Genomic DNA, 113,395 nt, shown 5'->3' with positions numbered 1-113,395 from the left:
GCAGAGAGGAGCCACGGCTTCCTGACTTCCCGTCCACTACTACGGGCGAATTCCCAGATGAGCACCACCAAGGCGAACAGCAAGAGTGCACCCGGCAGCAGGTCGACCACGGGATCAGGCACGTCTATGTGGAGCATGCCGGAATGGTAGCGAGGCGATGAGGCTTGCCCCGACATACCGCTCGACGCTTCGGGCATCTCAGCGATAAGGCCCTTGCGCCGGCGTGCAAACGACACACCAGGGCGAACGTTGGCTGATGCGGCACCAGGAGTCGGGGCGGGCGTCAGAAGAGGGCCGCGCCGCGTTCGAAGTCCAGGAGGCGCTGCTTGCGTTCCAGGCCGCCGCCGTAGCCGGTGAGGCCGCCACCGGCGCCGATCACCCGGTGGCAGGGGACGATGATGCCGATCGGGTTCCTGCCGTTGGCGAGGCCGACCGCGCGGGAGGCCTGGGGATTGCCCAGGGCCTCGGCCAGTTCGCCGTACGAGCGGGTCTCGCCGTACGGGATGCGGCGAAGCCGGTCCCAGACGGAGCGCTGGAACGGTGTGCCGTTCAGGCGCAGTTCGACGGTGAAGTCCTTCAACTCGCCCTCGAAGTAGGCCGTGAGCTGGTCGACGGTCTCACCGAACGGTGTCTCGTCGCGTCCGCCGAAGGTCTCCTGCGCCGGGCGGTGCCGCTGCTCGGTCATGTAGAGGCCGCTCAGGACGCCGTCGTCGGCGACGAGGGTGAGGGGGCCGTAGGGGCTGTCGATGACGCTGTGCTGTCGCATCGGGGGTCCTTTGGAAGGGTGGTCGCGCGGTTCGCTCACACCGGGAGGAAGTTGATGGGGTGGCTGTCGGTCGCCCACAGGTACTGGACCGCGTACGCCCGCCAGGGGCGCCATGCGGCGGCGCGCGCGGTGAGCGCGGCCGGTGTGGACGGCAGGCCCAGCTCACCGGCCGCTCGGCGGATGCCGAGGTCGGTGGGGAGGAAGGCGTCGGGGTCGCCGAGGGCGCGCATGGCGATGACGTCGGCCGTCCAGGGGCCGAAGCCGGGCAGGGCCAGCAGCCGGGCGCGGGCTTCCGGCCAGTCGCTCTCCACGCCCAGCCGGAGCGAGCCGTCGGCGAGTCGGCCGACGAGCGTGGTGAAGGTCGTACGGCGGGTGCGGGGCATGGCGAGCGACTCGGGGTCGACGGCCGCCAGGGCCTCGGAGGAAGGGAACAGACGGGTGAGTCCGCCCTCGGGGTCCTCCACGGGCTCGCCGTGCGCGGTGACCAGCCGGGCGGCGTGGGTGCGGGCGGCGGCCGTGGAGACCTGCTGCCCCAGCACGGCCCGGACCGCGAACTCGGCCTCGTCGACCGTGCGCGGCACCCGCCGGCCGGGGGCCTTGTCCACCAGCGGCGCCAGCACGGGATCGGCGCGCAACTGGTCGTCGACCGCGACCGGGTCGGCGTCCAGGTCGAGCATCCGGCGGCAGCGGCTGATGGCGACGGGCAGATCCCGCAGGTCGGCGAGGGTGAGGCGGCAGGCGATGTGGTCGGGGTGCGGGGTGAGCGCGACGATGCCGTGGCCGTAGGGGAGGCGGAGCGTGCGCCGGTAGGCGCCGTCCCGCCACTCCTCCACTCCGGGTACGGCGGTGGCGGCGAGGTGGCCGAAGAGGTTGTCGGGGTTGAGCGGTGCGCGGAACGGCAGCCGCAGGGACAGGGCTCCGGGGGTGCCCCCGGCGTGTCCCCTCGGTACCCGCGCGCGCAGCTCGCTGGGGGTGAGGGCGTAGACCTCGCGGACGGTGTCGTTGAAGGTGCGCAGCGAGGAGAAGCCGGCGGCGAAGGCGATCTGCGCCATGGGCAGCGCGGTCGTCTCGGCGAGCAGCCGGGCGGTCTGGGCGCGCTGGGCGCGGGCCAGGGCCAGCGGGCCCGCGCCCAGTTCGGCGAGCAGCTGGCGTTCGATCTGCCGGGCGCTGTAGCCGAGCCGGGCGGCGAGCCCGGGGACGCCGTGGCGGTCCACGACGCCGTCGGCGATGAGCCGCATGGCGCGGGCGACCAGGTCGGCGCGGCGGTTCCACTCCGGGGAGCCGGGGCTGGTGTCCGGGCGGCAGCGTTTGCACGCCCGGAAGCCGGCCTGCTGGCAGGCCGCCGCGCTCGGGTGGAACACCATGTTCTCCGGCTTGGGCGGGACGACCGGGCAGCTGGGCCGGCAGTAGATCCCGGTGGTCAGGACGGCGGTGAAGAACCAGCCGTCGAAGCGGGCGTCCTTGGACCGCACGGCCCGCAGACAGCGGTCGGCGTCGGTGTGCATCCCCTTCTGCATGCCTCCAGCATCGTCCATGCGACGCATGGAGGCTGGCGGGAATCCGACATCGACCTTCGCTGTCCTGCGCCGTCCCGGATCACCACGGGGCGGCTCCCGAGGGGAGCCGCCCCGTCTGTCGGGCAGACCTCAGCGGGTCGTGGCCGGGGCCTCCCGCCAGGTGGCCAGCGACCAGATGATGAACACGTCGATCGCCATCATGACGACCGACCAGACCGGCTGGTACGGCAGGAAGATGAACTGCAGGATCAGGCTGATCGCGGCGAGCGCGATACCGGCGTAGCGCGCCCAGGACTGGCCGACCAGCAGACCCCAGCCGGTGACCGCCACCAGGACGCCCAGGGCCAGGTGGATCCAGCCCCATCCGGTGAGGTTCAGCTCGTAGACGTAGGCGCCGACGCGGGCGTAGACGTTGTCCTCGGCGATCGCCGCGATGCCCTGGAGCACCGCCAGCACGCCGGCGCACAACATCAGCACTCCGGCGAACGTGACGCCCCCGGTCACCCATCCTTCGCGGCGGTCCGTCGGCGCGGTGTGCGTGCTTCCCGTCGGATGTGCAGCGTGCTGAGCCATGGCGGCCGTCCCTTCCGTCCCCGTACAGGTGTCCCTGCGGGCGACTTCCAGCGTCCGGGCGCCGCTCGGGTGCCGCCATTCGGATTACGCCGGTCGGGTGACGACCGGGGGCGCCGCGTCGGGGCGAGGAAGGGCCCGTGACCTGCGGGGGACCGGCATTCGGCTCACATGTTGATCATGTGGCCGGCCAGTCCGTGCACCGCCTCCTTGACCGCCTCGCCGAGCGTCGGGTGCGCGTGCACGTTGCGCGCGACCTCGTGGACGGTCAGGTCCCACTGCTGGGCCAGGGTCAGCTCGGGCAGCAGCTCGGTGACGTCCGGGCCGATGAGGTGGCCGCCGAGCAGTTCGCCGTACCTGGCGTCGCTGATCAGCTTGACGAAGCCGCCGGCGTCACCGAGGCCGTGCGCCTTGGCGTTGGCGGTGAAGGGGAACTTGGCCACCTTGACGTCGTGACCCAGTTCGCGGGCCTGGTCCTCGGTGTAGCCGAAGCTGGCGATCTGCGGCCGGCAGAAGGTGGCGCGCGGGATCATCGCGTAGTCGAGTTCCATCGTCTCGGCGTCCGCGAGGGTCTCGGCGGCGACGATGCCCATGGCCTCGGCGGCGTGCGCGAGCATGAGCTTCGCGGTGACGTCGCCGATGGCGTACAGGTGCGGCACGGAGGTGCGGCAGCGGCCGTCGACGTCGATCGCGCCGCGCTCGGTGACGCGGACGCCGGTGTTCTCCAGGCCGTAGCCGGTGACGTTGGGTGCGAAGCCGATCGCCTGGAGCAGCTTGTCGGCCTCCAGCACCTGCTGGGTGCCGTCCTTGGCGGTGACCGTGACGCGGACCTGCGGACCGGAGTCGTCGATGGCGCCGACGCGGGTGGAGGTCAGCACGTCGATGCCCAGCTTGCGGTACTGGCGGGCCAGTTCGGCCGAGACCTCCGCGTCCTCCAGTGGGGCGACGCGGTCCAGGAACTCGACGACGGTGACCTTCACCCCGTAGTTGTGCAGCACGTAGGCGAACTCGACGCCGATCGCCCCGGCGCCCGCGATGACGATCGACCGCGGCAGCTCCTCGGCGAGGATCTGCTCCTCGTACGTCACGACGCGCGAGGTGCGGCGGGTGCCGGGGAGCAGCCTGGGGGTGGCGCCGGTGGCGATGACGCAGTTCTCGAAACCGATCGTGCGGGTCGTGCCCTCGTGGTCGGTGACCTGGAGGGTGTGCGGGTCGAGGAAGGTGCCTCGGCCGTCGAACTCGGTGATCTTGTTCTTCTTCATCAGGTAGTGGACGCCCTTGACCCGGCCGTCCGCGACCCGGCGGCTGCGGCGGAAGGCCTCGCCGTAGTCGAAGGAGACCTCGCCCTCGGTCTTGATGCCCAAGGTCTTGGCCTCACGGGTGAAGATGTGCGCGAGCTCGGCGTTGCGCAGGAGGGCCTTGGTGGGGATGCAGCCGACGTTCAGGCAGACGCCGCCCCAGTACCTCTCCTCCACGACGGCGACGCTCTTGCCCAGCTGGGCGGCCCGGACGGCGGCGACGTAACCGCCGGGGCCCGCTCCGAGAACGACGACGTCGAAGCGCTCGTCCTGCTCGTCCATGCGTCAGGTCCCCTTCGCTGCGGTGCGGCACGGTCCGGTGCGGCGATTCTTCCGCCCCTCCGGGCTCTTGGCCACACTGATCGCCGTGACGCCGGTCTCCCGGCACCGGCCGCGCGGCCGGGGGTCATGGTCGCGGTCCGCGGTCCACCGACGACGTCCCGCCGTGTCAGCCGCCGCGGAGCGCTTCCAGCACGTCCTCGTCCGTCAGCTGCTCGAAGTCCTCGTACCAGAGGCCGACCGCGTGGAACGGGCTCGGCCGCAGCAGGCACACCACGTCGTCGGCCTCGCGGCGCAGCAGCTCGCACGCCTCGTGCGAGCAGACCGGCGAGGCGACGACGATCCGCGCGGGCTCCCGGTGCCGGACCGCGCGCACGGCGGCCCGCGCGGTCGACCCGGTGGCCAGTCCGTCGTCGACGAGGACGGCGGTACGCCCCCGCAGTTCGGTGGGCGGCCGGTGACCGCGGTAGCGCTCCTCACGGCGGTGCAGCTCCGTCCGTTCCCGGGCCACGACGGGCGCCAGCTCGGCCGCGTCCAGACCCAACTGCTCCAGGGCCCGGGGGTCGAAGAACGGCGGCTCGTCGCCCGCGAGGGCGCCGACCCCGAACTCCTCGTGGAACGGTGCCCCGATCTTGCGGACCACCAGCACGTCGAGCGGCGCGCCGAGCGCCGACGCGACCTCACGTGCCACGGCGACACCACCGCGGGGCAGGGCGAGGACCACCGGATCCGGGAGCGTCCCCTTCTCCTGGAGGATGCGCAGGTGCCCGGCCAGTTCCCGGCCGCCGTGCGCACGGTCACGGAAACGCATGTGCTCCCCTTCCGCCGAGGGGTCGTCGCCTTGCCGCCCCGTGGGGGTACGGGTTTCCACCGTGCGCCGGCCGACACGCCCGGACCGCGGGCCGCCGCGGGAGTGCCGGGCGCCGCCGCGCCGCTACCCGGTGGCCGTGGGCCGGCGGGCCCACGCCGCCGCGTCCCGTACGTCGCGCAGCGGGCACAGCCGGTAGGCCCAGGCGTAGTCGCGGTCGGCGAACAGCTTGTACGCGTCGTGGGTGTGGGCGCCCCAGCTGTCGTCGCCGCCCACGCCCATCTGCCGGTGGTTCAGCCGCAGCACGACCGCGTCGCGGGGGGTGAGCTGGTAGTCGTGGCGCGCGCCGCACGACAGGTCCTCCGGCGTGAAGTGCGAGGCGTTGACCTCCAGGAGCGGCTCCCCGCAGACCAGCAGGCCGGCTCCGTCCGGCCCGGTCAGCGCCGCCCAGCGCACCTCGGTCCGGTTGCCGTTCTCCTGCGGGCGCAGGTAGGGCGTCCACTGGCCGGCGACGGTGCTCGTCCAGACGCCGACGTCGGTGCCGTCGTTGCGGTCCCAGTGGTTCTCCTCGGGACCGCGGCCGTAGTAGCGCAGCCGGTCGAGGCGTCGCGGCAGAAGCAGCAGGGCGCCGACCTCCGGCAGGTACGGCAGGTCCGCCGCGCCCGGGTGCAGGGTGTGGCCGACCTTGACCTCACCGTTGCCGAACACCGTGTAGGTGGTGGTGTACGCCGACTCGGTGGTCGTGGGCAGGGTGCCCTCGACCTCTATGACGACGGCCCGGTCCCGCAGGGCGCGCACGCGCACTCCGGTCACCTCGCGCCGGGCGCCCGCGTCCCGCCAGGTCTGGTTGCGGGTGTGCTGGCCGTTGCCCCGGTCGTTGTCGGTGGGCGCCCTCCAGAAGTTCGGCGCGGGGCCCGAGGTGATCAGCCGGGTGCCGGCGGCCTCGTACGACGTGATGACGCCGCTTCCCTTGTCGACGGTGACGGAGAACCCCTCACCCGTCACCGTGACGGACTCCGCGGTGTCGTCGTACGTGAGCGCCGGGACGCCGTCCAGCGGGACGGGGGTGACGGCCGGGACGCGTACGTCGAGCGGGAGCTGCCGCTTGGCCACCTCGAAGCCGGCCTCGGCCCACTGGGTGGGCTCCCTGGTGGTGAAGGACAGCTGGAGGAAGTACTCCGTGCCCGGCGCCGGGCTCGCCGGCAGCCGCACGGGCACGGTGACGTCCCTGCTGCTCAGCGGAGGGACGTCCAACTGCCCGCGGCTCAGGCTGCCGCGCTGGACGGCCTCGCCGTCGGCGACGAGGGTCCAGTGTCCGTCGAACTCGCGCAGGCCGGTGAAGAGGTACTCGTTGGTGAGGGTGATCGCGCCGGGACCGCCGGGGGCCGCGGAGACGTCGATCGCCTGGTAGACCTGTTTGACCTCGACGGCCTTGCCGGTGCCGCCGCGGTCGGCCCGGACGATGCCGTCGCCGGAGAACGCCCCGTCGTTGGGGTTGTCCCCCCAGTCGCCGCCGTAGGCGAGGAACGTCCGCTGCCGTGGCGGTTCCCGGGTGACGCCCACGGTGGCGGCGTCGAACCAGAAGCGCACCCCGTCGTCGCCGGGGCCCCTGCCGTCAAAGGCCAGCTCGGCGGCGCTCAGGGCGCGGGCGTGGACGCGGGCGCGGCGGACGGTGCCGCTGAACTCGCGGGTCGGGTTGTCGGCGTCGGTCGCGAGCGCGACGGGGGCGGTAGTGCTGCCGGGGCGCCGGTCGGTGGTCCGGCCGGCCCGCACCGCGCCGTCGACGTGGAGGGCGAGGGCGCCCGCGTCCGCGTCGAAGACTCCGGCGATGTGGTGCTCGCGGCCCGTCCAGTCGTCCGGCAGGGGCCAGCTCGCGGTGATCCACCGTCCTTCGGAGTGGATGAAGAACTCCAGCCTCCGGTCGGTCTGTTTCAGGGCGTACTGGGTGTCGCCCTTGGCGAGGATGGGCTGGTGACCACCCGTCACCCCCGGGGTGACCCATGCCTCCAGCGTCAGCGACCCGGTGAGGTCGAGGCGGTCGTCGCGGGCGAAGACGGTGGCTCCGGTGAGGCCCCTGTCGCGGCGGAAGGTGCCGGCGGCGGCGAGGAGTTCGCCGCGCAGAGCGGCGGGTCCCGACTCGGTGAACAGGGTGCGGTCCGGGGTGGGCCAGGTCAGCGCCTGGTCGGCGAAGTCCCAGATCCAGCCGCCCTGGAGCACGTCATGACGGCGGACGACGTCCCAGTAGTCCTTGAAGTTGCCGTTGGAGTTCCCCATCCCGTGCGAGTACTCGATCATCACGTACGGCCGGGTGTCGGAGGCGTCCCTGGCACGGGCCTCGACGCGCCGGGGGCTCTCGTACATCCTGGAGCGGATGTCGCTGGTCCCGGGGCGGTCGTCGCCCTCGTACTGGATGACGCGGGTGGGGTCGTAGGAGCGTATCCAGTCGTGCAGGGCGGTGAAGGTGCTGCCGCGGCCCGCCTCGTTGCCCAGCGACCAGATGACCACGCAGGCGTGGTTCTTGTCCCGGTGGACCATGTTCCGCGCGCGGGCCAGACACGCCTCGGTCCATTCGGGGTGGTCGCCCGGATACTCGTCGCGTATGCCGTGCGTCTCCAGGTTGGTCTCGTCCACCAGGTACAGGCCGTACTCGTCGGCGAGCTCCAGCCACAGCGGGTTGTTGGGGTAGTGCGAGGTGCGCACCGTGTTGATGTTCAGCCGCTTGACGATCTTGATGTCCTCGACGAGGTCGGCGCGGGTCAGGGCCATACCGCGGTCGGGATGCATCTCGTGCCGGTTGGTGCCGCGCAGGGACACGGGCTTGCCGTTGACGCGCATCAGGCCGTCCTCGATCGCGAACTCGCGCAGGCCCACCCGGTGCGAGAGCGTCTCGGTGATCCTGCCGGACGGGTCCCGCAGTTGCAGGACGGCGGTGTAGAGGTACGGCTGCTCGGCCGACCACAGACGCGGCGCGGGGACGGCCCGCGCGGCGCGTACGGTCGTCTCCTCGCCGGCCGGTACGTCGGCCTCCTGCCGCAGCGGCCGGCGCCAGACCGCGTGCCCGTTCGCGTCGTACAGCTGCGTCTCCACGGTGTGGCGCCCGCCGTCGCCGCCGTGGTCGCGCACGTGGGCGGTGACCGCCAGTCCGGCGGTGGTGAAGTCGTCGCCGAGCGGGGTGTCGAGACGGAAGTCGCGCAGGTGCACGGCAGGGGTGGAGTACAGGTGGACCGAGCGGAAGATGCCGCTCAGCCGGACCATGTCCTGGTCCTCCAGCCAGTCGCCGTCGGAGTAGCGGTAGACCTCCACCGCGATCCGGTTGGTGCCCGGCCTCAGGCGCTCGGTGATGTCGTACTCGGCGGGCGTGTAGGAGTCCTCGTGGTAGCCGACCATCTCGCCGTTGATCCACACGTAGTGGGCCGACTTGACGCCCTCGAAGTGCAGGAAGGTCCGCCGCCCCGACCATTCGCGGGGCACGGTGAAGGTACGCCGGTACTGGCCCACGGGGTTGTGGAGGGTGGGGGCGGCCGGGGGCTGTGCGTCCTCGCCCCGGCCGTTGGGGCCCCACCAGGGGTAGGTGAAGTTGACGTAGAGCGGGGCGTCGTGGCCGTGCATCTGCCAGCAGGAGGGGACCGGGATGGTCTGCCAGGCGGAGTCGTCGACGTCGGTGCGGTGGAAGTCGGGGTCCCGGTCGTCGGGGCGGTCGGCGTGGGCGAACTTCCAGGTGCCGTCGAGGCTCAGCCAGTACGGCGAGTCCGTGCGGTCGGCGGCGAGGGCCTGCCGTACGTCCGCGTACGGCATGAGCGTGGTGTGCGGGGGCTCGGTGCCCAGCTGGAACAGGCCGATGGCGCCGTTCCACTCGGGCGTGCCGTCCTCCGGCTCAGGACGCGGGGCGCCGTACGCGGCCCTGGGCGCCGGGGACAGGGCGAGCGCGCCGAACAGGGCGGCGCCGGACTCCAGAAGCCTGCGGCGGCTGACGACGGGCCGACCGAGGGGAGAGGGGTACGGGTGCGGCATGACCGTGTCCTTCCTCGGGAGGGACAGTGCGCTGCGCGAACTCTGGGCGGGTCACCTCGCGGTGACGTGGCAGTCGTTGCCGTCGTGGTGGGGCGCGGCCCCCGGGGACGGTGCGGAACGCCGGACACGGCCGACCCGGAACACCGACCACCGGGCACGGCTCACCCGGGACACCGACCACCGGGCACTGCCCCGACTCCGATCGCCGGGCTTGGCCCACCCAGGACTCCGACAGTGGCTCAGGGCTCAGTCCATGACTGCGCGTACGACCGGGCAGTCGCCCCGTCGGACCGTGTTCGATACCGAGAGGAACCGGCACGACGGCCCCGTCTCAGCCCACCTGCCCCACGAACGACTCGTACGCCCCTTCGTCGAAGAGCACGAACCTGACCTCCTCGACCGCCGTGCTCGCGGCCAGCACGGTCTCGACCGCGATCCGTGCGGCGTCGTCCATCGGCCAGCCGAAGACGCCGGCGGAGACGGCCGGGAACGCGACGGTGCGCGCGCCCAACTCGTCGGCGACCCGCAGGGATTCGCGGTAGCAGGAGGCCAGCAGCGCCGAGCGGTCATCCTGCGCGGAGTGGACCGGACCCACCGTGTGGATCACCCACCGGGCGTCCAGCTCACCGGCCGTGGTGGCCACCGCCTGGCCGGTCGCCAGGCCCTTCCCGTAGGCGGAGGCCCGCAGTCTGCGGCAGTCCTCCAGGATCGCGGGGCCGCCGCGGCGGTGGATCGCGCCGTCCACACCGCCGCCGCCCAGCAGTGAGGAGTTGGCGGCGTTGACGATGGCGTCGGCGCTCTGCTCGGTGATGTCGCCCTGGACGAGAGTGATGTGGGGGGTCATGTCTGTCTCAGCCTCCTCCACACGGCCTTCGCCGCGTTGTGCCCCGACATGCCGTGCACACCCGGTCCCGGCGGGGTCGCCGAGGAGCAGAGGTACACGGCGGGGTGCGGGGTGCTGTACGGGAACAGGGAGAGTCTGGGCCGCAGCACGGCCTGCAGTCCGCTGACCGCGCCCGAGGCGATGTCGCCGCCGACGTAGTTGGCGTTGCGGGCGGCGAGTTCGGGCGGTCCGGCGGTGGCGCGGGCGAGCACGAGGTCGCGGAACCCGGGTGCGAAGCGCTCCAGTTGGCGCTCGACGGCGTCGGTGAGGTCTCCGGTCCAGCCGCTGGGGACATGGCCGTACGCCCAGAAGACCTGCTTGCCCTCGGGAGCCCGGGTGGGGTCGGCGACGCCGGGCTGCACGGTGATGAGGAACGGCCGCTCGGGCGCCCGGCCCTGCCGCGACGCCTCGCGCAGCGCGGTACCGATCTCGGCGCTGCTTCCGCCGATCTGCACGGTGCCGGCCACGCGCGGTTCCTCGGCGGTCCACGGCACCGGGCCGTCCAGCGCGTAGTCGATCTTGAAGACGCCGGGGCCGTACCGGTACCCCTCGTAGTAGCGGCCGAAACCCGCGATGCGTGCCAGGGCCGTGGGTGAGGTGTCGAAGACGTACGCGCGCGCGGGCGGCAGGTCGTCCAGCCGCTTGACCTCGTAGTCGGTGTGGATCATGCCGCCGAGGTCCTTCAGGTACGCGGCCAGCGCGTCCGAGAGGGACTGGGAGCCGCCGCGGGCCACGGGCCAGCCCCGGGCGTGCGCGGCGAGGGCGAAGACCAGGCCGACCGCGCCGGTGGCGAGGCCGCTGAGCGGGGCCATCACATGGGCGACGAGCCCGGCGAAGAGGGTCTTGGCGGGTTCGTCGCGGAAGCGGCGGGTCAGCCAGGTGGACGGGGGCAGACCGACCAGTCCGAACCGCGCGAGGGTCACCGGGTCACGGGGCAGGGCGGTCAGCGGCAGGGACATGAAGTCGCGGGCCAGCGTGTCCCAGTGGGGCAGGAAGGGCTCCACCAGCCTGCGGTACGCCCCGGCGTCACGCGGGCCGAGGGAGGCGGCCGTCTCACCGACCGAGCGGGACAGGACCGCCGCGGTGCCGTCGGGAAACGGATGCGCCATGGGCAGCTCGGCGTGCAGCCACTCCAGGCCGTAGCGGTCCAGGGGAAGCGCGCGGAACGCCGGGGAGTTGATTCCGAGCGGATGGGCCGCCGAGCACGGATCGTGACGAAAGCCGGGGAGGGTGAGCTCCTCGGTGCGGGCACCTCCGCCGATCGTCTCGCGCGCCTCGAAAACCGCCACGGAGAAGCCGCGGCGGGCCAGCTCCACGGCGGCCGTCAGTCCGTTCGGCCCCGCACCCACCACGACCGCATCGAGCATCGACGGCACCTTCGGACTCCTTCGTCAGCCGATGGCCACTCAGGATCAGGATATGCCGGGAGACTGACACTCCACCGCGACGGGGGCCATCCGCCCTGGGACAAGGGGTTCCGCGGGGCCCGTGACGGGGCCGCCGCCTGGCTCTGGACGGTGAGGGCGTCCAGAACGGGACTGTGCCGCAGCCGGCCCTGGACGGCGAGGACGTCCGGCACGGGACGGTGCCGCAGCCGGGCACGCGACGGTCAGGCCGCTAGGCAGACGCCGGTGCCGCCGCGCACGGGGCGGTCAAGCCGCCAGGCAGAAGGCGGCGACGCCCCCGGGTAGGGGGCGGTCAGGCCGCCAGACAGAGATCGGTCCGCCCGCCCAGGCAGGGGGACAGTGCCGCCAGGCGGGGGACGGTGCCGCCGGGCACGGGGCGGGACCGGCCACCGGGCACGGGACCGGCCGCGGCGCCGCGCGCCCGGCCACACGCCCCGTGGAGGGGTGACGGCGCTCAGACCCCCGAAGCCAGCAGCCCCACGACCCGGCGGGCCGTGGCCGCGTCGCGGGCCGCCGTGAAGGGCAGGGTGTTGCCGCCGGTGATGCGGAACGGCTCTCCCGTACGCGTCAGGTGGGCGCCGCCGGCCTCCTCGACCAGCAGCAGGCCCGCGGCGTGGTCCCACGCGGCCTCCCACGAGAACGCGGTCGCGTCCGACTCGCCCCGGGCGACGGCGAGATACTCCAGGCCGGCCGAGCCGCACTCGCGCGGAGCGACGCCGTCCGTCCACAGGCCGAGCAGCGCGCGCTTCTCCTCGTCGCTCGTGTAGTCCGGGTGGGACGTGGCGATCCGCAGGTCACGGCCCGGTGTGGGCGGGCCCGCGAACAGCCGCTCGCCGTCGAGGAAGGCACCCTGACCGCGCACGGCGGTGGCCAGCTGGTCACGGGCGGCCGCGTACGTCCACGAGGCCAGCACGACGCCGTGATGTGCGAGCGCGACCAGCGTGCAGAAGCCGTCGTGGCCGTGGACGAACTGCCGGGTGCCGTCCACGGGGTCGATGATCCAGACCGGGGCCTCACCTCGTACCGCGTCGTACGACGCGGGGTTGGCGTGCACCGCCTCCTCGCCGACCACCACGGAGCCGGGCAGCAACTCACCGAGCGCGCCGGTGAGATAGCGCTCGGCCAGCCGGTCGGCGTCCGTCACCAGGTCGTGCGGGCCGCTCTTCTGGTCGATCTCGTGCGCGGCCAGCTGCCGGAAGCGCGGCATGATCTCCGCGGCCGCGGCCTTGCGCACCGCCTCCTCGACGTCGGCCGCGTGACGTGCGAGAAACTCGTCGATGGTTTCCATGTCTTCGAACATGCCTCCATGAGAGCACGCGGCACTGACAATCCTCCCTTCGCCGGTGCACTCCGGGTGGAATCGGGATGAATTCCGGACAGTCACCCTCCGGGTCGGCAGGACAGTCGGGACAGCGGGTCACCGGGTCAGCGAGTCACCAGGTCGGCAGGGCAGCGGGTCAGCGGGTCAGCGGGTCAGCGCCCGACCGCGTACCCCTGCATCCCGCGCGGGTTGGCCGCCGCCGACAGCACGCCCGTCTCCGGGTCCCGCGCCACCGCGCACAGCCGCCCCTCCGACCAGTCCTCACCCACCGTGACGTCGTGGCCGCGCCGCCGCAGCCCCTCGATCACCTCCGGGGCCGTCCGCCCCTCGACCGTCACGCTCCCCGGGCGCATCCCGCGCGGGTAGAACGAGCCGGGGAAGCTGTCGTGATGCCAGTTGGGCGCGTCGATGGCACCCTGGAGGTCGAGCCCGCCCCGGACCGGGGCGCGCAGGGCGACCGCCAGGAAGAAGTGCAGCTGCCACTGGTCCTGCTGGTCCCCGCCGGGCGTACCGAACGCCATCACCGGGACCCCCGCACGCAGCGCGATCGACGGGGTGAGCGTGGTCCGCGGACGGCGCCCCGGCGTGAGCGAGTTCGGCAGGCCCTCCTCCAGCCAGGTCATCTGCAGACGGGTGCCCAGCGGGAAGCCCAGCTCGGGCACGACGGGGTTGGACTGGAGCCAGCCCCCGCTGGGGGTGGCGGCGACCATGTTGCCCCACCGGTCGACGACGTCCAGGTGGCAGGTGTCGCCCCTGGTGGCGCCGTCGGCGGAGACGTCGGGCTCGCCGGGCACCGCGGCAGCCTCGCCCTTGGCGACGGTGGGCTCCCCCACCCCCATCGCGCTGAGCCCGCGCCGGTCGGCGGCCACCGCGCCCGCCTGCGCGCAGAGCCGGGGCGCCCGGCCGCCCGGACTCCCGGGCCGCAGGTCGTACGAGGCCCGGTCGCCGACGAGGCCGCGCCGCAGCGCGTTGTACGGGGCCGACAGCAGGTCGTCGAGCGGCACAGCGCGCGCGTCGCCGTACCAGGCCTCACGGTCGGCCATGGCGAGCTTGGAGCCCTCGATCAGCAGATGGACGTAGTCCGCGGAGCCGTGGGCGGGCAGCGCGGGCGGCAGCAGCGCGAGCTGCTGGAGCAGCACCGGGCCCTGGCTCCAGGGGCCGGCCTTGCACAGCGTCCAGCCGTTCCAGTCGTAGGTCGCCGGCTCCTCGTAGGTCGCGGACCAGCCGGCCAGGTCGGCCGCCGTGAGGGTGCCGGTGTGCCGCTCGCCGCTGGTGTCCAGCGTGGGGCGCCCGGCCTGCCGTACCAGCGCCTCGGCGACGAATCCGGTGCGCCACACCTCCCGGGCCGCCTCGATCTGGGCCTCCCGGTCGCCGGCACCGGCGACCTCGGCGAGCAGGCGCTTCCAGGTGGCGGCGAGCGCGGGGTTGCGCAGCAGCTCGCCGGGGCGCGGGGCCCTGCCGCCCGGCAGGTACACCTCCGCCGACGAGGTCCACTCCGTCTCGAACAGCTCCCGCACGGTCTCGACGGTCTCACCGACGCGCTCCACGGGAGCGTGCCCGTGCTCCGCGTACCCGACGGCGTACTTCAGCACGTCGGCGAGGGGCTTCGTGCCGTGGTCGCGCAGCAGCAGCATCCAGGCGTCGAAGGCGCCCGGGACGGCGGCGGCCAGGGGCCCGGTGCCGGGAACGAGGTCGAGGCCGAGCCCCCGGTAGTGGGCGACGCTCGCCGCGGAGGGCGCCACGCCCTGCCCGCACAGCACCCGCACCTCCCCGCCCGCGGGTGCCAGCAGGATGGGCACCTCGCCGGCGGGCCCGTTGAGATGCGGCTCGACGACGTGCAGCACGAACGCCCCGGCGACGGCCGCGTCATAGGCGTTGCCGCCGTCCTCCAGTACGGCCATCGCGCACTGTGAGGCGAGCCAGTGGGTGGACGACACCATGCCGAAGGTGCCCTGGAGGGTGGGGCGTGTGGTGAACATGTCGCCTTTCGCCTTGCTGGTCCAGGTGCGACGGCGCACTCCCCGCAGGCTATCGACCGCGTCGCGCGCCTCCTCCCCCGCCTCCGGTGGGAAGGGGGCGTCCATCTCACGAGGCACCAGTGCGGGGTGACCGCGTGCCGTCGGAACATGAGCGCGCGCCCCGGCCCGTCCCCTCCTCGTTCCGCGTCACGTGGACATAACGGGACACACAACGCGTCGACAGTCAGGCTGAGTTACCGCGCGGGCACGGAGCGAGTTGGCACTTCCGCCCCACAGTGAGTCGTGTGACACTGGCGTCCCGTCCGCTGTGCGGACCCCCTCCGCACCGTCCCCCACGAGAAGTGCGCCGTGCGTTCTCTTCCTCTGCCGCTCGCTCTCACCGCGCGTCTCACGCCGGTCGTCGTGCTCGCCCTCGCGGGCTGGGCGCTCAGCTCCGGCCCGGAGCCCGACGCGCCCGTCGCCCAGGGCAAGGACACGGATCGTCCCGGGACGCAGTCCGCCTCGGCGCCGTCCGAAACGACCGCCCCGAAGACGTACGCCGCCGCCCCGGCGCCGTGCACCGCCCTGGGCAAGAAGACGATCACCTCCCTCGTTCCCGGCGCCAAGACGGCCGGCAAGGAGATCTCCTCGACGGACAAGTCGGTGCGCCGCACCTGCTCCTGGAACGCCCTCAAGGGCTTCGACTACCGCTGGCTCGACGTCTCCTTCGAGATCAGCGAGTCGGACGACAAGGCGCAGAAGCAGTACGAGTCGCGTGTGGAGGAGAAGAGCGGCGGCGGTGAGGTCCCCGGCACGGGCGACGCGGGCTACTCGGTCGTCAACCTCACCACCGAGGACGACCAGAAGACACGTGAGGCCATGGTGATCGTGCGCGCGTCCAACGCGCTGGTGGTCGTCACCTACAACGGCTCGGACTTCGAGTCGAAGGAGGCGCCCAGCTCCGACGAGATGAACAAGGGCGCGATCAAGGCCGCCAAGGAAGCGGTGGCGGCGCTGGAGGGCGGCCGGTAGTACCGGCCGCCCTCCGGTCGCCCCGCCGCACCTCACCCCGCCGCGCGCGCCCGCTCCCTCGGCAGCATCAGCGCCACGTACAGCAGCAGCGAGGACGCGAGGCCCACGGCCCAGCCGTAGTCCGCGAGCGGCTTCAGGAACGGGATCAGCCCGTCGGCCGGGAAGGGTCCCGACGTCACCCCGTCCGCGTTCACCGTGGAGTACGAGCCGCCGACGGCCAGCAGGCCGCCGACCCCGAACGCCACCAGGGCCCGCCAGTTCCAGCCGGCGGTGTACCAGTACCGTCCGCCCGGTGTGTAGAGGTCCGCCAGGTGCAGGACCGTACGCCGGACGATCCAGTAGTCGGCGATCAGGATGCCCGCGACGGTGCCGAGGAGACCGCCGACCACACCGAGCCAGGTGAAGATGTAGAACTCGGGGGTGGAGATCAGCTTCCAGGGGAAGATCAGGATGCCGACGACGCCCGTGATCAGCGCGCCGGTACGGAAGTTGATGAGCTTCGGCGCCAGGTTGGCCAGGTCGTAGGCCGGGGAGACCACGTTCGCCGCGATGTTCACGGAGATGGTGGCGACCAGCACGGTGATCAGTGCGAAGAGCAGGCCGAAGACGCTGTCGGCCTTCGCCGCGAGGGCGACCGGGTCCCAGATCGCCTCGCCGTAGACCGCCTGGGAGCCGGAGGTGACCAGCACGGCGAGGATCGCGAAGAGCGTCATCGTGGTGGGCAGCCCCAGTGACTGGCCCCAGGTCTGGGCGCGCTGGCTGGCACCGAAGCGGGTGAAGTCGGGGATGTTCAGCGACAGCGTCGCCCAGAAGCCGATCATGCCCATCAGGGCCGGGAAGAAGACCGGCCAGAAGTCCGCGCCCCAGCCGAGCGTCGAGGGCTGGGACAGCAACTCGCCGAAGCCGTCCGCCTTCACCGCGATCCAGATCAGCAGCACCAGGGCGCCGACGATCACGAAGGGCGCGGCCCAGTTCTCGAAGTGCCGCAGGAAGTCCATACCGCGGTAGATGATGGCGATCTGCACGGCCCAGAACAGCAGGAAGCACAGCCAGAGCGGCCAGGGGTTGCCGGCGATCTGCCCGGCCTTCTCCCATTCACCGCCGGTGAGCTTGGACCCGAGGGCGAAGATGCCGCTGCCGCCGATCCAGGTCTGGATGCCGAACCAGCCGCAGGCCACCGCCGCCCGGATCAGCGCCGGGACGTTGGCGCCGCGCAGCCCGAACGAGGCGCGGGCGAGCACCGGGAAGGGGATGCCGTACTTGGGTCCGGCGTGGCCGGTGGCCAGCATCGGCAGCAGCACGATGACGTTGGCCAGGGCGATCGTGAAGACCGCCTGTTTCCAGTCCATGCCGATCGCGACCAGGCCGGAGGCCAGGGTCCAGCTGGGGATGCAGTGCGCCATGGAGATCCACAGCGCCGCGAAGTTGTACGTCGTCCACTTGCGCTCGGCGACCGGGACGGGACGCAGATCCTCGTTGGCGAAGGGGCTGTCGGTGGGGAAGGCCTCGGGGGCCAGTTCTATCCGGCCGTCGGCGTCGGCGCGCTGGGCGGTGGGCGACCCCGTGGGGACTGTATCTGTCATGGCAGGCCAATCGACAAAGGTGGGACGGGAGAGGCCGTGCGGGGGCCTTGGGCGCCCTCCCCGCAACGGCGGGGAGGGAGGCCAAGGTGTGGGGGGTCGGGGAGGTCGGACGGGACGGTGCGGTCAGGAGCGGACCGCGGGGATGACCTGCGCGCCGTACGCGTCGATCACCGCTTCCTGTGCGTCGTGCATGTCGTACACCGCGAACTGGTCGACGCCCAGCGCACGGAGCGCGGTGAGTTTCTCGATATGCCGCTCGACCGGTCCGACGAGGCAGAACCGGTCGACGATCTCGTCGGGCACGAACTGCGTGTCGGGGTTCCCGCTGCGCCCGTGGTGGGAGTAGTCGTAGCCCTCGCGTGCCTTGATGTACTCGGTGAGTTCGTCGGGTACGGCGGCGGAGTGCTCGCCGTACTTGGCGACCAGGTCGGCGACGTGGTTGCCGACCATCCCGCCGAACCAGCGGCACTGGTCGCGCGCGTGCGCGAGCGCCTCGGGCGAGTCGTCCTCGGTGACGTAGGCCGGGGCGGCCACGCAGATGGTCACCTCGTCGGGGTCGCGTCCGGCGGCGACCGCCGCGTCCTTGACCGCCTTGACCATGTACTCGGTGAGATACAGGTCGGCGAGTTGCAGGATGAACCCGTCGGCCTCCTCGCCGGTCATCTTCAGCGCCTTGGGCCCGTACGCGGCCATCCAGACGGGGAGCCGGGCGTCCGGCTTGATCCACGGGAAGCGGATCACCGTGCCGCCCAGGTCGGCCTCGCGGCCGCTTCCCAGCTCCCGGATGACCTTCATCGCCTCGCTGATCCGGGCGAGCGTGTTGGGCTTGCGGCCCGCGACCCGCATCGCCGAGTCGCCCCGCCCGATGCCGCACACCGTGCGGTTGCCGAACATGTCGTTGAGGGTGGCGAAGGTGGAGGCGGTGACCTCCCAGGTGCGGGTGCCCGGGTTGGTGACCATAGGGCCGACCGTCAGTCTCGTGGTGTTGGCCAGGATCTGGCTGTAGATCACGAACGGTTCCTGCCAGAGCACTGCCGAGTCGAAGGTCCAGCCGTGGGTGAACCCGTTGCGCTCGGCGCGCTTCATGAGGGAGACCACCCGCGAGGCCGGCGGGTCGGTCTGCAGGACGAGTCCGAATTCCATGGGCTCCGCTCCTAGTCGAGGTACTGGCAGGTGGAGCGGGGGGTGAAGACGCCGTGCCCGGCGTGCCCGGTGTACTCCCGCTCGGTGATGACGGGGACGCCGCGGGAGAGCACGGTCTCGACACGGCCGGTGACCCGCTTGCCCTCGTACGCCGAGTAGTCGACGTTCATGTGGTGCGTCTCGGCGGACATCACCTGCTCGGCGTGCGGGTCGTAGATGACGACGTCGGCGTCGGCGCCCGGCGCGATGGTGCCCTTCTTCGGGTACATGCCGAACATCCGGGCCGGACTCGCGCAGGCGATCTCGATCCAGCGGCGACGCGAGATGTGCCCGTCGAGGACGGCCTGGTGGAGCAGGTCCATCCGGTTCTCCACGCCCGGCAGGCCGTTGGGGATCTTGGAGAAGTCGCCGCGGCCGAGCTCCTTCTGCCCGACGAAGCAGAACGGGCAGTGGTCGGTGGAGACGACCTGGAGGTCGTTCGTGCGCAGCCCCCTCCACAGCGCCGCCTGGTGCTCGCGGGGCCGCAGGGGCGTCGAGCAGACGTACTTCGCGCCCTCGAAGTCGGGCTCGGCGAGGTTGTCGGTCGACAGGAACAGATACTGCGGGCACGTCTCGCCGAACACGGGCAGGCCCTCGTCGCGCGCCTTCGCCAGCTCGGCGACCGCCTCCGTCGCCGAGACGTGCACGACGTACAGGGGCGCTCCGGCGACCTGGGCGAGCCGGATGGCGCGGTGGGTCGCCTCGGCCTCCAGCAGCGCCTTGCGCACCTCGCCGTGGTAGCGCGGGTCCGTCTCCCCGCGGGCCAGCGCCTGTTCGACCAGCACGTCGATGGCGATGCCGTTCTCCGCGTGCATCATGATCAGCCCGCCGTTGTCGGCGGAGCGCTGCATGGCGCGCAGGATCTGGCCGTCGTCGGAGTAGAAGACGCCCGGGTACGCCATGAACTGCTTGAAGGAGGTCACCCCCTCCTCCACCAGCAGGTCCATCTCCTTGAGCGTCTCGGCGTGCACATCGGAGACGATCATGTGGAAGCCGTAGTCGATCGCGCAGTTGCCCTCGGCCTTGGCGTGCCAGGCGTCCAGGCCCTCGCGCAGGCTGTGGCCGACGCTCTGCACCGCGAAGTCCACGATCGTCGTGGTGCCGCCCCAGGCGGCGGCCCGGGTGCCGGTCTCGAAGGTGTCGGAGGCGAAGGTGCCGCCGAACGGCAGCTCCATGTGGGTGTGGGCGTCGACGCCGCCCGGGATGACGTACTTGCCGGAGGCGTCGATCACCCTCTCGGCCGTCCAGGCCTCGGCGGCCGGGGTGCCGGAGGCGGCGAGGGCGGCGATTCGGCCGTCCTCGATCAGGACGTCGGCGTGCATCTCGTCGGACGCGGTGATGACGAGGCCACCGCGGATCACGGTACGGCTCATGCTCCCTCTCCTGCCGTGGTGAGTGCTGTCAGGGCGCCGTCAGCGGCGTGTAGGCCCCCGGCGCCCGGTCCCGGTAGAACTGCCAGCGGTCCCGTACCTCGCGAAGCTTCGCCATGTCCAGGTCCCGGACGACGAGTTCGCTCTCCTTGTCGCTCGCCACCTCGCCCACGAACTGGGCCTCGGGGTCCACGAAGTACGAGGTGCCGTAGAAGTCGTTGTCGCCGTACTCCTCGACACCGACCCGGTTGATGGCGCCGACGAAGTACTCGTTGGCGACGGCCGCCGCCGGCTGCTCCAACTGCCACAGATAGCTCGAGAGTCCGCGCGAGGTCGCCGACGGGTTGAAGACGATCTCGGCGCCCGCGAGGCCGAGCGCCCGCCAGCCCTCGGGGAAGTGCCGGTCGTAGCAGATGTAGACGCCGACCTTGCCGACCGCGGTGTCGAAGACGGGCCAGCCGCTGTTGCCGGGCCGGAAGTAGAACTTCTCCCAGAAGCCCCGCACCTGCGGGATGTGCGTCTTGCGGTACTTGCCGAGGTAGGAGCCGTCGGCGTCGATCACCGCGGCGGTGTTGTAGAGGACGCCGGGCTGCTCCTCCTCGTACATCGGCAGCACGAGGACGATGCCCAGCTCCCGGGCGAGCGCCTGGAACCGCTGGACGATCGGTCCCTCCGGGACGCGCTCGGCGTACTCGTAGAAGGCCGGGTCCTGCACCTGGCAGAAGTACGGGCCGTAGAACAGCTCCTGGAAGCAGAGGACTTGGGCGCCCTGCGCGGCGGCGTCGCGCACCGCCTGCTCGTGCACCTGGATCATCGACTCCTTGTCGCCGGTCCATGACGTCTGGAAGACGGCGGCGCGGATCACTCGGCTCATCGGGACCTCCGGTCGCTCCGGTAGCTCGGTGTGCGGTGAGCCTAGGAAGTCCGGATGTCGCCGTTGAGTTGCACCGTGTCACGTCTGCGAGGGCGCGGCGTGCCACCGTGTCACCTCTGCGCAGGCCCATGTTCCACCGCCGTGTTCGCAGGTCGTCGCATGTTTCACCCCTGTTGCGCGTCGTGTGCGAGGAGCGCGATGTGCACCGACGCGGCCTGCTCGAAGTCGTCCAGGTCGACGCCCAGTCGGACCTGTATCGCCTCCAGGCGGCGGTAGAGCGCGGGCCGGGAGACATGGTGGAGCTGGGCGGTGCGGGACTTGTTGCGGCCGGTGGCGAGATATGTGCGCAGCACGGCGAGCAGCGCCCCCGACTCCCCGTCCCGGCCGCTCAGCAGCCCGTCCAGCTCCCGCTCGGCGAAGGACTGCACCTGCGGGTCGTCGCGCAGCAGCCGGATCAGGCCCCGCAGATGGACGTCCTTCAGGCGGACGACGTCCGGGAGGTCGAGGACGCCCGAGGAGTCGGCGACGGCGTCGGCCACGTGCTGTGCCTCGCGCAGGCCCGCGGGGACGTCGTCCCAGACGGCGCGCGGTTCCGCGGCGGCGACGACGGCCCGGGAGGTGGCGCGCAGGCGGGCCGCGAAGTGGGCGGTGAGTGCTTCGGCGTCCTGGTCGCGGGCGAGGCTGAGCAGTACGGCGGTGGCCCCGTCGGCGAGTCCGGCGGCGATCCCGGGCAGTCCCAGCAGGCGCATCACCCGGTCGAGGCGGTCGGGTCCCGCGTCGCGCACGACGAGGGGGACGAAGGTGCGGCGGTTGACCGGGAGTCCGGCCGCCCTTGCTCGGGCCAGCAGTCGGCGCGCCGGTACGACGCCACCGACCAGGTCCGTCAGCAGGCTCCGCGCCGACTGCTCCTCCCAGCTGCCCGAGGAGCCGCCGAGCAGGCGGTGCAGCACGATGGCCTCGGCGGCCCGGTCGGCGAGCAGCCGCCCGGTGGCCTTGTCACCCCGGTAGCCGCACAGCACGATGCGTCCCCACCGCTCTCCGCGTCCGTCCAGCTCGGCGCGGATCCAGCCGTCGCCCTCGGTGCCGCCGGCCTGGCGGGCGATGCGCTCCCAGTCGCGCAGCACGTCGTCGACGGCCGGCCGCTCTCCCGCCGTGGCGAGCACGCGGTGGGCGAGGTTGGTCAGGACGACGGGGCAGGAGCCGTGCCGGGCCACCTCGTCGAGCAGGCGTTGCAGCGGGGCGCCGGAGGTGATCAGGGCGGTGAGTTCGGTGCGTACCGTCTCGGAGAGGCTGACCGCGGCGAACTTCCGCCGCACCAGCCGGGACTGGACCTCCTCCGTGAGCTGGGCGAAGGGGAAGGGGCGGTGCAGGACGACCAGCGGGAGCCCGCACCGCTCGGCGACCCGCCGCATCGCGTCCGGCGCGGCGGGGAAGGCGCGGCCGAGGCCGAGCACGACGGCCGCCGCCTCCGCGCGGTGCAGCGAACGCACGTACTCCGCCTGCTTGTCCTCGTCACCTGCGAGCAGGACGCCGGTGGTGAGGACCATCTCGCCGCCGCTGAGCATCACGCCGACGTCGGCGGCCTCGGCGACGTGCACCCAGCGCACCGGCCGGTCCAGCCGGCCCGCGCCGGCCACCACTTCGGGTTCTCCGGCGAGCACCCGTTCCAGCGTGAGGATCTGCCGGACCGACAGGGCCGGCTGCAGGGGCTCCCAGGACTCCGGGGTGGTGGTCATGGCGGCGTTCCCTTGGTCGGCTCGGTGCTAGCTGATGCTCCTCAGGGCCTGTCCGAGGACGGCGGCGCCCTCCTCGGCCTCCGCGACGGTCAGGGACAGCGGAGGGGCGACGCGCAGGGCGCTGGTGTTGTGCCCGCCGCCCTTGCCGATGAGCAGTCCGCCCTCGCGGGCCGCCTCCAGCACGGCGGACGCCGCCTGCGGGTCGGCCTCGTCGGTGCCCGGCCGGGCCACCTCGATGCCGATCATCAGCCCGCGTCCGCGCACCTCCCGTACGGCCGGCACCTGCGCGGCGACGGCCCGCAGCCGCTCGATCAGCAGCCCGCCGACCCGCCGGGCGTTGCCCTGGAGGTCGTGTTCCAGCAGATAGGCGAGGTTGGCCAGGCCGGCGGCCATGGTGATCTGGGTGCCGCCGAAGGTGGAGATGCTGTTGGCGTCGAGGCAGTTCATGATCTCGGCGCGGGCGACGACCCCGCCGATGGACATGCCGTTGCCGATGCCCTTGGCGAAGGTGAGCATGTCCGGCGGACCGCTGCGGCCGTGCGCCTGCCAGCCCCAGAAGTGCTCGCCCGTGCGGCCCCAGCCGGTCTGCACCTCGTCGGAGATCCACAGGATCCCGCGCTCCTGCAGCACCTCGCGGAAGGCGGCGTACAGCCCGTCCGGCGGGGCGGTGAAGCCGCCGACGCCCTGGACGGGCTCGGCGATCAGGGCGGCGGGCGTGCGCGTGTGGCCGAGCAGGTCGGTCAGGTCCTCGACGCAGGCCGCGATGAACTCGTCGTCGCTCAGATCGGCGTACGGGCCGCGGGTGCGGACCCCGCCGTGCACGTACAGCGTCTGCAGGGGCGACAGCGAGGTGGGGGACCAGCCGCGGTTGCCGGTGATGCCGACGGCGCTGAAGGAACGGCCGTGGTAGCTGTTGCGCATCGCGAGGATCGTGTTGCTGCGGCGGTAGGTCGTGGCCAGCATCAGGGCGGTGTCGTTGGCCTCGGTGCCGGAGGTGGTGAAGAAGACCCGCGCGTCCGGGATGCCGCTCAACTGGGCGATGCGTTCGGCGAGTTCGACCATCGGCCGGTTGAGGTACAGGGTGGAGGAGTGGATGATCCGCCCGGCCTGCTCGCTGACCGCCTTGGTCACCTCGGGCAGGGCGTGCGCGGTCATGGTGGTCAGGATGCCGCCGAAGAAGTCGAGGTACCGCCGGCCGGCGGCGTCCCAGACGTGCCGGCCCTCGCCGTGGGTGATCTCGAGCGGCTCGTCGTAGTAGAGCGCGAGCCAGTCGGGGAGCACGGCCCGGTGGCGTCCCAGCAGGTCCTTGGTCACGGTCGCACCAGCCCTTCGTAGGCGTCGGGACGGCGGTCGCGGTAGAACGCCCACTGCTGCCGTACCTCGTCGATGAGGTCGAAGTCGAGGTCGCGCACGAGGAGTTCCTCGGCCTTGTCGTCGGCGACCTCGCCCACGAACTGCCCGCGCGGGTCGACGAAGTAGCTCGTTCCGTAGAAGTCGTTGTCGCCGTACTCCTCGACGCCGACGCGGTTGATGGCGGCCACGAAGTACTCGTTGGCGACGGCCGCGGCGGGCTGCTCCAGCCGCCACAGGTAGGAGGACAGGCCGCGGTGGGTGGCGGAGGGGTTGTAGACCAGCTGGGCGCCGTTCAGGCCCAGTTGGCGCCAGCCCTCCGGGAAGTGACGGTCGTAGCAGATGTAGACGCCGACCTTCCCGACGGCGGTCTCGAAGACGGGCCAGCCGACGTTGCCGGGCTTGAAGTAGTACTTCTCCCAGAAGCCCTTCACCTGCGGGATGTGGTGCTTGCGGTACTTGCCGAGGTAGGAGCCGTCGGCGTCGATCACGGCCGCGGTGTTGTAGTAGAAGCCGGACTGCTCGACCTCGAACACCGGGACGACGATCACCATGCCGGTCTCGCGTGCCAGGTCCCGCATCCGGCGCACGGTCGGCCCGTCGGGCACCGGCTCGGCCCAGCGGTAGTGCTCGGCTTCTTGCACCTGGCAGAAGTAGGGGGCGTTGAAGACCTCCTGGAAGCCGATGACCTTGGCCCCCTGCCGGGCCGCCTCGCGGGCGTGCTCCTCGTGTTTGGCCACCATGGACTCGGTGTCGCCGGTCCAGGTTGCCTGGACCAGAGCGGCACGGACGACGTTCGCCATGAGCTGCTCCTTCGACGGGCGTCAGCGCCTCTACGCCCGTAGAGCACGGCGTAGAGGCACGAACGTATGCCTAGGGGAAGGCCTTGCCAAGACCATCGTCGCCAACCCGCGGAGCCGGCGCCGTTTCGCACTCCTGTGGGTGATCGGCACGAAGGCGCCTAAGCGGTGAGCCCGGCGACCCGCAGGGCGTGGACCATGTCCAGGTGCCGCTCGGCGGAGACGCCCCGCGCGGCCTCCAGCAGGAGCGGCACGAGGGCCTCCGGGTCGGGGCCGGCGCTGCGCGCGGCCTCCTCCGGGGTGCGGACGCGGACGTAGGCGTCGAGCAGCGCGCGCACCTCGCGGTGGCGGCCCTCGTGGCCCAGTCCGAGCACGGCGAGACCGATCTCGTACGCGGGCCGCCCCACGCCCTGCCGCAGGATGCGCTCGGCATCGGTGTCCCGGCCCGCCCCGGCCAGCGCGTCCGCCGCGGCGACCAGGTGCCCGGCGGGCAGCGAGGCGGCCTCCCACAGCAGCGTCGCCCAGTCGGCGCCGAGCCCGGCCCGCTCCATCTCGGCGGCGAGCAGCGGGAAGTGGGCGGCGGGGCCGTACGCGGCGTCCGCCAGCAGGACGTGCGCCTCTCCCGTGCGCCCCTCGCCGCGCAGCCGCAGCAGTGTCTCGGCCAGGCCGGCCGCCTCCCGCCGGGCCGCCCCGTCCTCCGCGGCGCGCCGCGGCTCCACGGGCACGGCCTGCTCCTGGGCCGCCCCCGCGAAACGGGCCCCGCGCGGGCCGCGGCCGGCGGCCGGAGCCGGTGCGGGCAGCGCGGGAACGGCTCCCTGGGGCACGACGGCGGGAACGGCCGCATCCTGTTCCGCCCCGGCGAAGCGCGCACCGCCTCGCCGCCGCTTGCGTTGCCTGGGGGCGGGGTCGGGGGTGGGCGTCGCCGCTCCGGGGGCGGAAGGGTGGGCGGCACCGGCCAGGGGCGCCGCCCCCGGCGGGTCGGTGCCGGGCCCGGGGGCAGAACCGGAAACGGGGTCCAGGCCGGCGAACGGACCCTGGGGAGCGCCGGGACCAGGGCCCCGTCCGGCGAACGGGCCCTCGGGGGCGGAGCCGGGGACGAAGGCGGCCCGGCCGGCGCCTGGGCCGACGGCCGCTCCCCCGGGAGCTGGACCGGGACCCACGGCATCAGGGCCGGTGGCAGGGCCGCCGGAGGTGGCGGTGCCCGGCCCGGGGGTGCGCGCGCCCGCCGCCCGGCGGTCCAACTCCGCCATGCGACGGTGGAGTTCCGCGCAGCGCGCGGTGGCGCGGGTGTGGTCGTCGCGGGCCCACGCCAGGTCCAGGTGGATGGCGTCGACGGCCTCCCGGCTCGTGGCCGTGGGCAGTAAGCGCCCCAGTTCGGCGAGCCGTTCGGTGGCGTAGCGCTGTTCGCGGAGCATGGCGTCGAACCGGTCCCCGAGGGCGTCCCGGCCGCCGGGCCGGGTGTCGTAGGCGAGGAGCGCGGCGGCGTGCAGCGGCCGGGCCCGTTCCTGCTCGGCGGCGGCGGCGGCGGCGCCGTACTCCGCGGCGAGGTCCTGGAAGAGCGCCTCGACCACGTCCCACGGCGGCACCTCGTGCCCGTCGAGACAGGCCCGCATGCCCTGCGGATCGCGCTCCCAGAAGACGGCGCACCACCCGGTGCCGTGATCCAGGCCCGCCAGCAGGCTCGTCAGATAGTTCGCGAACTCTCTCATCCGGACCGGGAGTTGTCCCACAGCCATCGCGCGACCCCCGTAAGGAGCGAAGCCTTCCGGAGCGTAGACAACACCAGTCGTGTTACGGGACGACTACGGGGAGTTTTCCGGCGGAACGCGGAGACCTCCGGCGACCCGTTCGCCCCGGTGGCGTCAGACCGCCATGGGGGCGCACGCTCCGGCCAGTTCGTCCATGGACAGGTCGAGCGCGCGGGCGAGCGCGGCCACCGTGAAGAAGGCGGGCGTCGGGGCCCGGCCGGTCTCGATCTTGCGGAGCGTCTCCGCGGAGATGGCGGCGTCGGCCGCGACCTCGGCCATGCTGCGGCCACCACGCGCCTCGCGCAGCAGCCGACCCAGCCGCTCGCCGCGTTCGCGCTCTTCGGGGGTGAGAGGGGTACGGACCATGACGCCATTCTAATACCGGTATAGTAATTGGCATGGTGGAGCTGAAGACAGACGCATCGATCGACGCGATGTACGAGGCGGGTCAGGTCGTCGCCCGTGCCCTCACGGCCGCGCGGGAGGCCGCCGTCGTGGGCGTCTCCCTGCTGGAGCTGGACGAGGTGGCCCGCGGGGTGCTGCGCGAGGCGGGCGCGAGGTCGCCCTTCCTGGGGTACCGCCCGTCGTTCGCGCCCACCCCCTTCCCGGCCGTCCTGTGCACCTCGGTCAACGAGGCGATCGTGCACGGCGTCCCGACCACCTACCGGCTGCGCGACGGCGACCTGGTCTCCCTCGACTGCGGCGCGGAACTGGGCGGCTGGGTGGGCGACTCGGCGCTGAGCTTCGTCGTCGGCCGCCCCCGCCCGGCCGACCTGCGCCTGGTCGAGACCGCCGAGCGCGCCCTCGCGGCCGGTATCGAGGCAGCCGTCGTGGGCAACCGCATCGGCGACATCGCCCACGCCATCGGCACGGTCTGCCGCGCCGGCGGCTACGGCATCCCGGACGGTTTCGGCGGCCACGGCATCGGCCGCCGGATGCACGAGGACCCCGGGGTACCGAACGAGGGCCGCCCGGGGCGGGGGCTTCCCCTGCGCAAGGGCATGGTCCTCGCCATCGAGCCCATGCTCATCGCGGGCGGCGGTGACGACTACCACGCGGCCCCCGACGGCTGGACCCTGCGCACCGACGACGGCTCCCGGGCGGCGCACGCCGAGCACACGGTCGCCCTCACCGACGACGGCCCACGCGTCCTCACGGCCAGGCAGACGTCCTAGGGCCGCACCGCGCGGGCGCCCACATGCCTTGGCGCGGGCGTTCTCCTGGCGCCTCTGCTCCGGCCGCACCGCGCGGGCGCCCACATGCCGCTCACCCCCGATCGTGCCAAGGTGTTAAAGGCACAGGTGTCCAAGAGCGTGCCCCTCGTTCAGCCGCGCGGCGCAGGCGCACTCGTGCGGACCGGTACGCCGACCAGCGAAACGGAACTGTGATGACCAGCGGCTTCCCCGGCCCGGAGGGCATGAACTCGGACCCGTTCAGCGAATTCCTGGCCCGCTTCTTCGGCGGACCCCGTCCGGGTCCCCGCCAGATCGACATCGGCCGGCTGCTCAGTCAGCCGGCCCGGGACATGGTGCGCGGCGCCGCCCAGTACGCCGCCGAGCACGGCAGCCGGGATCTCGACACCCAGCACCTGCTGCGCGCCGCCCTGTCCAGCGAGCCGACCCGCGGCCTGCTCAGCCGGGCCGGCGCGGACCCCGACAGCCTGGCGTCGGAGATCGACGAGCGTTCGGGCCCGGTGAAGCACCCGCAGAACGAGGCACCGCCGCCCACCTCGCTCTCGCTCACCCCGGCCGTCAAGCGCGCCCTGCTGGACGCGCACGACCTGGCCCGCGCCGGCGGCACCGGCCACATCAGCCCCGAGCACCTGCTCAGCGCCCTCGCCGCCAACCCCGACTCCGCCGCCGGGCACATCCTGGGCGCGGCCCGGTTCACGCCGGGAGGGATGCCTGCCGAGGCCCCCGAGGCAGCCCAGGCGCGCACCGAGCAGGCCCGGCCCACGAACACGCCGACCCTCGACAAGTACGGACGCGACCTCACCGAGCTGGCCGGGCAGGGACGGATCGACCCGGTGATCGGGCGGGACGAGGAGATCGAGCAGACGATCGAGGTGCTCTCCCGGCGCGGCAAGAACAACCCCGTCCTCATCGGTGACGCGGGTGTCGGCAAGACGGCCATCGTGGAGGGGCTGGCGCAGCGGATCACCGACGGCGACGTGCCCGACGTGCTGATCGGGCGGCGGGTGGTCGCCCTCGATCTGCCCGGGGTGGTGGCGGGGACGCGCTACCGGGGCGATTTCGAGGAGCGGCTCAACACCATCGTCGGCGAGATCCGCGCCCACTCGGACCGGCTGATCATCTTCATCGACGAACTGCACACCGTGGTGGGTGCGGGCGGGGGCGGTGAGAGCGGTTCCATGGACGCCGGCAACATCCTCAAGCCGGCCCTGGCCCGCGGCGAGCTGCACGTCGTCGGCGCCACGACCCTGGAGGAGTTCCGCCGGATCGAGAAGGACGCGGCACTGGCCCGCCGCTTCCAGCCGATCCTGGTGCCCGAGCCGACCCCGACGGACGCGATCGAGATCCTGCGCGGGCTGCGCGACCGCTACGAGGCCCACCACCAGGTCCGCTACACGGACGAGGCACTGGTGGCCGCCGTCGAGCTGTCCGACCGCTATCTCACCGACCGGCGCCTGCCCGACAAGGCCATCGACCTGATCGACCAGGCGGGCGCGCGGGTGCGGCTGCGCGCCCGTACCAAGGGCACGGACGTGCGGGCCATGGAGCGGGAGGCCGAACAGCTGGCCAGGGACAAGGACGACGCTGCCGCCGCCGAGCAGTACGAGCGTGCCACCCAGCTGCGGGACCGGATCGCGGAGCTGAAGCAGCGGATCTCGGCGGCCTCCGGCGACGACCAGGCCGACGAGGGGCAGCACCTCGAAGTCACCACCGAGTGCGTCGCCGAGGTGGTGTCCCGGCAGACCGGCATCCCGGTGAGCAGGCTGACCGAGGAGGAGAAGGAGCGGCTGCTCGGTCTGGAGGAACACCTGCACGAGCGGGTCGTCGGCCAGGACGAGGCGGTCCGGGTCGTCTCCGAGGCTGTCATGCGCTCGCGCGCCGGGCTCGCCAGCCCCGACCGGCCGATCGGCAGCTTCCTGTTCCTCGGCCCGACCGGCGTCGGCAAGACGGAGCTGGCCCGCGCCCTCGCCGAGGCGCTGTTCGGCAGCGAGGAGCGGATGGTCCGCCTCGACATGAGCGAGTACCAGGAACGGCACACCGTCAGCAGGCTGGTGGGCGCGCCGCCCGGATACGTCGGCCACGAGGAGGCCGGTCAGCTGACCGAGGTCGTGCGCCGGCACCCGTACTCGCTGCTGCTGCTGGACGAGGTGGAGAAGGCGCACCCGGACGTCTTCAACATCCTGCTCCAGGTCCTCGACGACGGCCGCCTGACCGACTCGCAGGGCCGCACGGTCGACTTCGCCAACACGGTGATCGTGATGACCAGCAATCTCGGTTCCGAGGTGATCACGCGGCGCGGCGCCGGCATCGGCTTCGGGGCCGGCGGCACCGAGGCGGACGAGGAGGCCCGCCGCGAGCAGATCCTGCGGCCGCTGCGCGAGCACTTCCGGCCCGAGTTCCTCAACCGGATCGACGAGATCGTCTTCTTCCGCCAGCTCACGCCCGAGCAGTTGCACCGCATCACCGACCTGCTGCTGGAGCGCACCCGACGCCTGATGCACGCCCAGGGCGTCTCGGTCGAGTTCTCCGGCCCGGCGGTCGACCTGCTGTCCCGGCAGGGCTACGAGCCGGAGTACGGCGCCCGCCCGCTGCGGCGCACCATCCAGCGCGAGGTCGACAACCAGCTCTCCCGTCTCCTCCTCGACGGCCGGGTCAAGGACGGCGACCGCGTACGGGTCGAGGAGGAGGACGGCAGGCTGACGTTCCGCACCGAGGGCGCCCGGGTCTGAGGGCGCCGAGGTGCGGCGCCCTCAGCGCGCCGCCGGCCGCACGACCATCGCGGAGCCGCCCCCGCGCCGGGTCGTCTCGGCTGCGGCCAGCCACCTGCCGTCGGGCAGCCGCTGCACGGCGGTGGTCGCGCCGATCTCGGGGTTGACGCGGAAGGAGTGGCCGAGGCCCTCCAGCCGTCCGCGCAGCGCGCCGTCGTCGTACAGCCCGGGTTCCAGCTCGGTCTGCGCCGCGTTGCGCTGACTGGCCCGGGGCGCCGCGATCGCGTCGACCAGGGGCAGCCCCCGGTCCAGGAACCCGGTCAGCGTCTGCAGGACGGTGGTGATGATGGTGGCGCCGCCGGGCGAGCCCAGGGCCACCACCGGCCTGCGGTGCTCGTCCAGCACGATCGTCGGCGCCATCGACGAGCGCGGGCGCTTGCCCGGTCCCGGCAGGTTCGGGTCGTGCACGGCCGGGTTCGCCGGGGTGAAGGAGAAGTCGGTCAGCTCGTTGTTGAGGAGGAAGCCGCGGCCCGGGACGGTGATGCCGCTGCCGCCGGTCTGCTCGATGGTGAGCGTGTAGGAGACGACGTTGCCCCACCGGTCGGCCGTGGTGAGGTGGGTGGTGCTCTCGCCCTCGTACGTCGTCGGGGCGGCCGTCGTGCCCGTGGCGCACTGCGCCGGGTCGCGCGGGTCGCCGGGTGCGACCGGGCTGGTCAGCACCGCGTCGTCCTTGATCAGGCAGGCGCGCGAGTCGGCGTACCGCTGCGAGAGCAGTTCCTTGGTCGGGACGTCCTCGAAGGCGGGGTCACCGACCCAGCGGCCCCGGTCGGCGAACGCGATCCGGCTCGCCTCGACGAGGCGGTGCAGGTACCGCGCCTGGCTCGTCCGCTTCTTCGAGAGGTCGCTCCGCTCCAGGATGTTCAGCGCCTCGCCGACCGTGGTGCCGCCCGAGGAGGAGGGCGCCATGGAGTAGACCCCGAGGCCGCGGTACGACGTGTGCGAGGGCGCCTGCTTCTTGGTGCGGTAGGCGGCCAGGTCCCGCAGCGACAGGTCGCCGGCGCGGGCCCGGTAGCCGGAGTCGGCGTCCACCGGGAGCTCGTTGACCGTGTCGACGATGTCCCTCGCCAGTCGGCCCCGGTACAGCGCGTCGACGCCCTCGCGGCCCAGTTCCTCGTAGGTGGCGGCCAGATCGCCGTTGGTCAGGGTGGAGCCCACGACGGGCAGTTCGCCGCCGGGCAGGAAGAGCTTGGCGGTGTCCGGGAAGTTGCGGAAGCGGGCCTCGTTGGCCGCGGTCTGCGCACGGAAGGTGGCGTCGACGGTGAAGCCCTCGCGGGCCAGCCGCTCGGCGGGTTCCAGGAGTGTGCGCAGGGATCTGCTGCCCCAGCCGTCGAGCGCCGCCCGCCAGGTGGCGGGGGTGCCGGGGGTGCCGACGCCGAGCCCGCTGGTGACGGCCTCGGCGAAGGGGACCGGCTTGCCGTTCTCCACGAAGAGGTTCTCGTCGGCGCTCAGCGGCGCCGTCTCCCGGCCGTCGATCGTTTGCACGGTGCGGGACTTGGCGTCGTACAGGACGAAGTAGCCGCCGCCACCTATCCCGGCGGAGTACGGCTCGGTGACGCCCAGCGCGGCCGCGGTGGCCACGGCCGCGTCGACGGCGTTGCCGCCCTTCCTGAGCACCTCGACACCGGCGGCGGAGGCGTCGGCGTCGACACTCGACACCGCGCCGCCGTACCCCACGGCCAGGGGGGCCTTCTCCACCGGCGCCGTCCGGGGGGCGGGGGGCGCCGCGGCCGTCCGGGAGGCTGCGGGCACCGCGGCCCCCACCGACACCACCGCGGCCGACACCGCCAGAACGGTCAGTTTCCGCACGACAGGGCGACGCATCCGCACCTCCAGTCAAGGACCGTCTACGCAGCCTAATCGATGGGCATGCTCGCGTCAGGAACGCGCACGCGGACCCCTCACTCACCACTCGAACACGGTTTCCCTGGGCCCGCTACCATGCGCGCCCATGACTGACGACGTGCGCAACATCGTCCTGGGCGTGATGGCGGCCGGCCTCAGCGCCGCGATCGGCTGGCTGGCCCGCACCTATCTGTGGAAGCGGCGGCTCCGTCGCAAGCAGGCGTTCTTCGGTCTGCCCGACAACTCCGAGTCGCTGCTGGTGGTGAACCGCGGTGCGGGCGGCCCCGAGCTGTCGGTGATGCGCTTCGACGTCTTCGCACTCCTCGAACTCGCGGCACTGATCAAGGACTGCAACGCCTACGCCCAGATCATCCCGCACGACACGGCACGCCAGGGCTTCGGCGAGCGCACCGAGTTCTGCGTGGGCGGCCCGGCGTCCAACCGCCGTATGACGGCTCACCTGGCCTCCCTGCTGCCCGGGGTGCGGGTGAACGTCGACGCCGAGCCGGGCCCGGACCGGGGGGCCTTCCAGATCGGTTCCGAGCGGTACCGCGTGGACGTGGGCAAGGAGGAGCACGTGCTCCTCGCGCGGCTGACCGTGAACCAGGGGCCGGGCACCCGCCCCGTCTTCCTCTTCTGTGGCCAGACCGCGATCACCAACCAGGCGGCCACCCGCTATCTCGCCCGCAACCACGAGAGACTCACGCGCAAGTACCGCGACAACACCTTCGTGCTGCTGCTGAAGGTCGTGAACTCGGGGGCCTACGGCCCGGACGTGGTCGAGCTGGTCGCCGACGTGACGCGAGCGGCCCAGGCGCCGGTCCCCGCGGTCGCCCCACCGCGCTCCTCGCACCGGGCGTCATAGACCACCGCACCTTTCAATGATTGTTACTTTCACGTAACTCACCAAGAGGTTACCTGCGGTAAGTCCTCGCGGTTACCGTCGGGTCACTTTGGACTCGAACCATTGAGGAGTGACCCGTGGGACTGCCTCGCAAGGCCCTGCGCACGACCGCCGTGGGCGCCGTCTCCGCGACCCTGTTCGCCGGCAGCGCCCTCGGGTTCGCCCCCGCCGCCCAGGCGGCCCCGGCCACCGTCCGCTTCGTCGACATCACCGGCGACGGCGGCACGGTCCTCAAGGCGAACGTCGTCATGCCCGCGGACACCGGCGCCGGCCGCCGCCACCCGCTGATCGTGCTGCCCACGAGCTGGGCCACACCACAGATCCAGTACCTCGCCCAGGCCCGGAAGCTCGCCGACTCGGGCTATGTCGTGGTCACCTACAACACACGCGGCTTCTGGCAGTCCGGCGGTCACATCGAGGTCGCCGGGCCACCCGACGTGGCCGACGCGTCCCTGGTCATCGACTGGGCGCTCGCCAACACCCCGTCCGACGCGGAGCGCGTCGGCATGGCGGGCGTCTCCTACGGCGCGGGCATCACCCTGCTCGCCGCGGCGCACGACCGGCGCGTCCGGGCCGTCGCCGCGCTCAGCGGCTGGGCCGACATGATCGAGTCGATCTACTCCGGACGCACCCAGCACACCCAGGCCGTCGCGCTGCTGCAGGGCGTCGGGCAGCTCACCGGGCGGCCCAGCCCCGAACTCCAGCAGGTCCTGAAGCACTTCTTCGCCTCCGACCTCGACAAGGAGCCCGAGCTGCTCGCCTGGGGGCGGAAACGCTCCCCCACCGCCCACCTGGACCAGATCAACGACAACGGCGCGGCGATCATGCTGGCCAACGCCTGGGGCGACACGATCTTCCCGCCCAACCAGTACACCGACTTCTACGAGAAGCTGACGGTCCCGAAGGCGCTCGCGCTGCGCCCCGGCGACCACGCGACCCCTGAGATACCAGGGCTGCTCGGTCTGCCCAACGACGTGTGGTCCGACACCCGGCGCTGGTTCGACCACCACCTCAAGGGCGAGGACAACGGCGTCGACCGCGAGCAGCCGGTCCGCCTCAAGTCCCGCACGGGCGGCGGCTACGAGGGCTACCCGGACTGGAAGTCGGTCACCGCGACCAGCCGGAAGATCGACCTCGCCGGCGGGACCACCATCCGCACGAACGTCAACTCGGGGGCGGACGGCGGCGTCCTCTTCCTGTCCAGCATCCTGGACCAGGTCGCCCAGCTGCCCCCGATGGCCTCGATCCCGCTGCTGCCGCGCCGCTGGGCCGCCGTGTGGCAGTCGGAGAGGTACCCCACGGCCCAGCACGTGCGCGGCACCCCGAAGCTGCACACGACCCTCACCCCGACCGCGGAGAGCGGAACCTTCGTCGCGTACCTGTACGACGTGGGCCCGCTCGGCATCGGCAGACTGGTCGGCAACGCGCCGTACACCTTCCACGGCCGCACGCCCGGACAGCCGTTCGGCGTCGACCTGGAACTGTCCTCCACGGCCTACGACGTACCCGAGGGGCATCGGCTCGCCGTGGTCGTCGACACGGTGGACCCGCTCTACATCGAGCACAACCCGTCCGGCGCGCGGCTGACCTTCTCCTCGCCGACGAACGACCCGTCGTACGTGTCGATTCCGCTGCGCGAGCAGTGATCTCCGGCCGCCGCCGGACGGGCCTGGCTCGGGGTACCGCTGCCCCTGCGGCCGAACGGCCGTGGGGGGAGCACCCATCACGGGGCTGAACGGCACATCCTAGTCGAGGCCGGGACGCGGCGAGCCTTTCGGGCACAGCCCGCACGGCCTGGGGCGCGAGGGCGTACGGCGTGCGCCGCCTCACACCCGCGCCGGGTGCCGACACGGCTTCCCGGGGGCCTCGTTCGGCGGCGGCGGCACGCGGCCGGCGAGGGCGCGGCACCGGGCGCACTCCCGATCGGTGGATCGGCGGCCATGCTCTCCCCCGCTCGCTGTCGGCCGTTCCGTGGCTGCCGCAAACTATCCAGGCGGGGAAGCAGTTGACGCCCGACACGCACTTTCGGGCATAAGCCGTATTTATCGCAATTGTCCGAAATGGTCAGGCTTCAGCGACCTCCGCGTACAGCTGGGAGAGCTCGGGCACTCCGCTGGCGGCCCACTCCTGACCGGCGGTCACCACGTCGAACTCACGGCCGGACTCCAGCCGCACCACGGGCTGGCCGTCCGGCCGGATCTCCCAGGCCGAGCCGGGCACCGTGCGCACGATCACCGTACCCAGGTACAGGCCCGCGTCGTTGCCCAGCCAGGGCAGGATCTCCTCGTCGTCCCGCCAGCGCGGCAGCAGTTGATCGAGTGCCTCCAACGAGTGCACGGTGTCGTCGAGTTGGACGCCCGCCCGGCCCGCCTGGGAACGGAGCAGCTCGCACTCGGCCATGAGTTCGGCGATGCCCTCGGGGTCGAAGACCCCGGGCCTGTGGCGTCGGTTGCCCAGGAAAGGGATGTTCATAACTCCAGCCTGTCATTCGCACCCGCGTGCGCACCACAGGCGCGCGGACGGTCGCAGCCGGTCGTCCGGGCGGTTTCACGGCGAGTTCGCGCATGGTTCGTTGACCCGCCTCTTTCGGCTCCCTAGCTTCGCGATCACCGCTTCGTCCGGGGACGGCGCACGGCCCGGCGCACACCGTCCGTCCTGTCGCACCGAAGAGCTGGAGAGTCACTTGGTACGCCGAGGTGCCCGCGGGATCGCGGCCGTCATCGTGCTGATCGCGTCCGTGCTGCCCACGGCATCGGCGCAGGCCGTGCAGGACGACCGGGCGGCGCCGCTGCCGCTGGAGCTGCTCTTCGACAACACCGCGGTCAGTGACGACGGCAGCCCCGCCGGTGCCGACTTCGACGGCGCCGGCGCCTCCCTCTCCGCCCAGGACCTGACCGCGGCCGGCTGGACGCCCGGCCGGGCGCTCACCGTCCAGGGCGCCACGCTGACCTGGCCGGACCAGGTCGCGGGCGGGCCGGACAACGCGCGGGCCGACGGCCAGAGCGTGGCGCTGTCCGGGCAGGGCGACGCGCTCGCCTTCCTGGTCGCGGGCACGTCCGGCGCCGACCTCACCGCCTCCGGCACGGTCTCGTACGCCGACGGCACCCTCTCCCCGTACCTGCTCACCGCGCCCGACTGGCGGCGCGGGCCGCTCGCCACCAAGGCGGTGGCGCTGCCGCACGTCAACACGCCCGGCGGGCAACTCGCCGAGAAGGCACGGCTGTACGTCGTCACCGTGCCGCTCGACGCGGGGCGGGCCGTCGCCTCGGTGCACCTGCCTCTCGCCCCCGACCTGCATGTCTTCGCCCTGTCCGTGCGCCCCGCCACGAGCGGCTGGACGGGGAGCTGGGCCACGGCGACCTCCGGGTATCCGGCCGTGGGCCCATGGACCGACCGGACGCTGCGGCTGGTGGTGCACACCTCGGCGGGCGGGCCCATGGTGCGGCTGCGGTTCGACAACACGTTCGCGACGGCGCCGGTACAAATCGGTGGCGCGACGGTGGCCCTGCGGGACACGGGGGCGGCGGCCCGGGCGACGCCGGTGGCGCTGACGTTCGGCGGGGCGAGGGACGCCGAGATCCCGGCGGGGGCGCAGACGTACAGCGATCCGCTCGCCTTCGACGTGCCCGCCGGCGCCGATCTGCTGGTCAGCTTCCATCTGCCCGGCCCGGTCGCGGCGGCGCCCGTGCACCGGCTCGCGCAGCAGCGGTCGTACCTGAGCGAACCGGGCGACCACACCGCCGAGAGCGCGGCCACCGCGTACACCGGCGCGGTGACGAACTGGCCGCTGCTGACCGGGGTGGACGTGGCCGGCGGGCCCGGGTCGGTGGTCGCGATCGGCGACTCGATCACCGACGGGGACAAGTCCACCGTGGACGCCAACCGACGCTGGCCCGACGTGCTGGCCGGGCGGCTGCGGGCGCAGAGCGCGGTGCCGGGGTACGGGGTGCTCAACCAGGGCGTCGCGGGCAACAGCGTGCTCGCCGACCGCTACCCCGGAGACGGGGTCTCCACGGACGCGGCCGGGGTGAGCGCGCTGCACCGGCTGGACCGGGACGCGCTCGCCCAGACCTCGGTGCGCACGGTGATCGTCCTGGAGGGGATCAACGACCTGCTGGCCGGCAGGAGCGCCGGGCAGCTGACCGCCGGGCTCGAGGAGATCGCCGGGCGGACGCACGCGCGGGGGCTGCGGGTGCTGGTGGCGACCCTGGTGCCGTGCGGCGGCGAGCCGCGCTGCACGGCCGCCCTGGAGACGGAGCGGACCGCCGTCAACGCCTGGATCCGGAGGAACGACGTCTTCGACGGGGTCCTCGACTTCGACGCGGCCGTCAGGGACCCGGCGCAGCCGTCGCGGATGCTTCCCGCGTACGACAGCGGCGACCATCTGCATCCGGGCGACGCGGGCCTGGCGGCGATGGCCGGCGCGGTGGACCTGACGCTGCTGTGACGGCCGGGGCCGGGGCACCCCCCCCCCGTGGGCCCTCAGACCTCCAGGTCCACCACGACCGGCGCGTGGTCCGAGGCGCCCTTGCCCTTGCGCTCCTCGCGGTCGACGTAGGCGTCCTTGACCGCGGTCGCGAAGGGCGCGTTGCCGTAGACCAGGTCGATCCGCATGCCGCGGTTCTTGGGGAAGCCGAGCTGGCGGTAGTCCCAGTACGTGAACGGGTGGTCGTACTTCAGGGGGCGCGGAACCACGTCCGTCAGGCCCGTCTCGCGCAGCGACGCCAGCGCGGCGCGCTCGGCGGGGGTGACATGGGTGAGGCCCTCGAAGGCGGCCATGTCGTAGACGTCGTCGTCCGTCGGCGCGACGTTGAAGTCGCCGAGGACCGCGAAGGGGCGGCTGCCGCCGGCGTCACCGGTGACCGTCGCCTTCAGCGCCTCCAGCCACTGGAGCTTGTAGGCGTAGTGGGGGTGGCCCACCTCGCGCCCGTTGGGCACGTAGACCGACCAGACGCGGACCGGGCCGCAGGTCGCGCCTACGGCGCGGGGCTCCGTCGCGTTCTCGTAGCCGGTGTCGCCGGGCAGGCCCTTGACCACGTCCTCGATGCCGACCCGGGAGAGCACCGCCACGCCGTTCCACCGGCCGGTGGCGTGCACCGCGGCCTCGTAGCCCAGCTCACGCAGCTCCTCCAGGGGGAACTGCGCCTCGGCGACCTTGGCCTCCTGGAGGCACAGCACGTCCGTGCCGCTGCTCTCCAGCCAGGCCAGCAGGCGGGGCAGACGGGCGGTGATCGAGTTCACGTTCCAGGTCGCGATGCGCATGTCTCACAACCTACCCGCCGGGTCCGACAACGCGTTCCCGCCGGTCTGCGTCACACCTGCACGGACTCCCCCGGCGTCAGCCGCACGTGCTCGCAGCCGCCCAGGGCGCCGATCTGGTGGTCGTAGATCGGGCGGGCGAGGTCGGTCAGCAGGGCGTCGTGGATGTCGTACGCCCTCTGCGGCTTCACCTCCCGCACGTAGTCGATCACCTCGGAGATCTTGTTCCAGGGGGCCATGACCGGCAGCATCAGCGTCTCCACCGGCCGGCCGGGGACGGTGAGCGCGTCGCCGGGGTGGAAGACGCCGCCGTCGATCAGATAGCCGACGTTGGTGATGCGCGGGATGTCCGGGTGGATCACGGCGTGCAGCTCGCCGTGGACCTGGACGTCGAAACCGGCCGCGGTGAAGGTGTCGCCGTGCCCGACGGTGTGCACCCGGCCCGGGAACGCCGCCGCGATCCGGTCCGCGACGGACTTCAGCGTCCAGACCCCGGCGGCCGGGTTGGCCTCCAGGGCGGAGCGCAGCCGTCCCTCGTCGAAGTGGTCGGCGTGCTCGTGGGTGACCAGGATCGCGTCGGCGCCGGCCGCGGCGTCCTGCTCGCTGAAGCCGCCCGGGTCCAGGACGAGCGTCCGGCCGTCCTTCTCCAGTCGGACACAGGCGTGCGTCTTCTTGGTGAGCTTCATGACATCCATCCTGCCCGCAGTGCGGGGCGGGAGCTCACTCGTGGGGCGTGGTCTCCTCCCGGATGACCTGCTGGGCGACCTTGAAGGCACTGTTCGCCGCGGGTACGCCGCAGTAGACGGCCGCCTGGAGCAGGACCTCCTTGATCTCGGCCGGGGTGAGGCCGTTGCGCAGGGCGGCACGGGTGTGGAAAGCGAGCTCGTCGAGGTGGCCGCGCGCGACCAGGGCGGTGAGGGTGATGCAGCTGCGGGTACGGCGGTCCAGGCCCGGGCGGTTCCAGACCTCGCCCCAGGCGTAGCGGGTGACGAACTCCTGGAAGTCGCCGGAGAACTCGTCGGCCTGCGCCAGCGCCCGGTCCACGTGCGCGTCGCCGAGCACCTCGCGCCGGACCTTGATCCCCGCGTCGTAGGGATCGGACCGCACGCCGGCCTGCGGGTCCACCAGGGGCGCGGCGATCTCGGCGACGGGGACGGCCTGCTGGGGCGGCGCCGCCACCAGGACCGGCTTGACCGGGGCCGCCTGGATGGCCAACTGGCCCGTGGCGTCGAACGCGGGCTGCCAGGCCGTGGAGAAGTGCGTGACCAGGAGGTCCGTGACGGCGGCGGGCTGCTCGACAGGGACCAGGTGGGAGGCTCCGGGGACGACGGCGAGGCGGGCGTCCCGAATCCCGGCGACCAGCGTGCGGGCCTCGGCGGGGCCGGTGACCTGGTCCTCCGAACCGACCAGGACCAGCGTGGGCACGCCGATCCGGCCGAGTTCGTGCCGCACGTCGAAGGTCGCGAGGGCCTCGCAGGCGGCGATGTAGCAGCCGGGGTCGGTGGTGCGCACCATCTGCACGGCCCACTCGGTGATCGCCGGCTGGGCGGCGGCGAATCCGCCGGTGAACCAGCGGTCCGGCGCGCTGCGGGCGATCGGGTCGAGACCGTTCGACCGCACGATCACACCGCGCTGGCGGAACTCGTCGGCGGTGCCGAAGCGGGGCGAGGTGGCGATCAGCGCGAGCGAGGCGACCCGCTCGGGGTGGCGCAGGGCCAGCTCGGCGCCGACGGCGCCGCCGAGGGCGCAGCCCGCGTAGCCGAAGCGGTGCACACCCAGGCCGTCCAGGGTGGCGAGCAGCCGGGCGGTCAGGTGGCCGACTGAGCCCGCGGGGTAAGCAGGGGCTCCGCCGTGCCCGGGCAGGTCGAACCGGAAGACGCGCCACTGCTTGATCAGCTCCGGGACCTGCCGGTCCCACATGTGCCAGGTGGTCCCCAGGGACGGCCCCAGGATCAGGACCGGAGCGTCTTCTGGTCCGTCAAAGCGGTATTGCAGGGTGTTCGACGGTGTCTCACTCACGCCTCAGACCCTCTCACGTCTCACGGACGCCCCGTAGCGAGGGCTGTGAGGATCCCTGTGAGGATCTGGGCCGGACCAGGTGAAAGACCTCGCGGGCCGCGTGGCGTCTGAGGCAACGGACGATGTCGCGCCGGCTCTTCCCCTCCTTGGGGCGGCGCTCGTAGTAGTCCTGGGTGCGCGGGTCGCAGCGCAGCCGGCCTTGCACGATCCGCTGCCGAGCGGCGTTGGCCTGCCGGTCACCGCCGCGATTGAGGCGACGGTACTGCCGACTGCACGAGGAACACTCGACAGGGCTGACCCCGCACAGCGTGGCGAACGACGCCTCACTGGCCAGGCGTTCCGGGTTGTCCCCCCACCGTGATCAGTAAAGTGACGGCCGCGTCCGGACCGATACCCACCGCCGTGAGCAGGCGCGGAGCGTGGGGTTCCATGAGCCGGGCCGGGCAGCCTCCCCCTTCCAATTCCTTGATCTGCTCCGCGGCCGTTCCGGCACGGACCGATCGCGCCAGTCGCCTGATCATCGGCATGTGAGACAGCCGCCACGACCGGTGTCTTCCTGGTCCTCATCGCGGCGGCGGCATGCGTGATCCACCGGCTCGCCGTCGAGCACGCGGAAAGGATCGCCGTGCACCACTGCCGTCGCGCGCCACCGTTCGTCGACGCCCTGCACCGGGTGTCGCTGCGCGTCGTCACCATGCCGATCAGCCGCAGGGCATCATCACCCGAGTCAACGTGAGCGTGGACGTGTCGGCGTTCGCCTCGGTGTCGACCAGAACACCACCGTCGTCTTCCCAGCCCGCTCATGAGCACGATCGGCGAGCTCGGCTCCTTCCTCGCCCGGAAACCGCGGCCGCCGCAGCAGCACCACCGGCCGGCACCGGCCCCAACGACAAGTCCCTCAGGGCGGACTCATGGCCGAAGTCTGTCGCGCGCGTCCTCCGGACATCGGCTGATGATGGGAGTACGGCCGAACACGCGGAGCTGATCATGACGGGTTGGCGGGTCAGGGACTACACCCAGGACGATCTCGAAGCGCTGATCCGAGTCGACATGGAGAGCAGCACGACCGAGGAGCCGCCGCTCTTCCCGCTCTCGGACGCCGTGACGGCCCTCCAGGCCCGCCACCCGGCTGTGGTGGCCACGGCCGACGACGTGCTGATCGGCGCCGCGGTGAGCAGGGTGGAGGACGAACGGGCATGGATCCTGCGCATCTGCATGGCGCCGGGCTGGCGGCAGCGTGGGCTGGGCAGTGCCCTGATCACGGCCCTTGAGCAAAGGCTCTTCGCCACCGGCATCCGAGCGGTGCACGCCGTCCTGCCCGAGGGCGAGACCGGTGCCACCGCCCTGCGCAACTGCGACTTCGGCGCCCGCCCCGGACTGGTCTTCTTCGAAAAGCACGGGCCGGTGACCCCGCAGTCGGCCGGCACGCTGTCCTCGCTCGGAGCAGAACTGCCGCCAGGGGGACTGTGGCAGAAGGTCGCGGGCATGCAACGGGAGAAGCAGCTCATCGAACGGCGCCTGGTCCTGCCGCTGGCCCATCCCGAACTGGCCGCCCAGCACGGAGTGGAACTGCCGCGGGCGGTGATGCTGTTCGGCCCGCCCGGGACCGGCAAGAGCACGTTCGCGCACGCGATCGCCAGCCGCCTGGGATGGCCCTTCCTCGAACTGTTCCCCGCCCGTCTGGCCGCCGAGTACGGCCTGGCGACCGGGCTGAGCCGGCGCTTCGACGAGATCGCCCGGCTCGACCACGTCCTCGTCTTCATCGACGAGGTCGAGGAGATCGCCGGCGAACGCGGTGGCGCGGACGCGACCGCTGTCGGCGTCGTCAACGAACTGCTCAAGGCGATCGTCCGGTTCCGAAGTCAGGACGGACGGCTGCTCGTCTGCGCCACGAACAACGTGACCACGCTCGACTCCGCGTTCCTGCGGCACGGCCGCTTCGACTACATGCTGCCGATCGGCCCTCCCGATCACACCGCCAGGACCGCACTGTGGGAGAGCTACCTGGCTCGAGCAGACGCGCGGGCCGACAGCGCGGTACTCGCGTCCGCCAGCGAGGGGTTCACCCCCGCCGACATCGCCCACGCGGCGCGTACCGTCTCCCAGGCCCAGTTCGAGCGCACCTTCGACACCGGCACCCGGACGACCCCCACCGCCGACGACTACCTGGACACGATCCGCGACACCAAGCCGACCGTCAGCGCCGCCATGGCCCAGGAATTCGCCCAGCAGACGGAGAAGTACGCCCGCATCTGACGTCCAGGCCGATGGGGAGTCGATCTGCGACGGGTGTCAGGCCGGCGCGGGAGGCGAGTCGCTGCCCGTATCGATGAGGATCTGTTTGGCCTCGGTGACGTTGTCGGCCCGTACGGCCCTGGCCATCGCGGCGCGTGCCGCGTCGGACGACGTGTCGGGAGGGACCAGCATCAGGGCGAAATGATCCCGCTCGCCCCGGGTGATGAGGACGGTGTCGTCACCGACCGGGAAGGAATCGATGTGGACGACTCGGCCGTCGACCATCACCCGGGTCGGCAGTTCGTCCCAGGCACTGCCGTCCAGACCGACCCGGGTGACAGGTCCGAGGTGCTCGGTCAACGCGGAAACCAGCGAGGGGAGCTCCGCACCGATGTCCCGGGACCGCGGCCACCATGCGCCGTCCAGGATTCCCTCGCGTGCGTGTGTCGTCTCCAGCCGCAGCAGGGCCGTCCCGGGTTTCACCGACCGGTGAACGGCATCCGGCAGGAGCCTGGGGAGGTCGGGGGTGTCGGAGTCGGCCATGGTGTCCGCCCGTCCGCAGAGAGCAGTGCGACCGCAGAGCGTGCGACCGCGATACGACCCTGCCACCTCACGGTACTCCGCACGACGCCGCGCGAGCGCCTCGCCGCGGGGCGCGGTGACGGAAACAGGCAACGGCTCCGGCGTATACCCGCCGGAGCCGCCCTTCCGGGCCATTGCACGTGAGCGTGCGCCGACCCGCTGTCCACGTTACGCCAAAGGGACAATCCGGCATAAGCATTCCTCGCGAGGGTTCGCTTCGGACCGAGAAGCCGACGCGACGGCTCAGCCACGCCCTTCCTCCTCTGTCTCCATCTGCCGGATCCCCTGGCGCGTCAGCGTGATCATGGTTCTCTCACCTCCGCCGGGCCAAGGCCGTGTCGAGCCGATGGGCCGGGGGCAGGGTCAGCGACCGACCTGCTCCACCGTCGGTCTCCCACGCCTCTTCCCTGATCCGGGCATCGATCCTGCCTGCTGCTTCCTCCCGGGCCGGGGCATCGATGCCGACGCCTGCCATCAGCCGCGCGGCGGCATCCGCACCGGTTTCCGGCGGAATCACCAGCACATCCCGGCGGCCATCGGCGGAGAAGAAGGTCAGCCTGTGCGGATCCTGCCCCTCGGTGGACCACACCACATGCACCGTGCGCCCTGCGACGGACACCCAACGCGGGATGACCGGCCAGTAGGCCGGGTTCACCGTGATACCGGTGATGCGACCCCAGAGTTCGCCCAGCGCGGCCGTCAGGGGCGGCAGCTCTCGGGTGAGGGCACGGGAGCGGGGCCACCACATGCCGTCCAGTCCGCCCGGCGCCGGCGTTCAGGACAGCCGGGCCAGCGGCGACGTCGCGCGCCTGCTCGACGTCGTTCGGTCAATGGTCACGGGCATGGCGCGGACCTGTCCCCGGGCTCGTGGGTGCGGCCCGGCATTGTCGATCACCGGAAACGGCACCCGCGGCGGAGCCGGTACGCGAAAAGCTCCCGGTGAGTTCACACTACTCCGGCCACCAGCCCGAAAAGGCGGGTTGACCAGGTATTTTTCCACCTTCGAAGCCTGAGCGCCGGTGCCCGGCAATTGCAGGGTGTTCGACGGTGTCTCACTCACGCCTCAGACCCTCTCACGTATCACGACCGCCCCCGTAGCGGGGGCTGTGAGGATCTGGGCCGGACCAGGTGAAAGACCTCGCGGGCGCCGTCCCCGCCTCCCGTCACCACTTCGACCTGCGCACGTCGATGCCGGCGGCCTCCGCGCTCACGGGTTTCGACATGTGTTCGAAAGGCCAAGTGGAATCAGCCTGCTCCGCCCCCCCGTGAGCCGGTGACACGCAACTCAGCTCTAGTGCAGCGGAGTTCGACTCCGGCGGTGCTGCTGCTCGTGCGAGGCGTTCTTCGGAGTTGGTCTCCGGAACGTGTCACAAATGCCGGGGGTGATCGGTCTCTTCTGCAGCGGCGCGTCCACGAGGGCCGAGAGCGGCCGTCGGATCCGCGGACACGGCAGCGGTCCGCGCACGGCCCCCCGGCACGCCGTCACGCATCCAGGCCCAGCGAGAGGACGGTTCGCATGTCGTACCCGGAGCAGGTCTACACCGGAGATGGCGGCGAGATCTACGCGAATTACCGGCCGTCGGACACCCCACCGAATGTCGGAACGGCCGGGGGTGACGCGATTCACTACCTGGCGACCACGGTCATGACACGGGGCGAGTTCGGGCTCTATCGATTCGAGATGAAACCGAAGGCCGGCGGCCCCAGGACCCACTACCACAAGACCATCTCGGAGTCCTTCTACATCCTCGACGGCACTGTCCGTCTTTTCGACGGCGCACAGTGGATCGACGCACGGAAGGGCGACTTCCTGCACGTGCCGCAAGGCGGACTGCACGCCTTCCGCAACGACTCCGACGCCCCGGCCGAAATGCTGCTGCTGTTCACACCGGGTGCGCCGCGTGAGGAGTATTTCGAGCAGGTGTCACAGCTGGCGCACGCCTCCGACGAAGAGCGCGCCGCGTTCTTCGACAAGCACGACTCCTACTTCGTGGATTGACCGGCTCTTTTTCTCCCAGAGTGAGGACGACGGACCATGACTGCTCACGGTGATCTGCCCGCCCCGCGACAGGGGCTCCTCGTCACGCACTTCCTGACCGTGCGCGATGTGGAGAGGTCACGGCGCTTCTACGCCGATGTGTTCGGCGGCGAGGTCGTGACGGAGGAGAACCCTGCCATCGTCAAGGTGGCCAACAGCTGGATCATCATGAATCCCGGGGGCGGCCCCACACCCGACAAGCCCGGCGTCACCCTGGAGGTGCCGCGGAGCACCGAACGGGTGTCGAGCTTTCTCAATGTCCGCGTCGCGGACATGGCCGCCTTCCACGCCGACGCGGTCGCCAAGGGTGCCCGGTTCCTCACCGAGCCTCTCGACCGCGGTTCGGAACTGCGCTGCTACCTGCGCGATCCGGACGGCTACCTCATCGAGGTGGGTCAGGCGACCGGTCTGCTGCTCGGCGTCCATGCCGACTGAACCACCGGTCCGCTCCCCCGGCCCCGCCGGCGCTGGGCCGACGGAGACCGAGGTCCAGGTCCAGGTCATCGGGTCAGCCCCTGCCGACCTGGGCCTCGGCCGTGTTCGACACCGAGGCCGTGCGGCACGGCCCTGACAAGTTGAGGCAGCGACACACACCATGAATCCGCGAGACTCCTCCTCGGCAGCCACGCTCGAGGAGGCCGCCGACGCTTTCATGCGGCTGCGTCCCCGGCTCTTCGGCATCGCCTACCGCGTCCTGGGCAGCGTCACCGAGGCCGAGGACGTGGTCCAGGAGGTGTGGGTCCGGTGGCAGAACACGGACCGGGGCGCCGTGGTGGCACCGGCGCCCTTCCTCACCAAGGTCACCACACGACTGTCCGTCAACGTGGCCCGATCCGCACGGGTGCGCCGCGAGACGTATGCGGGGCCGTGGCTTCCCGAGCCGGTCGACACGGGCGTGGACCCGCAGGTCGGAGCCGAGCGCGGCGAGGCGTTGGAACTGGCGGTGCTGCTGGTCATGGAGAAGCTCAACCCCGTCGAGCGGGCCGCCTACGTGCTGCGGGAGGCGTTCGACTATTCGTACGACCAGATCGCCGACATGCTGCAGTTGAGCCCGGCGAACACGCGCCAGATCGTCAGCCGGGCGCGCAGGCGTCTGGCCACCGAGCGGCGTAGGACAGTCGGCACGGCCGAGCACCGGCGTCTGCTGGAGGCGTTCCTCGCCGCGGCCCGGAACGGCGACACCGCTTCCCTGGAGAACCTGCTGACCGCGGACGTCGTGAGCTACGCGGACGGCAACGGCATGCGGGGCGTGGCGCTCGTCCCGGTCGCGACTGCCGGGCGGGTGGCGAGGATGACCGCCCTCCTGCCCCGGTTCATTCCCGGCGGCGAGTTCCACGTCGTCGAGGTCAACGGCCGCCCCGGCGTCCTGATCGGCAAGGACGGCAACGCCGCGGCGCTCGTGGTGATCTCCGCGGACCAGGAGGGCATCCACACGTTGCTGTGGCACATGACTCCGGACAAGCTCCGGGCGTACGAGCGGTCCAGGGAGTACCGGACCTGAGACCGGGGAGTACCGGACCTGAGACCGGGCGGCCGAGGGGGTCAGGTCGCCTTGCCGATGTCGTCGGCGCGGGCGACGAAACGGGCCCCGCCGTCCGTCACGCGGTACAGGAAGGCACCGCCGTCCTCGGGGGGCTCGAAGAACTGGCCGCCCGCGTTGAAGGCGACCTTGCGGGTGATGCCCTGCCAGGGCCGGCGCAGGAGTTCCGACCGCAGCGCCGAGCGGCCGTCGGCGCCGGCGGCCCTCAGGCCGTACGCGGCGAACCGGACGGCGTCGTAGGCCTCGGCCGCCCAGGGCGCCGGTGCGGTGCCGTGGCGTTCGCGGTGGGCGGCGGCGAACACCTCGGTGCGGGGATCGGCGTCGGCGTCGGTGTACGCGGTGCCGACCATCCAGCCCTCCGCCTCGGCGAGGAAGCGCCCGCCGAGCACGTGCTCGGCGGTGACGCGGGCGCCCCGGTGGCCGGCGGACCGCAGGGCGCGGGCGCAGGAGGCGGCGCGGTCGGGCCGTATCCCCGCGAACAGGACGGCGTCGCCCGGCCGCGCGGCGATCCGCCGGGCGACGGCGGTGAAGTCCTCGTCCGCGGGGATCTCCTCCACCGCGGACTCGCCGTCGAGCTTGCCGTAGACGGTGACGATGCGCACGGTCCCCAGGGTCTCGGCCGCGTCGGTGAGGTCGTGCACGACCACCGTCCTGGCCGGCTTCACCACCCGGTTGAGATGGCGCAGGATCGCGGGCGGGCCGGCGGTCCGGGTGGAGCGGAGCACCAGCGCGGTCGTGAGGTTGGCGCTGTCGAGCCGGTCGGTGTCCGCGCGGGTGACGAGCAGGGCGACGCGCGCCCGCGTGCACGCGGCCACGGCAGGGACCACGGTCGTGTTGGTCCCGGCGCCGAGCACCACGGCCACCTCGGGGTCGGCGGCGAGCCGGGCCGCCGCGCGACCGGCGCCCGCCGCGGTGCCGCCGTCGTCGGCGGTGCGCAGGACGAGGTCGAAGGTGCGGCCGGTGTCCCGGTTGTGCTGCTCGACGGCGATGCGGGCGCCCCGTTCCTGGGCGGTGAGGACGGTGTCGCCGCCGTCCCCGAGGAGGCCGATCACCCGCCGGGGGCGTGGGGCGGCGCCCTGGCCGGCGGACGCGCCGGGGCGTGTCGCCCACCACCCGGCGACCCCGGCGGAGGTGACGCCCAGCACCGCCGCTCCGGTCAGCAGGCGCCTTCGGGTGGGCGAGACGGGTCCGGCCGGCGCCGGGGGCGTGTCGACGGCGGTCGGGTCGGGGACCGGCAGGTCGAGGACGCGGGAGGCGCGGGCCGCGATCAGCGGCGGCAGGCCCGCGGGCAGCCAGCCGTCAGCGATGAACACGCCCAATTCCGCCCGCAGTCCGGGCACCGTGGGGCGGGACTTCGGGTCCTTGGCGAGGCAGCGCCGTACGAGCCGTTCCAGGCCGTCCGGTACGCCGTCGAGGTCGGGCTCCTCGTGCACGGTGCGGTACAGCACGCTCGCGGCGCCGCCGGTGCCGAACACGGCGCGGCCGGTGGCCGCGTGGGCGAGGACGCAGCCCAGGGAGAAGACGTCGCTGGGCGGGCCCACCGGCAGACCGCGGGCCTGCTCGGGCGAGAGGTAGCCGGGTGAGCCGACGACGACGCCGTCCGCGGTCAGGGCGGTCGCGCCGACGCCGCGCGCGATCCCGAAGTCGATCAGGCGTGGCCCGTCGGCGGCGAGCAGCACGTTGGCGGGCTTGACGTCACGGTGGACGAGGCCGGCCGTGTGCACGTCGTGCAGCGCCTCGGACAGCGCGGCGCCCAGGGCCCTGAGCTGCTCCTCGGGCCAGGGACCGTGGCGGACGACGGCCTCGGCGAGGGACGGGCCCGGCACATAGGCGGTGGCGAGCCAGGGCGCGCGGCTCTCGGCGTCGGCCGCGACCACCGGCACGGTCCACCGCCCTGTCAGGCGGGACGCGAGGTCGACCTCGCGGCGGAAACGGGCGCGGAACCCGGGGTCGTCGGCGTGCTCGGCGCGGATCACCTTCACCGCGCACCAGGCGGCATGCGCGGAGCGCGCCAGGTAGACGACTCCCATGCCGCCCGCGCCGAGCCGTGCCGCGAGCCGATGGCCGCCGATCTCCGAGGGGTCGGAGGGGCGCAGCCGTTCCATGCCGTTCGCCTTCCTCGCCGCCGTGGGCGGGCGGCGTCCCGTCGCTACCCGGTGGACTGCGAGGCGCGCTCCAGGTCGGACAGCGATCCCTGTTGCCGGAACCGCCCGTCTCTCACCTCGTGCACGAAGGTGCCGTCCGACCAGCCGCGGCCGGTGCTGGTGTACTCGTGGTAGTCCCCGAAGGCGTAGCCCCGGGCGATTCCCCGGTAGGAGACCTTCGCGATGCGCTCGCCCAGCGCGGTCCGTGCCGGGCGGCGGCGCGCCCCGGCCGGGACCGTGCGGGCGAACTCGGTGAGCATCATGCGCACCGAGTCGTACGCCTCGGCGGCGTACGGCTCCGGCGCGGTGCCGTGGCGGATGCGCCACGCCTCGGTGAAGTCCCTGGCCCGCTTCGTCGTCAACGCGGCGGCGTCCACGGCGGAGGTGACGGCGTACCACCCCTCGCCGGCGGCGCCCGCGCGGCTCGGGAACGGCGAGCCGTACAGCTGGTGCTGCATCCAGCGCGGTCCGGTGAATCCGGCGTCGGACAGTTCCCGGGCCGCGCGCACGGTGGCGTCCAGGGGGCCGAGGTAGGCGAAGGCGTCGACACCGCCGGCGAGCAGCGAGCGGACGGCGGCCGGGCCGTCGTCGGTCTCCTCGGCGACGACGCGCGGCACGACCTCGCCGCCGAGCGTCTGGCGCCACTGGCTGACGACCAGGGAGCCCTGGTCCTGGATCGCCGTGCCGCCGGAGCGGTCGAGGACCACGCCGAGGCGTCCCGCGTGTTTGCTCACCAGGGCGTGCAGCACGATCCAGCTGCCGAGCGCGGAGTGGGCCGTGCCGCTCTGGAACGACGACTCGGGCGACACGAGGAAGTAGTCCTGCTGACCCGTGGTGCTGGAGACGTGGGTGAGCCCGGCCTCGCCGTAGACGTTCGCCGCCGTGCGCATCGCGAGCTCGGTGACCGGCCCGAGGACCGCGACGACGTCACGGTCGGCGGTGAAGCGGCCCGCGACCTCCCGGCCGCCGGAGACCGAGCCCGGGTCGCGCAGCACCCGTACGGTGAGGTCGTAGGCCCGCTTCGGGGCGGCGTTGTGCTGGGCGACGGCGAGGTGGGCGGCACGCTCGCAGGCCCGGGCGAGCGGTGCGGCGGCGGGGTCGCTGGTCGAGTGGACGCCGAGGACGTACGTGGGGCGGGCGGGTCCGGGGCCGTCCGGCTCGTCGTCGCGGCCCGACAGGACGGCGGCGGTGGCCGCGCCGCCCGCTGCCAGCAGCAGGGCCCCGCCGGCGAGCAGCAGCCGGCGCCGGGCCGGGCGCGAGGGCGGGGCCTGCGGCGTGTCCTCGTCCCCGTCGGCGCCCTCGGAGTCCCCGTCGACGACCGTCGGCTCGATGCCCGGCAGGGCCAGGCTCTCGCTGGAGCGCAGGGCCACCGTCCGGGCCACCGGGTCGGGGAGCCAGTCGGCGCCGTCGGGGAGGTCCTCGGTCAGCCCGGCGCGCACCTCCTCGGCCGTGGGACGCGCCTGGGGGTCCTTGGCCAGGCAGCGGGCCACGACGGGCCGCGATCCGGAGTCCACCCGGTCGAGTTCGGGTTCGTCGTGGACGGTGCGGTAGAGCAGCGCGTGCGGCTCCCCCGTGCCGAAGGGCGGGCGGCCGGTCATCGCGTACGCCAGGACGCAGCCCAGCGCGAAGACGTCGCTCGCGTCCGTGGCGTCCTCGCCCCGCGCCTGTTCCGGGGCGAGGAAGCCGGGGGTGCCGACGACGACGCCCGACGCGGTCAGCGCCGTGTCGTCCAGGGCCCGCGCGATACCGAAGTCGATCAGGCGGGGTCCGTCCAAGGTCAGCAGGACGTTGCCCGGTTTGACGTCCCGGTGGACGAGGCCGGCCGCGTGCACGCTCGCCAGCGCCTCCGCCAGCCGTCCGCCGAGCACACGGGCCGCGCGCGGGGGCAGCGGCCCGTGCGCGGCCACCGCCTCGGCGAGCGAGGGTCCGGGGACGAACTCCGTGGCCAGCCACGGCTCGTCCGCCTCGGCGTCCGCGTCGAGCACCGGCACGACCCAGGGGCTCTCGACCCGCCGGGCGAGCTCCACCTCGCGGGCGAAGCGGGTCCTGAAGTCGTCGTCGGCCGCGCCGTCGGCCCGCGTCACCTTGACCGCGGCGAGCTTCCCGGCGTCGGTGCGCCCGAGGTAGACCACGCCCATGCCGCCGGCGCCCAGCCTGCGCAGCAGGCGGAACGCGGCGATGCGCGACGGGTCCGACGGCAGCAGGGGCTCACTCATCGCGCGGTCTCCGTCCCACCGTCGGTACCGGTTCCCGGCGTCCCGGCGCCGGACTTGCCGGCCCCGTCGCCGGCCGACGCCTCGCGGTCGATGTCGGCGGCGACGTAGCCGACCCCCTTGGCGATCTCCGAGGAGACGGTGGTCGCCTCCTCCTCCGTGCGGCCGGCGCCGATGCGTCCGGTCGCGGCGACGGTCACCGGGCCGAGCCGGTACTTGAACCAGTCGAAGGGGTGGGCCCCCTTCTCTCCGTCCACCACATACGTCCCGGACTCCGTGAGGTCGTCGTCGCTGATGGCGTTGCGCTGCTCGGTGAAGGGGTCGGCCCTGGAGAACAGGCCGCGCACCCGCACCGTGGCGTTGAGCCGCTGCTCCGGACAGCGCAGGGCGTCCTCCAGGGAACCGGCCATGTCCCGGCGCGCCGACCGGGCGTCGGCGTGGACCGTCACGGTCAACGAGACCTGCACCGGCCCCTTGCCGTCCGCCTCGGGGAGCTCGAACCCCCTGGTCATGCTGGCGAGGACGCCGTCCGGAAGGGGCTCGCGACGCCACAGGCAGTCCTCGCCCAGTACGGCCCACTCGGCCGGGTCGCTCTCGTGGGGCTCACGTTTGCGAAACCCCGCGCCGAAGTAGTCCGGCCGTACGGCGAGTCCGCGTACGAACGCCACCGCCTCGGCCCGTGTGCCGGGTGCCCTGTCCCGCGCCACCGTGTACGGCTCGTCCGAGGGCGCCGCGGACGGGGACGGCGACGGAGCGGTGCTCGCGTCGGCCGGCGGAGCGGTGCTCGCGTCGGCCGGCGGCCGCGCGGGGGTCTCCTCCGGGCCGGAGCCCTCACCCGGCCCGCCGGTGCACCCGGCCAGCAGCAGCGTTCCGGTCACGGCGGCGACGGCTGGTCTCCACCCGGACATGCCCATGCCCCGGCCCCCCTACGTACGGATGTTCGCCTCGTAGGAAGTGTGACGCACGGGAGTCCCGCCGGGATAGCAACTCCACTGATTCCAGGGTGACTTAAGGGTGAACGACACCTCCCGGACCCGGCGGCCCGCAGCGCAGGGGCGCCCGTCCCCGGGGCTGCCGGGGCTCCGGGTGGGAGGGGGCGGGCGGGACCGCGCGCCCGACCGGTTCACCGGCGGTGACCGTGAACCGTTCGCCGTGGTGCAGAAGGTCCAGGGGCTCGCCCTCCAGCAGGACGTAGCGTGCCTCGTCGCCGCGGATCTCGACGCGCAGTCTGCGGCCGCGGATCAGCACGGTGAAGGCGAGCCGGGTCAGTTCCGCCGGAAGACGCGGCGCGAAGCCCACCAGCGGCTCGCCGGCGCCCACGCCCCCGTACTGGCGCATTCCTCCGAGGCCCACGACCAGGGCGACCCAGGTACCCGCGAGCGAGGCGATGTGCAGCCCGTCGCGGGTGTTGTGCTCCAGGTCCTCCAGGTCCATCAGGGCGGCCTCGCCCAGGTAGTCCCAGGCGAGCCGGAGATGTCCGGTCTCGGCGGCGAGGACGGCCTGGCAGCACGCGGAGAGGGACGAGTCCCGGACGGTGAGTTCCTCGTAGTAGGCGAAGTTCCGGGCCTTCTCGTCCTGGGTGAACGCGTCGGGGCAGGTCATCATGGCCAGGACGAGATCGGCCTGCTTGACGACCTGCTTGCGGTAGAGGTCGAAGTACGGGAAGTGCAGCAGCAGGGGGTACCGCTCCGGCCCCGTCGCCTGGAAGTCCCAGCGCTCCAGGGTGGTGAAGCCCGCCGACTGCTCGTGGACGCCGAGCTGTTCGTTGTACGGCACGGCCATGCGGTCCGCGGCGTCCTGCCAGACGGCGGCCTCCTCGGGCGAGGCTCCCAGTTCCGCCGCCTCGTCGGCGAACCGGAGCACGCACGCCGCGGCGGCCCGCAGGTTCTGGCGGGCCATCAGGTTCGTGTAGAGGTTGTCGCGGGCGACGGCGCTGTACTCGTCCGGCCCCGTGACACCGTCGATGTGGAAGACGCCCGCGGCGTCCGAGCGGCCCAGGGAGCGCCACAACCTGGCGGTCTGCACGAGGAGTTCCAGTCCCGGCCCGCGCGCGAAGTCCTCGTCGCCCGTCGTGGCCACATAGCGCACCACCGCGTCGGCGATGTCCGCGCCGACGTGGAAGGCGGCCGTGCCCGCGGGCCAGTAGGCGGAGCACTCGGCGCCGCTGATGGTCCGCCAGGGGAACGCCGCCCCGTCCAGGCCGAGTTCGCGGGCCCGCTCCAGCGCCGCGGGCAGCATCTCGTGCCGCCAGCGCAGGGCCGAGGCGACGGCGTCCGGGGCGGAGTAGCTGAGCACGGGCAGCACGAAGGACTCCGTGTCCCAGAACGCGTGGCCGTCGTAGCCGGTGCCGGTCAGGCCCTTGGCCGGTACGGCGCGACGCTCGGCGCGCGCCGCCGCCTGGAGCACGTGGAACAGCGCGAAGCGGACGGCCTGTTGGATCTTCCGGTCGCCCTCCACCTCGACGTCCGCACGGGACCAGAAGTCGTCCAGGTACGCGCGCTGTTCGGCGAGCAGGCCCTCCCAGCCGGAGCTGCGGGCGGCGGCGACCGCGCCCTCGACCTGGTCCCGTACGGCGGGCAGCGACCGCTCGGCCGACCAGCCGTGCGCGACGAACTTGACGAGGCGGAGCCGCTGTCCGGGCGCGAGGGTGGCGGTGACGGTGAAGCGGCTGACGTCGGGCTCGCTCTCGGACGACCAGGACGTGCCCTCGGGCCCCTCGACGACATGGTCGGCGGCGACCCCGACCCGCTGGTCGCTGTGTCCGGTGCAGTGCAGCAGACGCAGCCGGGTGTCCTGGGCGAAGTGCTCCTCCGCGCGCAGCGGCGCGTCGATCACGGCGGCGACCCGGGGGTCGCCGCCGGTGCGCGGGAGTTGCTCGTTGGCGACCAGCTCCGACTGCACGGCCACGGTGATCGTGGTGTCGAGCGGCTCCACCACGTACTCCACGGCGGCGATCGACCGCTGTGTGAAGGAGACCAGGCGCCGGGAGACGACACGGGCTCCCGTCCCCGCCGGGCTGGTCCAGTCGACGGTTCTGCTGAGCACACCGGTGCGGAAGTCCAGCATGCGCTCGTGGGCGACGAGTTCGCCGTAGCGCAGGTCGAACGGCTCGTCGTCGACGAGCAGTCGGACGATCTTGCCGTCCGTGACGTTGATGGTCGTCTCGCCGGACTCCGGGTCGCCGTAGCCGGACTCGCCGTACGGCAGCGGGTGCACCTCGTGGACGCCGTTCAGGTAGGCGCCCGGCAGGCCGTGCGGTTCGCCCTCGTCGAGGTTGCCGCGCCAGCCGACGTGCCCGTTGGCCAGGGCGAAGACGGACTCGCTCTGGGCGAGGACCTCGAGGCTCAGCTCGGTCTCGCGCAGGCACCAGGGCTCGCAGGCGAAGGACGGGTGGCTGATCACCGGGGTTCCTCCAGGAGTTCGGCGAGGTCCCTCACCACGAGGTCCGCCCCGTGCCCGCGCAGTGCCGCGCTCTGGCCGACCCGGTCGACCCCGACGACGACGCCGAAGTGCCCGGCGTGCCCCGCCTCGACCCCGGCGAGGGCGTCCTCGAAGACCGCCGCCTCGCCGGGGTCGACTCCGAGGAGCCGGGCACCGGCGAGATAGGTGTCGGGGGCGGGCTTGCCGCGCAGGCCCTGCTCGAGCCGGGTGATGCCGTCCACCCGGCCTTCGAGGAGGTCCTCGATGCCGGCCGCGACCAGCACGTCACGGCAGTTGGCGCTGGAGGAGACCACGGCACGCCGCAGACCGGCGTCCCGCGCGGCCCGCAGATAGGCCACCGAGCCCGCGTACGGCTCCACGCCCTGCTCTCGGATCAGGCGCAGCACCAGCTCGTTCTTGCGGTTGCCCACGCCCTGCACGGTCTCGCGGTCGGGCCCGTCGTCGGGTGTGCCCTCGGGGAGTTCGATGCCGCGCGACGCGAGGAAGGTGCGGACGCCGTCCTCGCGGGGCCGGCCGTCCACGTACTCGTCGTAGTCCCGGACGGCGTCGAACGGCACGAAGGTGCCGCCGTCCTGGTCGGCGCGCCCGCGCAGGAAGGCGTCGAACGTCTCCTTCCAGGCGGCGGCGTGCACCTTCGCGGTCTGCGTCAGCACCCCGTCGAGGTCGAACAGACAGGCCCGGATGTGATCGGGAAGGCCCAGCACGACTCACCGTCCGTCCGGCAGATACCACTGGTGGGGTCCTACGAGCCGTTGGATGCCCTCCGGCCCCCAGGACCCCTTGGCGTACGGCTCCACCGGCGGCGGCTGCGTCAGCAGCGGCTCGGCGACCTCCCATAGGCGGTCGATGCCCTCGGCACTGGTGAACAGCGACTGGTCGCCGAGCATCGCCTCCAGGATCAGATGCTCGTAGGCCTCCAGGGCGTGGTCCTGGACGAAGGAACCGGCGTAGTCGAAGACCATCTCGGACTGCCCGAGCCGCATCTCGGGTCCGGGCTCCTTCGCCAGGAAGCGCGCGGTGATGCTGCCGGGGTCGTCGAAGTCGATCGCGAGCGAGCCGCAGCCGGCCTCCGCCCCGCCGTGGGCGTCCACCGGGAACATACGCAGCGGCGGCTGCCGGAAGGTAAGGGTGACCATGTGCCGTCCCTCGGCCAGGGCCTTGCCGGAGCGGAGGTAGAAGGGCACGCCCGCCCAGCGCCAGTTGTCGATCTCGACGCGGAGCGCGGCGAAGGTCTCGGTGTCGGAGCCGGGGGCGACTCCCTGCTCGTCGCGGTAGCCCTCGTACTGGCCGCGCACCACTTGGGCCGTGTCCAGGGGCCGCAGACTGCGGAAGACCTTGTCCTTCTCCTCACGCAGGGAGCGCGCGTCGAGCGCCGCCGGGGGCTCCATCGCCACGAAGCCGAGCAGTTGGAAGAGATGGGTGACGATCATGTCCCGGAAGGTGCCGGTGCCCTCGAAGAACTTGGCGCGGCCCTGGATGTCGATGCTCTCCGGCACGTCGATCTGGACATGGCTGATGTGCTCGCGGTTCCAGACCGGTTCGAACAGTCCGTTGGCGAAGCGCAGGGCCAGGATGTTGTCGACGGACTCCTTGCCGAGGAAGTGGTCGATGCGGAAGACCCGGGACTCGTCGAAGACGGCGTGCAGGGTCTCGTTGAGGGCGAGAGCCGAGGCGAGGTCCGTGCCGAAGGGCTTCTCCACGATGACCTTGGCGCCCTCGGCCAGCCCGGACGCACCGAGCATCGTGACGACGGAGCCGAACGCGACCGGTGGCACGGCGAGGTGGAACAGCTTGCGGGGGCTGCCGCCGAGCGCCGTCTCGGCCTCGCGCACGGCGGCCAGGAGGGGGCCCGTGTCGCCGGGGTCGGCGGACCCGAAGGACAGCGCGTCCTCGAAGGTCCGCCACTCGGGCCCCTCGGGCGCCGCCCGCCCGAACTCGGCGACGGCCTGCCGCGCGTGCTCGCGGAACTCCGCGTCGCCGAAGGAGTCCTTCGCGGGTGACGTGCCGACGATGCGGTACCGGCTCGGCAGCAGGCCGGCCTTGGCAAGATGGAACAGACCGGGCAGCAGCTTGCGCCGCGCCAGGTCCCCGGTCGCCCCGCACAGGACGATGACGTGGGGATCGGGGACCCGGGCGGCCGGGGCAAGGGGCTGGGCGACGTCGTGCCCGTCGTCAGTGGCCATCGTGTGCTTCCCCGTCCTCGCCGACGCAACATCCTTCACAGCACGCTAACGGCGACGGGGGCTGTCGGCTGAGCGGGATTGCTCCAGGTGGGGGGCTGAGGGGATGGGCCGGGGGTGGAGTCGAGCGGCCCGGTGGGCGCGCCCGCCCGCGCGGGCCTGGCAGCGACGAGCAGAACAGGTACCGGCCGGCGCCGCTGGCCCGCCCGGCGCGGGCGTGGCAGCGGGCGGCGGGCACGGGTCAGAAGGTGTCCGCGCCGCCGAGGCCCGTGAGCGCGCCGACCGGATCGGGATCGGGCGTTCCCCGGGGCCACCAGTCGTCCTGCCCCGGTTCGGACTCGTAGGCGTACCACAGGCCCTCGCGGCCCAGGCGGAGCTGGACGTGGCCGCCCGGGTGGGTGAGGCGGTTGCGCCAGGGGCGGAAGGCGGGCAGGTCGGCGGCGAGGAGCAGCGGGCGGGCGCGGTCGAAGCGGCCGGCCGGTGGATCCCAGGGCTCCTCGAGGACGGCGAGACCGTCGAGGCCGCCCTGCCGCCAGGCGGCAACCGCGCGGGCCAGCTCCGCCGGGGTGCGTCCGGCGGCGGAGGCGAGCGAGGAGTACAGGGCGCGGGTGGCCGCGGTGAGGCCGGAACCGGGGCGGGCCGCCGCGAGCCGCACCGCGTCCTGCCACAGCGTCAGCTCCGCCACCGGATCGCGACCCGTGACGAGCAGCGCGTGGGCGCGGGCGGCGGCGTCCGTGGCGAGTTGGTCCAGCGCGAAGGGATCCGGACCGCCCGGGGCCCCGGGGTACACCGGGGGCTGCTCGGGGTGCGGCGGTGCGGGCAACGGGCGCGGCAGTGGCGGGAGTTCACGCCGCGCCAGCGCGTCGGTCGCCCGGACGCCCGGGAGCGGTGCCGGTTCCCTCTCCTGGGCGGCGCGGGCCGCCCGGGTGGCGTTGCGCCGGGAGAGGGCGTCGAGTACCTCGCGTTCGCCCCGGCCGCGCAGCAGAAGCAGCACGAAGGGGTCGGCGTCGAGCAGACGTGCCGTCTGGTAGCAGAGGGCGGCGGCGTGCTTGCAGGGGTGGCCGCGGTCGGGGCAACTGCACCGCGGGTCGAGGTCGCCGGCGACGGGCAGCAGCGGGACGTCGCCGTCCGCCAGCGACTGGGGCATCTCCCTGTCCAGCAACGCGGCGATGTGGCCCGGCCGATCGGCGGCGGCGTCCAGGAACCGCTCCCAGTCCGCGTCCTCCAGCGTCCGCAGCCGCACCTGTACCCGGTACGGCCGGGAGCGGCTGCCGGTGACGTAGGCCAGGACGAGGCCGGGGGTCACCGTGATGGCGTCCACATGTCCCCGCTGGGCGTAACCCCGCCCGCGCGCCAGCCGCTCGGCGTCCAGCGCGCCCCGCTCCAGCGCGGTGATCCAGGCGTTGCCCCACCAGGTCTCGGCGAAGGCCGCTTCGTCGCCGGACGGACGGGGCGGAAAGGCCGGGAAGGTGCGCCGCAGGTCGCCGTCGCGCTGCGGGGAGGCCATGGAGCGGGGGGCACGTGGGGGTACACCGGCGGGAGGGATGCGCTCCGCGGGCAGGCCGGAGGGCGGCGCGGCGGCGGAAGCGGCGGCCTCCCCGGAGGGCGAGTCCGGGCGGGACGCACGAGAGGCAGCCGTGCGGTCCGAGGACGCGCCGGGGCGTGACGCGGCAGCAGAAGCCGTACGCTCCGAGGGCACGTCAAGGTCTGCCGCAGGAACCGAAGCCGTGCGGTCCGAGGACGCGCCCAAGGCTGACACCGCAGCCGAAGCCGTACGCTCCGAGGGCACGTCAAGGCGCGGCGCGAGGGTGGGACCGCCGTCGAGCGGGGGACGGTCGTCGGCAGGGTGCGCGGTCGTGGTCGTCGCCCGCAGGCGGCTGTCATCGACGGAGTGCGGCCGGTGGAACGCGTCCGCCGGGGGCGGGCCCTTGACTGCGTCGGCGAACAACTCCCCCAGCGCGCGCGGACGTCGTGACCGATCGGCCGGAGAGCGTGCTGCGCCCCGGCCCACCACCGGTTCGACGCCCGGCGTCCCGACGTCGTCACGCGCCTGCTGCGCCTCCCGCTGAACCCGGGCCGCCCGCAACGCGTCCCGCGCGACGTCGGCGGGCCGGTGCGCCGAGGCATCCGCGAGCCGCGACTCACCGGGCTCGGCAGGCTCGGCGGGGCCCGCGACCCCGGGTGCGGCACTGGCGTACGAGCCGTCATCGCGGCCGCCGTCGTCCGAAGCCTCACCATGGCCGCCGGCGTCCAAGTCCCCGCCGCGACTACCGGCGTCCGACTCTCCACGGCGGCTACCGACGTCCGAGTACTCACGGCGGCTGCCGATGTCCAAGTCCTCACCATGGCTGCCGGCGTCCACATCACCACCGCGACCACCGGCGTCCAAGTCCCCACCACAACTACCGGGGGGCGGGACCCCGCCGCCCGACAAGGCGCCCGCCGCCTGATCCGCCCCGCCCGACAAGGCGCCCGCCGCCTGATCCGCCCCGTCCGACGACCCACCCGAGGCCTCGTCCGCCCCACCCGAGACCTCGTCCGCCCCGTCCCCCGAGACCTCCCCCTCACCGATCTGCCCGGCGACCGTCCGCCGAGCCGAGACCGCGCGTCTCAGCGCCGCCCGGGCGGCGTCACCCGGCCGGGGATCACGGCCGGCCGAAGGGCTTGCGGAGTCACTCCGTCCGGTGCCGGCCCCGGCGATCTCCGCACGCCGCGCGCCACGGAGGTCCTCCCCCGCGTCACCGCTCCCCCGCCCCCGCGCGGCCCGCAGAGCCCTCCGCGCCGCGTCGCCGGGCCGCGCATTCCCCGTCTCCGCACTCGGCTCACCCCTGTCGTCGTCCCGGGCTTCGGCCGCCCCGACCGCCCCGGCCGCCTCCTCGCTCAGCGACCGCCCCTCGTCGGGCTCGTCGTCGGGCACACCGTCGAGCAGACCGTCAGGCACCTCGCCGTACCCCTTCGCCCCGGGCCGCCCTCGCTCTCCCCTCATGACGCCCTCCGCAGGGACACGAGGTCGGACAGCTCACGGTCCGTCAGCTCCGTGAGCGCCGCCTCACCGGAGCCGAGGATCGCGTCGGCCAGGGCGCGCTTGGCCTCCAGCATCTCGGCGATGCGGTCCTCCACCGTGCCCTCGGTGATGAGGCGGTGGACCTGCACGGGCTGGGTCTGGCCGATGCGGTAGGCGCGGTCGGTGGCCTGCTCCTCGACCGCGGGGTTCCACCAGCGGTCGAAGTGGACGACATGGCCCGCGCGCGTGAGGTTCAGGCCGGTGCCGGCGGCCTTGAGGGACAGGACCAGCACCGGGGTGACGCCGTCCTGGAAACGGTCCACCATGCGCTCGCGTTCCGGCACGGGAGTGCCGCCGTGCAGGAGGTCGACCGGGACGGCCCGTGCGGACAGGTGGGCGGTGATCAGGCGGGCCATGCCGACGTACTGCGTGAAGACCAGCGCCGAGCCGTCCTCCGAGAGGAGCGTGTCCAGCAACTCGTCCAGCAGGGCGAGTTTGCCGGAGCGTGCGGCGAGCCGGTCACCGCCGTACGGACCGGGCTCCTCCTTCAGATACAGCGCCGGGTGGTCGCAGATCTGCTTCAGCGAGGTCAGCAGCTTGAGCACCAGGCCACGCCGTGCGATGCCGTCCGCCGTCTCGATGGCGAGCAGCGACTCCCGCACCACCGCCTCGTACAGCGCGCCCTGTTCCCGGGTGAGCGGCACCGGGTGGTCGGTCTCCGTCTTGGGCGGCAGTTCGGGGACGATTCCGGGGTCGGACTTCTTGCGGCGCAGCAGGAACGGGCGGACGAGGCGGGCGAGCCGGGCCACCGCCTCCTCGTCCTCGCCGTTCTCCACGGCCCGCGCGTGCCGCGCCCGGAAGGACTTCAGCGGGCCGAGCAGTCCCGGTGTCGTCCAGTCGAGCAGCGCCCACAGCTCCGAGAGGTTGTTCTCCACGGGGGTGCCGGACAGGGCGACACGGGCGGGTGTCGGGATCGTACGCAGGGCCTTCGCCGTCGCGGAGTACGGGTTCTTGACGTGCTGCGCCTCGTCGGCGACGACCATGCCCCACTTCTGCCGGGCCAGCGTCGCCGCCGCCGCGCGCATGGTGCCGTAGGTGGTGAGGACGAAGCCGCCGTCGAGGCCGTCCAGGGTGCGCTCGGTGCCGTGGTGGCGGCGCACGGGGACGCCGGGCGCGAAACGCTCGATCTCCCGCTGCCAGTTGCCCAGCAGCGAGGCCGGGCAGACCACCAGGGTGGGTTCGGTGCGGGCCCGCTTGAGGTGGAGGGCGATGACGGTGACCGTCTTGCCGAGGCCCATGTCGTCGGCGAGGCAGCCGCCGAGGCCGAGGGAGGTCATCAGGTCGAGCCAGGCCAGGCCCCGCAGCTGGTAGTCGCGGAGGGTGGCGCGGAGGCCGGGGGGCGCTTCGGCGGGCCGGACCCCGGCGGTCAGCCGGTCCCGCAGGGCGGCGAGCGCGCCGACCGGCACCGCCTCGACCTGCTCGCCGTCGACCTCCGCGGTGCCGGTGAGGGCGACGGACAGGGCGTCCACCGGGTCGAGCAGGCCCAGCTCGCGTTTGCGGGCCTTGCGGACGAGTGCCGGGTCGACCAGGACCCACTGGTCCCGCAGCCGCACGACGGGGCGGTGGGCCTCGGCGAGCGCGTCCATCTCGGCCTCGCTGAGCGGCTCCCCGCCGAGTGCCAGCTGCCAGCGGAACTGCAGCAGTTCCTCGCTCTCGAAGAAGCCGGTGCCGTCGGTCGCCGAGCCCGGCGCGGGCCGTACCACCGCGGCCGCCGTGAGGTCACGGGCGAGGTCGCGGGGCCAGTGCACGGCGACGCCCGCCGCGGCCAGCCGGGCGGCCGCCACGCCCAGCAGGTCACCGAGCTCCGGCTCGGACAGGGCCAGCACGTCGGGCACGTCCTGCTCGGCGAGCCGGTCCAGCGGAGCCCAGACGCGCGCCGCGCGCCGGACCGCGAGAGCGGCGTCCACCCGCGCGCGGGGACCGAAGCCGGCGCCGGCGTCCCCCGCCCACAGCGCCGCCGCGTCGACGACCAGCGTGGGGTCGGCCAGGCTGTGCACCTGGACGATCGCGGCGCCCGCCCGGCGCACCCGGTCGCCGTCGTCCCCGGTGTCGAAGAGGTCGTGCGCCGCGAGATCCAGCCGCAACGAGATCCGCACTCCCGCGTCCATCCCGGCGGCGACCTCCGCTGCCCAGTCGTGCGCGGCGGGAAGGCGCTGCGGTGCGAGGGCGGCGAAGGGCGCCCCGCAGGCTGCCGGGGCGGCGGGCGTGCGCGGCAGGGTGTCCGCGACCGCGTCCAGGAACGCCCGCATCAGCGCCTCCGGCTCGGGCAGCCGCAGCGGTCCCGGACCGGGCAGCGGCACGGCATGCCCTTCGTGGGGCAGCGCGGCGGCCACGGCGCGCAGATGGGCGATGTCGTCCGGGTCGAGAGGACCGGCGCGCCAGGCGTCGTACCCGGCGGGGGTCAGACCGGGCAGCAGGCGTCCCCGGGCGGCGAGCCGCAGGGCGTGCAGTGCCGCCGCGCCCCAGCAGGCCGTGGCGGGATGGGCGGCGGGGTCGTGCCGGGCGCGGACGAGCGTCGGGAGCGCTTCGCCGAGGGGCAGGGTCAGCGCCGGCGTCTCCTTGCGGCGGACACCGGCGCCATGGGGGCGCACGACCGTAAGCGACGCGGGGAGCAGGCCGGGCGCGGGCGCCGTGCCCCCGTCGTCCGGGTCCCAGAACGCCACGCGTCCCTCACGGGGCACCGGCGCGGGAAGGAAGACGGCGGCCAGCCGGACGGGCACGGACACGGGCACGCGTTCGGAGTCGCCCATACGTCTTGTCACCTCCCGCCCGCACATCGGATCAGTCGTCTTCGACTCTACGGGCGGGGTCCGACAATCGGCCCTGACGAACGGACGGAACCGCACGAACAGGGCACGCGAGGCGAATGCCGGAACAACACGGAAGAACGGGGCGGGAGCGGACCGGTCAGGGGTTCAGCCGTGAGACGACGTAGACCATGGGGTAGATCGGGTTGCCCGTGTTCACCACGATGTCCTGCGTGGGCCGCGGGTTCTTCTGCGGGTGGACCAGGCCCCAGTTCGCGCCGGTCCGGGCGCCCACGCCCGAGAACCGCCAGCCCGTGACGTGCTGGTCACGTGCGCCGATGGTGATGTCGCTCTTGATCAGCTCGCTCCGCTCGACGCCGACCTGCTTGAGGAAGGCGTCCAGCCCCGCTTGGGTGGTCTGGAACTGGACGTACAGCCGGCTGGTCTTCCAGTTGTTCGTCTCGTACCAGGCGACCTGGTTGGCCGGATGCGGTATCGGCACCTGGTACAGCCTCCGCTGCACCTTCGACGGCCAGCCCACGGTCAGCCCCCGCGCCGAGTACTTCTCCTCCTTGTCCCTGCCGCTGGCACGGCTCTGGTTGGCGGAGATCGCCAGGTATCCGGCGGGAACACCGATGAGCAGCACGATGGTGAGCAGGGTGAGTGCCCTGCGGCGGATCACGTGGCGGCGGGCCTCCGCCGGGGCACGCGCCTCGTCGGCGGGACCGCCCTGCTGCGGCAGTTCGCTCGTCACAGCGCCCCCCTTCCGCGGCGGGCCTCCGCGTAGCGCTCGTACCGCTCGTGGCGCTCGACCCTGCGGCGTTTGGCGCGCCGGAAGCGGCGGGCCACCAGCCGGGCGAGGTCGGCGGCGCCGACCATGCCGGCCTCGGGGCCGAGCTGGGCGCGGACGATCCGGGCCTCGGGCCGGTAGCCGCGGCCGGTGAGGTGCCGTCTGAAGGCGTCCCGGGCGGGGCCGATGAGCAGGTCGTCGGCGGCCGACACACCGCCGCCGATGACGAAGCACGAGGGGTCGAGGGCGGCGGCCAGGTTGGCGATGCCGACACCGAGCCACTGGCCGATGTCCTGGAGCAGCTCGATGCACATCGCGTCGCCCTCGCGGGCCAGCTCGGTGATGAGCGGACCGGTGATGTCACCGATGCTGCCCTTGACGTGCTCGATGATCCCGTACGCCACCGGGGAGTCCGCCGCCGCCAGCTCACGCGCCTCACGCACCAGCGCGTTGCCGGAGCTGTACTGCTCCCAGCAGCCGCGGTTGCCGCACGGGCAGCGGTGTCCGCCGGGCACGACCTGCATATGACCGAATTCACCGGCCACGCCGAACTTGCCTCGCTTGACCTGGCCGTCCTCCAGGATCGCGCCGCCGATGCCGGTGCCCAGCGTGATCATGACGAGGTGGTCCTCACCGCGGCCGGCGCCGAAGCGCCACTCGGCCCAGGCCGCGGTGTTGGCGTCGTTGTCGACCAGCACCGGGACGGAGAGGCGGCCCGCGAGGCGGTCACGCAGCGGCTCGTTGCGCCAGGACAGGTGCGGGGCGAACAGGACGCGGTTGCGGTCGGCGTCGACCCAGCCGGCCGCGCCGATGCCGACGGCGTGCACGTCGTGCCGGTCGGACAGGTCGAGGACCAGCTCGACGATCGTGTCCTCGACGACCCGCGGGCTCTTGGACTTGTCCGGGGTCTCGGTGCGGAGCTTCTCCAGGATGTTGCCGTCGGCGTCCACGACACCCGCCATCACCTTGGTGCCGCCGATGTCGATGCCGACGGTGGGCACGCGGGGTGCGGTCAGGAGGGACCGGCGCTCCCGGGTGCCCACGGTGCGCAGCGCTGTGGCGCGCCGGGAGCCGATGGGGGCGCCACCGGTCACCCGGGCGTTGCTCAGGGCCTTGGGGAAGGGGAGGTCGCGGTAGGTGCTCATCGCGCCCGATTCTGCCTCACCGTGACTGTGGGAACGGTAAGGGGATCGTCCGGGTGCTCCGGGTCGTCCGCCGGGCGCCGCTCTTCCCGACTCCTCCCACGACACCCCTGACCTCCGCGGGCACCTGGGGCCGGTCCGGGTGGGACCGTGCCGTGGACGCGGGGGCCGGCACGGCGGTGCACGGCGCGGTCGTCGTGTCGCGCAGCGCCGCGCCGCCGCCCTCCCCCGTCCCGCGGCCCGACGCCCCGGCCCCCGCTGACCTGCGCCTTCGAGGCGCGGGGGCGCGAGACGCGCAGAGATCCTCCGGACCGGCCCTAGCCGCGCTGGAGCTCGTGGCGGAGATCGTCGAGCTCGTTGCCGCCCGCCATCTGCCGGGTCAGCTCGTCCAGGGTGATCGAGTCGCTGGTGTGGCTGCCCGCCATGGTGCCGCGCTTCAGCAGGACGAAACGGTCGCCGACCAGGTAGGCGTGATGCGGATTATGGGTGATCAACACAACACCGAGACCCTGGTCTCGTGCCGCCGCCACATACTTCAGCACGACCCCGGACTGCTTCACTCCGAGCGCCGCCGTGGGTTCGTCCAGGACGAGGACCTTGGCGCCGAAGTGGACGGCACGGGCGATGGCCACACACTGGCGCTCGCCGCCGGACAGCGTGCCGATGGGCTGGTCGACGTCGCGCAGGTCGATGCCCATGCGCAGGAGTTCGGAGTGGGTGGTGCGGCGCATGAGGTCGACGTCCATGCGCTGGAAGGGACCGGTGCCCTTGCGGGGCTCGGAGCCGAGGAAGAAGTTGCGCCAGACCGGCATCAGGGGGACGACGGCGAGGTCCTGGTAGACGGTCGCGACACCGCGGTCCAGCGCCTCGCGCGGAGAGCCGAGGCGGGTCTCCTCGCCGTCGATGCGCAGGGTGCCGCCGTCGTGCTGGTGCAGTCCGGCGATGATCTTGATGAGGGTGGACTTGCCGGCGCCGTTGTCGCCCAGCACGCAGGTGATCTCCCCCGCGTGCACCTCCAGGGAGACGCCTTCGAGGGCGCGGACGTTGCCGTAGTGCTTGCTGACGCCGGACAGCTCCACGAGTGCCGTACGCTCTGCCGCCGGTGTCACTTCGCCGCCTCCGCGCGCTTGCGGACCCACGCGTTGAGCAGGGTCGCGAGGAGCAGCATCGCTCCGAGGAAGAACTTGAACCAGTCGGGGTTCCACTCGGCGAAGACGATGCCCTTGCTGGTCATGCCGAAGATGAACGCGCCGACCGCCGAGCCGATCGCGCTGCCGTAGCCGCCGGTGATCAGGCAGCCGCCGATGACGGCGGCGATGATGTAGATCAGCTCGTTGCCGACGCCCTCGCCGGACTGGACGACGTCGTAGGAGAAGAGCAGGTGCTGGCCGGAGATCCAGGCGCCGAGCGCCACCCCCATATAGAGGCCGATCTTGGTCCGGGCCACGGGGACGCCGACCGCGCGGGCCGCGTCCTCGTTCCCGCCGACCGCGAAGATCCAGTTGCCCGCGCGGGTGCGCAGCAGGATCCAGCTGGCCAGGGCGACCAGGGCGAACCACCACAGGATCGTGATCTTGAAGTTGACGCCGCCGAGGGTGAGCGTGGAGGCGAAGACGTCCTGCGCGCTGGGGAAGCCCTCCATGTCGGCGATGGACTTGGTGGAGACCGTGCCGGCGATCAGCTTGGTGAAGCCGAGGTTGAGGCCGGCCAGCATCAGGAAGGTGCCGAGCGTGATGATGAAGCTGGGCAGCTTGGTGCGGGTGAGCATGAAGCCGTTGAAGGCGCCCACAGCGAGGGTGACGAGCAGGGAGACGCCGACGCCGACCCAGACGTTCGCCGTCATCTGGAAACTGAACATCGACGAGACCAGGGCGGACGACGTCACCATGACGCCCGCGGACAGGTCGAACTCGCCGCCGATCATCAGCAGCGCGACCGGGACCGCCATGATGCCGATCGTCGACGACGCGTACAGGACGGTGCTCAGGCTCGACGCCTGGAGGAAGCTGTCGGCGGCCAGGGCGAAGAACAGGAAGACGGCGGCGGCCCCGACGACGGAGCCGAGTTCCGGACGGCTGAGCAGCTTTCGCAGCGGAGAGCTGTGCAGAATCCTTTCGTCAGCGAGCGTGGTCATCGGGTGCCCCGTTCGGTGTACTCCGCGAGGGCGCCCGCCTGGTCCTTGGTGATGATCTGCGGACCGGTGAGCACCGGCTTGCCGCCCCCGAGGACGTCGGCGTTGTAGCGGTACAGCCACAGCAGGTCGACCGCCTCGTAGCCCTGGAGATAGGGCTGCTGGTCGACCGCGAAGCCGAGGGTGCCGTCCTTCAGACCGGCGGCCACCTTGGCGTTGAGGTCGAAGGTGTCGATCTCGGCGTCGCTGCCCGCGCCCTGCTTGGCCTTCATGGCGGTGTCGGCGTACGGGGCCCCCAGGGTGACCACGGCGTCGACCGACGTGTCGGCCTGGAGCTTGGCCTCGATGGCGGACTGCACGTCGGGCATGCTCGTGCCGGTGACGTAGAGGTTCTCCGTGACGCCCTCGAAGGTCTCCTTCAGACCGGCGCAGCGCTGTTCGTGACCGACGTTGCCCTGCTCGTGCAGGATGCACAGCGCCTTCTTACGGCCGCGCTCGTTCAGCTCCTCGCCGACCGCCTGGCCGGCGACGGTCTCGTCCTGGCCGATGTGCGTGAGCGCGCCGAACTCCTTCGACTCCGCCGAGCCCGAGTTCACGGTGACCACGGGGATGCCCGCCTCGACCGCGCGCGCGACGGCGGCCTTCATCGCGTCCGGCTTGGCGAGGGTGACGATGATGCCGTCGACCTTCTTGTCGACGGCCGCGTCCACGAGCTGCGCCTGCTGCTGGGCCTCGTCGTCGTGGGAGTAGAGGAACTTGATGTTGTCCTTGACGGCGGCCTGCTCGGCGCCGCTCTGGACGATGTCCCAGAACGTGTCCCCGTCGCCCGAGTGGGTGATCATGGCGAAGGTCCAGCGGGGCGTGTTCACCGCGGCCTTCCCCTGCGCGGCCGCGGCCTTGCGGGCGTCCTCGGCGCGCTTCCCGCCCGTGCTGCTGCATCCCGCGAGGGACGCGCAGAGCGCCCCTGCCATCGCGATGCCTACCCAGGTGCGAAACCCGGTCCGAAACCGTGCCACGAGGCCGTGCCCTTCTTGCCGTGTTCTTTGCCGTGCTCTTCTTGCCGTGCTCTTCGGTTGCGGGCCGGTCGTCCCGCCGACCCCAAAAGCACCAGTATCGAACACAGGGATGATGCGGCCCGCGACCGGGGAGCGCGACTCGGTCGCCTTGTCCGGACATTGCGACGAATCACGGGCCTGAAGGGCGCGCCGCTCAGGGCCGTACGAGCAGCTGGAACTCGAAGGAGTAGCGGGTCGGACGGTAGGTGTGCGTGCCGTACTCGACCGCCCGGCCGGTGTCGTCGAACGTCGTGCGCTGCATGGTCAGCAGCGGGGCGCCCTCGCCCTCGCCGAGCCGCTCGGCCTCGTCGGCGGTGGCGGCACGAGCCCCGATGGACTGGCGGGCGCTGTGCAGCGTGATCCCGGCGGACCGCATCATCCGGTAGAGGCCGGTCGCCTCCAGCTGCCCGGTGTCCAGTTCGATCAGGCCGCAGGGGAGGTAGTTGCAGAGGTACGCCATCGGCTCCCCGTGCGCGAGGCGCAGCCGCTCGACCCGGTGCACCTCGGTGCCCTCCGCGACGCCGAGGGCGGCCGCGACCTCGGCGGACGCCGGGACGACGGTGTTGACCAGGACCTTCGTCGCCGGACGCTGCCCGGCCGCCTCCAGGTCGTCGTAGAGGCTGCTGAGCTCCAGCGGGCGCTTGACCTGGCTGTGCACGACCTGGGTACCGACGCCCCGGCGGCGCACCAGCAGTCCCTTGTCGACCAGGGACTGGATGGCCTGGCGGACCGTGGGCCGGGACAGACCGAGCCGGGCCGCGAGCTCGATCTCGTTGCCCAGCAGGCTGCCGGGGGTGAGCGTGCCGTTCTCGATGGCGGCCTCCAGCTGCTGGGACAGCTGGAAGTACAACGGTACGGGCGAGCTGCGGTCGACACTCAGGTCGAGCCGTACGGTCGGGTCCACTTCTGGTTTCGGCACGGGCCCGAGCGTAGCTCCGTGACGGGTGGACGGGAAGTTGCGTAGTCCGATTGTCCGGACATGGGCATTGACAGTGCGGTGGGTGCGGCTCCACTTTGTTTTCATGCGCATCGGGGTCATCGGGACGGGCCGCATCGGCACCATTCATGCGAACACGTTGAGCCGCCACCGTGACGTGGGGTCCTTGATCCTCACGGACGCCGATCCCACGCGCGCGCAGGAGCTGGCGCAGCGGCTGGGAGAGACCGCCGCGCCCGGGATGGACGAGATCTTCCGGTGGGGCGTGGACGCCGTCGTGATCACGACGGCGACGGCGGCCCACGCCGATCTCATCGGCCGGGCCGCGCGCTCGGGGCTGCCGGTGTTCTGTGAGAAGCCGATCGCGCTCGACCTGCCCGGCTCGCTGCACGCCATCGCCGAGGTCGAGACGGCGGGAACGATCCTGCAGATGGGCTTCCAGCGCCGCTTCGACATGGGCTACGCCGGCGCCCGTGAGGCCGTACGCTCCGGGCGGCTCGGCCGGCTGCACACGGTGCGCGCGATGACCTCCGACCAGGCGCCGCCGCCGGCCGCGTACCTTCCGCTGTCCGGCGGGCTGTACCGGGACACCCTCATCCACGACTTCGACGTACTGCGCTGGGTGACCGGGCACGAGGTGACGGACGTGTACGCCGCCGGGTCCGACGCCGGTCCCCCGATGTTCCGCGAGGCCGGGGATGTCGACACCGCGGCGGTGGTACTGACCCTGGACGACGGCACACTGGCGACGGCGACCGCTACGCGGCTCAACGGCGCCGGGTACGACGTGCGCATGGAGCTGGCCGGAGAGCTGGACCAGATCGTGGTGGGCCTGGACGACCGTACGCCGATCGCGTCCACCGAGCCGACCGGACCGCCGGCCGCGAGCAAGCCCTGGCTCACCTTCCTGGAGCGCTTCGGACCCGCCTACGAGGCCGAGCTGAACGCCTTCGTCGAGGTGGTCCGGGGCGAGCGCGCCAACCCGTGCGACGGCCGCGAGGCGTTGCAGGCCCTGCGCATCGCCGAGGCCTGCGAACTGTCCCGCCGGGAACGCAGACCCGTCCGGCTCGGGGAGGTGCCGGGGGGCCGGGAGCCGGTGCTGCGATAGCTGCGGAGGTACGTCGGCGGAGGCGCGCTCCGGGGAGGGCGCCGGGGCCGGGCCTCACCGAGGCGGCGACGGTCCGGCGGGGCGCGGGCGGGACGCGGGCGGGGTCACAGCCCGCGGGAGTCGGCGAGCACCGCGGCCCGACCGACCATGCGGACCGGGACACCGCCGGAACCGAAGGCGTCGTTGAAGTCCGGCACCGAGTCCACGTCGTCGCCGAAGCCGCGCCGGACGGCCTCCAGCAGCACGGCGAGGGCGCTGCTCTCCAGATCCCGGTCGCCGCGCGCCTCGGCGCGGACGGCTCCCTGCATGCAGTGGGCGCCCTCGCCGTCGGCCAGGGCGCCGCTGCACCAGCCGTCGGTGAGCAGCCGTCGGTGAGCGCGCTGCAGCAGCGCCGCGACCGGCGTCGGGAACAGTTCCGCGGCGTCGGCAGGGGCACCGGTGGTGTCCGGCGGGACGGTGTCGAGGCCGAAGGGGACGGTGACGACGTCCGCCGGTTCGGCGGGCTCGGTGTGGAGGTACGCGGTGCGGACCTCGTGGGCCACGGCCGCTTCGTCCAGCCGTACGGTCATCACCGCGTCGACGAGCGCCAGACGGGCGTCGAGGGACAGGTCCGCGGCCGGCGCGGCGGGGGCGGGGGCGAGAAGCGGGGCGGGGACGGAACGGGACATCGGGGACTGGGACTCGTCTCTGACTCGGCGACGGGGCGGCCACGAGTGGATTCCCGCGACCGCGCCGGCGTCATCCCCGCCGGACGGGTGGTCCGGCCCGCCGCCCGCTATCCGTCCTCGTCGAGCAGCCCCGCGTCGTACGCCAGCAGGGCGATCTGCACACGGTTGTTGAGCTCGAGCTTGGCGAGGATGCGGGAGACATGGGTCTTGACGGTGGCCACGCTCATGAACAGCCCCGTCGCGATCTCGGCGTTGGCGAGTCCCCGGCCGACCGCGACGGCCACCTCGCGTTCACGGTCGTTGAGGGCGGCCAGACGCTCGCGCGCGCGGGCTCCGCGGGTGTCGGCGGCGGTGCCGGCCACATGCTCCATCAGTCGGCGGGTGACGGTCGGCGACAGCACCGGTTCACCGGCGGCGACCCGGCGCACGGCGTCCAGGATGTCGGCGGGCGGGGTGTCCTTGAGGACGAATCCGGCGGCACCCGCGCGCAGCGCCCGCAGCACCTGTTCGTCGGCGTGGAAGGTGGTCAGCACCACCACCTGCGGCGCGTCCGGGCGGGCGCGCAGCCGCTCGGTGGCGGTGAGGCCGTCGACCGCGGGCATCCGGATGTCCATCAGGACGACGTCCGGGCGCGTGCGGCCGACGAGCTCCTCGACCTCGCCGCCGTCGGCCGCCTCGCCGACGATCCGGATGTCGTCGGCGCCGCCCATCATGAAGGACAGTCCGGCCCGCACCAGCGGGTCGTCGTCGACGAGAAGCACTCTGATCGCAGTCATGGCCCTCACGTCATTCGTCCCGGCGGAACGCCGGGGTTTTCTGAAGAACCCAGGTAATCACGGCCGTGCCGCCGGATCACCCGTCCGGCCGCACCGCGCTCAGGCCCGCAGCCGCACCCCGTGCCGGTCCCGCAGTCGGCCGATCTCCCACCAGGCCACCGCGGTCACCGAGGCCGGGCCGCCCAGCAGTGCGAGGATCTGGATCAGCGGCGGGCCGGGGGGCATGCCGCCCGTGGCCGGGCTGATCGCCGCGAACTCCCAGACCAGGAGACCGGTGAGCAGGGCGGGCAGCGCCGCGTGCACCTCGGCGGAGTGGAAACCGCCGCGGATCCGGTCGCGGCGCCGATACCGGCCCGCCGCCGTGCCGTGTTCCGCCGCCGCGCATTCAACTGCCTTGTATCGGCGGCGACATGAGAGGATACGCGATCACTCACCGGGCGGGCGTCGCCCACGGCAGCCAGGCCCGTACCTCGAAGCCCCCGTCGTCCCGTTCGCCGTGCTCCAGGCGTCCCCCGGCCAGGGTGGCGCGCTCGGTCAGGCCGATCAGCCCCTGCCCGGAGCCCGGCACGTGCGGTACGCCGCCCTCGGGGGCCGGGTTGCCGACGTGGACGGCGAGGCCCTCGCCGGGACCGCCGGTCACGGACACGGTGACCTCGGTGCCGGGGGCGTGCTTGCGGGCGTTGGTCAGTGCCTCCTGCGCGATGCGGTAGGCGGTACGGCCGGCCGAGGCCGGGACGGCGGCCGGGTCGGCGACCCTCACGTCGAGCGTGACCTTGGCGCCGGCCTCGCGGGACTCCGCGACCAAGGCGTCGAGGGCCGCGAGCGTCGGCTGCGGACGGCCCGGTTCGTCGGCGTCACCGGCCCGCAGGACGCCGATGATCTCCCTCAGGTCCTGAAGGGCCTCGTGCGCGCTCTCCCGGATGACGCCGGCCGCTCTCGCGACCTCCTCGCGGGGCGCGTCCGGCCGGAACTCCAGGGCTCCGGCGTGCACGCTCAGCAGCGTGAGCCGGTGGGCGAGCACGTCGTGCATCTCCCGGGCGATCGCCTCGCGTGCGAGTCGCTGGGCCTGTTCGGCGCGCAGGACGGCCTCCCGCTCGGCTCGCCGGGAACGGTCGCGCAGGCTGAACATGAGCTGCCGTTTGGACCGCACGAGCATGCCCCAGCCGATGACGCAGACGCTGAGCAGCACGGTGAACGCGACGGCCACCAGGAAGGGCATGCCGGGTTCCGGGCGCAGCCAGAAGTAGAGCGGGACCAGCGCGGTGGAGATGCCGCCGACCCAGGCCACGTAGCGGAAGGGCCGGTGCACGGCGAGGGTGAAGAAGGCCACCAGCGCGGCGCCGCCGGCGGTCGCGGAGACGAATCCGATCGGGATCATCGCGACCGCGAGCCCGAGCGGCCATCGGCGGCGCAGCCACACCGCCGCGCAGGACAGACCGCCGAGCAACTGGTCGACGACAATCAGCCCGGGCAGGGTGTTCTCCGGCGTCATGGCATCCGCGGCCAGCAGGCCCACCCCGATGGCCACGAAGAAGCAGGAGAAGTCGACCAGCCAGTCGCGCGCGGTGCGCCGGGGCCGCCGCCCCTCTCCGCCGCCGCCGTCCGGGTCGAGCGCGTGGATCAGGGCGGACGGGAACAGCCACCGGCGTCCCTCGAACGCCGGCGCCGCGTGGGCCGTCCTGTCACGTTTCACGGTCGACAAATCTACGCAGAGCGCGGCCGTGCCTCCGCATCGTCCGCGGGATCGCCGACCGAAGTCGCGGCGTCGGCTACTTTCGGCGCGGCCGTGCGGTGGGACCACCGACTTAAGTAGGCCGGCTCCCGCCCCGCGGGCGTTGTGCGCGGAAGGTCCGCAAGGCGAGAGTGATGGCCATGAAGCAGCTGCTGGAGTTCCTCGGATTCATCGCCCTGGTGCAGGGCGCCATGGGCCTGGTCCACGAGTTCACCGACTGGCACATCGGCCTCGTGCAGCGGGTCGGCTTCCTGGACGGACTGGAGATCTACGCGAGCGTCGCCCTCGTCGTCCTGGCGTTCGCCTTGTTCGGCGCCGCGGAAAGCCGCAAGTCGGGCTGAGCCCGCGTCCGGCGTCCATTCGATCCGGAAGGGTCAGATGGCCGCGCTGTACGCCAGGACCGAGAGCCGGGGTTCCGGAGGGTCGGGCCCTGAGGCCCGTCCCGGCGCCCGTCCGGTGGGGGACGAACGGACGCCGGGCAGCGAAGCCGAGCGGCACGCGCTCAGCAGCCGTGGTCGACCAGGTCGAACGACACGTAGTGGTCGGCCGTGTAGTAGTCCTCCTGGTGCTCCTCACCGGTGACGATGCGGCGGGCACCGCGCGTCTCACTGCCGGGGGTATCGACCGTGTACTCGTGGTAGTAGCCCGTCGCCCGGCCGGGCAGGATGCCTTCGCGATTGTGGAAGGTGGTCCCGTCCTGGGGGTACGGATAGGGGCCGCCCTGCTCGATGAGGTCCAGGATCGTGTGCGCCTGCGACGGCAGGTCGCCGTAGCAGACGCTGCCGACCGTCGCGGCGGACGCGCCCGCGGGGGCGGCGGAGACGGTACCGCCGACGAGGAGGGCCGACGCGAGCGCGGCTGCGGCCCCGAGACGGGTGAGGCTTCGTGGGGGGAATCTCATGGACCCATGATGACGCGCGTAGACACCGGCACGTCAATGTCGGGACTGTGGAGTTTGCCGTCAAGTCCTGTGACTTTTCGGAGAGTTGCCATCGTGAACCCCTCAGCGGGCACAGTCGGCGGGCGTCACCCGGCGTTCGTCGAGAACAGGCCACCGGTCGGGCCCTGTTTGTCGCCGCCCTGGGCCTTCTTCAGGGCGTTCGCCAGGCCCTCGATGGTCATGGACTGGAGGATGACGCTGCCGTCTCCCTCCAGTGTGGCCAGGGACAGACCCTCACCGCCGAACACGGCGTTCATGAGGCCCTGGCGGTTGAGGCCGCCGACGCGCTGGACGCCGTACCGGATGCCCTCCTCGAAGGCGACCACGCAGCCGGTGTCGACCTCGATGCGGCCGCCGAAGTCTGCCGGGTTGAGGTCGATGAAGTTGCCGGCGCCCGCGATGATCACCGTGCCGGTGCCGGTGAACTTCTCCAGGACGAAGCCCTCACCGCCCTTCATGCCGGTCCGGCCGCCCTGGAAGGCGATGCCGAACTCGACGGTGGACTCGGCGGCCACGAAGGCGTCCTTCTCGGCGAACCACGCGCGCGTGCCGTCGAGCTCCAGGGCGCGCATCTCTCCGGGCAGCACACCCGCGAAACCGACCGTGCCCTCGCCGCCCTGCGCGGTGAAGTACTGGAACGCCAGCGACTCACCCGCCAGGGCCCGCTGGCCGACCTGCATGGCGGTGCCCACGGCCTGGCGCAGCAGCCCGCCCATGCCCGCCGACGCGGCGCCCGAGGCTCCCGGCGCCCCGCCGCCGGAGGGCCCGGACAGCCGGGTCTCCATGGTCACGTTCGCGGTCTTGAACAGGAACTTCCCCGCCTCGCAGTACACGGTTTGGCCGGGCTGCAGGCTGACCACCGTCATCTGCATGGCGTTGCCGACGATCTCTTGCTGAAGTGTCACGTGAGGAGAACGTGGGAGGTGAAGCCCGGAGTTCCTGGGGCGCCACCTCGGTGTCCGTTCGCCGCCGGCACATGCGGGGGGCTGTCGCTGGAATGGGCGTATGACTTCTCGAACGACACAGAAGCCCGGAACGGCCCGGGACTCCGGAACGGCCCGCGGACCCCGGGACGACCCGGGACTCCGGAACGGCCCGCGACCCCGGGACGACCCGGGACCCCGGAACGGCCCGGACCACGCCCTTTCGGGGTCCCCTCGACGGCAGGAAGGCTCTGGTGACCGGCGGAAGCCGTGGGATCGGCGCGGCCACGGCGGTGCGGCTGGCGCGGGAGGGCGCCGACGTGGCGGTGACCGGCCGGTGCGTCCCGCGCGCCGTTCCGGCGTCAGCCGCCCAGCTCCCGGTGGCGGGCCGCCAGGCGGGCCGCGCCCTCCTCCGTGAGCGAGCCGAACAGGCGCAGTCGCGAGATGCCCCCGTCCGGGAATATGTCCACGCGCGCGTGGGTGCCGACCGCGGCCGCCGGGAGCACGAAGCGGTGGTCGGTGTCGGGCTGGAGGCGGGTGCGCGGCAGGACCTCGGTCCACCCGCCGTCGTCGCCGTCCTGGCCGTCCCGTACGTCCCGTACGGACACCGAGGCCCAGCCGGCGCTGTTGCCCTTGAGGTAGGCGGTGTCGAGATCGATCGCGCGGATCTCCGACCGGGCCACCAGCCGGTAGCGGATCCAGTCGTGGCCGTGGTCGCGGCGCCGGCGGGTCTCCCAGCCGTCGTCCATCTGGCGGGAGCGGCCCGGCTGGATGGTGTGGGTGGCCGGTGAGTAGAAGCGGTCGGAGGCGTCCTCGACCCGGCCGCCGTTCTCCAGGGCGACCACGTCGAACGTGCCCAGAGCCGAGAGCCACCCGGGGTCCGGTGCCACCTCTCCGTAGGCGCGCAGCCGCGCGATGCCGCCGTCAGGGTGCTGGTTGACGCGCAGGTGGGTGAAGCGCCGCTCGGCCGAGACGGCGAAGCCGTTCGCCGCGTGGCCGCCGACCGGCGTGCGCGGGACCAGCGTCGTCCACTTCACGTCGTCGGCGAGCAGTTCCCCGGGGGAGGGGGAGCCCGCGACGGACGCGCCCTCGATGGACACGGCCTGCGGGTAGTTGCCCCGGAAGTGGGCGGTGTCGACGACGATCCCGCGGATCACGCCGGGCGCGCCGAGGCGGACCAGCGCCCAGTCGTGGTCCTCGTCGGTGGGCCAGGGGTGGCCGGCGGACGTGCCCCGGCGGCGGCGCGTCTCCCAGCCGTCCATGATCTTGCCCTTGTGCCCGAAGTGCTCGGGGTCGAACTCGGCGCGCCCGGGCACCAGCAGGTTCTCGCGCTCGGCGAAGAACTCGTCGTTGGCGGCGACGACGCCGGCGCCGAGCCGGCGGTCGGCCAGATCGGCGTACCGGGTGAAGTCGAGGTCGGCGGTGCGGTAGTCCGCATACGGGTCGCCGCCTCCGTAGGGGCTCGCGTCGCCGGTGAAGCCGGTCGAGGACAAGGGATGCTGCGCCGTCACGGTGATCAGGTCTGCCTTTCGGACGTCGGGTCTCAGGGGGTGCGGGTGAGCAGTCGCCCCCTCGGTTCGGTGAACTCGCCGCCGGCCGCGACGCGTTCGCCGCGCAGCCAGGTGGACCTCACGACGCCGCTGAGCATGCGCCCGGCGTACGCCGTGACGCGGTTGCGGTGCTGGAGGGCGACCGGGTCCACGGTGAAGGTCTCGTCGGGTGCGAGGACGGCGAAGTCGGCGTCGCGCCCCACCGCGATGGCGCCCTTGCGGGCCAGCCCCACGAGGTCCGCGGTCCGTGTGGACATCCAGCGGACGACGTCCTCCAGGGTGTGCCCCCGCTCGCGCGCCTCGGTCCAGACGGCGGGCAGGCTGAGCTGGAGGCCGGAGATGCCGCCCCAGGCGGTGGCGAAGTCGTTCGTCTTGAGGTCGGCGGTCGACGGGGAGTGGTCGGTGACCACGCAGTCGATCGTGCCGTCGGCCAGCGCCCGCCACAGCAGGTCCTGGTTGGCGGCCTCCCGGATGGGCGGGCAGCACTTGAACTCGCTCGCCCCGTCCGGGACTTCCTCGGCGGTCAGGGTGAGGTAGTGCGGGCAGGTCTCGACGGTGACGCGCACGCCGTCGGCCCGGGCGGCGGCGATCCGCGGCAGCGCGTCGCCGGAGGACAGGTGCAGCACGTGCACGCGCGCGTGGAGGCGTTCGGCCTGCGCGATCAGGTGGGCGATCGCCGTGTCCTCCGCGTCCTGCGGACGGCCGGCGAGGAAGTCGGCGTACCGGGGGCCACCCCGCTGCGGGGCGGCGGCGAGGTGGTGCGGGTCCTCGGCGTGCACGACGAGCAGGCCGCCGAACCCGGCGATCTCGGCCATGGAGCGGGCGAGCTGCTCCTGGTCGAGGTGCGGGAACTCGTCGACGCCGGACGGCGACAGGAACGCCTTGAAGCCGAGGACGCCCGCGTCGCGCAAGGGGCGCAGGTCCTTGACGTTGTCCGGCAGCGCGCCGCCCCAGAAGCCGACGTCGACGTGGGCCTTGTCGCGGGCCGCGTCCCGCTTGGTGCGGAGGTGGTCGGCGGTGGTGGTCGGCGGAAGGGAGTTGAGGGGCATGTCGACGAGGGTCGTGATGCCGCCGGCCGCCGCGGCCCGTGTGGCGGTCCAGAAGCCCTCCCACTCGGTGCGGCCGGGGTCGTTGACGTGTACGTGGGTGTCGACGAGGCCGGGCAGCAGGACGTCGTCGCCGAAGTCCTCCACGCGGGCGCCGTCCACGGGCGCGTCGTGCGGCAGTACGGCGATGATCGTCCCGTCGGCGACCGCGACGGACGCGGGGCGGGTCCCCTCGGGCGTGATGACACGCGTCGAGCGCAGCACCAGTTCGGCGTCGGACACCCGGGCCCCTCTCTCCGCCGCCGTCCCGCGCTCCCGCACCGTCCGGGAGACGGGACGCACTTCCGTCCTGACAGAATTTCAACGTTCTGTTGAAGGAGTGTTCACTCCCGGTCGCGCGCCGTCAAGAGGCACACTCCTCCACGGTGCACCTTCGACGCGCACTCTGGACGTATCCGCACAGCGGAATTATTATTCCGCCAGACAGAAAACGGCTGCGCATGAACGGGCGGCCGCCCGGCCGACGGGTAGTCTTCTGCCCTCCCGCCCGCCCCGAAAGGAAGCGCCGTGCCGACGTCCAGCGCCAGCGACGCCCCCGCAGCAGACTCCGCCGGCAAGCCGGCGAGCGGCGGCGTCCAGTCCCTCGAGCGCGCCTTCGACCTGCTGGAGCGGATGGCCGACGCGGGCGGCGAGGTGGGCCTGAGCGAACTGTCGGCGAGCAGCGGGCTGCCGCTGCCCACGATCCACCGGCTGATGCGCACCCTGGTCGCGTGCGGGTACGTCCGCCAGCAGCCCAACCGGCGCTACGCGCTGGGCCCGCGCCTGATCCGGCTCGGTGAGTCCGCGTCCCGGCTGCTCGGCACCTGGGCCCGCCCCTACCTGGCCCGGCTGGTCGAGGAGACCGGCGAGACGGCCAACATGGCGCTGCTCGACGGGGACGAGATCGTCTACGTCGCCCAGGTGCCGTCCAAGCACTCCATGCGCATGTTCACCGAGGTGGGCCGACGCGTCCTGCCGCACTCCACGGGCGTGGGCAAGGCGCTGCTCGCGGGCCTCCCGGACGAGGAGGTGCGCTCGCTGCTGCTGCGCACCGGCATGCCCGCCGCGACGGAGAAGACGATCACGACTCCGGACGGCTTCCTCGCCGCGCTGGACGACGTCCGCCGGACCGGGTACGCCGTCGACGACAACGAGCAGGAGATCGGCGTCCGCTGCCTGGCGGTCTCGGTCCCCGACTCCCCCACCGCCGCCGCGATCTCCATCTCGGGGCCGGCCGGCCGGGTGACGGAGGCGGCCACGGAACGGATCGTGCCGGTGCTCCAGCAGATCGCCGTGGAACTCTCCGAGGCCCTGGCCGGCCACAACCCCGCGTGACGGCGGCACGGCACCAGGCACCGCCGCCCGTGACCCCGAGGCCGTCGCGACAGCCCGAGCGCTCCCGCGGCGGTCGCCGGTGCCGCGGCGGGCAACGTGCGCCCGTCCAGGAGCGGCGTCCGGTGCGCGCTCCCGGAGTGCCGGCCGGAAGTCCTCGTCCTGGAGGTACTCGGGCTTGCGGCCGGTGCGGCCGGCGGGGGCACCTCCCACGCCCTTGAGGCAGTGGGAATGCGTGCCGGGCGTCTCGGCGGGGGGAACGACGCCTGCCGCCGCGCTAGTGCCGCGTCAGTCAAGGTTTGCCCGTGAGGAGCGGCGTCGTGGGGGCCCCTCCCGCTCGAGCGAAGCCGAGAGTGGGGGAGCGTGCTCTCGGCGTGCCGGCCGGAAGCCCTCGTACTGGACGTACTTGGGCTTTCGGCCGGTGCGGCGAGAGGGCGTGCCGGGCGTCGCGACGGGACGGACCTCGGCTGACGCGGCACTAGCCCCGCCGCGGCGGCTCGCCGAAGAGGTCCACCGCGTCACGCACCTCCGTCAGCCCGCGCGACAGGGCGCTCACCGATCCGATCGCGCCCGCGATCAGCAGCAGTGAGCGGCGCAGGCGCGGGGTCTCGGGCCTGCCGTCGGCGGTCATCGCGGCGAGCGCGGCGAGTTCGTCCTCGGCGACGCCCCGGTCGGGGAACTCCACGGGAAGCGTGGCGAGTTCACGGCGCAGCCGGGACACCGCGGTCCGCAGTCCCGCCACCCTAGGGTCCTCGTCGCTGCCGGTCACTGGCCTCTGCCCCAAGCTCCGCAACACAGCTCTCCCCCCTGACACACCGTCGCCGTCGTGCACAGCCCACCCTGCTCCCCCGAGCGCCCCATGGCGCCGGTCGTGCGCCGGGGACGCGGGCCAGTTAACGCCACCGGGTGCCGATCCGCCACCGCACCGGCCGAAATTCAGCCCCAGGGGGCGGCCCCGCCGGCGCGCCGTCAGGTATGCAGGAACCATGACGGATCGGAACGGCCCCCCGGTCGCCGCGTTGCTGCTCGCCGCGGGCGGCGGACGCCGGCTCGGCGGCCGGCCCAAGGCCCTGCTGGAACACCGTGGCCGCCCGCTGGTCGAACACGCGGTCGCGGTGCTGCGCGCGGCGGGCTGCACGCGCGTGCACGTGGTGCTGGGGGCGCGCGCCGACGCCGTACGGCGGCGGGCGGAGCTGTCCGGCTGCGTGCTGGTGGACAACCCCGAGTGGGAGCGGGGCATGGGTTCCTCGCTGCGCGCCGGGCTGGACTCGCTCGCCGGGACGGGGGCCCGGGCCGCCCTGGTGTCGCTCGTCGACCAGCCCGGGATCGGGCCGGAGGCGGTGGCGCGCGTACTGGACGCCTGCGCGGACGAGTCCTCGCTGGTCTCGGCCGCCTATGACGGTGTACGCGGCCATCCGGTGCTGTTCGGCGCCGCCCACTGGGCGGGCGTCGCGGCGGCCGCGACCGGCGACCAGGGGGCGCGCGCGTATCTGAGGGAGCACGCGGGCGACCTCCGCCTGGTGGAGTGCGGGGACGTGGCGCTGCCCTACGACATCGACACGCCGGCCGACCTGAGCCACCTTGAGTGAACGGGGTGGCACCCCGCGCCACCGTGCCTCGACCCGGAGAGTCTCGACATCGACAGACCATTGAACTTCCACGATGAGGAAACTAATATCCACTGACCAGAGCGCACCCGATCGCGCAGCGGGTGCGACACCGCCCATGAGTGCTCCGCGGCACCCGGTGCCACCGCTGAAGGAAGTGACAGCTCATGTCCGCACCAGCGCCGTCTCCGCTGGCCATCGTCGACGCCGAGCCCCTGCCCCGGCAGGAGGAGGTCCTCACCGACGCGGCGCTCGCCTTCGTGGCCGAGCTGCACCGCCGGTTCACGCCCCGGCGTGACGAACTCCTCGCCCACCGCGCGGAGCGCCGCGCCGAGATCGCCCGCACCTCCACGCTCGACTTCCTCCCGGAGACCGCACAGATCCGCGAGGACCCCACCTGGCGCGTCGCACCCGCCCCCGCCGCGCTGAACGACCGCCGCGTCGAGATCACCGGCCCCACCGACCGCAAGATGACCATCAACGCCCTGAACTCGGGCGCGCGGGTCTGGCTCGCGGACTTCGAGGACGCCTCCTCCCCCACCTGGGAGAACGTCGTGCTGGGTCAGGTGAACCTGATCGACGCGTACTCCCGGAACATCGACTTCACGGACGCCCGCTCCGGCAAGTCGTACGCGCTGGGGGCCGAGGAGGAGCTGGCGACGGTCGTCATGCGCCCGCGCGGCTGGCACCTGGACGAGCGCCATCTGACCGACGCCGACGGCAGGCCGGTCCCCGGCGCCCTGGTCGACTTCGGCCTGTACTTCTTCCACAACGCGCAGCGCCTGCTCGACCTCGGCAAGGGCCCGTACTTCTACCTGCCGAAGACCGAGTCGCACCTGGAGGCCCGCCTCTGGAACGAGGTGTTCGTCCTCGCGCAGGACTACGTCGGCATCCCTCAGGGCACCGTGCGCGCCACCGTCCTGATCGAGACGATCACCGCCGCGTACGAGATGGAGGAGATCCTCTACGAGCTCCGCGACCACGCCTCCGGTCTGAACGCCGGCCGCTGGGACTACCTGTTCTCCCTCGTCAAGAACTTCCGCGACGGCGGCCCGAGGTTCGTGCTGCCGGACCGCAACGCGGTGACGATGACCGCCCCGTTCATGCGCGCCTACACCGAGCTGCTGGTCCGCACCTGCCACAAGCGGGGCGCGCACGCGATCGGCGGCATGGCGGCGTTCATCCCCTCCCGCCGGGACGCCGAGGTCAACAAGGTCGCCTTCGAGAAGGTCCGCGCCGACAAGGACCGCGAGGCCGGTGACGGCTTCGACGGCTCCTGGGTGGCCCACCCCGACCTGGTCCCGATCGCCAGGGAGTCCTTCGACAGGGTGCTCGGCGACAGGCCGCACCAGAAGGACCGGCTGCGCGAGGACGTGACGGTCAAGGCGGAGGACCTCATCGCCGTCGACTCGCTGGACGCCAAGCCCACGTACGCCGGTCTCGTGAACGCCGTGCAGGTCGGCATCCGCTACATCGAGGCCTGGCTGCGCGGCCTGGGCGCGGTCGCGATCTTCAACCTGATGGAGGACGCGGCCACCGCCGAGATCTCCCGTTCGCAGATCTGGCAGTGGATCAACGCGGGCGTGGTCCTCGACAACGGCGAGCGGGTCACCGCCGAACTGGCCCGCGAGGTCGCAGCCGAGGAACTGGCGGCGCTCCGCGCCGAGCTGGGCGAGGACGCCTTCGCGGCCGGTGGCTGGCGGCAGGCGCACGATCTGCTGCTGACCGTCGCCCTCGACGAGGACTACGCCGACTTCCTGACACTGCCGGCGTACGAGCAGCTCAAGGGCTGAGCTGCTCCCCCGCCTTGTCCGAGTGGCCCAGGGACCTTCCCGGGGCCACTCGGTCGCGGACGGCCCGCTTGACCGCCGTCGGCTCGGGGAAGCCCTGCTCACGGCGGTCCCAGACCGCCTCGCCGTCCACGCGGACGACGAAGACGCCGCCCTTGCCCGGCTTCAGCGCCAGTTCGGACAGCTCCGCCTCAAAGGTGGTGAGCAGTTCCTGCGCCAGCCAGGCCGCGCGCGGCAGCCATCCGCACTGGGTGCAGTACTCGATCTCGACACGGCCGCTCATCCGAGGTGCACCGACCAATCCTGTTCCGCGGGTGGTTTGCCGTGCAGGTCGGGGACCTGCTGGAGCCATTTCGGCCTGCCTTGCCGGGTCCTCGCCGCACGTTCCGCCTCCTCGGCGGCGATCTCCTCGCGAGTGGGGAAGTCCGTGGGCAGCCAGGCCCCGGAGGCCCGCACGCGCGCGTGCAGGTAGTTCCCGTAGGCGTCCCGGGCCGCGTCCGGCGTGGCGAAGTCCGTGCCGTCCGCCAGCCAGGCGTCGGGGACCTCGGCCAGCACCTCGCGCAGCAGCTCGCCCGTGACCCGCGGGGCCAGCTCCGCGTCGGCGGCCCGTACGTCGGGCGCGTAGTGGCCGAGGGCGTGGTGGCGGAAGTCGTAGGACCTCCGCGGGTCGGCGCCGTCCCAGCGGTGGTGGAAGATCAGGGCGGCTCCGTGGTCGATCAGCCACAGGCGGGCCGGGACGGTGCCGGACGTCGGCCAGATCATCAGGTTCGAGCTGTGGACCGTTCGGTCGACGTTCGCAGTCAGCGCGTCCAGCCAGACGATCCGGCCGGCCTCCAGCGGATCCACACGGAACGTCTTCGCGGTCTCCGGGGTGAAGTCCCGGGCGCCCGGCAGGAAGTCCATGCCAAGATTGACGCCCGCGCTGGCCGTGTGCAGATCGCGTACCTCCTGGTGCTCCTCGTGGACGGCGATCGCCGGGTCGAAGTGCACCAGTACGAGTTCGGGGAAGCGCAGCCCGAGCGCGCGGGCCAGTTCGCCGACGACCACCTCGGCGACCAGTGCCTTGCGGCCCTGCGCCGAGCCGGTGAACTTCACGACGTACGTGCCGAGGTCGTCGGCCTCGACGACGCCCGGGACGGAGCCGCCGGAGCGCAGGGGTTCGACGTAGCGGGTGGCGGTGACCTCTCTCAGCATCCGCGCAGGCCCCGTCGCGCGTCCGCCCTGCTCTTCACGACTACCTCCGAGGTGCTGCCGCCGGGGAAACCCCCACGATCACCCCCGAGCATAACCAGGCGTGACGTTCCGGCGTCCGTCGCCGAGGGCGGCGAGGAGCCGTGCGAGCTGCGACGACACCCCGCCGAAGGCATATCTTGGCGCCCATGCAGTCTTACACGATCGGCCAGGCCGCACGGCTGCTCGGCGTCAGCCCCGACACCGCGCGGCGGTGGGCGGACGCGGGCCGGGTGGCGACCCATCGCGACGAGGGCGGGAAGCGGCTCATCGACGGCCGGGACCTGGCCGCCTTCTCCGTGGAACTCGCGGGGGGCGGGAGCGGTGAGGACGACACCTCCTACACCTCGGTGCGCAACGCCTTCCCCGGTATCGTCACCGCGATCAAGCTCGGTGACGTGGCGGCCCAGGTGGAGATCCAGGCCGGGCCGCACCGGCTGGTCTCGCTGCTGACGCGGGAGGCCGTGGAGGAGCTGGGGCTGGAGGTCGGGGTGGAGGCCACCGCCCGGGTGAAGTCGACGAACGTGCACATCGACCGGGTGTGAGCACGGCGGGCGGTGGCCTCCACGACTCACTTGGTGACCGAGTAGGAGTGCGCGCCCGTTCCGGCGAGCCCGCCCCCGGCCACGATCAGGTACTCGTCGCGGATCGGGCGGCCCGCGAACCAGGACTCCAGGATCTCGCGGGTCCCGGCCGCGTAGCGGGCCTGTGCGGACAGGGACGAGCCGGAGATGTGCGGGGTCATGCCGTGGTGGGGCATGGTGCGCCAGGGATGGTCGGCCGGGGCCGGCTGCGGGTACCAGACGTCGCCGGCGTAGCCCGCCAGGTGCCCGCCGCGCAGGGCGCGGTCCACCGCGTCCCGGTCGACGATCTTCCCGCGGGCCGTGTTGATGAGGTAGGCCCCGCGTTTCATGGAGGCCAGCAGCTCGTCGTCGAAGAGCCCCTCGGTCCCGGGGTGCAGCGGGGCGTTGATCGTGACGACGTCGCAGTGCGGCACCATCTCGGCGGCCGACTCGTGGAACACCACCCCCAGCTCACGCGCGACCTCCTCGGGCAGCCGATGCCGGTCGGTGTAGTGCAGCTTCACGTCGAAGGGCGCGAGGCGGCGCAGTACCGCGAGGCCGATACGGCCGGCGCCGACCGTCCCGACGTGCATGCCTTCGAGGTCGTACGAGCGGGCGACGCAGTCGGCGATGTTCCAGCCGCCGTCGAGGACCACCTGGTGGGAGGGCAGGTAGTTGCGCACCAGGGACAGCGTCATCATGACCACGTGCTCGGAGACGCTGATGCTGTTGCAGTACGTCACCTCGGCGACCGTCACCCCGTGCGCGATCGCCGCGTCGAGGTCGACGTGGTCGGAGCCGATGCCGGCCGTGACGGCCAGCTTCAGGTTCTTGGCGGCGGCGATCCGCTCCGCCGTCAGGTACGCCGGCCAGAACGGCTGCGAGATGACGACGTCCGCGTCGGGCAGCTCACGGTCGAAGACCGATCCGGCTCCGTCCTTGTCGGAGGTGACGACGAGGGTGTGGCCGGCTTTCTCCAGGTAGGAGCGCAGGCCCAGCGCACCCGAGACGCTGCCGAGGAGGTGGCCCGGCGTGAAGTCGATCCCCTCGGGGGTCGGAGTGGTCTGACCGCCGGGGTAGTGGTCGATCGCGGGGAGGTCGTCACGGGCGTACGTCGTGGGATATCCGTCGACGGGGTCGTCGTACAGGACACAGAGCACCTTGGCCATGTCGCGGCTCCTCTCCTGCGCGGTTAGCAGGTTGATTCCAGAGTCCTCGCGGCGAATGCCCTGGTCAAAACGAAGCTCGCTCTGCCCTGACAGCCGACGGCTGTCAGTGGTCGTCGGCGTCGAGGTAGGTGCGCAGCAACGCGTCCAGCGCCTCGCGCACGCCCGCCTCCCGCGCCACCGCCGGACGGGCTCCGGCGAGAACGGACGGCGGGTCGTCGGGCCCGGTCACCAGCCGCACGCGGTCCGTGCACGGGCCCCTCCAGCGGCTGCCACCTCCCTGAGCACGCGCCCCGGAACCTGACCCGTACAAACGCACTTACCACCCTGGTCGATCATCAGCACGGCTCTTGCGAAGTCACAGGAGGTTTTGCCCTTGCATCTGCGGCACTATCATCAGCGCATGCACACCGTGTCCGTCAGGACGAGGGGGAGTGGACCCGTGATGATCCGTACCGCACGCCGGAACCGGCGGACCCTGCGAGTGGCCGGCGCGGGCGCCGCCGCGCTGCTGGCCCTGAGCGCCTGCTCGTCCTCCGGCGACTCCGCATCGAACGGATCGGGCTCCTCCGCATCCACGTCCGCCTCGTCGTCCTCGGACAAGATCTCCGGCACGGTGACCGTCTTCGCCGCGGCCTCGCTGAAGGAGAGTTTCGAGAAGCTGGGCGAGCGGTTCGAGCAGCGGCACCCGGGCGCGAAGGTCACCTTCAGCTTCGGCGGCAGCGACTCCCTGGCCGCGAGCATCACCGGAGGGGCGCCGGCCGACGTCTTCGCCTCCGCCAGCCCCAAGACGATGAAGATCGTCACGGATGCCGGCGACGCCGCCGGGACTCCCGCGACCTTCGTGCGCAACCAGTTGGAGATCGCGACCCTGCCGGGCAACCCCGACAAGGTCGCATCCCTCGATGACCTCACGAACCCGGACCTGAAGGTCGTGCTGTGCGACGAGGCGGTGCCGTGCGGCGCCGCCGCGAAGAAGGCCCTCGACGCGAGCGAGCTGAAGCTGACGCCGGTCTCCTACGAGGAGGACGTCAAGTCCGCCCTCAACAAGGTGGTGCTCAAGGAGGCCGACGCGGCGGTCGTCTACAGGACCGACGTGCGGGCCGCGGGTGACAAGGTGGAGGGCGTGGAGTTCCCCGAGTCCGCCGAGGCCATCAACGAGTACCCGATCACCCTGCTCCAGGACGCCCCCAACGCCGAGGCCGCGAAGGCGTTCATCGCGTTCGTGCGGTCCCCCGAGGGACGGTCGGTCCTGACCGAGGCCGGGTTCCTCGAGCCGTGACCCCGATCGACAAGGCCGACGCCGCGACCGGCACCCCGCGGGGTGGGCCGCGGCGTCGGCGCGTCCGGACCGGCAAAGGCCGGGGGGTGCCGCTGCCCCTGCTGCTGCCCGCGTTGCTCGGCCTGGCGTTCCTGGTCGTGCCGCTGATCGCCCTCCTCGTCCGCACCCCCTGGCACAGCCTGCCCGAGTTGCTGACCAGCGCCGAGATCTGGCAGGCGCTGCAGCTGTCCCTGGTCTGCGCCACCGCCGCGACCGCCGTGAGCCTGGTCATCGGTGTGCCGCTGGCCTGGCTGCTGGCCCGCGTCGAGTTCCCGGGCCGGGGCCTGGTGAGAGCCCTCGTCACGCTCCCCCTGGTCCTGCCCCCGGTGGTCGGGGGTGTGGCGCTGCTGATGGCGCTCGGCCGCAACGGCATCGTCGGGAAGTGGCTGGACGCGTGGTTCGGCGTCACCTTGCCGTTCACCACGGCGGGTGTCGTCGTCGCGGAGGCCTTCGTGGCCATGCCCTTCCTCGTCATCAGCGTCGAGGGCACGCTGCGGGCCGCCGATCCCCGCTACGAGGAGGCGGCCGCCACCCTGGGCGCCTCCCGCTTCACCGCCTTCCGCCGCGTCACGCTCCCCCTGATCGCCCCGGGCATCGCGGCCGGCGCGGTCCTGGCCTGGGCCCGCGCGCTGGGCGAGTTCGGCGCGACCATCACCTTCGCCGGCAACTTCCCGGGACGCACCCAGACCATGCCGCTGGCCGTGTACCTGGCCCTGCAGAGCGACCCGGAGGCCGCCATCGCCCTCAGCCTGGTCCTGCTGGCCGTGTCCATCACCGTGCTGGCCGCACTGCGCGACCGCTGGGTGGCGGCGGGATGACCGAGATCCACGGCGTCACCCACGATGTCCGTGCCGAGGTGCCCGAAGACGGACTCGACGCACACCTCGTCGTCGAGCGCGGCGCGTTCCGCCTCGACGTGGCGCTGAGAGTCGCGCCCGGCGAGGTGGTGGCCCTGCTCGGCCCGAACGGCGCGGGGAAGACCACCGCCCTGCGCGCGCTCGCCGGGCTGACGCCGCTGAGCGGCGGCCGTCTGCGCCTGGACGGCGTGGCGTTGGAGCGCACGCCGCCCGAGTCACGGCCCATCGGCGTCGTCTTCCAGGACTACCTCCTCTTCCCCCACCTGACCGCCCTGGACAACGTGGCCTTCGGCCCCCGCTGCCACGGTGCGACCAAGGCGGAGGCCCGTGCGCAGGCCGCGGAGTGGCTCGACCGCCTGGGTCTCACGGATCACGCCGGCGCCAGACCGCGCAGGCTGTCCGGCGGCCAGGCCCAGCGCGTCGCCCTGGCCCGCGCGCTGGCCACCCGCCCACGCCTGCTGCTCCTCGACGAGCCGCTGGCGGCGCTCGACGCCCGGACCCGCCTGGAGGTACGCGCCCGACTGAGGCGTCACCTGGCCGAGTTCGAGGCCGTGGCGGTCCTGGTCACGCACGACCCGCTGGACGCCATGGTGCTGGCGGACCGTCTGGTCGTCGTCGAGCACGGCCGGATCGTCCAGGAGGGCAGCCCGTCCGACATCGCGCGGCATCCCCGCACGGACTACATCGCCCAGTTGGTCGGCCTGAACCTCTACCGGGGCGAGGCCGACGGCCACACCGTACGACTCGACGGCGGCGGCCCGCCCGTCACCACCACGGAGGCCCTGGCGGGACCGGTGTACGTCGCCTTCCCGCCCGGCGCCGTCACCCTCCACCGTGACCGTCCGACCGGCTCCAGCGCCCGCAACCTCTGGCGCTGCGAGGTCGGCGGCCTGGAGACCCACGGCGACCAGATCCGCGCCGTCCTCTCGGGTGAGCTCCCGCTCGCCGCCGACCTGACCGCGGTCGCCGCCGCCGAACTCGACCTGCGCCCGGGAGCGGAGGTCTGGGCGACGGTGAAGGCGGCCCAGACCCACGCCTATCCCGTCTGAGGACGCGCCGCGCGGCGCGGGCGGGTCGCCGCGCGCACCGGTGGGCCGGCCGGCCGTGCGAAGCGGCCACGGTCGTTCAGAGCCAGTCCCGGCGCTTGAACACCAGGTACAGACTGAAGCAGACCACGGCCATCAGCAGGAGGGCGAAGGGGTAGCCGAGGACCCAGTGCAGTTCGGGCATGTGGTCGAAGTTCATGCCGTAGACGGTGCCGATGAGCGTGGGCGCGAAGAGGATGGCCGCCCAGCTGGAGATCTTCTTGAGCTCGGTGTTCTGGGCGTGGCCCGCCTCGGCCAGTGCCTTCATCTCCTCGTTCTGGGACTGGGAGACGAGGGTGGCGTTGACGGTGAGGATGTCGCCGAGCATCTGCCGGAAGCCGTCCACACGCTCGGCGACGGTGGTCGCGTGGTCGGCGACGTCCCGCAGATACCGTTGCAGCTCCTCGTTCGTGCCGTACTTCGCGAACCCGGCTTCCAGGCTGCTCACGATCGTCAGCAGCGGGCGGGTGGCGCGCTGGAAGTCGACGACCTCGCGGGAGAGTTCGTAGATACGGCGGGAGACCTTGGGGTCGCCGCCGAAGACCTCGGTCTCGATCTCGTCGATGTCGTTCTGCAGCCCGGCCACCACGGGCGCGTAGCCGTCCACGACGGCGTCCAGGATCGCGTAGAGCACCGCTTCCGGGCCCAGCGCCAGGAGTTCCGGGTCGTCCTCCTCCAGACGCTTGCGGACGACTCCCAGGTCCGGGGCCTGGCTGTGCCGGACCGTGAGCACGAAGTCCGGGCCGACGAAGATGTGGATCTCGCCGAAGTCGACCTCCTCGGTCTCGTCCAGGTAGCGGGCCGGGCGCAGGACCACGAAGAGGGTCTCGCCGTAGCGTTCCAGTTTGGGCCGCTGGTGGGCGACGATGGCGTCCTCCACGGCCAGTTCGTGGAGCCCGAACTGGTCGGCGGCCTGCCACAGCTGCTCCGGCGTGGGCCGGTACAGCCCGATCCAGGCCATCGTGCCGGGCTCGCCGGGCAGCTGTCCGTAGATCTGCGCGAGCGAGGTGGGCGCGTCGACGCGGCGTCCGTCGCGGTACACCGCGGCGTTGACGAGGCTGCGCTCCAGCGGCACGCGGGGCGGCTCCGGGTCCGACCACAGGTCCATCGAGTGCTCGGGAGCCGGATCCGCGTCGCGCCGGTCGGACGGGCGCAGTGGCCACTTGCCGCCGCGAGCTGCGCGGGCTCGCCAGTCGGACATGGCCGCACCTCCTCGAAGAAGTCCTCGTCCGGCGGCCGCGGGGCGCGCCCGGCGCGGTGGCGGCCCGCCGGGCAGGGGTGAGGGACCTGGACGGTGGCTACGAGCCTAGGTGCCGACGCGTCGCCGCGCGATCGATCGGCGCGATACGCGTCCCTCGGCCGGCGGGCCGCCTCGCGACCGCGCGCGCCGGGTGACCGCCGGGCACCCGCGCCTCGACGCCCTCGTCCACGGCGCGGACCGCCCCCGTCCCGGGGAGACAGTCCCTGTCGCATGACGCAGACTCGGAGGAGGACATTCGCGCGTGAGGGGTCGCGCTCGTGCACGACGTGCCGCTGTGGTTGTGGATGGTGTTCGCCGTCACCGTGCTGGTGTCGTTGGCGGTGGATCTCCTTGCCCACCGCCGCGCGCACGTCATCGGGTTCCGGGAGGCCGCCGCCTGGAGCGCCGTGTGGGTCGGGCTGGCGATCGTCTTCGGTGTCGCGGTCTTCCTCGTGGTCGGCACGACCGCCGGTGTGGAGTACACCACCGCGTGGCTGCTGGAGAAGAGCCTGTCGGTCGACAACCTCTTCGTCTTCGCGCTGATCTTCGGCTACTTCAAGGTGCCTCGCGCCTACCAGCACCGCGTGCTCTTCCTCGGCGTCCTGGGCGCCCTGGTCTTCCGCGGCATCTTCCTCGCCGCCGGCGTGGCGATCGTCAGCCGGTTCACCGCGGTCCTGTTCCTCTTCGCGGCCATCCTCTTCTACAGCACGTACAAGATCCTCAAAGAGGAGGACGACAGCTTCGACCCCGGCAGGAGCCTCGCGGTCAGACTCCTGCGCAAAGTCGTCCCGGTGCGCGACGAGTACGCGGGGACCCACTTCTTCGTCAAGGAGGGCGGCAGACGCGTCGCCACTCCGCTGCTCGCCGTCGTGGCCGCGATCGAGGCCGCGGACCTGGTCTTCGCGGTCGACAGCGTGCCGGCCGTCCTGGCCGTCAGCAGCGACGCCTTCATCGTCTACACCAGCAACGCGTTCGCCATCCTCGGCCTGCGCGCCCTGTACTTCATGCTGGCGGGACTGCTCGACCGCTTCCACTACCTCAGCAAGGGCCTCGCCCTCATCCTCGCCTTCATCGGCGTCAAGCTCATACTGCAGGCCGCTCACGAGATCATCAGCCCCGCCGTGCCCGAGATCCCGTCCCTCGTCAGCCTCGCCGTCATCGCGGTGGTCCTGGCCGCCTCGGTCACGCTCAGCCTTCTGCGTCCTCCCCGCGCCGGGGAGGCCACCGTCCGCCCCGGCGACGACCGCCCCCATGACGATGACCCCCAAGACGATGGCCCTCATGACGACCGTCCGAAATAGGCAAAATAGTTCTAAAATGTCACTTATGAAGAAGCAAAGCAGTCCGCCGCGGCGGCCGCACTCCTGTCACTCGTGCCGCCAGCCGGTGGAAGACGTCGTGGAGCGCCACAAGACGATGGGCGTCTACGTCCCGGTCTGGGTCGCGGGCCCCTGCCACAACCCGCGGTGCGACCGGTACGTGGCCTCGGAGGCGGAGATCACTCCGTGCGCGGCGAGACGTGGCGGCGCGTGACGGAGTGGAGGCACTGAGAGAGGGGTACACGGTCCGGCCCACCCCGGAACAGGGCTCGATCTGGATCCAGTCCAAATGTTGCTGATGTCATGGCGGCGGAGTTGACTGGCTGGGGTGAGCGAAGCGACCTGGATATCGCCTCAGGCAGGAGGACGCTCATGACTCAGGAGCCCCGGACGGCCCCGTACACCACCACCAACTCCGGCATCCCCGTGGAGAGCGACGAACACTCGCTCACCGTGGGTGCCGACGGCCCGATCCTGCTGCAGGATCACTACCTGATCGAGAAGATGGCCCAGTTCAACCGGGAACGGGTGCCTGAACGGGTGGTACACGCCAAGGGCAGTGGGGCGTACGGGTTCTTCGAAGTGACCAACGACGTCAGCCAGTTCACCAAGGCTGACCTGTTCCAGCCCGGGAAGCGCACGCAGATGCTGGCGCGCTTCTCGACCGTCGCCGGTGAGCAGGGTTCGCCCGACACCTGGCGCGACCCGCGCGGCTTCGCGCTGAAGTTCTACACCGAGCAGGGCAACTACGACATGGTCGGCAACAACACGCCGATCTTCTTCGTGCGCGACACGATCAAGTTCCAGGACTTCATCCGCTCCCAGAAGCGCCACCCGGCGACCGGGCTGCGCAGCAACGACATGCAGTGGGACTTCTGGACCCTGTCCCCCGAGTCCGCGCACCAGGTGACGTGGCTGATGGGCGACCGGGGCATCCCGAAGACCTACCGCCACATGAACGGCTACTCGTCGCACACCTACATGTGGATCAACGGCGGCGGCGAGCGGTTCTGGGTGAAGTACCACTTCAAGACCGATCAGGGCATCGACTTCCTCACCCAGGCGGAGGCGGACGAGCTGGCCGGGTCCGACGCGGACAGGCACCGCCGCGACCTGTTCGAGGCGATCGACTCCGGGAACGCGCCGAGCTGGAGCCTCAAGGTCCAGATCATGCCGTTCGAGGACGCGGCGGACTACCGCTTCAACCCGTTCGACCTCACCAAGGTGTGGCCGCACGGCGACTACCCGCTGATCGACGTCGGACGGATGGTCCTCGACACCAACCCCGAGGACTACTTCATCCACATCGAGCAGGCCGCGTTCGAGCCGTCCAACCTGGTGCCGGGTGTCGGTCCGTCGCCGGACAAGATGCTGCTGGGACGGCTGTTCTCGTACCCCGACACGCACCGGTACCGGATCGGACCGAACTACGCCCAGCTCCCGCCGAACCGGCCGCACGCCCCGGTGAACTCCTACGCCAAGGACGGCCCCATGCGGTACGAGCCGTCCCGCGCCTCGATGCCGTACGCGCCGAACTCGTACGGCGGGCCGGCCGCGGACTTCGGCCAGTTCGGCGACGCCGCGAGCTGGCACACCGCCGGTGAGCTGGTCCGTGAGGCGACCAAGCTGCACGCCGAGGACGACGACTGGGGGCAGGCCGGGACCCAGGTCCGCGAGGTGCTCGACGACGCCGCCCGTGAGCGGCTGGTCTCGAACGTCAGCGGTCATCTGCTCCAGGGCGTGTCCCGTCCGGTCGTGGACCGCGCGCTCCAGTACTGGAGGAACATCGACAAGAACATCGGCGACCGGATCGCGTCCGCGGTCAACGGGGGCTGAGCGAGCCCTCCTTGACGCCGGTGAGGAAGGCGACCCACGGGGCCGCAGGGAAGATCAGCACGTCTCCGTGCGGGAGTTTGCTGTCCCGCACGGGGACGATGCCGTGGAAGTCGTGAGTGACCTCGATGCACTCACCGCCGTCCGAGTTGCTGTAGGAACTCTTGCGCCAGCCGGCGGTACTCAGGTCGGTTCCTCGCACGGGGCTTCCTCCAGGGTGGCCAGGACGAACTTCCGCGACTCGGCCGGGGGCAACGCCAGGTCGCGCATCGCATCGTACGCACGCTGCAGTCGCTCCACCGCTGCGTGCTCGTCTACGAGTTCGCCACGGTGCGCGTTCTCCGTGTACGCCACAGTAGCGCCGCCCGGGAGGCGCAGGAACATCAGTGCGGTGCTGTCGAGTCCGTGCATACCGGCCGCCAGGGGAAGTACCTGCACCGTGACGGTCGGCCTCTCGGCCAGCTTCACGATGTGCTCCAACTGGCCCCGCCACTCCCCCGCATCCCGCAACGGCGTCCGCAGCACCGCCTCGGAGAGGATCGTGCGGAACGGGGGCGCGTCCTCCCCCTCCAACAACTCCCGCCGCCCCATCCTCGCGTCGACCTGCTGGTCGAGTTCCTTGCCGCGCAACCCTCCAGCGGCCAGCACCTCGCGGGCGTAGCCCGGCGTCTGCAGCAGCCCCGGCAGCACGCTGACCGCGAAGTGCCACAGGCTCACCGCCTCCGACTCCAGCGCCATGTACCGGCGGTAGCGCTCGCGGAACTGCGTGTGGTCCCCGGCGGCCAGCTCCCAGAGGGCCAGCAGCAGCCCGGGGGTGCCGTAGTGGGTGTCCAGGGCCTGCACCACCTCGGGGCTGCCGAGCGTCTCCCCCTTCTCCATCTTCCCGAACAACGACCAGTCCCAGCCGGGCCGTTCGCCGAGCTGCCGCAGGCTCGTCCCGCTCGCGGCGCGCAGGGTGCGCAGCTCCTCCGCGAACCGCTGCCGCGGCTCCTGGCTCCGACCGGTGACGACGCGGCGCTGCGGCATGGCGGCTGGCTCCGTTGCTGATGTGGAAGGTGTGGAACCGGCCCCGGGCGGCGGGGAAGGAGCGCCCCGTCCACGGCGTGACCGGGCGCGTCCGGGCGCATGCTCGTCACGTCCGGACTACGCAGCATAATCGAGGCGGCGTGGTCCGTTCAGCCGATCGCCGGAACCGACCGCTCGGAGGACGCGCATGACTCCCGTACCGCCCAAGATCCAGGAAGCTCTCGACGCCCGCGACGCGCTGGCCTCCGCCCTGAGCCTCGCCGGCGTCCAGCTGCCCGCGATGGACGTCCGCACGCCGTGGGCCGACGACCGTGAGAGCGAGGCCCGTCACGCGCTCGTCCACCTGGGCGTGTGCTCCGCGCCCGTGGCGCTGATGCTCGCGGACGTGATCCTCAAGGGGGCCGCCGGATGACCGGGGACGTCGAGGTGCCGGGCGTCGGGGACGCCGTCCACGACACCCGCCGGGACCGGTGCGGGCGGGTCATGGGGCGCGAGGGCCCGTATCTCCAGGTCCGCCCGCTCGCGGGCGGGCGGGAGTGGGACGCGGCTCCCGAGCAGCTCCGGCTCCTGGACCAGGACGAGTTGCTGCGCGTCCTGGTCGCCGAGGCAAACGCCCGCAGCAGACGCGGCACCTGACCCGCCCCGGTCACCGCAGGGCCGCGGTGCCTCCGGTGCGCGTCAGCAGTGCCAGATGGTCGAGGTCTCCGGGCGGCGGGCTGGTCATCGACCACAGCGGCGCGGCCGGTCCGTCGGCGACCGCGGCCGGGGCGTCGGTCAGGTTCATGCGGTCCCGCAACCGCCCGTAGAAGTCCATCGGCTCCAGCCGTACGGCCCGCAGCCGGCGCGCGGCGGCGTACACGCCGATCCAGTCACCGGGGTCCAGCACGCCGCGCAACTGGCCGTCGATGCTGACCGCGGCCGGGCCCGACCGTTCGAGGACCCGCAGCCCCACCGGCTCGTCGGGGGCCGTCACGACCGAGCGGTCGAACGCCATGTGCGGGGCGACCGGCGTGAAGACCAGGGCATCGGCACGCGGCGAGACGACCGGGCCGCCCGCGGCGAAGCTGTAGGCGGTGGAACCGGTCGGCGTGGCCACCAGGAGCGCGTCGGCGGAGTAGGAGGCGAGGAGCTGACCGGAGACGTAGACGCCGACCGAGACCTGCCGGTCCCGGGCCACCTTCTCCAGGACGACGTCGTTGAGCGCGGTGACGTCCAGCGGTATGCCCCAGTCCGGGTCGATCGTGCAGTCCGGGCGCACCTGGGGAGGCGGCAGCAGCGGGCCGCGGCCGAAGCGCACCCATGCCTCCAAGCCCGTCGGCACCTCCAGGCGGCGGGAGGCACGCAGGGCGAGCAGCATCCGGCTGTCGATCCGCAGCTCCCGGCCGTCCCGCACCGCGTCCAGCGCGGCGCGCACACCGGCGGCCGGCACCTCGGTGAGAAAGCCGACCCGTCCCACGTTGACCCCGAGGACGAGGGCGTCGTTCTCGGCGGCCAGCCGGGCGCCGCGCAGGAAGGTGCCGTCGCCGCCCAGGGTGACGATGAGATCGGGATCGCCCGCGGCGGCGACCTCCTCACCGGCGCTGCGCCGGCCGCCGTTCCCCCAGACGTCGATGTCCGTGCAGCGGACGTCGTGCTCCTCGCACCACGCGCGGACCACGCAGGCGGCGTCCAGGGCCTCCTTGCGTCCGCCGTGCACGACCATGCCGAGTCGGCTCACTTCCATCTCTGCCTCCAGGACGGTCGCCTCACCTTCAGGATCGCCGCATCGGTGCCCCCGCGCGCCTTCGGAAGCGGACCAGGCGCCGCGCGGGGGCCGGACCGGCGCCTCGTAGGGGAAGGCGCCGGTCCGGCGGGCGGGCCAGGGCCGTTCAGGCCGCCATGCGCTCGGCGAGCTGCTTCGCCTTGAAGGCGGCCTCCTGGAAGGCGCGGTCGCGGGATGCCTCGAAGAGCGGGATCAGCTGGTTCATCGCCGGGTTGTGCGGGGCCATGGTGAGTTCCGGGACGATGAAGTCCACGTCCAGGGCGAGGGTGTCGCCGAGGACCGCCCGCAGGTAGTTCTGCACATACTCGAAGGGCTCCTTCGGCGTGCCCGGCGCGTACGAGCCGCCACGGCTGGCGACGACGGTGACCGGGGTGCCCTTGGCGGAGGGGGTGTCGCCGACGGTGCGGCCGAAGAGGATCACGTTGTCCAGCCACGCCTTGAGCGTGGAGGGGATCGTGTAGTTGTACATCGGCGCGCCGATCAGCAGCGCGTCCGCCTGCTCCAGTTCCTCGATCAGCCGCACCCGCTCCGCGAAGGCCGCGGCCTGCCCGGACGTGTGGGTGTCCGGATCCGCGAAGCCGGCGGTGTGCGAGTCGGCGGTGATGTGCGGTACCGGGTTCGCGGCGAGGTCGCGGTGGACGACGGTGCCGCCGGGGTGCTGCTCCAGCCAGGTCTTGCGGAAGGCCTCCGCGACCGTGCGGGACGAGGACGCCTCGCCCGGGAAGACCGACGAGTCGATGTGCAGCAGTGTGGCCATGAATCTCTCCAGCAGAACGAAGCCCCTAGCGATGCTTCAGGGGCTGATTTCCAGTGCGTAGCTATTAATAGCATGGGAGCTTACTTTTTTTCACCCCCATACAGGAGGGTAGTACCCTGAGGGCATGACGGACGCGCAGGTTCACGACGCAGGGGCGTGCAAGCGGGTGGACGAGGGCATCACCCGGGTCTTCCAGCTGCTGGGGAAGCGCTGGACCGGCCCCATCGTGGCCGTGCTCGTGGGACAGCCCGCGCACTTCGCGGACCTCGGCAGGGCGATCCCCGGCATCAGCGAGCGCATGCTCTCCGACCGGCTGAGCGAGCTGGGCGCGGCGGGGCTCGTCGTGCGCGAGGTCGACGAGGGACCGCCGCTGCGGGTCTCCTACCGGCTGACCGAGGCCGGGGCCGCGCTCGAACCCGCGCTTCAGGAGCTCGGCTCCTGGGCCAAGGAACACCTGCCGGGTTAGCCCCGGGTCAGCCCGCCACGGCGCCGGTCAGTCGTCGGTGCTCTGCTCGACCCAGACGATCTTTCCGTCCTCGGTGTAGCGGGTCCCCCAGCGCTCGGAGACCCGCGCGACGAGGAGCAGCCCGCGTCCTCCCTCGTCCGAGGTGCGGGCATGCCGCAGCCGCGGGGAGGTGTTGCTCCCGTCGGACACCTCGCAGGTCAGGACGTGACTGCGGATGAGCCGCAGCGACACGGGCGGCTTGCCGTACCGGATCGCGTTGGTGACGAGTTCACTGACGATCAGTTCGGTCACGAAGGACGCTTCGTCCATGTCCCAGTCGCTGAGCTGCCGCGTGGCGAGGGAGCGGGCCGTGGCGACCGTGGCCGGGTCGCTCGGGAGGTCCCACGAGGCGACATGGCCCGGGTCGAGTGCGCGGGTGCGGGCCACCAGGACGGCCGCGTCGTCGCGGGGCCGAGGTGGGACCAGCACGTCGGTGAGCGTCGCGACCGTCGACTGCGCGGGGCCCGGCGGGCGGGCGAGCAGGGCGGCCAGGCGGTCCTCGCCCGGGGGAGAGGGGGCCTGTTCCGGCTCCCCCTCCGGCTCCTTCGGAGGGAACGCCTGAAGGAGCCCAGGGGTGTAGAGCACGAGCGTGGAGTTCTCGGGGACCTCGAAGTCCTCCCTGCAGAACGGCGCGCCCGGACAGCACAGCGTGTCTCCGACCGAACGGTCCACCGTCGTCACCGTGCCGTTCGGACCGACCATCACGGGCCAGGGATGACCGGCGGTGGAGGCCGAGCAGCGGCGGGACACGGGGTCGTAGATCAGATAGAGGCAGCTGGCTCCGCACTCCCGCCCGTGGCCGGGCGTCCTGCCGCTCGGGGCCGGCACCGACTGGTCGTCGTCGCTCGCGAAGCCGGTCGTCCCGCCGTTCACATGCCCGGGGCCGCGCAGCATGTCATCGAGCCGGGCGAGCAGTTCGTCCGGTTCCAGGTCCAGGTCCGACAGCGTGTGCAGGGCGGCCCGCAGGCGGCCCGCCGCGGCGGCGGACTGTATGCCACGCCCCGGCACCCGGCCCACCGCGAGGGCCACCCTGGCCCCGGAGAGCGGCACGACGTCGACCCAGTCGCCGCCGGAACCCGCGGACACATAGGTGTGCGCCACCTCCAGCGCCTGCTGGGGCGGAAGTCCGCGCGGACGCAGCGCGCGCTGGAGACCGACCAGCGAGTTGTGTTCGCGCAGATGCCGGCGGGCGTTGTCCAGGCTCTCGGCCGTGCGCCGGGCGAGCTGGGAGACAAGGGCCAGGTCGTCCACGCCGAAGGGCCGGCGTTCCCCCCAGCGGCAGAAGGTCGCGAGCCCGAGCACCCGGTCCTGGGCGACCAGCGGCGCGACGATCATCGAGTGTGCCCCCGTGCCGTCGCAGGCCGGCGTCCTCATGCCGCGCAGGATCTGCTGCCCCAGCGGGGAGAGCGGGTTGACCAGACGGGGACGGAGATCGGCGAGCACCTCGCCCGGGTCCATGGGAGGGAGGGCGTCCTCAGGGATACCGGCCCTCCCCGGGCCTCCGTCGCCGCGGCAACGGACGGCCGCCCGGCGCAGCACGGTGGCGGGCCGTACGGGTCCGGGCTCCAGGTCCTCGCCCGCGAGAACCCGTTCCAGCACCTCGACGGCGACGCTGTCGGCCACGACCGGAACGGACACCTCCGCCAGACCACGGGCCGTGTCCATCGCGTCGAGCGTGGCCCCGATCCGGGTGCTGGCCTGGGCGAGCACGGTCAGCCGCTCAAGGGCGAGGTGGCGGTCGGTGACGTCGACGGTGGCGTCCGCGATGCCGAGGACCCTGCCCTCGGCGTCCTCCAGCCGGTAGACGGAGGCGGAGTAGACGTGCTCGTGCTCGGGATCGCCGGGTGGGTGTATCCGCTTCTCCACGCCGACCGCCGGCTCTCCGCTGGTGAGCACGTTCGCCATCACCCGCTCCACCGACTGCACGCCGAAGCCGGACCACACCTCCGACGGGCGCCTGCCCAGGGCTTCCTCGACGGCGGTGCCCTGCATGCCCTCGGCCGCGGGGTTGAACCGCAGTATGCGCAACTGCGGGTCGAGGAGAAACAGCCCCGTGGGGGAGCGCGTGAAGAGCATCTCCAGCAGCGCCCGCTCCAGCTCCGGGGTCCCGACCGGCTCAACGGCTCCGCCCGGCTCAGCCGTCCCTACCGGCTCGACGGTCCCGTCCAGATCTGCGGCCCCGCCCGGCTCGGTCGTCCCGCCCGGCTCGGTCGTCCCGCCCGGCTCGGCGGTCCCGCCCGGATCGGCCGGGACCAGCAGCACGTCCCACCCCGCGCCCGTGTCGGTGCGCTGGGGCCGTACGGCCAGCCGGCACCTCACCACACCGCCGTCGCGGTGCCGCAGCGCGACGGTGAAGTCCTCGGCGTGGGAGAGCGGGCCCCCGTCGGCGCCCATGCCCACGAGCAGACCCAGGGCCGGACGGCCCCGTACGGCCTCCTCGGGGTAACCGAGCAGCTTCTGGGCGGCGGGGCTCCATCTCGCCATCAGGCCCTGCTGATCCACCAGGACGTGAATCCCCTCCCGGACCACGTGGCCGTGAACCGGGCGACCGGTGGTGTGCGACGCAGACATAACGATCAGCTCTCACTCGCCACAGAGCCCTGCACGCGTCCAGTGTCCTCCAGGGCCCGCGTGCGCGCACAGCCTCCGGCCCCCGCCCCGGGCTCGGACGGTCCCGCGTCGGGCTCAGAGCAGCCGCACCCGATCGGCGACTGCCCGCTGAGCGGCGCGGGCGGCCACAGGGCGGTGTCCACACGCGACCATGGGAAGTCCGCGGTGGACACCCGCCCCTTTTTCGGGGGCTCAGATCCAGTTGCGGCGGGCCGCGTGCCAGCCGAGCTGCATCCTGGTGGCGACACCCGCGAGGCTCATCAGGCCCTGGATGCGGCGCTGGACGGTGCGGCGGCTGATACCGAGCTGACCGGCGATGGCCTGGTCCGTGAGCCCGGCGACCATCAGGGACAGCAGATGCCGGTCGTCCGCCGTCAGCGCGGTGGGGTCGGTCTGCGTGCCCGATCCGCCGAGCCTGCCCTCCGGCGTGACGTGCAGGGGGACACCGATCTCCCAGTAGCGCTCGAACAGCGCCACCAGCGCCCCCAGCAGGCTGCTGCCGCGGATGACCGCGGCGGTCACCTCACTGGGGTCGCTCGCCGGGCCGGCCGGCGCCAGCGGGCAGATGGCCAGGCACCGGTCGGCGATCGCCATCCGCAGCGGCAGCGCGGGCACGGCGCGCGCCACCTCCCCGGCCCGCACGCCCTTGACGACGTTGTCGACCGCGCCGGCGTCGTCGAAGAACGCCTGCTCGTACAGGACCCGGTAGGCGACCCCGTCGGCCATCGCCTCGAACTCGGCCTCGTTGGTGCCCGACGGCATCGCCACATACTGCGCCTTGCAGAACCAGAGCAGTTCCCGGCGGGCGGTGGACTGGATCTGCTGGAGGCGCTGGCGCAGCGCCGCGGCGCCGGTGATGATCTCGACGACGTCACCCGCGTCCCGGGCCCAGGCGTGATGGCGATAGGTCTCCATGAGTTCGGAGATGACGGTGCGGGCCTTGTCCAGGTCACTGGCGCGGCGTTCGAGCCGGGGCAGCAGGGTGACGTCGGGCGGGTTGGCGACGAACCGTCCCGGCGTGCCCTCCACGGCGCGCGCCAGGCCCTTCGCCTCCAGCGCCGCGAGGAGGCGTTGCGCCGCCGCGACCTCCGTGCCCGTCGACGTGGACACGTCCGCCGCCGACGCCGAGACGGCGAAGACGAGGGCTCGATAGGCATCGGTCTCGGCGTCTGTGAGACCCACCGGCTCCAGCATGCTCTGCCCTTCCGCCCTGGCCGACCACCGCGCGGCCCAGCGGTCAGGGTAAGCCAGACGGGTGAGGCGGGTTACCGGGGCCTATCCCTCGGACAGCGGATTGGGCAACGGACGGTAGCGGGCGTCGGCGCCGTCCGCGCCCGTCCAGCGCAGCAGCAGGTTCGTCTTCGCGGGGAGTGACGGCGCGGTGAGCAGGCCGGCGATCTCGGGCAGGTCGTGCCGGGACAGTTCGCGGCGGACGGCCGGCCAGGGGTCCAGCCCCGGGTGGCGTTCGGCGAGGACCTCGGCGAGCTCGACCAGGTGGTTGACGACGAGGCAGTACACCAGCCGCTCCCAGCCGGCGGCCCGGTCCACGTCCGGCAGCAGCTTGACGCCCTCGGCGTCCCGGAACAGTGCCCGCACCGGTACCCCGTCGGCGTCACAGGCCACCAGCGAGTTCTGCAGGTGCGCCTCCAGTACGACGCCGTGGTCCGCGAAGGCCGCGAGGACGGGGGGCACCATCTGCCGCAGATACGCCTCCCACCAGTACGCCGGGTCCGTCGGGCCGTCCAGCGGGCTGCCCGTGAAGCCCTCGACCAGCCCGGCGGACAGGTAGGGGGTCGCGCCGGGCGGGACGTGTCCGCGCAGCCCGTCACGGACCAGGACGGCGAGTTCCTCGAAGGCGAAGCCGGCGGTGCGGTAGCCCCTGTCGCTCAGCCAGGCCGCCGTGCCGCCGGTCAGGGCCCGGCTCGCGGCGGCGTCGGTGCGGCGCAGCTTCAGCAGGTCGTGCCGCCACAGCCGCCGCACGTCGTTGGTGATGCGCACGTCGAGGCTGAACTTCAGGAAGAGGTCGTGCTCCGGCGCGTACACCGTACGGATCGCCGCCGTGGGGTGGACCGGGGCGGCGGTGGTGCCCAGCCGGATCAGCCGGCCGTCGGCGAAGGCGGGTGCGAGTTCCCGGGCCGTCAGGTCGAGCTGCCAGGGGTGGGCGGGCAGCAGCCGGTAGCCGGGCGGGGGATCGCCGAGCGCGTCGAGCGCCGAGGTGTCGCCCTCCTCGACGACGGTGTCCTCGCGCACCGCGAGCAGGACGAGGGGGAAGCGGGCGTGCGCCTCGGGGGCGTAGGGGAGCCATTCGGCGACGGGTCCGCCGCCGCGCGCCTTGGGGGCGGGGTGGTGGGGGTGGCCGGTGATCAGGGACTGCTCGGAGCGCAGGTAGGGGTCGTCCGGTGGGGCGGTACGCGCGCGTGCGGCGAGGATGGCGGCGACGGCGTCCCGGCTGTCGGACATCTCGGCGGGCAGTTCGTGATTGGTCAGACCGGTGTGGCGGCGCAGTTCGTCGGCGACGAGCCGGACGAGTCCGGTGTGGTCGAGGCGGTGCCAGCCGTGGGGGGTGTGCACCTCGGGTGCGGTGGGACGCCGGTTCCCGCGCACCCGCAGCAGCCGGTCGCCGCCGGGCAGCCGGTAGACCCCGTTCCGGCCGGGCAGGGGCAGCGCCACCTCGCGCAGCAGACAGTTGAGCAGCGGCGCGGCGGCACAGGCGTCGGCCGGATCGGTGACGTCGCCGGGTGCCCCGGCGTCGGCGCCTCCGGGTGGGGGGATGAGGTCCACGCGTTCCACTCGTTCCCTACGGTTCATTCGGGCGGAGACGATCAGTATCGCGGTCGTCTCCCCCGCCGTGACCGCCGAGGTCGGGGCAGCTTGCCCCGACTCGTTCCCGAGGAGCCCGCCCGTGCACCGTCCCCCCACCGCCGAGACCGAGGTCGCCGACGAGCTGTCCGTCGTCCGCCCGGACCTCGCCGCGCGGTACGCGGCCGAACTGCCCGCCGCCCGGGCGGCCGTGCTGACGCGTCTGTGGCGCGCGCTCACCCATGAGCCGCTCCCCTGGATCGAGGGCCGCGTGCCGGGACCGGACGGCGTCACCCTGCGGCTGCGTGACGGCCGCCGGCTGCGCGGCCCCGCGCCGGACCCGTACTCCACCGCCGCCTACGTCACCGCCGTACGGCTCGACGGGGTGCCGTACGACCGTCCGGCACGGCTGATGACGGAGCTGGCCGTACCGCACGGTGCGGAGTTCGCCGTGGAACTCGACCACAGCGCGGCCTCCCTGGCCCTGTCGAGGGCGGCACAGCCGACCCACTCGGAAGAGTGGCCCGAGCATGACTGGGAGTGGGAGCAGCGGGTGGTGGACGGGCATCCCTTCCACCCGAACTGTCGCTCCCGACCGGGCTTCTCGGTGGCCGAGCAGTTCGCCCACGCCCCCGAGCACCGTCCGCTGGTGGGGCTCGGTCTGGTGCCGGTCCCGGCGGAGGCGTGCCTCGTGACGGGGGCGTGGCCGGACCGGATGCGGGACGGCGAGCGGGTGCTGGTCCCGGTGCATCCCTGGCAGGCGGCGCATGTGCTCAAGCGGCCGTGCGAGGCGCGGCTGACCGCGCACCCGCTGATGTCCTTGCGCACCCTCGCCCTGGACGACGGGGTGCACGTGAAGACGGCGCTCAGCGCGCGTCTGACCTCGTCCGTGCGGGACATCTCGGTGCCGTCGGTCGCCGCGTCCATGACCCTGTCGGCGTTCGCGGAGGAGCTGGCGGCGCGCACCGACGGCCTGCTGCACGTCACGCGCACGCTGGGCGCGGTCACGGACGGCTCGCCGGACCTGGCGGCCGTGCTGCGGGAGTCGCCCGAGGAGTACGGCGGTGCCGGTGAGCGGGTGCTGCCAGTGGCGGCGCTGGCGAGCGCGGGTCTGACGCGCTCCGCGGCCTGGCTGGGCGAGTTCGCGCGGCTCGCCCTCGGCGTCGGGCTGCGGCTGCTGGAGCTGGGCGTGGCGCTGGAGGCGCACGGCCAGAACCTCCTCGTGGTCCTCTCGGCGAGCGGTGCGCCGGTGCGGCTGGTCTACCGCGACCTGGCGGACATCCGCGTCAGCCCGGCCCGGCTGGCCCGGCACGGCATCCCGGACCCGGAACTTCCCGCCCGGATCGTCACGGACGACGTGACGGCGCTGCGCCGCAAGCTGTTCGGCTCGCTGGTGGCGGGCGCGCTGGCCGGGGCCGCGGGATCGGGGCCGGCGCTCGCGGCGGCGCTGGAGACGGCCGTGCGCGAGCTGCCGCGCAGCCCCGACCTCGCCGCGCTGCGCGAGGAGCCCCTGCCGGCGAAGGCGCTGACGCTGATGCGGCTGTCGCCGGGACGGGTCGGCGACCTGTGGGCGGAGTTGCCCAATCCGCTTGCCCCGTCGGCTGTTTGACCGGTGTTCGGGGGCCGGACGGCCGCCCGTGCGGCCCCGACGATCTCCTGTTTTGGAGTGCGACACCTCCGGTCAATAGGATCCGCCGATGATCACAAGACAACGGCTGGCGGCAGGGGCCTTCACCCTGCTCGCCGCGCTGGCGGCCGGGATCGCGCTCCCGTCGACGGCCCTCGCCGACGAGACCACGGCCGCCGCGCCCAAGGTCGACCTCGTCCTGGACGTCAGCGGTTCGATGCGGGCACGGGACATCGACGGCCAGTCGCGGATGGCGGCGGCGAAGCAGGCGTTCAACGAGGTGCTCGACGCCACACCGGAGGACGTGCAGCTCGGCATCCGCACCCTCGGCGCCAACTACCCGGGCGACGACCAGAAGACGGGCTGCAAGGACACCGCCCAGCTCTACCCGGTCGGCCCGCTGGACCGCACCGAGGCCAAGACGGCGGTGGCCACGCTGGCGCCGACCGGCTGGACCCCGATAGGCCCGGCGCTGCTGAAGGCCGCCGACGACCTGGACGGCGGCACCGGCTCCAAGCGGATCGTGCTGATCAGCGACGGCGAGGACACCTGCGCCCCGCTCGACCCGTGCGAGGTGGCCCGCGAGATAGCCGCCAAGGGCATCGGTCTCACCATCGACACGCTCGGCCTGGTGCCCAACACCAAGATGCGGCAGCAGCTGAGCTGCATCGCCGAGGCGACCGGCGGCACGTACACGTCGATTCAGCACACGGACGAACTCACCGACCGGGTCAACCAGTTGGTCGACCGTGCGGCCGATCCCGTGGTGACGCCGGTGGCCGCCGAGGGCGCTGAGCGGTGCGCGCAGGCGCCGACGCTGAAGTCGGGCCTGTTCACCGACCGCGAGGAGTTCGGGCAGCAGCGCTGGTACCGGGTCGATGTGCTGCCCGGCCAGGAACTGCGTGCCTCCGTGAGCGTGTCCGCGGACCGCGACGTCACCCCGGCGTACGGCGTGCTGCTGCGGGCGGTCACGGCGAAGGGCCGCGAGATCGTCCGGGGCGAGGCGGCGGGCAACGGCCGTACGGATGTGATCTCGACGGGGTTGCGCTACCCGAAGCGTGACAGCGACGAGGAAGAGCCCGTGGCCGAGAGCGTGTGCCTCCAGGTCACCCACTCCTACTCGGCGGCCCCGGGCGTGAAGACGACCCCCGGGCTGCCGGTGGAGCTGACGATCGACATCGTCGACGGGCCGTCCGCGTCGGACGACGTGGCCGCGTTCGGCCTCGGGCGCGGCTGGTGGCTGCTCGGCGCCCTCGTCCTGACCGGCTTCGTCGCCGGTGTGCTGTGGGGCTGGCTGTCACGCTGGCGGGTCGCGGTCTGGAGGACCAACTGATGCGTATCGTGCGAGTTCTGGGCGTGGCCCTGCTGGCGCTCGGATGGGCCGCCGCCCCGGCCGCGGCCGACTCCCCGTCGCCCGACCCGTCGCAGGAGGAGTCGGCGCCCGTGCAGGCGGGCACGTCGTTCCGTACGGCGGCCGAGATCGACCAGGGGCGGACGGCCACCGCGGACGCCTCCGCGGGCGACTACCTGTACTGGTCGTTCCCCGCGGACGCCGGTCAGCGCCCCACCGTCAAGGCGACGGTGAAGCTGCCGCAGACGCACGCCGCCGAGACCTGGCAGATCGACGTGTACGACGGTCTGCGGCGGCGCCAGGCCTGCCAGTACGGGCCGCAGACGCGCACCGCGGCGGCGGACGCCGCCTCGCTGGAGCTGGCCTGCACGCTGCGCACGGTGCGTGCCTGGTCGGAGCCCTGGGCGAACGACCCGCTGCCGGGCACCTACTACATCCGTCTGACGGCGGTGGGCCTGCCGACGACGGACCTGGGTCTGCCGGTGGGCGCCGAGGTACGGGTGGAGGCCAAGGAGATCGGCGGCGCGGCGGCCGTGGACGGCTCGCTGGCGGAGCCGCTGGTGCCGGGTGCCGCCGTCGTCAACTCCCGTGAGGAGGACGAGGACTCGGCCGTGCTGTCGAGCATCGAGCCCGAGGACGGCTGGGCCTCCGGCTGGTGGTCCGACCGGTGGGTGTGGACCGCGGTCGGCGGCGTGCTGGCCGCGCTGGCCGGCATCGGAGGGTACGCGCTGACGCGGGGGGCCGGACGGCCGACCGGGGTCTGATCGCCTGAGCCCCTGTACCACCGGGGGCCACCGGCCGGAAGGACCACCGAGCGAAAGGGACGCCGATCAGGAGGCCCGCCACCGTGCGGGCCTCCTGCCTCTCCTCACGCCTCCCGTAGCGCCTTGGCGAGGGTGCCGTCGCCGGTCACCGTGATCCGCCCGTCGCGTACGGCCTCCGCCACACCGACCTCGCCGCGGGCGAGGGCCGTGCAGGTGTCCGTGCCGAGGACGAGCACGGCGTCGGGCTCACCGGGCGCGGGCCCGTCGCCGTACACGGCACCCTCCTCGGCTCCCACCCACAGATGGAAGTCCCCCTCCTCCAGGCGCACTTCGACGAGGCCCTCGCCTTCGAGGCCCTCGCCTTCCAGGGCCCGCAGCAGGGGCAGCGCGAACCAGTGGGCCCGGACCGCGTCCGTGGGACGCCGCTCGCCGAGCCCGGACCGCCCCCACACACCGAGCGCCTGGAGGACCGGCAGCAACTCCTCGCCGCGCGGGGTGAGTTCGTAGACGTACGCCGCACCGGGCGGCGGCAGCCTGCGCCTGGTCGCCAGCCCGTCGCGCTCCATGTCCTTCAGCCGCGAGGCGAGCACGTCCGTGCTCACACCCGGCAGATCCGCGTGCAGGTCCGTGTAACGGCGCGGCCCGGCGAGGAGTTCACGGACGATCAGCAGCGTCCAGCGGTCGCCCACGACATCGAGCGCACGGGCGGCGGGGCAGTACTGGTCGTAGCTTCGGCGAGGTGGCATGCGACGCAGTCTAGACATGTCGTTGGACTTTCCAAGCTCGCACTTGGTAAAACCAAGCAACACCACAACCGGAGGGGCGCACCGCATGGAGTTCCGCCAGTCGAGCAAGCTGAGCGAGGTCTGCTACGAGATCCGCGGCCCGGTGATCGAGCACGCCGACGCGCTGGAGGAGGCGGGGCACAGCGTGCTGCGCCTCAACACCGGCAACCCCGCCCTCTTCGGCTTCGAGGCGCCGGAGGAGATCCTCCAGGACATGATCCGGATGCTGCCCCGGGCGCACGGCTACACCGACTCGCGCGGCATCCTCTCCGCCCGCCGCGCGGTCGCCCAGCGCTACCAGACCCTGGGCATCGAGGTCGGCGTCGACGACGTCTTCCTCGGCAACGGCGTCTCCGAACTGGTGTCGATGGCGGTACAGGCGCTCGTCGAGGACGGCGACGAGATCCTCATCCCCGCCCCCGACTTCCCGCTGTGGACGGCGGTGACCACCCTCGCCGGCGGCAAGGCGGTCCACTACCTGTGCGACGAACAGGCCGAGTGGTACCCCGACCTGGACGACATGGCGTCGAAGATCACCGACCGGACGAAGGCCGTCGTCCTCATCAACCCGAACAACCCCACCGGCGCGGTCTACCCGAAGGAGATCGTCGAGGGCGTCCTCGACCTGGCCCGCCGGCACGGCCTGATGGTCCTCGCCGACGAGATCTACGACCAGATCCTCTACGACGACGCCGTGCACCACTCGGCCGCGGCCCTCGCCCCCGACCTGGTCGTCCTGACCTTCTGCGGCCTGTCCAAGACGTACCGGGTGGCGGGCTTCCGCTCCGGCTGGCTGGTGGTGACCGGACCCAGGCAGCACGCCAGGGACTATCTGGAGGGCCTGACCATGCTGGCCTCCATGCGGCTGTGCGCCAACGCGCCCGCGCAGTACGCCATCCAGGCCGCGCTCGGCGGCCGGCAGTCCATCCAGGAGCTGACCGCGCCGGGCGGCCGGCTCCACGAACAGCGCAACGTGGCCTGGGAGAAGCTCAACGAGATCCCCGGGGTCTCGTGCGTGAAGCCGAAGGGCGCCCTGTACGCGTTCCCCCGCATCGACCCCGAGGTGCACAAGATCCACGACGACGAGAGGTTCGTCCTGGACCTGCTGCTGCGGGAGAAGATCCAGGTGGTCCAGGGGACGGGTTTCAACTGGCCGTCACCGGATCACTTCCGCATCCTCACGCTGCCGCACGCGGACGATCTGGAAGCGGCGATCGGGCGGATCGGGCGGTTCCTCGGCGGGTACCGGCAGTAGCGGGCACCTATCGTGTGCCGTATGGGTGATCTACTGCTGGTGCGGCACGGGGAGACCGAGTGGTCGCGCTCCGGGCGGCACACCGGCCTGACGGACGTCCCGCTGACCGACCACGGCCGCGAGGAGGCACGCGGGCTGGTGCCGCTGATCCGCTCGCACCGGATCGGCGCCTGCTTCGTCAGCCCCCTGCAGCGCGCGCGGGAGACGGCCGAGCTCATCGGGCTGAGCGGCGCGGTACGGGTGGACGCCGATCTGCTGGAGTGGGACTACGGGGGCTACGAGGGAATCACCACCGTCGACATCCAGCGGGAGCGCCCCGGCTGGTTCCTGTTCACCGACGGGGTGACGCCCGGTCCTCCGAAGCATCCCGGGGAGAGTGTGGAGCAGGTCGGGGCCCGTGCCGACCGGATGCTGGGCAAGGTCGACGCCGCCCTCGCGAACACCGAGGGCGCGGTCGTGCTGGTGTCGCACGGGCACTTCCTGCGGGTGCTGACCGCCCGGCGGCTGGGACTGCCGCCCCAGGACGGCGCGCTGTTCCAGCTGGCGACGGGAGCGCTCGGCCGGCTGGGCACCGAGCACGGGCGGCCCGTCGTCGCCGGGTGGAATGTCAGAGCCGGGTCGTAGCCTTCGAAGCGGTGGGAGGACCGCCCAGCGCCCGGAGGGAGCACGCCGTGACACGACCGCCGACGGCCGCGCAGCGGCGTGTCATCGACGCCGCCGATCCGGTGACCGGGCGGCTCAGGGGCACTGAGGCCCAGCTCGCGGCGCTGGTGAAGCGGGGGCTCGCCTTCCGCCATCCCCGGCCGCCGCACGACCACTTCCTGACCCCGGCGGGACACCGGACGCGGGAGACCGGGCCGGAGACCGGACGGGACACCGCGCCGGAGACCGGATCGGCTCGGCCCCCGGCCCCCGCGTCCACCGGTGTGTTCGCGGCGCGCATCGGGGGCGAGGAGGCGCCGTCGGCCACCGGACCCTCGCGCGTCCGCGAGGTGCACAGCGCCTGGCAGGGCCTGCTGGAGCTGCGCCGGATGACGAACCCGGACGGCGCCACCGACCGGCCGTGCGGCTGGGAGCGGACGCATCTGGTGCAGGCCGCCGCGCTCGCGCTGGAGGCCGCGGGGCATCACCCCGCCGGTACGGACTCCGCCGGCTACCGGGTGCGGGCGACCGCGCAGCCCGAGGCCGTCGCCGTCCACGCACCGGACGGCGAGACGCTGCGGGCCTGCGCGGCCACGCTGGAGCGGGCGGGCTGGCAGGCCGGCGAGCACACCGAGCCACGGACACGGGCGCGGTATCTGCTGGCCTCCCCCCGGAGGGCATGATGGGGACGACGAGCATGCCGGGACCAAGGGCGCGCGGCGCCCGCCACGACAGGGGGAAGCCATGACCGATCCGTTCTCCGTCCGCGTGACGGTCCGCGGATACGAGACCGATGTGCAGGGCCACCTCAACCAGGCGGTCTATCTGAACTACGCCGAGCACGCCCGCTGGTCGCTGCTCCGGGCGGCGGGGATCACCCAGGCCGGCCTGATCTCGACGGGCGTGGGCCCGGTCGCCCTGGAGACGAACATCCGTTACCTGCGGGAGCTGCTCGCGGGCGACGAGGTCGACATCACCTGCGTCTTCGAGTGGGGCGAGGGCAGGACGTTCCGGATGCGCCAGACGATCAGAAAGGCCGACGGGACGGTCGCGGCCGAACTGGTCGGGGTCGGCGGACTGCTGGACCTGAAGGAGCGCAGGCTGCTGCCCGAGCCGCAGGCGTACTTCAAGAAGCTGGCGACCGACCCGGCCCTGTTCGGCCTGTAGCGCCCCGCGCGCGCCAAATCCGCGTGCGGGGCCGGGTGTCGGCCTGCGATGCTCCCGTCCCATGGCCCCACGACGCATCAAACCGAGTCTGTACATCTCCGTGGACATCGAGGCCGACGGCCCGATCCCCGGGCCGTACTCGATGCTGAGCCTGGGCGCGGCGGTCGCCGGGCGGCAGGACGCGGACGGGTTCACGGCCGCCGACCCCGAGGAGCGGACCTTCTACCGGGAACTCCGGCCGATCAGCGAGGAGTTCGTGCCCGAGGCGCTCGCCGTGAGCGGGCTGGACCGGGAGCGTCTCGGCCGTGAGGGCGCCGAACCCTCGGCCGGTCTCACCGAGTTCACCGAGTGGGTGCGGGAGGTCACCGCGGGCGCCCAGCCGGTGATGTGCGGCTATCCGGCGTCGTTCGACTGGACGTTCCTCTACTGGTATCTGATCCGCTTCACCGGGGCGAGCCCCTTCGGCCACTCCGGCTGCATGGACATGAAGACGCTGTACGCCACCAAGGCGGGGCTGCCGCTGCGCGCGGTGGTCAAGGGCACGATGCCGCGCGAGCTCCTGTCACGGCGCCGACACACCCTCCCCCAAGCTTTCGACTTCGCTCAAGCAGGGGGGACCCCCACCGCGCTGGACGACGCGGTGGAGCAGGCCGAGTTGTTCGCCAACCTCATGGCGTGGCAGGGGCCCGAGGCGTCGCCGCCGGCTCGGTGATCTCAGGGGGATGAGGGAACGTTCCGGGGCGCGCTCGGGCGAGCGCGCCCCGGACACGGCCGCCATGGACCCCGCTCGGTCCACGGCCGCCGGCCGGGAGCCGTCCCTCCCGGCCGGAGTCCGGCTCCGGTCAGCCCTGGGCCGCGAGCCGCGCCAGCCGGCGCGCCTCGTCCCGCGTGGAGCGGGCGATCGCGTCCTCGTCGACGTGCAGCAGCCGGCCGTTCTCGACGACCGCCTCGCCGTCGACCAGGGAGAGCGTGACCGGGGCGGCGGCGCCGAAGACCAGCGCGGTGACCGGGTCGGCGATCGAGGAGTGGGCGAGGGTGTCCAGCTTCCACAGCACCAGGTCGGCCAGCTTTCCGGGCTCCAGGGAGCCGATCTGGTCGGCGCGGCCGAGCACCTGGGCGCCGCCGTACGTGCCGAGGCGCAGCGCCTGACGGGCGTTCAGGGCGGCCTCGCGGTGGGCGCCGAGACGGTTGACGAGCAGGGCGTTGCGCAGCTCGGTGTGGAGTTCGCCGGACTCGTTCGACGCGGTGCCGTCGACACCGAGGCCGACCGGGACACCGGCGGCGAGCATGTCCGGCACCCGGGCGATACCGGCGCCCAGCCGCGCGTTGGAGGAGGGGCAGTGGGCGACGCCGGTGCGGGTCCGGGCGAAGGCGGCGATGTCGGAGTCGTTCATGTGGACGCAGTGCGCCATCCACACGTCCTCGCCGAGCCAGCCGGTGGACTCGAAGTAGTCGGTCGGGCCCATGCCGAACAGCTCGTGGCAGAACTTCTCCTCCTCCACGGTCTCCGAGCCGTGGGTGTGCAGGCGCACGCCGAGCCGGCGGGCGAGTTCGGCGCCCTGGCGCAGGAGGCCGGTGGAGACGGAGAACGGGGAGCAGGGAGCGACGGCGACCTGGGTCATGGCGTCGAAGGAGGCGTCGTGGTGGCGCCTGACGGTCTCCTCGGTGGCGGCGAGCGCGCCGTCGAGGGTCTCGACCGCGAAGTCCGGCGGCAGGCCGCCGTCCTTCTGGCCGCGGTCCATCGAACCGCGGGCGAGGGTGAAGCGGACGCCCGTCTCGCGGGCGGCGCGGATGATCGAGCCCGACAGGTCGCCGCAGCCCCGCGGGAAGACGTAGTGGTGGTCCATCGCGGTGGTGACGCCGCCGCGGGCCATCATGGCGAGCGAGCCCTGGGCGGCCGCGTACGTCATCCGCTCGTCGATGCGCGCCCAGACCGGGTAGAGCGCGACGAGCCAGTCGAAGAGGTTGTGGTCCGTGGCCAGGCCCCGGGTGATCCACTGGTAGAAGTGGTGGTGGGTGTTGACCAGTCCGGGGGTCACGAGGTGGCCGGAGGCGTCGATGCGGCGTACGACGTTCTCCAGGCCCTCGGGGGCCCTGCCCGAGCCGAGCGCCTCGACGCGGTTGCCGGCGACGACGACGTACCCGGAGGCGTACTCGGTGTCGTCGGCGTCCACGGTCGCGATCGCGCAGTTCTCGATGACGATGCGCTGGGCTGCTGCCATGGTGCGTCCCTTTCGCTCAGCGGACTTCGGTGGAGAGGGCACGGCAGGACCCTGGAAGTTCTGAGTGCCGCGGCCGGGGAGCGGGAAGGTGCGTCCGCCGGCCGCGGGTGCCGAAAGCGGTGCGGTCAGAGGTTGGTGAGGTCCGTCGGGATCCTCGCCTCGGAGCCGTCCCTCAGGACGGTGGCCTCGATCAGGCCGTAGGGGCGGTCGGCGGCGACGTACACCTCGTTGTCGTTCTTCAGCCCGAACGGCTCCAGGTCCACCAGGAAGTGGTGCTTGTTCGGGAGGGAGAAGCGGACCTCGTCGATCTCACCGCGGTGGTCGATGATGCGGGCGCCCATCCGGTACAGCGTCTGCTGCAGCGACAGCGAGTACGTCTCGGCGAAGGCCTGGAGCATGTGCTTCCTGGTCTGCTCGTAGGACTCCTCCCAGTGGGGCATCCCCTGCTCGTCGTCGGTCCAGTTGAACCGCCAGCGGGAGGAGACCTGGGTGGCCAGGATGCGGTCGTGGGACTCGGGGAGCGTCGTGTACCTGTCCCTGACGAAGCCCCAGAACTCGGAGTCGGTCGAGTTCATCACGACCAGGTCCTTCAGGCCGGAGACGACCTCCCACGAGGTGCCGTCGTAGGTGATCTGCGTCAGCCGGGTCTCCTGGCCCTGGCGCACGAAGGAGTGCCTGACCTCGTCGGCGCCGGTGGACCCGGCGTGGGCGTCGGAGGTCGCGATCCGCTCCCAGGCGTACTCCTCGATACGGATCCGGGCCCGGTGGATCGGTTCCTGCGAGGTGACGAAGTGCCGGGCGAGGTGGATGCCGAACTGCTCGGCGGAGTCGATCCCGTGCTCCTTGGCGAACGCGTACACCGTGTTCTTGGTGGTGTCGGTCGGCAGCACATGGGCGTTGGAGCCGGAGTAGTGGACCTCGTCCATGTCGCCGCTCAGCGCGACGGACACGTTCAGGTCCTTGATGTGGTGGGTGGCGCCGTCCCGCGTGATCTTCACGACCCGGTTCTCGGCCTTGCCGTACTGGTTCTGACCCAGCATCACAGGGCGGCCGGGGCGGGGGTTCACTGCCATCAGAACCTATCCAGGGGACGCCCCGCTTTAGCGGGGTGGGGAATGGCTTCTCTGGGCTGCTCTGACTTCAACTGGGTGCTCGTATCTGCACTGTTCACCTGAGCCCATCTTTCTCCGCACTAGACCTGCGGCATGTGTATAGTAATCCTGTGACTGTGACCAGGAAGGTTCGCCAGTTCTCCGGCGGCGTGTATGACCTCGGGCTCCAC

Annotated in this window: 98 protein-coding genes and 2 pseudogenes (1 of these 100 cut by a window edge); 34 read left to right on the top strand and 66 right to left on the bottom strand. The window is 72.6% G+C overall.

What is annotated here, in order from left to right; translation table 11 throughout:
* The 11 genes from ACWCPM_RS15115 to ACWCPM_RS15065 form a co-directional block, all read right to left on the bottom strand.
* Window positions 1–137, bottom strand: the 5' portion of a protein-coding gene (locus ACWCPM_RS15115) for a hypothetical protein (RefSeq protein ID WP_450976599.1). The gene continues 40 nt to the left of window position 1, outside the view; 137 of the gene's 177 nt are visible here — the first part of the coding sequence; it begins with the start codon at window positions 135–137; its stop codon lies beyond the left edge, outside the window.
* A 146-nt stretch (window positions 138–283) separates the two neighbouring features.
* On the bottom strand, window positions 284–766 hold the full coding sequence (locus ACWCPM_RS15110) for a methylated-DNA--[protein]-cysteine S-methyltransferase (RefSeq protein WP_450976598.1): 483 nt from the start codon (window positions 764–766) through the stop codon (window positions 284–286).
* Between the two features lie 35 nt (window positions 767–801).
* Window positions 802–2,283, bottom strand: coding sequence for an AlkA N-terminal domain-containing protein (locus ACWCPM_RS15105; protein WP_450976644.1), 1,482 nt, complete (start codon window positions 2,281–2,283; stop codon window positions 802–804).
* Between the two features lie 129 nt (window positions 2,284–2,412).
* Window positions 2,413–2,856, bottom strand: coding sequence for a DUF7144 family membrane protein (locus ACWCPM_RS15100; protein WP_450976597.1), 444 nt, complete (start codon window positions 2,854–2,856; stop codon window positions 2,413–2,415).
* 164 nt (window positions 2,857–3,020) lie between these two features.
* On the bottom strand, window positions 3,021–4,433 hold the full coding sequence (gene lpdA / locus ACWCPM_RS15095; RefSeq protein ID WP_450976596.1) for a dihydrolipoyl dehydrogenase: 1,413 nt from the start codon (window positions 4,431–4,433) through the stop codon (window positions 3,021–3,023).
* Between the two features lie 166 nt (window positions 4,434–4,599).
* Window positions 4,600–5,241: a phosphoribosyltransferase gene (locus ACWCPM_RS15090; RefSeq protein WP_450976595.1), complete on the bottom strand. Its 642-nt coding sequence runs from the start codon at window positions 5,239–5,241 to the stop codon at window positions 4,600–4,602.
* Between the two features lie 123 nt (window positions 5,242–5,364).
* Entirely contained in the window at window positions 5,365–9,249 is a 3,885-nt protein-coding gene (locus ACWCPM_RS15085; RefSeq protein ID WP_450976594.1) for a glycoside hydrolase family 2 TIM barrel-domain containing protein, read from the bottom strand.
* Window positions 9,250–9,580: 331 nt separating this feature from the next.
* Window positions 9,581–10,093 carry an O-acetyl-ADP-ribose deacetylase gene (locus ACWCPM_RS15080; protein ID WP_450976593.1) on the bottom strand — a complete coding sequence of 171 codons (513 nt, stop codon included), beginning with the start codon at window positions 10,091–10,093 and terminating at the stop codon, window positions 9,581–9,583.
* A complete protein-coding gene (locus ACWCPM_RS15075; protein WP_450976592.1) occupies window positions 10,090–11,499 on the bottom strand; it encodes a phytoene desaturase family protein in 1,410 nt (469 codons plus the stop codon). Before ACWCPM_RS15075 ends, ACWCPM_RS15080 begins: the two co-directional genes overlap by 4 nt.
* A 493-nt stretch (window positions 11,500–11,992) precedes the next feature.
* Complete coding sequence (locus ACWCPM_RS15070; protein ID WP_450976591.1) at window positions 11,993–12,838, bottom strand: inositol monophosphatase family protein; 846 nt, start codon at window positions 12,836–12,838, stop codon at window positions 11,993–11,995.
* A gap of 173 nt (window positions 12,839–13,011) precedes the next feature.
* The gene (locus tag ACWCPM_RS15065; RefSeq protein ID WP_450976643.1) at window positions 13,012–14,838 is read right to left on the bottom strand and encodes a gamma-glutamyltransferase family protein; all 1,827 of its coding nucleotides are present in this window, start codon (window positions 14,836–14,838) and stop codon (window positions 13,012–13,014) included.
* A 348-nt stretch (window positions 14,839–15,186) separates the two neighbouring features.
* Here ACWCPM_RS15065 and ACWCPM_RS15060 point away from each other — a divergent pair, with 348 nt between their 5' ends.
* Complete coding sequence (locus ACWCPM_RS15060) at window positions 15,187–15,849, top strand: hypothetical protein (protein WP_450976590.1); 663 nt, start codon at window positions 15,187–15,189, stop codon at window positions 15,847–15,849.
* A 32-nt stretch (window positions 15,850–15,881) separates the two neighbouring features.
* On the opposite strand, the gene ACWCPM_RS15055 is transcribed toward ACWCPM_RS15060, so the two are convergent.
* From ACWCPM_RS15055 to ACWCPM_RS15015, 9 genes are all read right to left on the bottom strand, one after another.
* The gene (locus ACWCPM_RS15055) at window positions 15,882–17,432 is read right to left on the bottom strand and encodes an NCS1 family nucleobase:cation symporter-1 (protein WP_450976589.1); all 1,551 of its coding nucleotides are present in this window, start codon (window positions 17,430–17,432) and stop codon (window positions 15,882–15,884) included.
* Between the two features lie 123 nt (window positions 17,433–17,555).
* Window positions 17,556–18,575, bottom strand: coding sequence for a TIGR03842 family LLM class F420-dependent oxidoreductase (locus ACWCPM_RS15050; protein ID WP_450976588.1), 1,020 nt, complete (start codon window positions 18,573–18,575; stop codon window positions 17,556–17,558).
* Window positions 18,576–18,586: 11 nt separating this feature from the next.
* Complete coding sequence (gene hydA, locus ACWCPM_RS15045; protein ID WP_450976587.1) at window positions 18,587–19,987, bottom strand: dihydropyrimidinase; 1,401 nt, start codon at window positions 19,985–19,987, stop codon at window positions 18,587–18,589.
* Between the two features lie 28 nt (window positions 19,988–20,015).
* A complete protein-coding gene (locus ACWCPM_RS15040) occupies window positions 20,016–20,858 on the bottom strand; it encodes a nitrilase-related carbon-nitrogen hydrolase (RefSeq protein ID WP_450976586.1) in 843 nt (280 codons plus the stop codon).
* 164 nt (window positions 20,859–21,022) lie between these two features.
* Window positions 21,023–22,594 carry a PucR family transcriptional regulator gene (locus tag ACWCPM_RS15035; protein WP_450976585.1) on the bottom strand — a complete coding sequence of 524 codons (1,572 nt, stop codon included), beginning with the start codon at window positions 22,592–22,594 and terminating at the stop codon, window positions 21,023–21,025.
* A gap of 27 nt (window positions 22,595–22,621) precedes the next feature.
* Entirely contained in the window at window positions 22,622–23,908 is a 1,287-nt protein-coding gene (locus ACWCPM_RS15030; protein ID WP_450976584.1) for an aspartate aminotransferase family protein, read from the bottom strand.
* Window positions 23,905–24,747, bottom strand: coding sequence for a nitrilase-related carbon-nitrogen hydrolase (locus tag ACWCPM_RS15025; RefSeq protein ID WP_450976583.1), 843 nt, complete (start codon window positions 24,745–24,747; stop codon window positions 23,905–23,907). The genes ACWCPM_RS15030 and ACWCPM_RS15025 overlap by 4 nt, the downstream gene beginning before the upstream one ends.
* Before the next feature lie 158 nt (window positions 24,748–24,905).
* A complete protein-coding gene (locus tag ACWCPM_RS15020; RefSeq protein ID WP_450976582.1) occupies window positions 24,906–26,480 on the bottom strand; it encodes a hypothetical protein in 1,575 nt (524 codons plus the stop codon).
* A gap of 126 nt (window positions 26,481–26,606) precedes the next feature.
* On the bottom strand, window positions 26,607–26,858 hold the full coding sequence (locus tag ACWCPM_RS15015) for a helix-turn-helix domain-containing protein (protein ID WP_450976581.1): 252 nt from the start codon (window positions 26,856–26,858) through the stop codon (window positions 26,607–26,609).
* Window positions 26,859–26,890: 32 nt separating this feature from the next.
* Between ACWCPM_RS15015 and map the strand changes: the two genes are divergently transcribed.
* On the top strand, window positions 26,891–27,667 hold the full coding sequence (map, locus tag ACWCPM_RS15010; protein ID WP_450976580.1) for a type I methionyl aminopeptidase: 777 nt from the start codon (window positions 26,891–26,893) through the stop codon (window positions 27,665–27,667).
* A gap of 212 nt (window positions 27,668–27,879) precedes the next feature.
* Window positions 27,880–30,414 (top strand): ATP-dependent Clp protease ATP-binding subunit, encoded by a 2,535-nt coding sequence (locus ACWCPM_RS15005; protein ID WP_450976579.1) that lies wholly within the window; start codon window positions 27,880–27,882, stop codon window positions 30,412–30,414.
* Between the two features lie 21 nt (window positions 30,415–30,435).
* Here ACWCPM_RS15005 and ggt read toward each other — a convergent pair whose 3' ends face one another.
* Complete coding sequence (ggt, locus tag ACWCPM_RS15000) at window positions 30,436–32,274, bottom strand: gamma-glutamyltransferase (RefSeq protein WP_450976578.1); 1,839 nt, start codon at window positions 32,272–32,274, stop codon at window positions 30,436–30,438.
* A gap of 127 nt (window positions 32,275–32,401) precedes the next feature.
* Between ggt and ACWCPM_RS14995 the strand changes: the two genes are divergently transcribed.
* Entirely contained in the window at window positions 32,402–33,160 is a 759-nt protein-coding gene (locus tag ACWCPM_RS14995; RefSeq protein WP_450976577.1) for a hypothetical protein, read from the top strand.
* Between the two features lie 116 nt (window positions 33,161–33,276).
* On the top strand, window positions 33,277–34,845 hold the full coding sequence (locus tag ACWCPM_RS14990; RefSeq protein WP_450976576.1) for a CocE/NonD family hydrolase: 1,569 nt from the start codon (window positions 33,277–33,279) through the stop codon (window positions 34,843–34,845).
* 418 nt (window positions 34,846–35,263) lie between these two features.
* On the opposite strand, the gene ACWCPM_RS14985 is transcribed toward ACWCPM_RS14990, so the two are convergent.
* Window positions 35,264–35,671 carry a DUF6278 family protein gene (locus ACWCPM_RS14985; protein WP_450976575.1) on the bottom strand — a complete coding sequence of 136 codons (408 nt, stop codon included), beginning with the start codon at window positions 35,669–35,671 and terminating at the stop codon, window positions 35,264–35,266.
* A gap of 211 nt (window positions 35,672–35,882) precedes the next feature.
* Between ACWCPM_RS14985 and ACWCPM_RS14980 the strand changes: the two genes are divergently transcribed.
* Window positions 35,883–37,646 (top strand): GDSL-type esterase/lipase family protein, encoded by a 1,764-nt coding sequence (locus ACWCPM_RS14980; protein WP_450976574.1) that lies wholly within the window; start codon window positions 35,883–35,885, stop codon window positions 37,644–37,646.
* Window positions 37,647–37,681: 35 nt separating this feature from the next.
* Here the strand turns inward: ACWCPM_RS14980 and ACWCPM_RS14975 are convergent, their stop codons facing one another.
* Genes ACWCPM_RS14975 through ACWCPM_RS14960 form a run of 4 tightly spaced genes read right to left on the bottom strand, consistent with a single transcriptional unit; the run spans window position 37,682 to window position 40,784 of the window.
* Complete coding sequence (locus ACWCPM_RS14975) at window positions 37,682–38,461, bottom strand: exodeoxyribonuclease III (RefSeq protein ID WP_450976573.1); 780 nt, start codon at window positions 38,459–38,461, stop codon at window positions 37,682–37,684.
* A gap of 50 nt (window positions 38,462–38,511) precedes the next feature.
* Window positions 38,512–39,144, bottom strand: coding sequence for an MBL fold metallo-hydrolase (locus tag ACWCPM_RS14970; protein WP_450976572.1), 633 nt, complete (start codon window positions 39,142–39,144; stop codon window positions 38,512–38,514).
* A 34-nt stretch (window positions 39,145–39,178) separates the two neighbouring features.
* Window positions 39,179–40,477: a bifunctional 3-oxoadipate enol-lactonase/4-carboxymuconolactone decarboxylase PcaDC gene (pcaDC, locus tag ACWCPM_RS14965; protein WP_450976571.1), complete on the bottom strand. Its 1,299-nt coding sequence runs from the start codon at window positions 40,475–40,477 to the stop codon at window positions 39,179–39,181.
* Between the two features lie 13 nt (window positions 40,478–40,490).
* Window positions 40,491–40,784 carry a hypothetical protein gene (locus tag ACWCPM_RS14960; protein ID WP_450976642.1) on the bottom strand — a complete coding sequence of 98 codons (294 nt, stop codon included), beginning with the start codon at window positions 40,782–40,784 and terminating at the stop codon, window positions 40,491–40,493.
* A 680-nt stretch (window positions 40,785–41,464) separates the two neighbouring features.
* On the opposite strand from ACWCPM_RS14960, the gene ACWCPM_RS14955 reads away from it, so the two are divergent.
* Window positions 41,465–42,733, top strand: coding sequence for an ATP-binding protein (locus tag ACWCPM_RS14955; RefSeq protein WP_450976570.1), 1,269 nt, complete (start codon window positions 41,465–41,467; stop codon window positions 42,731–42,733).
* A 36-nt stretch (window positions 42,734–42,769) separates the two neighbouring features.
* On the opposite strand, the gene ACWCPM_RS14950 is transcribed toward ACWCPM_RS14955, so the two are convergent.
* Window positions 42,770–43,255: a DUF5994 family protein gene (locus ACWCPM_RS14950; protein WP_450976569.1), complete on the bottom strand. Its 486-nt coding sequence runs from the start codon at window positions 43,253–43,255 to the stop codon at window positions 42,770–42,772.
* Window positions 43,256–43,607: 352 nt separating this feature from the next.
* Window positions 43,608–44,051, bottom strand: coding sequence for a DUF5994 family protein (locus ACWCPM_RS14945; RefSeq protein ID WP_450976641.1), 444 nt, complete (start codon window positions 44,049–44,051; stop codon window positions 43,608–43,610).
* 759 nt (window positions 44,052–44,810) lie between these two features.
* On the opposite strand from ACWCPM_RS14945, the gene ACWCPM_RS14940 reads away from it, so the two are divergent.
* From ACWCPM_RS14940 to ACWCPM_RS14930, 3 genes are all read left to right on the top strand, one after another.
* Window positions 44,811–45,293: a cupin domain-containing protein gene (locus ACWCPM_RS14940; RefSeq protein ID WP_450976568.1), complete on the top strand. Its 483-nt coding sequence runs from the start codon at window positions 44,811–44,813 to the stop codon at window positions 45,291–45,293.
* Between the two features lie 36 nt (window positions 45,294–45,329).
* Window positions 45,330–45,767, top strand: coding sequence for a VOC family protein (locus tag ACWCPM_RS14935; protein WP_450976567.1), 438 nt, complete (start codon window positions 45,330–45,332; stop codon window positions 45,765–45,767).
* Between the two features lie 160 nt (window positions 45,768–45,927).
* Window positions 45,928–46,833 (top strand): RNA polymerase sigma-70 factor, encoded by a 906-nt coding sequence (locus tag ACWCPM_RS14930; protein WP_450976566.1) that lies wholly within the window; start codon window positions 45,928–45,930, stop codon window positions 46,831–46,833.
* Window positions 46,834–46,874: 41 nt separating this feature from the next.
* Here ACWCPM_RS14930 and ACWCPM_RS14925 read toward each other — a convergent pair whose 3' ends face one another.
* From ACWCPM_RS14925 to ACWCPM_RS14860, 14 genes are all read right to left on the bottom strand, one after another.
* Window positions 46,875–48,977, bottom strand: a complete 2,103-nt coding sequence (locus ACWCPM_RS14925; RefSeq protein ID WP_450976565.1) for a bifunctional serine/threonine-protein kinase/ABC transporter substrate-binding protein — start codon at window positions 48,975–48,977, stop codon at window positions 46,875–46,877.
* Between the two features lie 44 nt (window positions 48,978–49,021).
* Window positions 49,022–51,232, bottom strand: a complete 2,211-nt coding sequence (locus ACWCPM_RS14920; protein WP_450976564.1) for a bifunctional serine/threonine-protein kinase/ABC transporter substrate-binding protein — start codon at window positions 51,230–51,232, stop codon at window positions 49,022–49,024.
* On the bottom strand, window positions 51,229–52,107 hold the full coding sequence (locus ACWCPM_RS14915) for a hypothetical protein (RefSeq protein ID WP_450976563.1): 879 nt from the start codon (window positions 52,105–52,107) through the stop codon (window positions 51,229–51,231). The genes ACWCPM_RS14920 and ACWCPM_RS14915 overlap by 4 nt, the downstream gene beginning before the upstream one ends.
* Before the next feature lie 130 nt (window positions 52,108–52,237).
* Window positions 52,238–54,631, bottom strand: a complete 2,394-nt coding sequence (locus tag ACWCPM_RS14910; RefSeq protein WP_450976562.1) for a glycoside hydrolase family 65 protein — start codon at window positions 54,629–54,631, stop codon at window positions 52,238–52,240.
* Entirely contained in the window at window positions 54,628–55,374 is a 747-nt protein-coding gene (locus ACWCPM_RS14905; RefSeq protein WP_450976561.1) for a beta-phosphoglucomutase family hydrolase, read from the bottom strand. Before ACWCPM_RS14905 ends, ACWCPM_RS14910 begins: the two co-directional genes overlap by 4 nt.
* A gap of 3 nt (window positions 55,375–55,377) precedes the next feature.
* Window positions 55,378–56,853 carry a glucose-6-phosphate dehydrogenase gene (gene zwf / locus ACWCPM_RS14900; protein ID WP_450976560.1) on the bottom strand — a complete coding sequence of 492 codons (1,476 nt, stop codon included), beginning with the start codon at window positions 56,851–56,853 and terminating at the stop codon, window positions 55,378–55,380.
* 238 nt (window positions 56,854–57,091) lie between these two features.
* Entirely contained in the window at window positions 57,092–58,864 is a 1,773-nt protein-coding gene (locus tag ACWCPM_RS14895) for an SWIM zinc finger family protein (protein WP_450976640.1), read from the bottom strand.
* A 968-nt stretch (window positions 58,865–59,832) separates the two neighbouring features.
* A complete protein-coding gene (locus ACWCPM_RS14890; RefSeq protein ID WP_450976559.1) occupies window positions 59,833–62,664 on the bottom strand; it encodes an SNF2-related protein in 2,832 nt (943 codons plus the stop codon).
* Window positions 62,665–62,821: 157 nt separating this feature from the next.
* Entirely contained in the window at window positions 62,822–63,415 is a 594-nt protein-coding gene (locus ACWCPM_RS14885; RefSeq protein ID WP_450976558.1) for a sugar kinase, read from the bottom strand.
* Entirely contained in the window at window positions 63,412–64,596 is a 1,185-nt protein-coding gene (locus ACWCPM_RS14880; protein WP_450976557.1) for an ROK family glucokinase, read from the bottom strand. The genes ACWCPM_RS14885 and ACWCPM_RS14880 overlap by 4 nt, the downstream gene beginning before the upstream one ends.
* Window positions 64,597–64,910: 314 nt before the next feature.
* A complete protein-coding gene (locus tag ACWCPM_RS14875; RefSeq protein WP_450976556.1) occupies window positions 64,911–65,702 on the bottom strand; it encodes an ATP-binding cassette domain-containing protein in 792 nt (263 codons plus the stop codon).
* A complete protein-coding gene (locus tag ACWCPM_RS14870; RefSeq protein WP_450976555.1) occupies window positions 65,699–66,727 on the bottom strand; it encodes an ABC transporter permease in 1,029 nt (342 codons plus the stop codon). The genes ACWCPM_RS14875 and ACWCPM_RS14870 overlap by 4 nt, the downstream gene beginning before the upstream one ends.
* Window positions 66,724–67,695 carry a sugar ABC transporter substrate-binding protein gene (locus ACWCPM_RS14865; protein ID WP_450976639.1) on the bottom strand — a complete coding sequence of 324 codons (972 nt, stop codon included), beginning with the start codon at window positions 67,693–67,695 and terminating at the stop codon, window positions 66,724–66,726. Before ACWCPM_RS14865 ends, ACWCPM_RS14870 begins: the two co-directional genes overlap by 4 nt.
* A 238-nt stretch (window positions 67,696–67,933) precedes the next feature.
* A complete protein-coding gene (locus ACWCPM_RS14860; RefSeq protein WP_450976638.1) occupies window positions 67,934–68,683 on the bottom strand; it encodes a GntR family transcriptional regulator in 750 nt (249 codons plus the stop codon).
* A gap of 118 nt (window positions 68,684–68,801) precedes the next feature.
* On the opposite strand from ACWCPM_RS14860, the gene ACWCPM_RS14855 reads away from it, so the two are divergent.
* The gene (locus tag ACWCPM_RS14855) at window positions 68,802–69,824 is read left to right on the top strand and encodes a Gfo/Idh/MocA family protein (RefSeq protein WP_450976554.1); all 1,023 of its coding nucleotides are present in this window, start codon (window positions 68,802–68,804) and stop codon (window positions 69,822–69,824) included.
* A gap of 104 nt (window positions 69,825–69,928) precedes the next feature.
* Here the strand turns inward: ACWCPM_RS14855 and ACWCPM_RS14850 are convergent, their stop codons facing one another.
* The 4 genes and pseudogenes from ACWCPM_RS14850 to ACWCPM_RS14835 all read right to left on the bottom strand — a co-directional run bounded on the left by ACWCPM_RS14850 (window position 69,929) and on the right by ACWCPM_RS14835 (window position 72,970).
* The gene (locus ACWCPM_RS14850) at window positions 69,929–70,492 is read right to left on the bottom strand and encodes a DUF6197 family protein (RefSeq protein ID WP_450976553.1); all 564 of its coding nucleotides are present in this window, start codon (window positions 70,490–70,492) and stop codon (window positions 69,929–69,931) included.
* Between the two features lie 107 nt (window positions 70,493–70,599).
* Window positions 70,600–71,268 (bottom strand): response regulator, encoded by a 669-nt coding sequence (locus tag ACWCPM_RS14845; RefSeq protein ID WP_450976552.1) that lies wholly within the window; start codon window positions 71,266–71,268, stop codon window positions 70,600–70,602.
* Between the two features lie 99 nt (window positions 71,269–71,367).
* Window positions 71,368–71,580: pseudogene (locus ACWCPM_RS14840) on the bottom strand (hypothetical protein); the annotation flags it as partial.
* Window positions 71,581–71,698: 118 nt separating this feature from the next.
* Window positions 71,699–72,970 (bottom strand): sensor histidine kinase, encoded by a 1,272-nt coding sequence (locus ACWCPM_RS14835; RefSeq protein WP_450976551.1) that lies wholly within the window; start codon window positions 72,968–72,970, stop codon window positions 71,699–71,701.
* A gap of 170 nt (window positions 72,971–73,140) precedes the next feature.
* Here ACWCPM_RS14835 and ACWCPM_RS14830 point away from each other — a divergent pair, with 170 nt between their 5' ends.
* The gene (locus tag ACWCPM_RS14830) at window positions 73,141–73,341 is read left to right on the top strand and encodes a hypothetical protein (RefSeq protein ID WP_450976637.1); all 201 of its coding nucleotides are present in this window, start codon (window positions 73,141–73,143) and stop codon (window positions 73,339–73,341) included.
* A 161-nt stretch (window positions 73,342–73,502) separates the two neighbouring features.
* Here ACWCPM_RS14830 and ACWCPM_RS14825 read toward each other — a convergent pair whose 3' ends face one another.
* Entirely contained in the window at window positions 73,503–73,901 is a 399-nt protein-coding gene (locus ACWCPM_RS14825; protein WP_450976550.1) for a ribonuclease domain-containing protein, read from the bottom strand.
* A 125-nt stretch (window positions 73,902–74,026) separates the two neighbouring features.
* A complete protein-coding gene (locus ACWCPM_RS14820; RefSeq protein WP_450976549.1) occupies window positions 74,027–74,845 on the bottom strand; it encodes an AIM24 family protein in 819 nt (272 codons plus the stop codon).
* A gap of 272 nt (window positions 74,846–75,117) precedes the next feature.
* Between ACWCPM_RS14820 and ACWCPM_RS14815 the strand changes: the two are divergent.
* Window positions 75,118–75,165, top strand: a pseudogene (locus ACWCPM_RS14815) (hypothetical protein); the annotation flags it as partial.
* Window positions 75,166–75,225: 60 nt separating this feature from the next.
* On the opposite strand, the gene alc reads toward ACWCPM_RS14815, so the two are convergent.
* On the bottom strand, window positions 75,226–76,374 hold the full coding sequence (alc, locus tag ACWCPM_RS14810; RefSeq protein ID WP_450976548.1) for an allantoicase: 1,149 nt from the start codon (window positions 76,372–76,374) through the stop codon (window positions 75,226–75,228).
* Window positions 76,375–76,406: 32 nt separating this feature from the next.
* The gene (gene allB, locus ACWCPM_RS14805; RefSeq protein ID WP_450976547.1) at window positions 76,407–77,741 is read right to left on the bottom strand and encodes an allantoinase AllB; all 1,335 of its coding nucleotides are present in this window, start codon (window positions 77,739–77,741) and stop codon (window positions 76,407–76,409) included.
* A 285-nt stretch (window positions 77,742–78,026) separates the two neighbouring features.
* Here allB and ACWCPM_RS14800 point away from each other — a divergent pair, with 285 nt between their 5' ends.
* On the top strand, window positions 78,027–78,833 hold the full coding sequence (locus tag ACWCPM_RS14800; protein ID WP_450976546.1) for an IclR family transcriptional regulator: 807 nt from the start codon (window positions 78,027–78,029) through the stop codon (window positions 78,831–78,833).
* 475 nt (window positions 78,834–79,308) lie between these two features.
* Here the strand turns inward: ACWCPM_RS14800 and ACWCPM_RS14795 are convergent, their stop codons facing one another.
* The gene (locus ACWCPM_RS14795) at window positions 79,309–79,626 is read right to left on the bottom strand and encodes a DUF5955 family protein (RefSeq protein ID WP_450976545.1); all 318 of its coding nucleotides are present in this window, start codon (window positions 79,624–79,626) and stop codon (window positions 79,309–79,311) included.
* Window positions 79,627–79,816: 190 nt separating this feature from the next.
* On the opposite strand from ACWCPM_RS14795, the gene ACWCPM_RS14790 reads away from it, so the two are divergent.
* Window positions 79,817–80,419, top strand: coding sequence for a nucleotidyltransferase family protein (locus ACWCPM_RS14790; protein ID WP_450976544.1), 603 nt, complete (start codon window positions 79,817–79,819; stop codon window positions 80,417–80,419).
* Window positions 80,420–80,604: 185 nt separating this feature from the next.
* Complete coding sequence (gene aceB / locus ACWCPM_RS14785; RefSeq protein ID WP_450976543.1) at window positions 80,605–82,230, top strand: malate synthase A; 1,626 nt, start codon at window positions 80,605–80,607, stop codon at window positions 82,228–82,230.
* On the opposite strand, the gene ACWCPM_RS14780 is transcribed toward aceB, so the two are convergent.
* Together ACWCPM_RS14780 and ACWCPM_RS14775 are read right to left on the bottom strand one after the other, a co-directional pair.
* The gene (locus ACWCPM_RS14780) at window positions 82,220–82,510 is read right to left on the bottom strand and encodes a SelT/SelW/SelH family protein (protein WP_450976542.1); all 291 of its coding nucleotides are present in this window, start codon (window positions 82,508–82,510) and stop codon (window positions 82,220–82,222) included. The two genes, aceB and ACWCPM_RS14780, sit on opposite strands and share 11 nt — an antisense overlap.
* Window positions 82,507–83,421 carry a HipA family kinase gene (locus ACWCPM_RS14775; RefSeq protein ID WP_450976541.1) on the bottom strand — a complete coding sequence of 305 codons (915 nt, stop codon included), beginning with the start codon at window positions 83,419–83,421 and terminating at the stop codon, window positions 82,507–82,509. The genes ACWCPM_RS14780 and ACWCPM_RS14775 overlap by 4 nt, the downstream gene beginning before the upstream one ends.
* Window positions 83,422–83,606: 185 nt before the next feature.
* Here ACWCPM_RS14775 and ACWCPM_RS14770 point away from each other — a divergent pair, with 185 nt between their 5' ends.
* A complete protein-coding gene (locus ACWCPM_RS14770) occupies window positions 83,607–84,002 on the top strand; it encodes a TOBE domain-containing protein (protein ID WP_450976540.1) in 396 nt (131 codons plus the stop codon).
* 26 nt (window positions 84,003–84,028) lie between these two features.
* On the opposite strand, the gene ACWCPM_RS14765 is transcribed toward ACWCPM_RS14770, so the two are convergent.
* Window positions 84,029–85,189, bottom strand: a complete 1,161-nt coding sequence (locus tag ACWCPM_RS14765) for an NAD-dependent formate dehydrogenase (protein WP_450976539.1) — start codon at window positions 85,187–85,189, stop codon at window positions 84,029–84,031.
* Window positions 85,190–85,292: 103 nt separating this feature from the next.
* On the bottom strand, window positions 85,293–85,427 hold the full coding sequence (locus tag ACWCPM_RS14760) for a hypothetical protein (protein ID WP_450976538.1): 135 nt from the start codon (window positions 85,425–85,427) through the stop codon (window positions 85,293–85,295).
* 204 nt (window positions 85,428–85,631) lie between these two features.
* Between ACWCPM_RS14760 and modA the strand changes: the two genes are divergently transcribed.
* From modA to ACWCPM_RS14745, 3 genes are read left to right on the top strand one after another with little or no spacing between them, the layout of a single operon-like run.
* Window positions 85,632–86,468 carry a molybdate ABC transporter substrate-binding protein gene (modA, locus tag ACWCPM_RS14755; RefSeq protein WP_450976537.1) on the top strand — a complete coding sequence of 279 codons (837 nt, stop codon included), beginning with the start codon at window positions 85,632–85,634 and terminating at the stop codon, window positions 86,466–86,468.
* Window positions 86,465–87,325: a molybdate ABC transporter permease subunit gene (gene modB, locus ACWCPM_RS14750; protein ID WP_450976536.1), complete on the top strand. Its 861-nt coding sequence runs from the start codon at window positions 86,465–86,467 to the stop codon at window positions 87,323–87,325. Before modA ends, modB begins: the two co-directional genes overlap by 4 nt.
* Window positions 87,322–88,413, top strand: a complete 1,092-nt coding sequence (locus tag ACWCPM_RS14745) for an ABC transporter ATP-binding protein (protein ID WP_450976535.1) — start codon at window positions 87,322–87,324, stop codon at window positions 88,411–88,413. The genes modB and ACWCPM_RS14745 overlap by 4 nt, the downstream gene beginning before the upstream one ends.
* 76 nt (window positions 88,414–88,489) lie before the next feature.
* On the opposite strand, the gene ACWCPM_RS14740 is transcribed toward ACWCPM_RS14745, so the two are convergent.
* Window positions 88,490–89,650 carry a magnesium and cobalt transport protein CorA gene (locus tag ACWCPM_RS14740; protein WP_450976534.1) on the bottom strand — a complete coding sequence of 387 codons (1,161 nt, stop codon included), beginning with the start codon at window positions 89,648–89,650 and terminating at the stop codon, window positions 88,490–88,492.
* Between the two features lie 317 nt (window positions 89,651–89,967).
* Here ACWCPM_RS14740 and ACWCPM_RS14735 point away from each other — a divergent pair, with 317 nt between their 5' ends.
* The 3 genes from ACWCPM_RS14735 (at window position 89,968) to ACWCPM_RS14725 (ending at window position 92,844) form a co-directional block, all read left to right on the top strand.
* The gene (locus ACWCPM_RS14735) at window positions 89,968–90,990 is read left to right on the top strand and encodes a TerC family protein (RefSeq protein ID WP_450976533.1); all 1,023 of its coding nucleotides are present in this window, start codon (window positions 89,968–89,970) and stop codon (window positions 90,988–90,990) included.
* Window positions 90,991–91,015: 25 nt separating this feature from the next.
* Window positions 91,016–91,222, top strand: coding sequence for a hypothetical protein (locus tag ACWCPM_RS14730; protein WP_450976532.1), 207 nt, complete (start codon window positions 91,016–91,018; stop codon window positions 91,220–91,222).
* Window positions 91,223–91,380: 158 nt separating this feature from the next.
* Complete coding sequence (locus ACWCPM_RS14725; RefSeq protein ID WP_450976531.1) at window positions 91,381–92,844, top strand: catalase; 1,464 nt, start codon at window positions 91,381–91,383, stop codon at window positions 92,842–92,844.
* On the opposite strand, the gene ACWCPM_RS14720 is transcribed toward ACWCPM_RS14725, so the two are convergent.
* Together ACWCPM_RS14720 and ACWCPM_RS14715 are read right to left on the bottom strand one after the other, a co-directional pair.
* Window positions 92,831–93,043: a DUF397 domain-containing protein gene (locus ACWCPM_RS14720; protein WP_450976530.1), complete on the bottom strand. Its 213-nt coding sequence runs from the start codon at window positions 93,041–93,043 to the stop codon at window positions 92,831–92,833. The genes ACWCPM_RS14725 and ACWCPM_RS14720 overlap by 14 nt on opposite strands.
* Window positions 93,025–93,867, bottom strand: coding sequence for a helix-turn-helix domain-containing protein (locus ACWCPM_RS14715; protein WP_450976529.1), 843 nt, complete (start codon window positions 93,865–93,867; stop codon window positions 93,025–93,027). Before ACWCPM_RS14715 ends, ACWCPM_RS14720 begins: the two co-directional genes overlap by 19 nt.
* A 187-nt stretch (window positions 93,868–94,054) precedes the next feature.
* On the opposite strand from ACWCPM_RS14715, the gene ACWCPM_RS14710 reads away from it, so the two are divergent.
* Window positions 94,055–94,279 carry a hypothetical protein gene (locus tag ACWCPM_RS14710; RefSeq protein ID WP_450976528.1) on the top strand — a complete coding sequence of 75 codons (225 nt, stop codon included), beginning with the start codon at window positions 94,055–94,057 and terminating at the stop codon, window positions 94,277–94,279.
* Complete coding sequence (locus tag ACWCPM_RS14705) at window positions 94,276–94,503, top strand: hypothetical protein (RefSeq protein ID WP_450976527.1); 228 nt, start codon at window positions 94,276–94,278, stop codon at window positions 94,501–94,503. Before ACWCPM_RS14710 ends, ACWCPM_RS14705 begins: the two co-directional genes overlap by 4 nt.
* Window positions 94,504–94,513: 10 nt before the next feature.
* On the opposite strand, the gene ACWCPM_RS14700 is transcribed toward ACWCPM_RS14705, so the two are convergent.
* A complete protein-coding gene (locus ACWCPM_RS14700; protein ID WP_450976526.1) occupies window positions 94,514–95,590 on the bottom strand; it encodes an NAD(+)/NADH kinase in 1,077 nt (358 codons plus the stop codon).
* Window positions 95,591–95,735: 145 nt separating this feature from the next.
* Window positions 95,736–96,386 (bottom strand): FMN-dependent NADH-azoreductase, encoded by a 651-nt coding sequence (locus tag ACWCPM_RS14695; RefSeq protein ID WP_450976525.1) that lies wholly within the window; start codon window positions 96,384–96,386, stop codon window positions 95,736–95,738.
* Window positions 96,387–96,510: 124 nt separating this feature from the next.
* On the opposite strand from ACWCPM_RS14695, the gene ACWCPM_RS14690 reads away from it, so the two are divergent.
* Window positions 96,511–96,852: a winged helix-turn-helix transcriptional regulator gene (locus tag ACWCPM_RS14690; RefSeq protein WP_450976524.1), complete on the top strand. Its 342-nt coding sequence runs from the start codon at window positions 96,511–96,513 to the stop codon at window positions 96,850–96,852.
* A 27-nt stretch (window positions 96,853–96,879) separates the two neighbouring features.
* Here the strand turns inward: ACWCPM_RS14690 and ACWCPM_RS14685 are convergent, their stop codons facing one another.
* The 3 genes from ACWCPM_RS14685 to ACWCPM_RS14675 all read right to left on the bottom strand — a co-directional run bounded on the left by ACWCPM_RS14685 (window position 96,880) and on the right by ACWCPM_RS14675 (window position 102,291).
* Window positions 96,880–99,393, bottom strand: a complete 2,514-nt coding sequence (locus ACWCPM_RS14685) for a SpoIIE family protein phosphatase (protein WP_450976523.1) — start codon at window positions 99,391–99,393, stop codon at window positions 96,880–96,882.
* Between the two features lie 300 nt (window positions 99,394–99,693).
* Window positions 99,694–100,683: a helix-turn-helix domain-containing protein gene (locus ACWCPM_RS14680; RefSeq protein ID WP_450976522.1), complete on the bottom strand. Its 990-nt coding sequence runs from the start codon at window positions 100,681–100,683 to the stop codon at window positions 99,694–99,696.
* 93 nt (window positions 100,684–100,776) lie between these two features.
* Entirely contained in the window at window positions 100,777–102,291 is a 1,515-nt protein-coding gene (locus ACWCPM_RS14675) for an IucA/IucC family protein (RefSeq protein WP_450976521.1), read from the bottom strand.
* 112 nt (window positions 102,292–102,403) lie between these two features.
* Here ACWCPM_RS14675 and ACWCPM_RS14670 point away from each other — a divergent pair, with 112 nt between their 5' ends.
* The 3 genes from ACWCPM_RS14670 (at window position 102,404) to ACWCPM_RS14660 (ending at window position 106,042) form a co-directional block, all read left to right on the top strand.
* Entirely contained in the window at window positions 102,404–103,909 is a 1,506-nt protein-coding gene (locus ACWCPM_RS14670; protein WP_450976520.1) for an IucA/IucC family protein, read from the top strand.
* Window positions 103,910–103,997: 88 nt separating this feature from the next.
* On the top strand, window positions 103,998–105,260 hold the full coding sequence (locus tag ACWCPM_RS14665; protein WP_450976519.1) for a VWA domain-containing protein: 1,263 nt from the start codon (window positions 103,998–104,000) through the stop codon (window positions 105,258–105,260).
* Window positions 105,260–106,042, top strand: a complete 783-nt coding sequence (locus ACWCPM_RS14660) for a hypothetical protein (protein ID WP_450976518.1) — start codon at window positions 105,260–105,262, stop codon at window positions 106,040–106,042. The genes ACWCPM_RS14665 and ACWCPM_RS14660 overlap by 1 nt, the downstream gene beginning before the upstream one ends.
* 104 nt (window positions 106,043–106,146) lie before the next feature.
* On the opposite strand, the gene ACWCPM_RS14655 is transcribed toward ACWCPM_RS14660, so the two are convergent.
* On the bottom strand, window positions 106,147–106,788 hold the full coding sequence (locus tag ACWCPM_RS14655) for a winged helix-turn-helix transcriptional regulator (RefSeq protein WP_450976517.1): 642 nt from the start codon (window positions 106,786–106,788) through the stop codon (window positions 106,147–106,149).
* A gap of 85 nt (window positions 106,789–106,873) precedes the next feature.
* Between ACWCPM_RS14655 and ACWCPM_RS14650 the strand changes: the two genes are divergently transcribed.
* From ACWCPM_RS14650 to ACWCPM_RS14630, 5 genes are all read left to right on the top strand, one after another.
* Window positions 106,874–108,082 (top strand): pyridoxal phosphate-dependent aminotransferase, encoded by a 1,209-nt coding sequence (locus ACWCPM_RS14650; RefSeq protein WP_450976516.1) that lies wholly within the window; start codon window positions 106,874–106,876, stop codon window positions 108,080–108,082.
* A 21-nt stretch (window positions 108,083–108,103) separates the two neighbouring features.
* A complete protein-coding gene (locus tag ACWCPM_RS14645; RefSeq protein ID WP_450976515.1) occupies window positions 108,104–108,706 on the top strand; it encodes a histidine phosphatase family protein in 603 nt (200 codons plus the stop codon).
* A gap of 47 nt (window positions 108,707–108,753) precedes the next feature.
* Complete coding sequence (locus ACWCPM_RS14640) at window positions 108,754–109,407, top strand: hypothetical protein (RefSeq protein WP_450976514.1); 654 nt, start codon at window positions 108,754–108,756, stop codon at window positions 109,405–109,407.
* A 61-nt stretch (window positions 109,408–109,468) separates the two neighbouring features.
* Complete coding sequence (locus ACWCPM_RS14635) at window positions 109,469–109,891, top strand: acyl-CoA thioesterase (RefSeq protein WP_450976513.1); 423 nt, start codon at window positions 109,469–109,471, stop codon at window positions 109,889–109,891.
* Between the two features lie 61 nt (window positions 109,892–109,952).
* Window positions 109,953–110,603 (top strand): exonuclease, encoded by a 651-nt coding sequence (locus ACWCPM_RS14630; RefSeq protein ID WP_450976512.1) that lies wholly within the window; start codon window positions 109,953–109,955, stop codon window positions 110,601–110,603.
* Between the two features lie 130 nt (window positions 110,604–110,733).
* Here the strand turns inward: ACWCPM_RS14630 and ACWCPM_RS14625 are convergent, their stop codons facing one another.
* Both ACWCPM_RS14625 and pucL read right to left on the bottom strand, forming a co-directional pair.
* The gene (locus ACWCPM_RS14625; protein WP_450976511.1) at window positions 110,734–112,113 is read right to left on the bottom strand and encodes an 8-oxoguanine deaminase; all 1,380 of its coding nucleotides are present in this window, start codon (window positions 112,111–112,113) and stop codon (window positions 110,734–110,736) included.
* Window positions 112,114–112,238: 125 nt separating this feature from the next.
* Window positions 112,239–113,186, bottom strand: coding sequence for a factor-independent urate hydroxylase (gene pucL / locus ACWCPM_RS14620; protein ID WP_450976510.1), 948 nt, complete (start codon window positions 113,184–113,186; stop codon window positions 112,239–112,241).
* Between the last annotated feature and the right edge of the window lie 209 nt (window positions 113,187–113,395).

The sequence above is a fragment of the Streptomyces sp. NPDC002309 genome (genome assembly GCF_053593375.1).
The sequence above is the reverse complement of the archived record's forward strand: the minus strand, read 5'-3'. Positions and strand labels throughout refer to the sequence as shown.

Coding starts and splice junctions, on each gene's coding strand:
- ACWCPM_RS15110 (WP_450976598.1), bottom strand. CDS start 766: ATGCGACAGCACAGCGTCATCGACAGCCCCTACGGCCCCCTCACCCTC.
- ACWCPM_RS15105 (WP_450976644.1), bottom strand. CDS start 2,283: ATGCAGAAGGGGATGCACACCGACGCCGACCGCTGTCTGCGGGCCGTG.
- ACWCPM_RS15100 (WP_450976597.1), bottom strand. CDS start 2,856: ATGGCTCAGCACGCTGCACATCCGACGGGAAGCACGCACACCGCGCCG.
- lpdA (WP_450976596.1), bottom strand. CDS start 4,433: ATGGACGAGCAGGACGAGCGCTTCGACGTCGTCGTTCTCGGAGCGGGC.
- ACWCPM_RS15090 (WP_450976595.1), bottom strand. CDS start 5,241: ATGCGTTTCCGTGACCGTGCGCACGGCGGCCGGGAACTGGCCGGGCAC.
- ACWCPM_RS15085 (WP_450976594.1), bottom strand. CDS start 9,249: ATGCCGCACCCGTACCCCTCTCCCCTCGGTCGGCCCGTCGTCAGCCGC.
- ACWCPM_RS15080 (WP_450976593.1), bottom strand. CDS start 10,093: ATGACCCCCCACATCACTCTCGTCCAGGGCGACATCACCGAGCAGAGC.
- ACWCPM_RS15075 (WP_450976592.1), bottom strand. CDS start 11,499: ATGCTCGATGCGGTCGTGGTGGGTGCGGGGCCGAACGGACTGACGGCC.
- ACWCPM_RS15070 (WP_450976591.1), bottom strand. CDS start 12,838: ATGTTCGAAGACATGGAAACCATCGACGAGTTTCTCGCACGTCACGCG.
- ACWCPM_RS15065 (WP_450976643.1), bottom strand. CDS start 14,838: ATGTTCACCACACGCCCCACCCTCCAGGGCACCTTCGGCATGGTGTCG.
- ACWCPM_RS15055 (WP_450976589.1), bottom strand. CDS start 17,432: ATGACAGATACAGTCCCCACGGGGTCGCCCACCGCCCAGCGCGCCGAC.
- ACWCPM_RS15050 (WP_450976588.1), bottom strand. CDS start 18,575: ATGGAATTCGGACTCGTCCTGCAGACCGACCCGCCGGCCTCGCGGGTG.
- hydA (WP_450976587.1), bottom strand. CDS start 19,987: ATGAGCCGTACCGTGATCCGCGGTGGCCTCGTCATCACCGCGTCCGAC.
- ACWCPM_RS15040 (WP_450976586.1), bottom strand. CDS start 20,858: ATGAGCCGAGTGATCCGCGCCGCCGTCTTCCAGACGTCATGGACCGGC.
- ACWCPM_RS15035 (WP_450976585.1), bottom strand. CDS start 22,594: ATGACCACCACCCCGGAGTCCTGGGAGCCCCTGCAGCCGGCCCTGTCG.
- ACWCPM_RS15025 (WP_450976583.1), bottom strand. CDS start 24,747: ATGGCGAACGTCGTCCGTGCCGCTCTGGTCCAGGCAACCTGGACCGGC.
- ACWCPM_RS15020 (WP_450976582.1), bottom strand. CDS start 26,480: ATGGCTGTGGGACAACTCCCGGTCCGGATGAGAGAGTTCGCGAACTAT.
- ACWCPM_RS15015 (WP_450976581.1), bottom strand. CDS start 26,858: ATGGTCCGTACCCCTCTCACCCCCGAAGAGCGCGAACGCGGCGAGCGG.
- map (WP_450976580.1), top strand. CDS start 26,891: ATGGTGGAGCTGAAGACAGACGCATCGATCGACGCGATGTACGAGGCG.
- ACWCPM_RS15005 (WP_450976579.1), top strand. CDS start 27,880: ATGACCAGCGGCTTCCCCGGCCCGGAGGGCATGAACTCGGACCCGTTC.
- ggt (WP_450976578.1), bottom strand. CDS start 32,274: ATGCGTCGCCCTGTCGTGCGGAAACTGACCGTTCTGGCGGTGTCGGCC.
- ACWCPM_RS14995 (WP_450976577.1), top strand. CDS start 32,402: ATGACTGACGACGTGCGCAACATCGTCCTGGGCGTGATGGCGGCCGGC.
- ACWCPM_RS14985 (WP_450976575.1), bottom strand. CDS start 35,671: ATGAACATCCCTTTCCTGGGCAACCGACGCCACAGGCCCGGGGTCTTC.
- ACWCPM_RS14975 (WP_450976573.1), bottom strand. CDS start 38,461: ATGCGCATCGCGACCTGGAACGTGAACTCGATCACCGCCCGTCTGCCC.
- ACWCPM_RS14970 (WP_450976572.1), bottom strand. CDS start 39,144: ATGAAGCTCACCAAGAAGACGCACGCCTGTGTCCGACTGGAGAAGGAC.
- ACWCPM_RS14955 (WP_450976570.1), top strand. CDS start 41,465: ATGACGGGTTGGCGGGTCAGGGACTACACCCAGGACGATCTCGAAGCG.
- ACWCPM_RS14950 (WP_450976569.1), bottom strand. CDS start 43,255: ATGGCCGACTCCGACACCCCCGACCTCCCCAGGCTCCTGCCGGATGCC.
- ACWCPM_RS14940 (WP_450976568.1), top strand. CDS start 44,811: ATGTCGTACCCGGAGCAGGTCTACACCGGAGATGGCGGCGAGATCTAC.
- ACWCPM_RS14935 (WP_450976567.1), top strand. CDS start 45,330: ATGACTGCTCACGGTGATCTGCCCGCCCCGCGACAGGGGCTCCTCGTC.
- ACWCPM_RS14930 (WP_450976566.1), top strand. CDS start 45,928: ATGAATCCGCGAGACTCCTCCTCGGCAGCCACGCTCGAGGAGGCCGCC.
- ACWCPM_RS14925 (WP_450976565.1), bottom strand. CDS start 48,977: ATGGAACGGCTGCGCCCCTCCGACCCCTCGGAGATCGGCGGCCATCGG.
- ACWCPM_RS14920 (WP_450976564.1), bottom strand. CDS start 51,232: ATGAGTGAGCCCCTGCTGCCGTCGGACCCGTCGCGCATCGCCGCGTTC.
- zwf (WP_450976560.1), bottom strand. CDS start 56,853: ATGGCCACTGACGACGGGCACGACGTCGCCCAGCCCCTTGCCCCGGCC.
- ACWCPM_RS14890 (WP_450976559.1), bottom strand. CDS start 62,664: ATGGGCGACTCCGAACGCGTGCCCGTGTCCGTGCCCGTCCGGCTGGCC.
- ACWCPM_RS14880 (WP_450976557.1), bottom strand. CDS start 64,596: ATGAGCACCTACCGCGACCTCCCCTTCCCCAAGGCCCTGAGCAACGCC.
- ACWCPM_RS14870 (WP_450976555.1), bottom strand. CDS start 66,727: ATGACCACGCTCGCTGACGAAAGGATTCTGCACAGCTCTCCGCTGCGA.
- ACWCPM_RS14865 (WP_450976639.1), bottom strand. CDS start 67,695: ATGGCAGGGGCGCTCTGCGCGTCCCTCGCGGGATGCAGCAGCACGGGC.
- ACWCPM_RS14855 (WP_450976554.1), top strand. CDS start 68,802: ATGCGCATCGGGGTCATCGGGACGGGCCGCATCGGCACCATTCATGCG.
- ACWCPM_RS14850 (WP_450976553.1), bottom strand. CDS start 70,492: ATGTCCCGTTCCGTCCCCGCCCCGCTTCTCGCCCCCGCCCCCGCCGCG.
- ACWCPM_RS14845 (WP_450976552.1), bottom strand. CDS start 71,268: ATGACTGCGATCAGAGTGCTTCTCGTCGACGACGACCCGCTGGTGCGG.
- ACWCPM_RS14830 (WP_450976637.1), top strand. CDS start 73,141: ATGAAGCAGCTGCTGGAGTTCCTCGGATTCATCGCCCTGGTGCAGGGC.
- ACWCPM_RS14825 (WP_450976550.1), bottom strand. CDS start 73,901: ATGAGATTCCCCCCACGAAGCCTCACCCGTCTCGGGGCCGCAGCCGCG.
- ACWCPM_RS14790 (WP_450976544.1), top strand. CDS start 79,817: ATGACGGATCGGAACGGCCCCCCGGTCGCCGCGTTGCTGCTCGCCGCG.
- aceB (WP_450976543.1), top strand. CDS start 80,605: ATGTCCGCACCAGCGCCGTCTCCGCTGGCCATCGTCGACGCCGAGCCC.
- ACWCPM_RS14780 (WP_450976542.1), bottom strand. CDS start 82,510: ATGAGCGGCCGTGTCGAGATCGAGTACTGCACCCAGTGCGGATGGCTG.
- ACWCPM_RS14775 (WP_450976541.1), bottom strand. CDS start 83,421: ATGCTGAGAGAGGTCACCGCCACCCGCTACGTCGAACCCCTGCGCTCC.
- ACWCPM_RS14770 (WP_450976540.1), top strand. CDS start 83,607: ATGCAGTCTTACACGATCGGCCAGGCCGCACGGCTGCTCGGCGTCAGC.
- ACWCPM_RS14765 (WP_450976539.1), bottom strand. CDS start 85,189: ATGGCCAAGGTGCTCTGTGTCCTGTACGACGACCCCGTCGACGGATAT.
- modA (WP_450976537.1), top strand. CDS start 85,632: ATGATCCGTACCGCACGCCGGAACCGGCGGACCCTGCGAGTGGCCGGC.
- ACWCPM_RS14745 (WP_450976535.1), top strand. CDS start 87,322: ATGACCGAGATCCACGGCGTCACCCACGATGTCCGTGCCGAGGTGCCC.
- ACWCPM_RS14740 (WP_450976534.1), bottom strand. CDS start 89,650: ATGTCCGACTGGCGAGCCCGCGCAGCTCGCGGCGGCAAGTGGCCACTG.
- ACWCPM_RS14730 (WP_450976532.1), top strand. CDS start 91,016: ATGAAGAAGCAAAGCAGTCCGCCGCGGCGGCCGCACTCCTGTCACTCG.
- ACWCPM_RS14725 (WP_450976531.1), top strand. CDS start 91,381: ATGACTCAGGAGCCCCGGACGGCCCCGTACACCACCACCAACTCCGGC.
- ACWCPM_RS14715 (WP_450976529.1), bottom strand. CDS start 93,867: ATGCCGCAGCGCCGCGTCGTCACCGGTCGGAGCCAGGAGCCGCGGCAG.
- ACWCPM_RS14710 (WP_450976528.1), top strand. CDS start 94,055: ATGACTCCCGTACCGCCCAAGATCCAGGAAGCTCTCGACGCCCGCGAC.
- ACWCPM_RS14705 (WP_450976527.1), top strand. CDS start 94,276: ATGACCGGGGACGTCGAGGTGCCGGGCGTCGGGGACGCCGTCCACGAC.
- ACWCPM_RS14700 (WP_450976526.1), bottom strand. CDS start 95,590: ATGGAAGTGAGCCGACTCGGCATGGTCGTGCACGGCGGACGCAAGGAG.
- ACWCPM_RS14695 (WP_450976525.1), bottom strand. CDS start 96,386: ATGGCCACACTGCTGCACATCGACTCGTCGGTCTTCCCGGGCGAGGCG.
- ACWCPM_RS14690 (WP_450976524.1), top strand. CDS start 96,511: ATGACGGACGCGCAGGTTCACGACGCAGGGGCGTGCAAGCGGGTGGAC.
- ACWCPM_RS14665 (WP_450976519.1), top strand. CDS start 103,998: ATGATCACAAGACAACGGCTGGCGGCAGGGGCCTTCACCCTGCTCGCC.
- ACWCPM_RS14660 (WP_450976518.1), top strand. CDS start 105,260: ATGCGTATCGTGCGAGTTCTGGGCGTGGCCCTGCTGGCGCTCGGATGG.
- ACWCPM_RS14655 (WP_450976517.1), bottom strand. CDS start 106,788: ATGCCACCTCGCCGAAGCTACGACCAGTACTGCCCCGCCGCCCGTGCG.
- ACWCPM_RS14650 (WP_450976516.1), top strand. CDS start 106,874: ATGGAGTTCCGCCAGTCGAGCAAGCTGAGCGAGGTCTGCTACGAGATC.
- ACWCPM_RS14645 (WP_450976515.1), top strand. CDS start 108,104: ATGGGTGATCTACTGCTGGTGCGGCACGGGGAGACCGAGTGGTCGCGC.
- ACWCPM_RS14635 (WP_450976513.1), top strand. CDS start 109,469: ATGACCGATCCGTTCTCCGTCCGCGTGACGGTCCGCGGATACGAGACC.
- ACWCPM_RS14630 (WP_450976512.1), top strand. CDS start 109,953: ATGGCCCCACGACGCATCAAACCGAGTCTGTACATCTCCGTGGACATC.
- ACWCPM_RS14625 (WP_450976511.1), bottom strand. CDS start 112,113: ATGGCAGCAGCCCAGCGCATCGTCATCGAGAACTGCGCGATCGCGACC.
- pucL (WP_450976510.1), bottom strand. CDS start 113,186: ATGGCAGTGAACCCCCGCCCCGGCCGCCCTGTGATGCTGGGTCAGAAC.